Annotated in this window: 81 protein-coding genes, 6 tRNA genes and 2 pseudogenes; 72 read left to right on the top strand and 17 right to left on the bottom strand. The window is 44.8% G+C overall.

Annotated elements, in window-relative coordinates; all coding sequences use genetic code 11:
* Positions 1 to 103: 103 nt before the first annotated feature.
* The 9 genes from ACIFSR_RS32720 to ACIFSR_RS32760 all read left to right on the top strand — a co-directional run bounded on the left by ACIFSR_RS32720 (position 104) and on the right by ACIFSR_RS32760 (position 3613).
* Positions 104 to 179: transfer RNA gene (locus tag ACIFSR_RS32720), tRNA-His, on the top strand.
* A 31-nt stretch (positions 180 to 210) separates the two neighbouring features.
* Positions 211 to 285 (top strand) — tRNA-Gln (locus tag ACIFSR_RS32725).
* Between the two features lie 7 nt (positions 286 to 292).
* Positions 293 to 367, top strand: a tRNA-Gly gene (locus tag ACIFSR_RS32730).
* Between the two features lie 8 nt (positions 368 to 375).
* Positions 376 to 449 (top strand) — tRNA-Cys (locus tag ACIFSR_RS32735).
* 17 nt (positions 450 to 466) lie between these two features.
* Positions 467 to 543: transfer RNA gene (locus ACIFSR_RS32740), tRNA-Arg, on the top strand.
* A gap of 13 nt (positions 544 to 556) precedes the next feature.
* Positions 557 to 638, top strand: a tRNA-Leu gene (locus ACIFSR_RS32745).
* 321 nt (positions 639 to 959) lie between these two features.
* On the top strand, positions 960 to 1544 hold the full coding sequence (locus ACIFSR_RS32750; protein ID WP_339205125.1) for a GNAT family N-acetyltransferase: 585 nt from the start codon (positions 960 to 962) through the stop codon (positions 1542 to 1544).
* Between the two features lie 214 nt (positions 1545 to 1758).
* Complete coding sequence (locus tag ACIFSR_RS32755; protein WP_339205123.1) at positions 1759 to 2175, top strand: DUF2203 domain-containing protein; 417 nt, start codon at positions 1759 to 1761, stop codon at positions 2173 to 2175.
* A gap of 142 nt (positions 2176 to 2317) precedes the next feature.
* Complete coding sequence (locus tag ACIFSR_RS32760) at positions 2318 to 3613, top strand: PQQ-binding-like beta-propeller repeat protein (RefSeq protein ID WP_339205122.1); 1296 nt, start codon at positions 2318 to 2320, stop codon at positions 3611 to 3613.
* Between the two features lie 68 nt (positions 3614 to 3681).
* On the opposite strand, the gene ACIFSR_RS32765 is transcribed toward ACIFSR_RS32760, so the two are convergent.
* Positions 3682 to 4743: an endonuclease/exonuclease/phosphatase family protein gene (locus tag ACIFSR_RS32765; protein ID WP_430063345.1), complete on the bottom strand. Its 1062-nt coding sequence runs from the start codon at positions 4741 to 4743 to the stop codon at positions 3682 to 3684.
* Between the two features lie 206 nt (positions 4744 to 4949).
* On the opposite strand from ACIFSR_RS32765, the gene ACIFSR_RS32770 reads away from it, so the two are divergent.
* The 8 genes from ACIFSR_RS32770 (at position 4950) to ACIFSR_RS32805 (ending at position 12845) form a co-directional block, all read left to right on the top strand.
* Positions 4950 to 5642, top strand: a complete 693-nt coding sequence (locus tag ACIFSR_RS32770; protein WP_339205119.1) for a type 1 glutamine amidotransferase — start codon at positions 4950 to 4952, stop codon at positions 5640 to 5642.
* 99 nt (positions 5643 to 5741) lie between these two features.
* Positions 5742 to 6650, top strand: a complete 909-nt coding sequence (locus ACIFSR_RS32775) for an aldo/keto reductase (protein WP_430063347.1) — start codon at positions 5742 to 5744, stop codon at positions 6648 to 6650.
* Between the two features lie 112 nt (positions 6651 to 6762).
* Positions 6763 to 7533, top strand: a complete 771-nt coding sequence (locus tag ACIFSR_RS32780) for an RNA polymerase sigma factor (RefSeq protein WP_339205116.1) — start codon at positions 6763 to 6765, stop codon at positions 7531 to 7533.
* Positions 7534 to 7575: 42 nt separating this feature from the next.
* Positions 7576 to 8574 carry a hypothetical protein gene (locus ACIFSR_RS32785; RefSeq protein WP_430063349.1) on the top strand — a complete coding sequence of 333 codons (999 nt, stop codon included), beginning with the start codon at positions 7576 to 7578 and terminating at the stop codon, positions 8572 to 8574.
* Between the two features lie 328 nt (positions 8575 to 8902).
* Positions 8903 to 9778, top strand: a complete 876-nt coding sequence (locus ACIFSR_RS32790; RefSeq protein WP_339205114.1) for a GyrI-like domain-containing protein — start codon at positions 8903 to 8905, stop codon at positions 9776 to 9778.
* A gap of 33 nt (positions 9779 to 9811) precedes the next feature.
* A complete protein-coding gene (locus tag ACIFSR_RS32795; RefSeq protein WP_025685725.1) occupies positions 9812 to 10702 on the top strand; it encodes an alpha/beta hydrolase family protein in 891 nt (296 codons plus the stop codon).
* 459 nt (positions 10703 to 11161) lie between these two features.
* Complete coding sequence (locus tag ACIFSR_RS32800; protein WP_076271867.1) at positions 11162 to 11605, top strand: RrF2 family transcriptional regulator; 444 nt, start codon at positions 11162 to 11164, stop codon at positions 11603 to 11605.
* Between the two features lie 223 nt (positions 11606 to 11828).
* A complete protein-coding gene (locus ACIFSR_RS32805) occupies positions 11829 to 12845 on the top strand; it encodes an LLM class flavin-dependent oxidoreductase (protein WP_076271866.1) in 1017 nt (338 codons plus the stop codon).
* A gap of 94 nt (positions 12846 to 12939) precedes the next feature.
* Here ACIFSR_RS32805 and ACIFSR_RS32810 read toward each other — a convergent pair whose 3' ends face one another.
* Positions 12940 to 13560 (bottom strand): M15 family metallopeptidase, encoded by a 621-nt coding sequence (locus ACIFSR_RS32810; RefSeq protein ID WP_339205113.1) that lies wholly within the window; start codon positions 13558 to 13560, stop codon positions 12940 to 12942.
* Between the two features lie 182 nt (positions 13561 to 13742).
* Here ACIFSR_RS32810 and ACIFSR_RS32815 point away from each other — a divergent pair, with 182 nt between their 5' ends.
* Positions 13743 to 15359: an S-layer homology domain-containing protein gene (locus ACIFSR_RS32815; protein ID WP_430063352.1), complete on the top strand. Its 1617-nt coding sequence runs from the start codon at positions 13743 to 13745 to the stop codon at positions 15357 to 15359.
* Between the two features lie 123 nt (positions 15360 to 15482).
* On the opposite strand, the pseudogene ACIFSR_RS32820 reads toward ACIFSR_RS32815, so the two are convergent.
* Positions 15483 to 15724: pseudogene (locus ACIFSR_RS32820) on the bottom strand (transposase); the annotation flags it as partial.
* A 583-nt stretch (positions 15725 to 16307) separates the two neighbouring features.
* Here ACIFSR_RS32820 and ACIFSR_RS32825 point away from each other — a divergent pair.
* Positions 16308 to 17546 carry a TraB/GumN family protein gene (locus tag ACIFSR_RS32825; RefSeq protein ID WP_339205111.1) on the top strand — a complete coding sequence of 413 codons (1239 nt, stop codon included), beginning with the start codon at positions 16308 to 16310 and terminating at the stop codon, positions 17544 to 17546.
* 65 nt (positions 17547 to 17611) lie between these two features.
* Here the strand turns inward: ACIFSR_RS32825 and ACIFSR_RS32830 are convergent, their stop codons facing one another.
* Complete coding sequence (locus ACIFSR_RS32830) at positions 17612 to 18496, bottom strand: DUF6999 family protein (RefSeq protein WP_430063354.1); 885 nt, start codon at positions 18494 to 18496, stop codon at positions 17612 to 17614.
* Complete coding sequence (locus tag ACIFSR_RS32835) at positions 18493 to 20367, bottom strand: 3-oxoacyl-[acyl-carrier-protein] synthase III C-terminal domain-containing protein (RefSeq protein ID WP_430063356.1); 1875 nt, start codon at positions 20365 to 20367, stop codon at positions 18493 to 18495. Before ACIFSR_RS32835 ends, ACIFSR_RS32830 begins: the two co-directional genes overlap by 4 nt.
* Before the next feature lie 434 nt (positions 20368 to 20801).
* Between ACIFSR_RS32835 and abc-f the strand changes: the two genes are divergently transcribed.
* From abc-f to ACIFSR_RS32850, 3 genes are all read left to right on the top strand, one after another.
* Positions 20802 to 22616 carry a ribosomal protection-like ABC-F family protein gene (gene abc-f / locus ACIFSR_RS32840; RefSeq protein ID WP_430063358.1) on the top strand — a complete coding sequence of 605 codons (1815 nt, stop codon included), beginning with the start codon at positions 20802 to 20804 and terminating at the stop codon, positions 22614 to 22616.
* A 31-nt stretch (positions 22617 to 22647) separates the two neighbouring features.
* Positions 22648 to 23097: a DUF4362 domain-containing protein gene (locus ACIFSR_RS32845; protein WP_430063360.1), complete on the top strand. Its 450-nt coding sequence runs from the start codon at positions 22648 to 22650 to the stop codon at positions 23095 to 23097.
* Between the two features lie 628 nt (positions 23098 to 23725).
* The gene (locus ACIFSR_RS32850; protein ID WP_430063362.1) at positions 23726 to 24031 is read left to right on the top strand and encodes a hypothetical protein; all 306 of its coding nucleotides are present in this window, start codon (positions 23726 to 23728) and stop codon (positions 24029 to 24031) included.
* A gap of 104 nt (positions 24032 to 24135) precedes the next feature.
* On the opposite strand, the gene ACIFSR_RS32855 is transcribed toward ACIFSR_RS32850, so the two are convergent.
* The 5 genes from ACIFSR_RS32855 to ACIFSR_RS32875 form a co-directional block, all read right to left on the bottom strand.
* Positions 24136 to 24381 (bottom strand): HPr family phosphocarrier protein, encoded by a 246-nt coding sequence (locus ACIFSR_RS32855; protein ID WP_339205101.1) that lies wholly within the window; start codon positions 24379 to 24381, stop codon positions 24136 to 24138.
* Positions 24382 to 24409: 28 nt separating this feature from the next.
* Positions 24410 to 25831 carry an NAD-dependent malic enzyme gene (locus ACIFSR_RS32860; protein WP_339205100.1) on the bottom strand — a complete coding sequence of 474 codons (1422 nt, stop codon included), beginning with the start codon at positions 25829 to 25831 and terminating at the stop codon, positions 24410 to 24412.
* A 39-nt stretch (positions 25832 to 25870) separates the two neighbouring features.
* Positions 25871 to 27397 (bottom strand): tripartite tricarboxylate transporter permease, encoded by a 1527-nt coding sequence (locus ACIFSR_RS32865; RefSeq protein WP_339205099.1) that lies wholly within the window; start codon positions 27395 to 27397, stop codon positions 25871 to 25873.
* Between the two features lie 17 nt (positions 27398 to 27414).
* Complete coding sequence (locus ACIFSR_RS32870) at positions 27415 to 27870, bottom strand: tripartite tricarboxylate transporter TctB family protein (RefSeq protein ID WP_430063365.1); 456 nt, start codon at positions 27868 to 27870, stop codon at positions 27415 to 27417.
* Between the two features lie 108 nt (positions 27871 to 27978).
* Positions 27979 to 28995, bottom strand: coding sequence for a Bug family tripartite tricarboxylate transporter substrate binding protein (locus ACIFSR_RS32875; RefSeq protein WP_076267383.1), 1017 nt, complete (start codon positions 28993 to 28995; stop codon positions 27979 to 27981).
* Between the two features lie 262 nt (positions 28996 to 29257).
* On the opposite strand from ACIFSR_RS32875, the gene ACIFSR_RS32880 reads away from it, so the two are divergent.
* The 16 genes and pseudogenes from ACIFSR_RS32880 to ACIFSR_RS32955 all read left to right on the top strand — a co-directional run bounded on the left by ACIFSR_RS32880 (position 29258) and on the right by ACIFSR_RS32955 (position 45305).
* Positions 29258 to 30850 carry an ATP-binding protein gene (locus ACIFSR_RS32880; RefSeq protein ID WP_430063368.1) on the top strand — a complete coding sequence of 531 codons (1593 nt, stop codon included), beginning with the start codon at positions 29258 to 29260 and terminating at the stop codon, positions 30848 to 30850.
* Positions 30847 to 31542 (top strand): response regulator, encoded by a 696-nt coding sequence (locus tag ACIFSR_RS32885; protein WP_076267381.1) that lies wholly within the window; start codon positions 30847 to 30849, stop codon positions 31540 to 31542. Before ACIFSR_RS32880 ends, ACIFSR_RS32885 begins: the two co-directional genes overlap by 4 nt.
* Before the next feature lie 541 nt (positions 31543 to 32083).
* Positions 32084 to 32677 carry a TerD family protein gene (locus tag ACIFSR_RS32890; RefSeq protein WP_076267380.1) on the top strand — a complete coding sequence of 198 codons (594 nt, stop codon included), beginning with the start codon at positions 32084 to 32086 and terminating at the stop codon, positions 32675 to 32677.
* 28 nt (positions 32678 to 32705) lie between these two features.
* Entirely contained in the window at positions 32706 to 33287 is a 582-nt protein-coding gene (locus ACIFSR_RS32895) for a TerD family protein (protein WP_339205093.1), read from the top strand.
* Positions 33288 to 33455: 168 nt separating this feature from the next.
* Positions 33456 to 34034: a TerD family protein gene (locus ACIFSR_RS32900; RefSeq protein ID WP_076267378.1), complete on the top strand. Its 579-nt coding sequence runs from the start codon at positions 33456 to 33458 to the stop codon at positions 34032 to 34034.
* Between the two features lie 73 nt (positions 34035 to 34107).
* Positions 34108 to 35388, top strand: a complete 1281-nt coding sequence (locus tag ACIFSR_RS32905; RefSeq protein WP_430063371.1) for a TerD family protein — start codon at positions 34108 to 34110, stop codon at positions 35386 to 35388.
* Between the two features lie 23 nt (positions 35389 to 35411).
* The gene (locus ACIFSR_RS32910; RefSeq protein WP_076267376.1) at positions 35412 to 36203 is read left to right on the top strand and encodes a TerC family protein; all 792 of its coding nucleotides are present in this window, start codon (positions 35412 to 35414) and stop codon (positions 36201 to 36203) included.
* A gap of 100 nt (positions 36204 to 36303) precedes the next feature.
* On the top strand, positions 36304 to 37509 hold the full coding sequence (locus ACIFSR_RS32915; RefSeq protein ID WP_256710842.1) for an HpcH/HpaI aldolase/citrate lyase family protein: 1206 nt from the start codon (positions 36304 to 36306) through the stop codon (positions 37507 to 37509).
* Between the two features lie 76 nt (positions 37510 to 37585).
* Positions 37586 to 38752, top strand: a pseudogene (locus ACIFSR_RS32920) (phosphoribosyltransferase family protein); the annotation flags it as partial.
* Positions 38744 to 39934, top strand: a complete 1191-nt coding sequence (locus ACIFSR_RS32925; RefSeq protein WP_430063435.1) for a cysteine protease StiP family protein — start codon at positions 38744 to 38746, stop codon at positions 39932 to 39934. The pseudogene ACIFSR_RS32920 and the gene ACIFSR_RS32925, both read left to right, overlap by 9 nt.
* A complete protein-coding gene (locus ACIFSR_RS32930; protein ID WP_430063373.1) occupies positions 39931 to 40728 on the top strand; it encodes an HAD family hydrolase in 798 nt (265 codons plus the stop codon). The genes ACIFSR_RS32925 and ACIFSR_RS32930 overlap by 4 nt, the downstream gene beginning before the upstream one ends.
* Before the next feature lie 48 nt (positions 40729 to 40776).
* Positions 40777 to 41805, top strand: coding sequence for an ATP-grasp domain-containing protein (locus tag ACIFSR_RS32935; protein WP_076267373.1), 1029 nt, complete (start codon positions 40777 to 40779; stop codon positions 41803 to 41805).
* A gap of 169 nt (positions 41806 to 41974) precedes the next feature.
* Complete coding sequence (locus ACIFSR_RS32940) at positions 41975 to 42667, top strand: hypothetical protein (RefSeq protein WP_339205089.1); 693 nt, start codon at positions 41975 to 41977, stop codon at positions 42665 to 42667.
* Positions 42668 to 42685: 18 nt separating this feature from the next.
* Complete coding sequence (locus ACIFSR_RS32945; RefSeq protein WP_339205088.1) at positions 42686 to 43780, top strand: toxic anion resistance protein; 1095 nt, start codon at positions 42686 to 42688, stop codon at positions 43778 to 43780.
* 314 nt (positions 43781 to 44094) lie between these two features.
* Complete coding sequence (locus ACIFSR_RS32950) at positions 44095 to 44661, top strand: hypothetical protein (protein WP_339205087.1); 567 nt, start codon at positions 44095 to 44097, stop codon at positions 44659 to 44661.
* Positions 44662 to 44714: 53 nt separating this feature from the next.
* A complete protein-coding gene (locus tag ACIFSR_RS32955) occupies positions 44715 to 45305 on the top strand; it encodes a thymidine kinase (protein ID WP_339205085.1) in 591 nt (196 codons plus the stop codon).
* A gap of 79 nt (positions 45306 to 45384) precedes the next feature.
* On the opposite strand, the gene ACIFSR_RS32960 is transcribed toward ACIFSR_RS32955, so the two are convergent.
* Complete coding sequence (locus ACIFSR_RS32960; protein ID WP_076267368.1) at positions 45385 to 45831, bottom strand: tellurite resistance TerB family protein; 447 nt, start codon at positions 45829 to 45831, stop codon at positions 45385 to 45387.
* Positions 45832 to 46165: 334 nt separating this feature from the next.
* Here ACIFSR_RS32960 and ACIFSR_RS32965 point away from each other — a divergent pair, with 334 nt between their 5' ends.
* From ACIFSR_RS32965 to gucD, 18 genes are all read left to right on the top strand, one after another.
* Entirely contained in the window at positions 46166 to 53704 is a 7539-nt protein-coding gene (locus tag ACIFSR_RS32965) for a glycoside hydrolase family 3 N-terminal domain-containing protein (RefSeq protein ID WP_430063377.1), read from the top strand.
* Between the two features lie 190 nt (positions 53705 to 53894).
* Positions 53895 to 54095, top strand: a complete 201-nt coding sequence (locus ACIFSR_RS32970; RefSeq protein WP_430063379.1) for a hypothetical protein — start codon at positions 53895 to 53897, stop codon at positions 54093 to 54095.
* Positions 54079 to 54954 (top strand): glycosyltransferase family 2 protein, encoded by an 876-nt coding sequence (locus ACIFSR_RS32975; protein ID WP_430063381.1) that lies wholly within the window; start codon positions 54079 to 54081, stop codon positions 54952 to 54954. Before ACIFSR_RS32970 ends, ACIFSR_RS32975 begins: the two co-directional genes overlap by 17 nt.
* Positions 54930 to 55622: a glycosyltransferase family 2 protein gene (locus tag ACIFSR_RS32980; RefSeq protein ID WP_430063383.1), complete on the top strand. Its 693-nt coding sequence runs from the start codon at positions 54930 to 54932 to the stop codon at positions 55620 to 55622. Before ACIFSR_RS32975 ends, ACIFSR_RS32980 begins: the two co-directional genes overlap by 25 nt.
* Positions 55623 to 55628: 6 nt before the next feature.
* Positions 55629 to 56750, top strand: a complete 1122-nt coding sequence (locus tag ACIFSR_RS32985) for a glycosyltransferase (protein ID WP_430063385.1) — start codon at positions 55629 to 55631, stop codon at positions 56748 to 56750.
* A 16-nt stretch (positions 56751 to 56766) separates the two neighbouring features.
* On the top strand, positions 56767 to 57825 hold the full coding sequence (locus tag ACIFSR_RS32990) for a polysaccharide pyruvyl transferase family protein (protein WP_430063387.1): 1059 nt from the start codon (positions 56767 to 56769) through the stop codon (positions 57823 to 57825).
* Positions 57826 to 58090: 265 nt separating this feature from the next.
* On the top strand, positions 58091 to 59971 hold the full coding sequence (gene htpG / locus ACIFSR_RS32995) for a molecular chaperone HtpG (RefSeq protein ID WP_339205071.1): 1881 nt from the start codon (positions 58091 to 58093) through the stop codon (positions 59969 to 59971).
* A gap of 392 nt (positions 59972 to 60363) precedes the next feature.
* Positions 60364 to 62184 carry a cache domain-containing sensor histidine kinase gene (locus ACIFSR_RS33000; protein ID WP_430063389.1) on the top strand — a complete coding sequence of 607 codons (1821 nt, stop codon included), beginning with the start codon at positions 60364 to 60366 and terminating at the stop codon, positions 62182 to 62184.
* Positions 62181 to 63755 (top strand): response regulator transcription factor, encoded by a 1575-nt coding sequence (locus tag ACIFSR_RS33005; protein WP_430063391.1) that lies wholly within the window; start codon positions 62181 to 62183, stop codon positions 63753 to 63755. The genes ACIFSR_RS33000 and ACIFSR_RS33005 overlap by 4 nt, the downstream gene beginning before the upstream one ends.
* A 152-nt stretch (positions 63756 to 63907) precedes the next feature.
* Positions 63908 to 65233 (top strand): ABC transporter substrate-binding protein, encoded by a 1326-nt coding sequence (locus tag ACIFSR_RS33010; protein WP_076267358.1) that lies wholly within the window; start codon positions 63908 to 63910, stop codon positions 65231 to 65233.
* Positions 65234 to 65301: 68 nt separating this feature from the next.
* Positions 65302 to 66168, top strand: a complete 867-nt coding sequence (locus ACIFSR_RS33015) for a carbohydrate ABC transporter permease (protein WP_083681827.1) — start codon at positions 65302 to 65304, stop codon at positions 66166 to 66168.
* Positions 66169 to 66177: 9 nt separating this feature from the next.
* A complete protein-coding gene (locus ACIFSR_RS33020) occupies positions 66178 to 67008 on the top strand; it encodes a carbohydrate ABC transporter permease (RefSeq protein WP_339205068.1) in 831 nt (276 codons plus the stop codon).
* 36 nt (positions 67009 to 67044) lie between these two features.
* On the top strand, positions 67045 to 67824 hold the full coding sequence (locus ACIFSR_RS33025) for an SDR family NAD(P)-dependent oxidoreductase (protein ID WP_430063394.1): 780 nt from the start codon (positions 67045 to 67047) through the stop codon (positions 67822 to 67824).
* A gap of 49 nt (positions 67825 to 67873) precedes the next feature.
* A complete protein-coding gene (locus ACIFSR_RS33030; protein ID WP_430063396.1) occupies positions 67874 to 69220 on the top strand; it encodes a hypothetical protein in 1347 nt (448 codons plus the stop codon).
* A gap of 14 nt (positions 69221 to 69234) precedes the next feature.
* Positions 69235 to 70212: an aldose 1-epimerase gene (locus ACIFSR_RS33035; RefSeq protein ID WP_430063398.1), complete on the top strand. Its 978-nt coding sequence runs from the start codon at positions 69235 to 69237 to the stop codon at positions 70210 to 70212.
* A gap of 2 nt (positions 70213 to 70214) precedes the next feature.
* Positions 70215 to 71936 (top strand): dihydroxy-acid dehydratase, encoded by a 1722-nt coding sequence (locus ACIFSR_RS33040; protein ID WP_430063400.1) that lies wholly within the window; start codon positions 70215 to 70217, stop codon positions 71934 to 71936.
* A gap of 49 nt (positions 71937 to 71985) precedes the next feature.
* Positions 71986 to 72918, top strand: coding sequence for a hypothetical protein (locus ACIFSR_RS33045; RefSeq protein WP_339205063.1), 933 nt, complete (start codon positions 71986 to 71988; stop codon positions 72916 to 72918).
* A 33-nt stretch (positions 72919 to 72951) separates the two neighbouring features.
* Entirely contained in the window at positions 72952 to 74409 is a 1458-nt protein-coding gene (gene gucD, locus ACIFSR_RS33050; RefSeq protein WP_430063402.1) for an alpha-ketoglutaric semialdehyde dehydrogenase GucD, read from the top strand.
* Positions 74410 to 74557: 148 nt separating this feature from the next.
* Here the strand turns inward: gucD and ACIFSR_RS33055 are convergent, their stop codons facing one another.
* Complete coding sequence (locus ACIFSR_RS33055; RefSeq protein ID WP_430063404.1) at positions 74558 to 76186, bottom strand: response regulator transcription factor; 1629 nt, start codon at positions 76184 to 76186, stop codon at positions 74558 to 74560.
* Positions 76176 to 77999 (bottom strand): sensor histidine kinase, encoded by a 1824-nt coding sequence (locus tag ACIFSR_RS33060; protein WP_430063406.1) that lies wholly within the window; start codon positions 77997 to 77999, stop codon positions 76176 to 76178. Before ACIFSR_RS33060 ends, ACIFSR_RS33055 begins: the two co-directional genes overlap by 11 nt.
* Before the next feature lie 191 nt (positions 78000 to 78190).
* On the opposite strand from ACIFSR_RS33060, the gene ACIFSR_RS33065 reads away from it, so the two are divergent.
* The 7 genes from ACIFSR_RS33065 (at position 78191) to ACIFSR_RS33095 (ending at position 87620) form a co-directional block, all read left to right on the top strand.
* Positions 78191 to 79549, top strand: coding sequence for an ABC transporter substrate-binding protein (locus ACIFSR_RS33065; protein WP_339205059.1), 1359 nt, complete (start codon positions 78191 to 78193; stop codon positions 79547 to 79549).
* 82 nt (positions 79550 to 79631) lie between these two features.
* Positions 79632 to 80516, top strand: coding sequence for a carbohydrate ABC transporter permease (locus tag ACIFSR_RS33070; protein ID WP_430063408.1), 885 nt, complete (start codon positions 79632 to 79634; stop codon positions 80514 to 80516).
* Between the two features lie 55 nt (positions 80517 to 80571).
* On the top strand, positions 80572 to 81456 hold the full coding sequence (locus ACIFSR_RS33075) for a carbohydrate ABC transporter permease (RefSeq protein ID WP_339205057.1): 885 nt from the start codon (positions 80572 to 80574) through the stop codon (positions 81454 to 81456).
* Positions 81457 to 81582: 126 nt separating this feature from the next.
* Positions 81583 to 82446: an ABC transporter permease gene (locus ACIFSR_RS33080; protein WP_339209762.1), complete on the top strand. Its 864-nt coding sequence runs from the start codon at positions 81583 to 81585 to the stop codon at positions 82444 to 82446.
* Between the two features lie 43 nt (positions 82447 to 82489).
* Positions 82490 to 83392, top strand: a complete 903-nt coding sequence (locus ACIFSR_RS33085) for a carbohydrate ABC transporter permease (protein WP_076267345.1) — start codon at positions 82490 to 82492, stop codon at positions 83390 to 83392.
* A gap of 72 nt (positions 83393 to 83464) precedes the next feature.
* A complete protein-coding gene (locus ACIFSR_RS33090) occupies positions 83465 to 85117 on the top strand; it encodes an extracellular solute-binding protein (protein WP_339205056.1) in 1653 nt (550 codons plus the stop codon).
* Between the two features lie 2050 nt (positions 85118 to 87167).
* Complete coding sequence (locus tag ACIFSR_RS33095) at positions 87168 to 87620, top strand: disulfide oxidoreductase (RefSeq protein WP_430063411.1); 453 nt, start codon at positions 87168 to 87170, stop codon at positions 87618 to 87620.
* Between the two features lie 405 nt (positions 87621 to 88025).
* Here ACIFSR_RS33095 and ACIFSR_RS33100 read toward each other — a convergent pair whose 3' ends face one another.
* Positions 88026 to 89381 (bottom strand): dipeptidase, encoded by a 1356-nt coding sequence (locus ACIFSR_RS33100; protein WP_430063413.1) that lies wholly within the window; start codon positions 89379 to 89381, stop codon positions 88026 to 88028.
* A 113-nt stretch (positions 89382 to 89494) separates the two neighbouring features.
* Positions 89495 to 90385, bottom strand: coding sequence for a LysR substrate-binding domain-containing protein (locus ACIFSR_RS33105; protein ID WP_430063415.1), 891 nt, complete (start codon positions 90383 to 90385; stop codon positions 89495 to 89497).
* Between the two features lie 141 nt (positions 90386 to 90526).
* Here ACIFSR_RS33105 and ACIFSR_RS33110 point away from each other — a divergent pair, with 141 nt between their 5' ends.
* The 9 genes from ACIFSR_RS33110 (at position 90527) to ACIFSR_RS33150 (ending at position 98923) form a co-directional block, all read left to right on the top strand.
* On the top strand, positions 90527 to 92014 hold the full coding sequence (locus ACIFSR_RS33110; RefSeq protein ID WP_430063417.1) for an SLC13 family permease: 1488 nt from the start codon (positions 90527 to 90529) through the stop codon (positions 92012 to 92014).
* 21 nt (positions 92015 to 92035) lie between these two features.
* The gene (gene apgM / locus ACIFSR_RS33115) at positions 92036 to 93271 is read left to right on the top strand and encodes a 2,3-bisphosphoglycerate-independent phosphoglycerate mutase (RefSeq protein ID WP_430063419.1); all 1236 of its coding nucleotides are present in this window, start codon (positions 92036 to 92038) and stop codon (positions 93269 to 93271) included.
* Positions 93272 to 93370: 99 nt separating this feature from the next.
* Positions 93371 to 93793, top strand: a complete 423-nt coding sequence (locus ACIFSR_RS33120; RefSeq protein ID WP_430063421.1) for a hypothetical protein — start codon at positions 93371 to 93373, stop codon at positions 93791 to 93793.
* 31 nt (positions 93794 to 93824) lie between these two features.
* Positions 93825 to 94700 (top strand): DUF72 domain-containing protein, encoded by an 876-nt coding sequence (locus ACIFSR_RS33125; protein ID WP_430063423.1) that lies wholly within the window; start codon positions 93825 to 93827, stop codon positions 94698 to 94700.
* A 59-nt stretch (positions 94701 to 94759) separates the two neighbouring features.
* Positions 94760 to 95674: a PhzF family phenazine biosynthesis isomerase gene (locus tag ACIFSR_RS33130; RefSeq protein WP_430063425.1), complete on the top strand. Its 915-nt coding sequence runs from the start codon at positions 94760 to 94762 to the stop codon at positions 95672 to 95674.
* Positions 95675 to 95689: 15 nt separating this feature from the next.
* Complete coding sequence (locus tag ACIFSR_RS33135) at positions 95690 to 96325, top strand: HAD-IA family hydrolase (RefSeq protein ID WP_430063427.1); 636 nt, start codon at positions 95690 to 95692, stop codon at positions 96323 to 96325.
* Positions 96326 to 96747: 422 nt separating this feature from the next.
* Complete coding sequence (locus ACIFSR_RS33140) at positions 96748 to 97626, top strand: NAD-dependent epimerase/dehydratase family protein (protein ID WP_430063429.1); 879 nt, start codon at positions 96748 to 96750, stop codon at positions 97624 to 97626.
* A gap of 199 nt (positions 97627 to 97825) precedes the next feature.
* Complete coding sequence (locus tag ACIFSR_RS33145) at positions 97826 to 97966, top strand: hypothetical protein (protein WP_179089775.1); 141 nt, start codon at positions 97826 to 97828, stop codon at positions 97964 to 97966.
* 18 nt (positions 97967 to 97984) lie between these two features.
* Entirely contained in the window at positions 97985 to 98923 is a 939-nt protein-coding gene (locus ACIFSR_RS33150) for a magnesium transporter CorA family protein (RefSeq protein ID WP_430063431.1), read from the top strand.
* A gap of 90 nt (positions 98924 to 99013) precedes the next feature.
* Here ACIFSR_RS33150 and ACIFSR_RS33155 read toward each other — a convergent pair whose 3' ends face one another.
* Positions 99014 to 99673, bottom strand: coding sequence for a hypothetical protein (locus tag ACIFSR_RS33155; RefSeq protein WP_430063433.1), 660 nt, complete (start codon positions 99671 to 99673; stop codon positions 99014 to 99016).
* A gap of 180 nt (positions 99674 to 99853) precedes the next feature.
* Positions 99854 to 101050: an RNA polymerase sigma factor gene (locus ACIFSR_RS33160; RefSeq protein WP_430063437.1), complete on the bottom strand. Its 1197-nt coding sequence runs from the start codon at positions 101048 to 101050 to the stop codon at positions 99854 to 99856.
* Positions 101051 to 101235: the final 185 nt, after the last annotated feature.

Genomic DNA, 101235 nt, shown 5'->3' on the forward strand with positions numbered 1-101235 from the left:
CTTTCGTATCCAGTTTTCAGGGCGCAACTTGCTAATGCGTGCATTAGCAGACGACCCACAAAAGTGGGTTTTCTTTTTTGTCCAGCACCTGATTTTAGTTATGGCGGTCGTGGCGAAGTGGTTAACGCATCGGTTTGTGGATCCGACACTCGGGGGTTCAATTCCCCTCGATCGCCCCATTTTTTAAAAAATAGTATGGCATTTTTTTGTTGGGGATTAGCCAAGCGGTAAGGCAACGGACTTTGACTCCGTCATTCTCAGGTTCGATCCCTGAATCCCCAGCCATTTAGTTGCGGAAGTGGCTCAGCGGTAGAGCATCGCCTTGCCAAGGCGAGGGTCGCGGGTTCGATTCCCGTCTTCCGCTCCATTTAAGTTGGCGCCATAGCCAAGTGGTAAGGCAGAGCTCTGCAAAAGCTCTACCCCTAGTTCGAGTCTAGGTGGCGCCTCCATTACAATTTTATAAAATGTGCCCTTAGCTCAGCTGGATAGAGCGTTTGACTACGAATCAAAAGGCCAGGAGTTCGAATCTCTTAGGGCACGCCATCTTTACTCAAATGCCGATGTGGCGGAATGGCAGACGCGCGCGACTCAAAATCGTGAGGGAAACCGTGGAGGTTCGAGTCCTCTCATCGGCACCATATTGTATAAACGATAGCTCATTAGATATTTTATCTAATGAGCTTTTTTTGTATTGCTTTAAAACCCCTTTCATAGCAAGAGCCGATGATGGCTTCGAAATATACTCCAAATGAGAATTGACGTTGGTCAGAGATCATGATATCCGCTGGAGTGCACATCTCACTTTGATTGCATTCTGCAGTTAATATCTGTAAGTTAATACATAACTGAACTTTTCTGTTCTTTAAAATAAATACATAAGGGGGATATGAGGTAATGGACGGTATGCCATCAAGTATTATTTTCGGCTGAAAGGAAGCCATTTTTGGAGGTGCGTTAGGATGAGACATTATAATAACAACCCGTTGCTATTATCCATTCCAGAGAGTTTTGAAAGCAGTCGTCTTCATATCCGCGCGCCTCAATGGGGGGACGGAGCGAAGCTGAATGAGGCCGTTAGAGAAAGTGAAAATGAGCTCAAACCTTGGATGCCATGGGCTCAAGCGATGCCTACGATTGAAGAATCTGAAGTTGTCATCAGGAAGTCACGGTCCAAGTATATGGATCGTTCAGACCTCATGCTGCTGCTTTTTTTAAAGGATACAGGTCAGTTGATAGGAAGCAGCGGTCTTCATCGCATAAATTGGCAAGCGCGAAAATTTGAAATTGGGTACTGGGCTCGTACAGCTTACAGCGGCCAAGGCTTTATAACGGAAGCGACGAATGCAATTTCAACATTTGCAATAAATGAGCTAGAAGCCAATCGTATTGAAATACGTTGTGATGCTAGGAATTATCGAAGCGCGCGAGTTGCGGAGCGACTGGGCTTCACATTAGAAGGCATACTCCGAAATGAAAAATGTGATGTCAACGGTATTCTGCGGGATACGATGGTGTTTGCGAAAGTAAGAGGCAAAGAATTTTGAAGAAAAAGAACAGCACTATTTAGGCTTATTTTTCAACCATGAATAGGTATCTTCGATCGTTCGAGGGAAGACAGAACCTTGCTCTTTCGTCAAGATAGGAGCAGATTCCAACTCTTCTCTAGAACCCATTCCTTTACGGAGCTTGAAAGAGAGTGTAGGATACTTATTATGGAAAGAAATAAATGATTATCATCAGACAGGGAGTGTTTACGGGATGGGGAACAAAACCTTCACGCTGAGCGAAGCGAACGAGATGCTGCCGCAGTTGCAAGAGGATTTACGGAAGCTTCAACACATTACGGCGCAATTTGAAGATTTATATATAAGTTATCAGAAAGAGAAGGCTGCTTATGAACAAGTTTTTGCTGCTATTGAAGGCAGTGAGGACCCTTTCTTTGAGAGGGAAAGCCAGCTGGAATTTATGAAGATGGAGGTAGACCTGTTAATTGAAAACTTCTCGCGAAAAGGCGTGCAGTTGAAAATGATTACTCCTGGTTTAATTGACTTTCCAGCGGTGCTCGATAATGAGGATATTCTGATTTGCTGGAAGGAAGGCGAAGCTGAGGTTAGCCATTATCATGGTTTACATGATGGGTTTATGGGCAGAAAACCGTTTCCGCAGGATGAATAGTATTCATAATTAATGACCAGCAAGGATTTATCCTTGGCTGGTCTTTTTAGTGTGAAGACAACACGGACTGATTAGAAACATTTTACAATTATTATACGTTATGTAAGCTAAGTGATGAAAATTAGAGATAAGAAGGTGTGAAATGAGAAACTGGAAAACAGCTTTTTCGCGAGGCGTTATGATGGCATGCTGTTCTCTACTATTAATGAGTTCTGTTGTATCTGCATCATTTGATTCACGTACTTCCTATGTGGGAGATAACAAGGAAACGGAGATAGCTGCTCCTATTATTAAACCGCAATGGTCATTGAACTACGAAGGTATAGCAGCAACAGGTGAAGGTAAAGCCTTTTATTTGCTAAAGGGAAAAGTGATAGCTGTTACTATTCAGAATGGGAAAAAGCTGTGGGAGTATGGCAGTCAACTCAAAGCGCCTGTCGTATATAAGGATGGCCAACTGTACGTTAATTCGAGCGGAGGCCGTGTTCACACTATCAAGGCGTCCTCAGGCAAGAAAGTATGGGTGGCTTCCGTGAACGCTAATAACATTCATGATATTATTCCGGATGGCGATCAGCTGTTCACCTTTAATGGAGACATTCAAGCTTACAGCATAAAGGATGGTAAATTTCAGTGGCGTGACAATTACAAAGAGCCGCTGCGCAAAAAGATACTGTTTCATGGCGATTTTATAATAGGAGAAAATGAGTTGTCGGGTGCTTACACTTACTCGCTCCTTCATGCTTTTAATCGCAAGACAGGAAAAAGGGTTTGGGAAGCTGCACATTACAACTTTCCAATTGGTGCAAAGGATGGAACTCTAACTGCGCAGAAGCTCGTTAACTTGTTTGAGCCTGCTCCATTAACTACACTTGATACCCTAGATATCAAGACGGGCAAAGTACTTAACAGCAAACAATATAATCCTCTAAAAATTAATTTGAATAAAGGAGAATCCGGCAATGAAGGTGACGCTTGGATTAACGGGGACAACGTATTCGTCAATTTCAATTCTGAGGTGTATAGTTACCCTCTAAATGCTGATCCGAGCAAAATAGAGCCCAAGGTGTATAAGCCTGTTGTTTACGCGCCAGGATTTGAATATGCGGCTGGGCCACATGATGGAAAATTGATTTATACGAATGGCCGCGGGATATATGGGGTTAAATTAATTAATAAGACAACCGTGGATTATAATGCTGGTGTAACAGGCCTCATCGCACGTTTTGATTTAATTGGTAAAGGGATATATATGGCGCAAACGGATGGAACGGTATCAGCTATCCATTTAGATACAGCAGCGCCAATTGTACAATTAAAAACAAATGAAAGAGAGTTTGGAGAAACGCTGCTTGAGAGCGGAATGATTGTGATTCAGACAAAAGGCAAGCTGCTTGCATTCAAACAACCAACCATCTTGAAATCTAGCGTCAAGTAATTAATTAACAGCTCAATGATCATTAATTACAAAAGAGCCCCGATTACGAAAAATCGGGGCTCTTTGCTTTATCGTAAAATAAGCTCAGCGGTTACCGGATTATGGTCGCTGTGTTCAAATGCTAAATCTGTGCTTTGCAGCCGAATTTTATCTACGTTTGAAGAAACGAGAAAACCATCAATTACGGCTCTGAAATTAACGCCTTCCGTGTATGCAATATCTAATGTACGTACAGTAGCGATGCTGTCGTCAACCATCCACTTGAAGCCGCTTGGGTTGAAATCCTCAGGAAACTGCTGAAGCCATTCTGGCCATGCCTGTGTCGTTTCGAATCGATCAGGGGTAGTGCCGGGCAGTGCATGGTTCCAATCGCCGCCTACAATAATATAATTTCCTTTGTCATTCTCTTTCTCTAAAAAAGCGGCTAAATAATCCAATTGCTGCTTGCGGATTTTGCCGCCCTCATCAAAGGCAGATAAATGAAGATTGATAACAATAAGCTCTTTGCCGTTATTGACCTCAAATCTGCTTTCTATAAAGGCACGATCCAATTCAAGCTGCTGTATCGGCCAGCTCTCTTTGCCTGGAAGATCGTATCGCTGATTGCTTTTGCTTTTGAATGTCGAGAAGGTTAGAAGGCCGCTCTGAACGGAGCCCATTGGATTAAAAATCGGAACGGGAACCCATGCAACTTTATAGTTATAAGCAAATGCATAGCTGTAATCTTCCAAAGGTTTTGCCAAATAGTCTATTTCATTAATATGGTAGCTTCTTGATGAGCGGGCATCGACTTCCTGAAGCAAATAAAAATTGGACTGGTTTGTTTTCATAAAGGACGAAATGGCGTCTAGATTGGAAATCGTTTGATTTTTGCTGCTGGAGCGTGATTTTTTACCTCCATCCATAAAAAAATCTTGTTTTTTGTCCAAGCCAGCATAGCCGATATTGAAGGTCGTAACTGTAAATGGAACGCCTTGCTCGATGAGTTGCTCTTTATTATTTTCTGACATAATCTCGATAACTTCTACGGGTTTATAATCGGATAAAGTAATATACAGTAAAAACCCTCCTGCAATCGCAACTGCGAGTAGGACAAGCGTACCAATTGTTTTTAATATCTTTTTCCCCATATGATCCATCCTTTCATTACGTATTGCGTTACTCACATTTAAGATTATAAGTATGCTACTGGAAATGTACCATGATATGGGTTAGGGAACTAGTTGTTTTTTATTGATGTCTTCCCACTATTCAAGAAAGTGATATTAACGATACTAAATATTGAGACTATAATTAAGCACATTACAGGTCATATGTGACCAAGGATGGGGAATGAATGATGAATATAATAGCTTTTAAACACTTCGCTTTTGATGATGATTATGCATTTCGTTCATGGGCCAGCTTTGGAGGACATCGCTTGGATGTTAAGAACCCTGCTCTTGAGATTGATGTCAAATGGCTTGACGATATGGATTTGCTTGTTATATGCGGCGGGCCAATGAGCGTCTATGAAGAGGAGAAATATCGTTGGCTTACGGCAGAGAAGCAGTTCGTGCTGCAAGCCATTCAGCTTGGCAAAAAAGTGCTGGGCATCTGCTTTGGTGCTCAAATGATAGCTGAGCTGCTGGGAAGCCGAGTATACCGAAATACGCATAAAGAAATAGGCTGGCATTCGATTAACCGTACGAAGGAGCAGCATCCTTGGCTCTGCGGCTTGCCTGAGCAATTTATTTCGTTTCAGTGGCATGGCGATACCTTCGACTTGCCTCAGGACACGCGGCTCCTCGCTTCTTCAGAGGTGTGCAAGGCGCAGGCATTCGCTTATGGCGAGCATGTCATGGGACTGCAATTTCATTTGGAGACGACAGCTGCATGCATGGAATCCATGTTTGCACATTGGTCTTCAGAGCTTATTCAGGCGCCATACATTCAAACAGCTGAACAGATTCGCAGTCAATTCGCGCGCACTGAGCAGTCTCTAACACTGCTACATGGTATATTGGATCAGATTTCCTTAAAGTGTTAATAGTGGAACCATTTTTGTTGCTCCCTTAGTCCAAAAGTAATATCATAAATGAATAATGAAGCGGCTAGATTATCGGTTAAGGAAAAGGAGATTTCAAGCATGAAGCACAATCGTCTCGGGAAATCAGAGCTCTACATAAGTGAGATCGGCCTTGGCTGCATGTCACTAGGGACAGATAAAGTAAAAGCGACAGCCCTAGTACATGAAGCGATCGAGAAGGGCATTAATTTTCTAGATACGGCTGATCTTTATGATGAGGGTCTTAATGAGGAAATAATCGGCGAGGCAATAAAGGGAAAACGGGCAGATATTGTACTTGCGACGAAGGTCGGCAATCGTTGGGAGAAGGGAAAAGCGGGCTGGTCGTGGGACCCGTCCAAAGCTTATATTAAGTCGGCTGTAAAAGACAGCTTGCGAAGGCTCCAAACGGACTATATCGATTTGTATCAGCTGCATGGAGGCACACTGGATGATCCCATATCGGAGACGATTGAAGCATTTGAGGAGCTTAAGCAAGAGGGACTCATTCGCTATTACGGCATTTCTTCCATTCGTCCAAATGTGATTCGAGAATATGTGGAGCGTTCAAATATCGTCAGTGTGATGAGCCAGTATAGTATTTTGGACAGAAGGCCTGAAGAGCAAATATTACCTTTGTTAAAAGAGAAGGGCATTAGTTTAATCGCTCGAGGTCCGGTAGCAAAAGGGATTTTAACAGATAATGGAGCTGTCAAGGCGGAAAAGGGTTATTTGGATTATGACAAAGAGGAGCTGTCGTCTTTGCGAGACGTTTTGCTAGAGATGGGAGAAGGCTCGCGTGATTTGGCGCATACAGCTATCCGGTATGCTTTGGCCAATCCAGCTGTAGCTGCTGTCATTCCTGGTGCAAGCTCGTTTGAACAGCTGCTGCATAATATAGCGGCAAGTGAAGCTCTTCAGCTATCTCCCGCTGAGCTGGAGGCCATTAAGAGGTTAAGTAAAGAAAACCGTTTTAAACAGCACCGTTAGAGAATAGGAGAGGCTGCCTGATAGGCAGCTTTTTTTTGATTATAAAATAAAAAAGTTTTGATCCATTGATAGATATTTGGCGTAAGTGGCATCTGTCTAGTAAGGGGGATGAATGATGGAGGTTTGGGCACCCGATTTGCAAGTTCTGTTAAGTAGTGGAGCAGGGGCAGAAGCACAGGAGCAATCGTTAGTTGAACGAGCAAGGACCGGCGATGAGGAAGCGTTCGGGGAGCTGGTGCGTCGTCATCGAGCTAAGGCGCTTGGACTCGCTGGCAGCTTGACGAAGGATGCGTTTATGGCAGAGGACATCGTGCAGGAAGCGCTGATTCGTGCATTTATGCACCTCGGTACGCTTACAGACGCAAGCAGGTTTATTCCTTGGCTGCACCGGATCGTGCGAAATCAAGCCTATATGAAGCTGAGGAGAGGCGGGCCCTATAGCAAGGAGCGGCCATTCGTTAGCTTCATGAGCCAATCAGGGCTGCCAGCAGAGGCAGGCAAAAGTGGGCAGTCAGTTGATTGGAGTGATATCGACAGCATCCTGTTTCTTTTAACAGATCAAGCCATGAATGAGCCGCGCGAAGGTCAAAATCCGGAGCATGCTGTCATCCGCCAAGAAACGCTCCAGAGCATTCATACGCTGATCCGATGCTTGAACAAGCGGGAGCGGGATATTTTTGAAGCACGATTTTTTGGCGAGCTGCCGCCGACTGAGATTGCTGAGCTGTTCGATACGACGACTGCAAACGTATACAATATGCTGTCGAGATCAAGGGTTAAGCTTCGGAAGGAGCGTATTCGCATATCGATTAGTTTATATGTGGAGCAAAGGGCGTTGCTCGGTTTGCCCAGAAGGAAAATTCTCACTCCTCCCCCTATGTAGGTTCAGAACGTCTATGATAAACCTTGAATGGAGCTGAAAATAATGACGCTGGATAGGGATTGGTCCAAAACATGGACCTCGGCCGCTGCTGCTATACATGGCGCGGTGAGCTACACGGATAAAAAACATTTTACGCTAACAGATGTGATGGGATTTACCGGTCATGCCTTTCGCATGAATATTGATCCCGTCAGTATTAACGCGGCAGGGCCAACGTCATTCCCAGGTGGATATATATTGAGGAGGAATATAGGAAATCTCGGCTTTACGAGCTGTTTGGCTGATCCTATGCTCCCGTTAACACCGGATAAAGTGGAGCGAACTATCGCTCTCGTTCAGCAGTCAATCGACCGTGGCATTCCTGCCATTTCATTTGATTTGTTTATACCTGAATTCGGTTTGATCTATGGTTATGAGGATGATAAGCAGCTCTTTCATGCAAAAGATGTATCGAAGGATGGCACGATAAGTTATGCCGATTTTGCCGATTCCAAGATTGATTTGTTGTTCGTGACGACGATTAGCGAAAGCCTGCCTCACTCGAAATACGAAATATTGCGCATGGCGTTATCGATGATCGTGGATCATGGGCGAGGCAAGGAATGGACGCATGTGTTCGAGGATAAATTTGTACAGGGCTTAGCGGGTTATGAGGCATGGATTGGTGTGATGGAGCGGCGAAATGCGGATGAGCATGGTCATGCCTATAACATTGCTGTCATTTCTGATGCGCGTGAGTTCGCTGCTCGTTTTTTACGCGAATTGGCATTCCGCTGGGATGGGACAAATGTTGTGGAGAGAACGGTTCGCAAGCATGCGGGTGAAGCAGCGCTGCATTACGAGGTAGTTGCTGAGGCGCTGGGCAAGCTGAGAGAGATATTCCCCTTCCCAGAAGGCGGCAAGCCGAAGGACCCTGAAACCGCGGATCGTGCAATCGTACTGCTTCGGCAAGCGCAGGAGTCGGAGTCGAAGGGATTGGAGCAGCTGGAGCAGCTGTTTCATTTTATGAAGGAATATTATTCGGAGATATGGGTGAATTGAGTCATCATTGTGTAACGGTTGGGCAAGTGTATGTGTAGAAAGAAAATAAATTATTAGACTGGAAAATAAAGTTGTAGACTAAGAAAATAAAGTCTTAGACTAACGATGCATCATTAACCGAGGGATGGGCAGATTTGTTTAAAACCAGCGAGACTGAGCAATTGCCAGAGGTCGCTCTTTTGGCGAACCGAAGAGTGTGGCTGATCAGGAAACTATCTACGCTTGGAAAGTAGTGTTAGCTGTTGAGTAAAGTAAAATTCCGCAAAAAATATCAAAACAGAGCGTTCCATCTGTCGTAAAGTGAGTATATCGATATGGAGGCATTACAGTGAATTATAAGGATTTGGTAATCAAGGCCATTACCTATATTGAGGATCATCTGACCGATGAGAGATTAAGCACCAAGGTTATGGAGGCTGCGGGCTATTCGCCGTACCATTTTCACCGGATCTTCCTATCGGTTACGAGAAACTCCGTCTCGGAGTACATACGCAAGCGGAGATTGACACAAGCAGCATGCGATTTATTTTATTCCAACCAAAGGATCATAGATATTGCCATCCTGTACCGGTTCGAGTCTCAGGAATCCTTCGCCCGAGCCTTTGGGAAAATGTTCTCCATCTCGCCTGGACAATTTCGAAAGCAAAGGGACATGAAGGACACGCTGTTCCGGGCAATGGAGAAGCTTCCTTTGGATGAAGTGGGGCTACAGCATTTGAATAAGAGCGTCTCCCTCGTGCCAGCTATTGTCTGCCTGAATAAGATGCATCTGGTCGGCATGTCGATACCGGGTGTCAATTCGGACGAAGTCGGAAAGCTATGGCGGAGCTTTAGGCAGCGTTTGTTTGAAATTGAGCGAAAGCCGGATACGGAAGACATATTTTATGCGGTCATTGAACTTACAGGTAGGCAATGGGAAGTCACGTATATCGCTTGTGTCGAGGTGGCTAGCGAGGAGAGTGTAGTTCCCTTGGGAATGGTCGCTAAGCTGCTCCCAGTTGTAACTTATGCGGTTTTTACTCATAAGGGGACATTATCGAGACTCAACGATACGTTCCAGTACATTTATGAAATCTGGTTACCCAAGTCAGGCAGCATTCGTACGAATTGCCCGGAGTTTGTGCGTTACGACCATCGATATCTAGGACCGATGAACGAGGATTCGGTATTAGACATATATATTCCCGTTGGCTCGCCATATTAGGAGCATGTAGCTCAAGGAGAGGAAGAAATCAAGATGAACAAAATAGAAGACATTGTTGAAGGATATGCAGGTTGCTGTGAGGTACAAATTACCGACAACGCATTGAAGGTGACCGTTCCCATGATCGTGATGTATCCGACAGATGCACCGGAACAGACTGATAGGTTAGGTCCGTACTCATTGGAGGTGGCCAGAGACGCAGCGCCGCTGGAGGGAAAATTTAGACTAGTCCTCATTTCACACGGTACAGGCGGTTCACCGCTTGTGTACCGATCGCTCGCTCGGCATTTGGCGCGCAGCGGCTTTATCGTGGGCCTTCTCGAACATCCATTTAATAACCGCAATGATAATAGTTTGGAAGGTACTGTCCAAAACCTCACCTATCGCCCTCGGCACCTTCGCATGGCAGCCGACTGGTTTTTTGAAGATGAGAGGTTTAAGGGGCTTCTACAGCCGGGAGGCCATTCGGTCATCGGGCATTCCATGGGGGGCTACACCGCGCTTGCAGCAGCTGGAGGTATCCCGACCTCCTTCCCTACTGAGAGCCCAGATGGGAAGCCGCAGCAGATCGATGTCCCTCATGATTCACGCATCCGGTCCCTGATTTTGCTAGCCCCGGCGTCCGTTTGGTTCCGTAATGAGGGAGCATTAAACAACGTTCGGCTCCCGATTCTCATGTTGGATGCCGAGAGAGACCCTTACGCACTTCCTTTTCACGCGCAGATCATCATGAATAGTGTTGCTGAACCGCAAATGATTCGCTATCGGACGGTGGAGAATGCCGGACATTATTCCTTCCTGACTCCTTTCCCAGCTGAGATGATTTCACCAGCCTTTCCCCCCTCGCAAGACCCGCCCGGCTTTGATCGCGTGCAATTTCACGAAACGCTGAAGGCTGAAGTAGTAGAGTTTCTGTTGACTTAACATTAGGAACAATCACTTTCCGTCGAAATCAAATGTTAACTGAGAGTTCGATTAACTAATCGTTACGCTAACTGGGGAATGTTAGTTCAATATCAGACTGAAACAGCAGCGGCAGTCTAAGACTTTATTTTCACGTCTTAGTTCGCCGCTGCTTACTTTATTGGAACAGTCTAAAACTTATTTTGCGAAGGCTGCCAAATTAATAATTGAAAAACCACATTAGATCAACAACTCCAGTCTAGAACTTTATTTTCAACGAACAGTATGATGAGGGACAATAGGGAAAGTTTTTAAAGATATAAGCAGCGATAGCTCCAAATAAAGCTGCTCAAAAAAGTTTGACAGGGAGAAAGCCTATACCAAGGCTTTCTCTCTGTGCTATTCTTAGGGTGGAAGGTTTGACATTATCAACTGTATGAAATAACATTACAGTATCCTTCTTGAGAGGGAGTTGTGAAAATGAATAGTGAATTTACGGTTGCGGTTCACAGCTTAGTGCTGTTAGCTTATTTGCCTGATCATATGGCGAGCAGCGAGACCATTGCTCGCAACGTTTCGACGAATCCGACACGTATTCGCAAAATTATGAGTTCCTTACGGAAGCATGGCTTTGTGAAGACGAAGGAAGGAATCGGCGGGGGATATATTTTGAATTGTGAGCCGAATGAGGTTACGCTGGCACAAATATATCGAGCACTATCAGGCGGTACGCTAAAGCCGCATTGGTGTTCAGGCAATCCAGAGGAGGACTGTCTGGTATCCGCGAATATTCAAGTGGTGATGGATCATTTTTTTTACGAGGCAGAGCTTCATTACGTGGCCTATTTGGAGCAAAATACGCTTCAAACTGCTTTGGACAAGATTCGAAAGTGTCAGCAGCAGCTTAAGGAAAAGCAGGTTTGATGCTTTTCAATGCTTGCCAGTTCATGCAGGCATCATGACTGTTTCACGATAGAGCGGTAAATATGGTTGAATACTGTATATTACCGCTCATGTCATGAAGCTGATGCATTTGCAGCGGCTCTTTTTTACGTGTAAAATGTATCTAATAATAGTACAGTTGATTTGCCAATAATAATATTAATAGAAGCTACAGCTTCTATACGTAAAGAAAAGAGTGAATGTCATGTCAGAACAAACGATAAACAATTCAGCTTTTAATATTCCGTTATCCGTTCTTGATGTATCTCCCATTGTAGAAGGCGGCACTGTTGCCGAATCACTTAGCAATACATTAGATCTTGCACAGCATGCGGAAAAATGGGGCTATAACCGTTACTGGCTTGCGGAGCACCACAATGCACCAAGCATCGCCAGCTCAGCGACATCCATCGTTATTGGCCATGTTGCGGCAGGTACATCCACGATTCGTGTAGGCGCTGGGGGGATTATGCTGCCGAACCATGCGCCGCTCGTTATTGCTGAGCAATTCGGTACGTTGGAATCGTTGTTTCCAGGCCGAATTGATCTAGGACTTGGCCGCGCTCCTGGAACGGATGGTCTTACAGCAGCTGCACTTCGTGGAAACAGAAGAAGCAATGGGCATGATTTCCCAGAGCAGCTAGCTGAGCTGCGCGCGTTTTTAGATCCGGCGAGTGCTGAGGTGGGCATGCCAGTGCGAGCGATTCCGGGTGAAGGTCTTGATATTCCGATTTGGCTATTGGGTTCGAGCGATTTCAGCGCCTTGCTCGCTGCACAGTTAGGATTGCCATTTGCTTTTGCAGGACATTTCTCGCCTAATTTCACCGTTCCAGCAATGAATCTTTATCGAAGCAGCTTTAAGCCATCAGCGATTCTTGATAAGCCAAAAGGAATGGTAGCGGTCAATGTCATTGCGGCAGATACGGATGAAGAGGCGGAGTATCTAGCGACATCCATGCAGCAGCTGTTCCTATCCTTTATTCGCAACACGCGTGGAGCTTTGCCTGCACCTGTTCGCAATATGGATGACGTCTGGACGGCGCAGGAGAAGATTGCTTTGATGCAGCAATTAGGCTCTTCCATTGTTGGCGGACCGGAGACGGTACGCACGAAGCTGAAGCAATATATTGAGGCGACGAAGGCGGATGAGATTATGGTCGCCGCACATATTTATGATCACCAAGCTAGATTGCGCTCATATGAAATTATAGCTGGGCTGTAATAAACCGAATTTGCTAATAAAATTGAAGCAGACTAGAAAAGAGTGAAGACTTAATAACCAAGTCTTCACTCTTTTTTGCTTTAAATGGGCTGATTTACTCGATAGGCGGATAGTGCCCTTTGCGCAGCTTATTAATTGAATAACCAAAGTCCATTTGAAGATGAGGATAGTCAGGGAAGTTTTTCCAATCCCCACCCCAAGAGAAGCCTAGGCGCTTGGCGATTTCAACAACTTCCATCCAGTCGGACCGCCCATTTTTATTGCCGTCATACTCCATGTCCCATATAACCTCGCCCTTCTTCGTTCGCAGGGCAAAATCGATAGCGAGGCCGTAATTGTGATAGGAGTGTCCGCCTTGAACTTGCGTAACGACTTTACCCTCTGTTGTGCGTCCTTTTGCATAAATCGCGTTTTGCTCCTCGCTTGAACGGAAGCCGTCTGTGACGAGAATGGTGATGCCGGCCTTGCTCGTTTCGGCAATCAGCTCGGTCTGCTTAATGAATACGATCGGATGCAGTGCCGTTACGGGTGGAGCTTCAATAGGATCATTGTTCGGCAAGTATGGATCAAAGGAAAGAATAACCTTCCATAATAGAGCAGCGGTTAGCGCTAAAATAATAAACAGCAGTATTCGGTTTCGCTTGCGTTTACTTCTTGCTGCCAGGCTCAGCTGAGCCGGTAATGTAGGATGAGAAACATGATTTCGTTCCAGCATGCTGAATCTCCTTACGTTTTATATCCGCTTATTTTATCATATTGTTTATTTTGACACCCTAGTCTGTGGTAGGGGATTAGGCTTAATTACTATTGATTATGCTTTCTACCAATATTTTAGTAATGAGTTATAGAGTAGATTTTGTTATGCTTCGAGGATTGATCGCATGAGGAGGGTCTTTCGTGAAGCATACTTATACTAGATTTGCTCTAGCAGCATTTACTTTACTATATATCATAACACTTGTTGCTCATCCCATTGCGGCTCAAAGCACGCTGCCTTTTGATGATATATCAAGCAGCTATGCCAAACAGGAAATCATCGATTTATACAATAAAAAGATCATAACGGGCACATCGGAGCGAAGCTTCTCACCAAAGCAATCGATCTCGAGAGCAGAGTTTGTCACTGTGCTGGATCGGCTGCTCGGGCTTGAGCCTGTACCGACGCCAGTATCGCCATATACTGATGTACCTATGAAGGCTTGGTATTACGGATGGATTCAGGCTGCTGTGCAGCTTGGCTTAGCAGATGGCGTCAGCGCCTCTTTGTTTGCACCTGCGAAGGCAGTTACAAGGCAGGAAGCAGCCGTATTATTAACGAGAGCACTGAAGAAGCTGGATCATAAATCGGAAGAAAAGCTAAGCTTTGGCGATGACAGCCGCATTGCTGCTTGGGCAAGTTCTTCTGTAGTGGCGATGAATGCCCTTGGCCTTATGAAAGGTGACGATAAGGGGAATTTCCGTCCGAGCGATCCGATAAGCAGGCAAGAAACCGCAGTAATGATTCATCGGGTGCTGCAAAATGTGAACTGGGCAGCTGAGCTTGCAGCTAAGCCCAAGGAAACGATAAAGCTAGGCTGGCAGTATGGCCAGACGACGCAGCAGTATGAACAAACGGTTTTGAAATCTAATGTAAACACCTTGTCACCGCGTTGGTATTTTACAGGGGAAGCAGGAGAGATATCGGATAACACGGATCCATCTCTTGTGGCTTGGGCGAAACAGCATAATAAAAAAGTATGGGCAATGGTCGGCAACCGCTCTGATCAAGCGGCTACTCATAAGCTGCTATCCAGTTCCACACTACGCACCAAAGCAATTTCTCAGCTTGCAGAGTACGTGACAAAGTATAAGCTGGACGGGCTCAATATTGATTTTGAAAATGTTGCGCCGCAGGATCGAGCGGCTTTGACCGCCTTCATCACGGAGCTGTCCAAAAAAATGAAGCTCTTAAACGTTACGCTGTCGCTTGACGTATCTCCCGACCGGGGAACGGATTGGACAGACGCTTTTGATTTTGCCGCGCTTGGGAAATTAGCCGATTATATCGTATTGATGGGCTATGATGAGCACTGGGGAGACGGCTCGGAAGCGGGCTCCAATGCCTCTATAGGTTTTGATGAAGCGGCTGTGAATAAGCTTCTTAAATTGGTGCCAAGCCAAAAGGTAATACTGGGCGTGCCTTTCTATAACCGTGATTGGGATTTAAAGAAGGACGGCAGCGTTGAGTCCTCTGCATTTATTTCGTTTAGCGAGCAGAATGCGATCATTAGTAAATATGGAATCAGTCCTTTATGGGACGCCAAAATCGGGCAGTACACAGCTGCATATATGAAGAACGGTATACAGCATAAAATATGGGTCGAGGACGGGCGTTCGTTAACCGAAAAATATAAGCTGGCTGTAAAAAGCAAGCTTGCTGGACTAGCTTACTGGTACGTAGGCGGCGAAAGTCCGGATATATGGATAAGTCTAAAAAATGCGGATCGATTTTTGGGTTATTCCTTCTCATCATAGTTATTTACCAAAACTGCTGAATTGATTCGCAAAAACAAACGATTTGAGGGCTGTCCCATAAGCATCAAGCTCGCTGAGGTATAGCTCGCTTTGAACGGGAGTATTGGTAGCAGTACAGGAGGGCTATTCCTGTACTGCTATTTTTCTATTCTGGTCTATGGTTGCTTGCTTCATAGGATTATGGGCAAGCGAAAGCCACCCGACCTCCAGACTTACCTTAGGTAATCTGTGAAGCAGAAACGCCGGAATCCTTGGTTATTCTTTATCTGCCCTAAAACACTTTCGGGTTCAATCATTTGTCTTACCGACAGCGAATATCCTTCCTCGCAGCACAGTTTTTCCCTTGCTTGCTGCTTGTAGCGCATAATAACTCAGACTGACCATATCCAGCATCAGCGATGATCGTCGTATGATTGTAATGTGCGCGAACCGATAGTGGAGAGTAAATAAGTGTAAAAGTGCACCTGTTTTTAATAAACAAGATTGGAATGTTGCAAATAGGTGTACAAATACCTCTAATTGAGCAGAGTTGAAGAAGATTTGGTTAAATAAGTGCATTTCTACACTTAGATGAAGCTGCTGCAGGCGCTGCCGCAAAAGTTTTTGCGTGACAGGGGAACATCCCCGTTTTCAAATGAAAGGACTTCAAATTCCACTGTGTAGTGGAGCTTGAGGTCCTTTTTCTCGATACAAATAAGTTCTAAGCAGTGCTCAAAAAATCGCAAAATGACTTATGAGACAGCCCCTTTTTTTAAAAGTCTGCAGCTAACCTATGAGATGAGGCATTATATGTTATGAATATGATGTAAAGCAACGAAAACTAGAATCGTATTTTCCGAACTAGCTATTGCGTGGTGAAAATGTGTAAAATATGTAAGGCAGAGCGGTAATTATTGTTTATATGTAGATGAAATGAAGCCGCTAAGATGAGAGGGAGAGGGTCTATTCGTGAAAAAGTTTGCATCATTATTTCTATCATTAGCTCTACTATTTTCTTTCGTAACGAACATCCAAGCAGAGGCTAAGCCTATTTCAGTATGGATAGACGGCGAGCAGGTACAGCTTGGTGAGAATCAACCTACGATGGAAAAGGGAACGATTCTTGTTCCTGCGAAGACGGTTCTTCAAAAGCTTGATTTCCAAGTAACGTGGGATCAGAAAAATAAAGTCATTTCAGGCAAGAAGCAAGGACTAACCCTTTTATTCCAAATCGACAACTTAGGGGCAATGGCTAACGAGACGGAAATTGGATTGCTTGCTGCGCCGAAGGTCGTTAAAGGAACTGTTTATATTCCTTTGCGTACGGTTAGTGAAGCATCAGGTTATGAAATTACTTGGAATAAAGAGCAGCGCTCTGTTTCTCTTAAGGAGAATGAGCCAAGTAAAGGTTTCCTTTGGAAAGTAGAAAAGGACGGCAGCACCGTATATTTGCTGGGTTCGATTCATATTGCGAACAAAGCGATGTACCCTTTGCGCTCTGAAATTCAAAAAGCTTATGATGCATCCGACTATTTGGTTGTAGAGGCTGATATTTCGAAGATGAATGATGAGAAGGTGCAAAAGCAAGTGCTTGATTTAAGCGTATTGAAGGATAATACAACGCTTAAAGATCATATCTCAGCTGATTCTTACAAGAAGCTTGGCGAGATTTTGAAGGAGAACGGTTTACCGGAAAATACGCTGGATACCTATAAGCCTTGGAGCGTTTCGTCTACTGTGGATTATCTTAGCTCAGCAAAAGAAGGTTATGATTCAGGCATAGGGATTGATGCCCATTTCTTGCAGCAGTCGCTGGAGAACAAGAAGCCAATTCTAGAGCTCGAATCGATCGAATACCAGCTTAATATGTTCAATAATTTTTCAGACAAACTGCAAGAAGAAATGCTGAAAGGTTCTATTGAGAACTATTTTGCAGAAGTATCAGGGATTGAAGATCTTACGAAAATGTGGGTTACCGGAAATGAGGAGCAGCTGCTCGAACTGACGAAATCAGCCTCTTCGAATGCGGAGCTTAATAAAGCGCTGCTTACTGACCGCAATGCTCCAATGGTTGAGAAAATAACGGGTTACTTGAATGACACGACAAAAAAATCATATTTCGTAGTCGTAGGAGCTGCACATATGCTCGGCGAGAACGGTCTCGTTCCACTGCTGGAGAAGAAAGGTTTTACTGTAGTTCGTCAATAGCAGCATGAAAGAGAGAAGGCAATCACGCAGTGGGCGTGATTGCCTTCTTTTTGTTCATGGTGTGATCAGCCGATATGCTGCTGCTGTTTAAGCTTAAGCTCAACGAGCAGCGCGTGCAGCTGCTCTGTCGCTAGGCCATGCAGTACGAGTCGAAAGCCTGCTTTAAGCGTCGTGAGCGGCACCATGGGATGTTTGTTGTTGATAAGCGCCAGTCGGTCGTTGCTGCCGATAATTTTGGAAGCAAGGATGCCAATCGTTTCATCCAGCTGAAGGGAGTTAGTCGCACGCCAGAAGTCATTATCGGTTAGAAACATTTGATAGACAGGGGTGAAGCATTCAATGGCAGTCGTCAAATCCATAAAATTGGTCCAGCGATTTGGCATTTGCTCAATAGGCAGAGGCTCTGATGTGATGGCGTTAAAGTTAAGCCGATCCTGCTTTGTAATCTCAATTCCTTTGTGACGCAGCTCGCGGTTAAGATTGATGACGAAGTTGTATAAATTGAGATCATGAATGAGAAAAAGATCATCTTTTACCGGCTCCAGATTGGTTGGTTTGAGCGGGTTCATCTCAATCTGAACGTCAGGCACATTATCACGAATGAAGCCAAGCACCTCAGAGCCAAGATAGAAGTGGCGCAAAATCATATAATTAGCATCTGGGCTTACGAAGGTTTTCATTCCGAAATGCAGGACGCGGTGCAGCAGCCGGGATGAGGTGAGTGCCTTAGGTACGATTATTTTGTAAACCTGAAGAACTATAATCATTAATCTCGCAAAAGGACGCAGTACGGGTAGCAGAAACTGCCGTGATCTGCTAGAGCAATCCTTGAGGTAAGCAGCCTTGGCCTCTTCATTGAAGGGAATGCTCTGATCCATAAAGATGGCTAGAAACGGATTGGGATCGTTTTTGTCATGCGGCATTTGATGAAAATAATCAGTTTTGCTCATACATTGCCCAGCTCCTCTAATTGCAGCAAGTATAAGCGCGCCGTCGTTTTTGCAGTTTTCACTATTCGTCCTGCGATCTCCGCAGTGAGCATCGGATGCTGGACGACTGCCTCGAGCCTTTCGAAGTGCTTCTCATCAGAGTCGCTATGATAAAGCAGGAACGACACTTCTTCATCGCTAAGCCCAAGCTGATCGCGAATCATTTCGCCCCAGTAGCGCGCCATACGGCATCCAAGTCCCTCTATAATCCACATAGCGCCAATGAGATCAACGGGATTCTCGCGGCTAGCACGCTGGAATAAATAAGCCGACAATGCTTCACTGCCAATATTTTTTTCGCCTGATTGGATGTGTGCGAGGTCGCCGCCGATGGCGACGTAGTTGCGCTCAAGTATTTGAAAATCACGATGCTCATCGCGCGCATGGGCAATGAACGTCGAACGGAGATCGATATGCTCTATCGCGATATACGAGGCAGCACGAGCAATCCACTGCGAACCGTCAATGACCTGTTGGCGGATGTTTTCCATTAGCAGCATGTAGTCATGAAGGGTGAACTTGTTGTTGTACAGCTTATGAATAACCGGGACATGAGCCAGCTTTTGTTCAAAATCAATCCAAACCTGTACGAGCTGCCTAACGAGCTGTGCTTGAACGTGATCTGCTTCGTTATACTCGAGATGAGGTGCCTCAGGCTGCCTCTCTTCAAACACCGGCCTTGAGGTATGTCCCACATCGCCTGTGTCGCCAACAACCGTCAATAGCATATAGGAGGTTTGGAATCTGCCGCTTTCCGGCACCATGCATAATACCTGTTCACCTGGCTTCAAATGGCCTTCGTTAAGCAGCTCCTCCAGCATGATGTAGATTGAAGCAGCGCCAGTGTTGCCCTTCGTATATAAATTCGTAAACCATTTCTCTTCAGGAATGGTGAGTCCGCCAAGCTGCAGCAGCTTAAATATTTCGTCGCGGAAAAAATGAGACGAATAGTGGCAAACCATCCAGTCGATAGCGCTCGGTTCGATTTTACCCTCATCCACCAGCTCGAAAAATCGATTAACCCCGACCTTAGGCATTTCATTAACGAGCCGAATATCTTGTTTGAGATTAAGAGCCCCGTCGTCAGCAGCTTCATGAATGCTGGCATAGTCAAGCCAGCTTTGCTGCTCGGCATTATCCTTGTTGGTTCCTGCATACATGCAGACATCGTATAGATTAGCGTAGGATTTGTTGTCGATCCATTCGATGCGCAGGGATAAACCGCTGGCGGCAGGTTGATGCTGAAGAACCGCTGCACCTGCTCCATCGGACAGCATAAACCGAAGAAAGTCAGTGTCGAAAGGAATTGGATGATCGGCGACACCCTTTTGAGCTTCGAACCTCGTATTTTTGAATACGCGGCTCGGAAACTCACTGGCACAGGAAATGGCGGTCTGCTGCTCTCCTGACTGCACATGCAGGAATGCGTTTTTCATCGCCTGCATACCGCTGGCGCAAACGCCGTGATGTGTCGCAACCTCCATGACAGGCAGCTTCGTTTCGGCATGCACCATACTTGCGAAGCCGGGAACAAGCAAATCACCTTGGGTCGTACCGACAGCGAGAAATGCAATTTGATCGCTCAGTGCCGCTTGGTTGCGGGAGAGCGCATCTTGTATCGCAAGTCCTGCCATTTCTGCATTTGAATATAGACTTTTTTGTTCTTTGTTTATCGCATAATGCCGAAAGCGTATTTTGTTTTGATCAAGAATGCGCCGCATCGACTTGGAGCTTTTACCGTTTATTTTGCCGAGGTAATCCTCGATTTCATCATTGCCGATAGGGGAGCCGGGAAGAAATTTGCCAATGCTGGTTATATAGACGGGATTCATCAAGCACCTCCAATTAAGAAATATTTATAAGTCTTATGATCGGTTATGCAGCGTTTCAAGCCTAGTACTAACTTTATTTGGTACCGCAATTAAAGTAGGGCTTGAATATATGCATGATCGTCTTATATAATAAACGCATATCAAAACTGATGACTGACGGAGGTAACCCAGCCGATGAAGTAAGTACACGATTCCTGTAAACAACTTGTTTAAGTACAAGCGGCGTTCTCATTAGCGAGAACCGGTCAGGGATACGTGCGTCGATTTGGGGACTTATGGATAGTCAATCAGCAGCGATAGATACGAGATGTTTACCCGCTAACTAGCGGTGTGACGCATCGTTATTTTCGTTTGCCTGATATTCCCCTGCGTATTCGACCGTGTGCCGCTGGCCACGGTTTTTTATTATGTTTTTTTGAAATGGGGAATGTTCAATGATGCTATTAAAAGTTAAACATGTGAGCAAGGAATGGGACGGCAATATCCTGTTCGAAAATATAAATTTTGAAGTCAGAGAAGGCGAAAGGCTGGCTCTGTTTGGACGAAATGGCGTGGGTAAAACGACGCTGCTGCAAGGATTGACAGGCAGAATCTCATTCGATGGCGGTGAGGTGCAGCGGCTGCTTCCTCTTGCAGAGTGGGGCTGGCTCGACCAGCAGGCACAGATGAATTCCTCACTCACGCTGCTTGAATTCGTGCAGGCCGGCACAGAGGAATTGTTCCGATTAAAACGGTCGATGGTGGAGTTAACAAGGCGAATGCAAGAGGATGCAAGTGAGTCGCTGTTAAGCAAGTACAGTGAACTGTACGAACGTTATGCGCAGCTTGATGGCTATAGCTGGGAGATGAAGGTGGAGAGATGCTTAACGCAGTTAAGCTTTCATCCCTCGTTATGGCACTTATCATTTTCGCAGCTAAGCGGAGGTCAAAAGACGAAAGCACAATTAGCCGCGCTGATGGTAAGAGAGCCGAAGCTAGTTGTGCTGGATGAGCCGACGAATCACTTGGATTCTACGGCGCTGGATTGGCTGGAAGCATGGGTGCAGGATTACCCGGGAACGGTTATTTATGTGTCGCATGATCGTACGTTTATCGACCGGACAGCAACGACTGTTCTTGAGTTTGAGCGAGATGGGTGCCGACGCTATTTGGGCGGATACACGCAGTATAAGGCGCAGAAAGAGCTGGAGCTAAGGACGCAGGAGGCGCTGCATAAGAAGCAGGAGCTGGAGCGGGAGAAGCTGCTTGAGAGCATACGCATGTATGCCGAATGGTTCCAGCAAGCTCATAAGGCGGCGGGTCAAAATGATTTTCTTAGATCAAAATCTAAGAAAAACGTGTCGCGTCTGCATGCGAAGGAGTCTGCGCTTGAGCGTTTGAACAAGGATAAGGTGCAGAAGCCGCGTGAGGACTCACAGCTGCGGATGCAGCTGGAGACCGACGGTTTCGCAGCGACTACGCTGCTTCGGATGGAGGACGTTAGTTTTGCCTATGAGGGGCATAGGAACGTTATAAGCAGGTTAAACCTCACCTTAGGTAGAGGTGATCGATTAGCTGTGCTTGGTCCGAATGGTGTAGGCAAGTCGACATTGTTAAAGCTTGCGACAGGGAGCTTGCTGCCTAGCTCGGGCAAGGTTAGCATTCATCCGCAGGTGAAAATCGGATATTTTGAGCAGGAGCTTGATAAGCTCGACAATGAGATGACCATCCTTGACAGCTTATTGCTGCTGCCAGAGATGACGCAATCGCATGCAAGGACGATTTTGGGCTGCTTCCTGTTTACGAAGGAGGACGTATTTAAGCGAATCGGGGACTTAAGCATGGGTGAGCGATGCCGAGTAGCATTCTTGAAGCTTTATTTTGGCAAAGCGAATCTGCTCGTGCTTGATGAACCGACGAACTATTTGGATATTAGAACGCGAGAGCAGGTTGAACAGGCGCTTCAGCATTATCCGGGTGCTGTTCTGCTTGTCACGCATGATCGCTATTTAATTCGCCAAGCCGCTAATCGACTGCTCGTACTCGATGGGAAAAGTGAACCGAGCTTGTTCCACGGATCGTATGAGGAGTATGTGTCTAAGGATCGAAGCCGGCTGCTTTCGGCGGATGAACAGGTAAGCCAAAATGAGCGGGAGATGCTGCAGCTGCGTTTAACGCAGCTTATGAGCTGCGCTGAGCCGGAAGATCCAGCGGAGCAGAAGCAATTGATAAATGAAATTCGCCAGCTGCGCGCGCAAATAAATAGCTGATGGGCAGGCTGGAGGAAGGTGGATTTACAACATGGTTTGGAGAAATATGGTGTTTATAGTCTTAGCGACGCTCATGCTGGCTGGATGTGCTAGTCAGGAGCAGGGTAAGTCTGGGGAAAAAACTTCAGCTTCAGATGAACCCTATGACTATACGATTAATGAGACGGAGGATGTTATTGCAAAGTCCGGTGAAGTTACGAATAGCGAGAAAATAGATGCTTTTGTGAGCGGAGCAATAGATCAGGTGCGAGTTGTACGTTTTATAACGGAAGGAAACCCGATTTTTTATAATCTTGCGAGGGCGGAGGATCAGATCGAGGTGCGCTACGATACATCACAGGATCAGTATGGATCGTCAAGCGTAAAAACCTATTTATGTGACGGGTTGAAAAAAGAAGAAACGGGGCGCGCTTACGCCTATAAGCTAAGTGGATGTGGCGCAGCCAATAAGCCGATAGATTTGTTGGACGTTCCGATTTAGGCAGGAGATATATGGGAAAGAGCTATCGATTTGATAGCTCTTTTTTTGTTGCTATTAAGTATCGCAGAGTTGCATGAATCGAATTTGTTTGTTTGAAATGCAATATATGGTTTACATCTATATGGATATAAATTACAGTAATTACAATATAAATGATTGGTAGGTGGGATGAACACAGATGGGTGAACATAAAAATGTGAAGTTAAAGCTGGCAAGAATTGAGGAACAATCAGTGCATAGCCTCGATTGACGTTGAATATTGAATAGTTTTTTAGCTAACGAACTACAGTGGCCTTATTTGTTGCATAGCGTTCTGTTTATGAATCTAACGAACACAGCGAGTCTTATTTCTTGTAATTTCAATCATTTGGGCTCTATTAATGGCAGATAACGACTCCTGAGTTCTTTAGAGATTAATATAGCCCTGGTATTCAAGAATAACGACACCTGAGTTCGTTAGGATAAAGCATGAAACACAGATGGCTGAGGTAAGCCACTGTACTAGAATGCTTTTGGACTAAAGCATTGAAAGATGTTTAGTAGAGATTGATAATTGAGGTTGAGTAATATCAGCAATTACAACAAACGGAAGTATCTATAACGTTAATGATTCAACCATTACTCGGAGGTGAGTACGATCTTAAAGAAGAAAAAGGCAATATTTATCGTTGTAGCTATTGTAGTTGTTTTTACATGGATTCTTACTTTTCTATCTCCCGAGTGGACAATCCGCAGACATATACTAATGAGCTTGCAGCCTATCAATAGCTTGAAAGCGGATATTTCCACAACGGGCAGAGTCGATGAAAAGTACGGTCATTTATACAATGTGAACGGGTATATGCATTACCCTACGGGAGATGAGCTGGGAGCCGTTTATTTGAAGAAGCTGGGGCCGTTATGGTATGTAGCGAGTGTAGGGACGGGTCCGTGAGGAAAAGGAAAGGGGTTGTCCTATAAGCAATGACATCTGCTTATGGGACAACCCCTATTTTTAAAAGCACTGCAACCAACGTACGAGGCAATTGAAGCGGGGGATTATCGATTCACATCGACTTGAAGATTATGTTTTTTGAAAATGTGAATCATGGCGGTTTTGGCTTCCTCTTCATCTGGACCATGTATTTCAAGGTGGTAGGCATGGGTTTGGTACAAGATGATGCTAAGTCCAAGGATGCTTTTGACATCGATAAATTTGGAATCACTGGTGCGGAGAACGATGCTTGATTTAAAATCGGCCGCCATTTGATTAATATCAACGATAGCTCTGATTCCAGCTGTCATTGGATAACCTCCGTTCCACTTTTCTTGTTTATCTGTACTCCCGCGGTATTCTGCGTGCTACGCCTGTCTTGATCGCTGCTCTAATGACGAGATCGCGAATAGCTTTCACAACGGCCTGATTGAAAACGCTCGGAATAATGTAGTGCTTGCTTCGTTCTTCATCCGAGATTGCGGATGCGATCGCCTCTGATGCCGCCAGCTTCATTTCCTCGTTAATCGTAGTTGCTCTGCAGTCCAGTGCCCCGCGGAAAATACCAGGGAAACATAGCACATTGTTAATTTGGTTCGGATAATCCGAACGTCCGGTGGCGATTACCCCTACAATATCCTCAACTTCCTCAGGCTTGATCTCAGGTGTTGGATTCGCCATGGCAAAGACGATAGGGTTTTCGGCCATCGCCATAACATCTTCGCGTCGCAGCAGTCCTCCAGCAGAAAGCCCAATGAATACATCGGCCCCTTGGATTACATCTCGTAAAGAGCCTTCAACGCGGTTCGGGTTGGTATGCTCGGCATACCAGTTCCACATGCGGTTATCATAGTCAGTTCCAGCAGTTATCGCGCCGTTCCGATCTACACCAATGATGTTTGTAACGCCGGCGGATAAAAGAATTTTTGTGCAAGCGACTCCTGCTGCACCGATTCCGCAAACAACGACCTTAATGTCATGAATGGGCTTATTCACAATTTTTAATGCATTGATTAGTGCCGCATACAATACAACTGCTGTACCATGCTGGTCATCATGAAATACTGGAATATCGAGTTCTTCACGCAATCTTTCTTCAATCTCAAAGCACCTCGGCGATGAAATATCCTCAAGGTTAATGCCGCCGAAGCCAGGTGCAATCGCCTTAATGGTTGCGATAATTTGCTCGGTATCTTGCGTATCAAGGCAGATAGGGAAGGAGTCTACGTCTGCCAGCTGCTTGAATAACATAGATTTTCCTTCCATAACGGGCATAGCTGCATAGGGGCCAATATTGCCAAGCCCTAAGACAGCGCTGCCGTCCGAAATGACAGCAACCGTATTTCTCTTAATCGTTAACGTAAATGCTTTTCTTTGTTCTTCATGAATGGCTAAGCAGACGCGAGCAACATCGGGCGTATAAACACGAGAGAGATCGTCGCGGTTCTGAATAGGCGATTTCAGTTTAGTTTCGATTTTACCGCCAAGATGCAGAAGAAATGTTCTATCCGAAATATTCACTAGCTTGACTCCGTGCAGGTTCTTAATCATTTCGGTAATAATGTTAATATCGACTGTATCCGTGACGGTAATGGTAATATCTCTTATCGTCATATGCTGACTGGTCTGAATGACGTCAATGGCCACGATATCTCCACCGGCTTCGAAAATAGAGGATGCAACCTGTCCGAAATGTACCTCTTTCGTATTCATTTCGAGACGCAGTATTACACTTTTCCCACCTAGTTTATTGTTATCCATGGCTACCCCCATCAAATCTGTATTTTTTATCGTTCGTAATTAACCTTCTTCGTTAATGACAACCTCTTTCCCTCTCTTCTTTAGCAAAATAGGTATAATTAACCAGAGTGCTGCGATAATTAAGAAAACAAGCGACATCGGTTTTTGCAAGAAAATCATAAAATCTCCATTAGATGTCGTTAATGCTCTCCGCATATTGTTTTCAATCATTGGCCCGAGTACTAAACCAAGCACGAGTGGAGCTAGCGGATAATCATTTCGTACAAGAAAGAACCCTGCAATTCCACAGCCGAGCAGCAGCATTAAATCAAAGACTTGTGCCTGAACCGCATAAACACCAAATATAGAAATGGCAATAATGATTGGAATCAAATATTTCGGAGGCGTCTGAATGATTTTTGCAAATACCTTAACTAATGGCATATTGAGTACGAGCAAAATGAGATTTCCGATTAACATACTGGCAATTAATCCCCAAGCTACTTGAGGATGTTCCTCAAATAACAAAGGACCTGGCTGAATGTTATACATAATTAAAGCGCCCATTAATATAGCGGTTGTACCTGAGCCTGGAATACCAAGTGTAAGCAAAGGGATCATAGCCCCGCCTGATGCTGCATTATTAGCTGATTCAGGGGCAGCTACACCGGCAATGTTGCCTTTGCCAAAGGTTTCTGGATTTTTGCTTATTTTTTTCTCCAAAATATAACTGAAGAAAGAAGCTAAAGTCGCACCAGCACCCGGCAAAATACCAATAAAAAAGCCTAAAACCGAACCGCGGGCAATCGGTCCTGCACTATCCTTCAAGTCTTTTTTTGTTGGAAGGATACGTTCAATTTTTGCTGCTTTACCGGCGGTGTAGTCTCTTTCCAAAATGGTTTTGAATACTTCTCCCAATGCAAATAGACCAACTGCCACTGTTAAAAACTCAAGACCGGAATAAAGCAACGGCATGCCGAAAGTAAACCTTGCAACACCCGATACGGTGTCCATTCCGATGGTTGCGAGCAGCAGTCCGAATACGGTCATAATGAGAGCTTTCGTAATGGACTTTCCAGCCAAGCCGCTTACGGCGCATAGTCCAAGAAGCATTAAGGAGAAATAATCGGCAGGACCAAACTTTATCGCAACCTCTGATAGTGGTTCTGCTAATACGATGAGCGCGATGACAGCAAATACTCCTGCAACGAAAGAACCGATTGCAGAGATGGATAAGGCAGCACCAGCTCTACCCTGTCTAGCCATTTGATAGCCGTCTAATGTTGTCACTACAGAGGAGGATTCCCCAGGTGTATTAAGCAGAATAGAGGTCGTTGATCCTCCGTACATCGCACCGTAATAAACGCCGGCCAAAAGTATGATAGAGCTTGTGGCCGCTGCTTCAGGAGCTAATCCGCCCGTCATTGATGCAGTTACAGGTATAAGCAAGGCGACACCGCTCATGGGTCCTATACCAGGCAATACCCCTACAGCCGTACCTATCAACACGCCGATGAAAGCAAAGAGCAAGTTATGCCATTGAAAGGCGGTCGCGAAGCCGTCTGCGAGAAATTGTAGTGTATCCATTCATATGCCTCCTTTAGTTACGATAGCCATGACGGAAAACCAGGCATTGAACCTTCCAGAATGACAACAAAGATGACGTAAACGCCGACTGCAAACAATCCGGAGATCAAGATCGATTTTAGCCATTTTCCTCTTTCCAAAACTTGAAAGCTAATGAGAAGGAAGAGGAATGTCCCGATGATATAGCCGATCGTTTCTAAGAAGAAGGCGTATAAAAAAGCAGAAGCGAAAATAATGAGAAACTTCTTGTAATCAAGCTTTCCCGCTTTGCTGCTAGAGCCTTTAAACTTTAACACTTCGTAAAATAGACGTAAGCTTAAAATGACAAGCAGCGCCCCCAGACCAAAGGGAACGATATTAGGCCCGACCTTGCTGCCGTAGGATGAAGCGCTAATTAATGTGCTCTGCCACATGAATCCAACACCGAGAAGGAAAAATATGATGCAGGCGTATCGATCAAATGTTTTGTTCAAGGCCTTCACCTCCAATGAATGAAGAAAGGAGAGGAGAGAGACTAGCGCTCTCCCATCCAATCACTCATGCTTATGCTTTTATCAAGCGTTTGCTCTTCGTTCAGTCATTTACTTCTGCATGCCGAGCGCTGTCAACAGCTCTTGTACCGCAACTTCTTGCTCAGCAAGGAAGGCAGTAAAATCTTCGGAGTTTTTGTATTCGCTGACCCAATCGTTCGCTTTCAATTCTTTCGCCCACGCTTCGTGTTCAGAGAGAGATTTTAACGTTTTATCCCAGTAAGCGATTTGCTCTTTTGTCATGCCTTTCGGACCTAATACGCCGCGCCAGATTGTGAACTCCGCATCTATACCCAACTCTTTTAAGGTAGGCACATCCTTGAAGTCGCCTTCAATCCGTTCATCAGAAGTAACGGCAAGAATTTTGATCTTGCCTGCTTTTAAATAGCTGCCGAGGGAAGAGATGTCTGTTCCAATCGCATCAGCATTGTTGCCCAGCAGCGCAGCAATGGCTTCGCCTCCGCCATCATAGGACAAGTACTTGACTGTTTTTGGGTCAACGCCTGCTCTAAATGCGGGGAGTACGCTAATTAAATGATCCATAGAACCAGGCGCCGAACCGCCTGCTAGTGTAACTTTTGAAGGGTCTGCCTTAATGTCGTTAATTAGTGAATGAAGATCGTTATATTTGGAATTTGCCGCAACCGCGATTGCGCCATAATCCTTCGTTATTTGTGCGAGCGGGGTAACATCCTTGTAGCCGTATGGGCTGTTCCCTTCTTTTTTTAGGTTGTTAATGAGAATTGGCGGGGAGCTGACAAACAGCTTGTATGGGTCATTCTTGTCTTTGGTTACATATTCGGCTAAAAACACAGTGCCGCCGCCGCCGGGTTTGTTCTCAACAGTCATCGTTTGATCAACGAGCTTCGTTTCACCTAGCACTTTGGCCAAGGACCTTGCTGTCTTATCCCATCCGCCGCCAGCTCCAGATGGGGCTGTCACAATGAAAGGTTTCTCAGGATAATTAGCCGATCCGCCTTTTGATGCTGTTCCGCCGCAGGCCGTCAAACTAACAGCAACAAAAGCAGCAGCTACTATAGTTTTCCAATTTTTTGTTTGGTATCCCATACGAATAATCCCCCTTTAGTTTCATTCAAGTAAACGTATGAATGATTACTGTAAGCGCTTACCTGTTTGATATGCTTCATACTACCATCGCGAATTGGGGTTGAATACAATAACCACATAAGTTGAAAAGTAGTCATACTGTTTATTTTGTTCATAAAATTTACGGCCATTATCGACTCAAGGGACTATGTTCAGGGAAGCATGTAGAATACAATAAAATCAGCGTCCCGCGGATGAGAAGTATTTGCATGGAGGTAATTGAATGCGATTACAAACGAGATTGATTTTGTTAATTGGAACTTTGCTATTTATTATTATCATTGCACTTACCTTCAGCTTTGAGAGAATACTAGTGACGACGCTGCAGAAAAATGTAGGTGCATCAGCTCTGAAAATTGCGAAGACAGTAGCGTTGATGGACGTCATTAGGCATGCCTTTGAAGAGGAGAATCCTTCAGCCATCATTCAACCTATCGTTGAGAAAATTAGAATGGAAACGGACGCTGAGTACATCGTCATTGGGAATAAAGAGGGAATTCGTTATGCGCATCCGCTGCCAGACCGAATCGGGAAAGAAATGGTCGGCGGTGACAATGGGCCTGTGCTGAATGGAGAATCGATCATTTCAGAGGCCGTTGGCTCGATGGGCCCCTCCTTGCGGGGAAAAACTCCCATTTTTAATGATCAGAATGAAGTTATAGGCATTGTTTCAGTGGGTATTTTATTAAAAGACATTGAACAATCGGCTGTGACTTACCGTAATGCGATGATTATTTTTGCAGCCATTGCGCTGATGGTTGGATCTGGCGGAGCCATTGTTATTGCCAATAGCGTAAAACGATCGATACATGGTCTAGAGCCTGAGGAAATCGGCTTGTTGTATCAGGAGAAGAGAGCTATTTTGGAAACGATTCATGAAGGCATAATTGCCGTTGATACAGAGGGAACGATTACCCTTGTCAATCAAACGGCTTTGAAGCTGATCGATCCGCTCGAGCAAATGGAGCTTACCGGGCAGCATGTGCGGGATGTTATTCCAGAATCGCGGCTAATGGAGGTTATTAAATCAGGGCAATCGGAAATCGATCAAGAAATGACCATTAACGAAAGCAGTGTCGTCGTCAATCGCTTGCCGATATTTGATCATCAGCACCGGGTCGTAGGGGCGGTCTCCAGCTTTCGCAACAAATCCGAGCTGCTTCGATTAACGGAGGAGCTGACGCAGGTGAAGCGTTATACCGAAGCGCTGCGTTCACAAACGCATGAATACTCCAATAAGCTGTATACGATTTATGGGCTAATCCAGCTGGAGTCGTATCAAGAAGCGATGGATATTATTACACATGAAACCGATGTTCATCAAAATCTGATCCATTTCCTCCTGCAGGAAATTCCCGATCCTATTATTGGCGGCATACTAATTGGCAAGTTCAATCGTGCGAATGAGCTTAAGGTGAAGCTTGAGATTGATTCCAAGAGCACCTTCAAAACGATCCCCGATGATCTAAACCGCAATCACCTGGTAACGATTATCGGCAATTTAATTGACAATGCGCTGGATGCTGTTCTCGAGAAAAATGATGAGAATCGAACCGTTAAGGTGTTTCTGTCTGACGTAGGCAAAGATTTTACGATCATTATCGAAGATAATGGGAGCGGCATTAAGGAGGATGTCGCAGAGCGGCTGTTTGAGCTCGGTTTCTCCACGAAAAATGAGGATCATCGGGGTTATGGGCTAGTGATTGTTACGCAGGCGATACAACAGTTAAGGGGTCATATCCGTTTTGAATCGCGTCCGCAGGAAGGGACGATTTTTACCGTTGTGATTCCAAAAGAAAAGGGGAAAGATATATGATACGAGTGGTCATTATCGAGGACGACCTTCGAATTGCACAAATCAATCGACGCTTTCTAGAGAAGATAGAGGGCTTCGAAGTCGTTGGAATTGCAACAGATAAGCAGCTGGCGCATGAGCATTTAGATATTTTGGCCCCGGATTTAGTGCTGCTTGATTTATATTTTCCCGATATGAGCGGACTTGACCTGCTTCACTACATACAGAAAAACAACCCGTTAACAGATGTCATTATTATTACGGCCGCCAAGGAATTTGAAACGGTTCGTGAAGCCATTCGCGGCGGGGTATATGATTTTATGATCAAGCCGGTTGTATTTGAACGTTTTCAAGAGAAGCTGAAGTCTTATCAAAAATATCATAATCAAATGGCACTGCTCGGCGGCTCAAATAAACAAGTGGATCAAGAGGGGATTGATCAGCTGCTGTGGGGGGTAAATGATCGTACGGATAAGGATTCTTATTTGCCAAAAGGCATCGATAAGATAACGAATGAGAAAATACTCTCCTTCATTCACGCAGGTCCTGAAGTATTAACGGCGGAGGAGCTTGGGAAAAAGGCTGGTTTCAGCCGTACGACCGCTCGGCGGTACTTGGAGTATTATGTGGCCAAGGGTGAATTAATAGCTGATATTTCTTATGGAACCGTTGGAAGGCCGGAGCGGGTTTACAAAAGAAAAGAGCAAATGTGAGGCTGCCATACTTAGTTTTTCGAGAGGACAATGGATAATAAAAATAGCCCGTTAATGAGGAGCAGCGCACCAAAGATAAGGCCGGTTTTATTCTTTTTTATAAATTCCATTCGAACACCTCGCTACTTTTTTTTACTACATATAATTATCTCGTTTTTGGGCTCATTTTTCCACCTTTTTTTTGGTAAAAATGAAGCGAATATTAAGTTTGTGACGGAAAAAATGCACGCTTTTGTGCCTAAGCCTATGTTTATTCCGCTTTAAGGTTCATTATTTGTAGAAATTTGTATTTGGAGCAGCAATTGTTATAAAATTGATTGGGAGAGGCGATAAGGAACTGCCTGCTGCCAATGCACTTTTTTCTATGTAAAATTGCCGTAAAGAAGAGGTAATATTCAGGTTTTGTAGAATAATGTATGGATCATACATTTTTTTTGGAACTTGCATGTCGAATAGGCGTATTGTTGGTTAGTAGGTTCAGAATCGCTGTATTTGGATATTTTTTTAGTAGTGAACCTTATGGAAAGGGGGTGCAAATACAATGGCTATCTCTCTCGTAAAAGGTCAAAAGGTAGATTTAACGAAAGGCAATGCTGGTCTCAGCAAAGTTATCGTTGGTTTAGGCTGGGACCCGGCTCAAACTAAAGGCGGTTTCTTCGGAATGAAAAAAGCGGCTAACGTTGACTGTGACGCATCGGCATTATTGCTTGATGAAAACGGCAAGCTAAGTGGCGAGAAAAATCTCGTTTGTTTCTACAACAAGCAAAGCGGTTGCAGCTCGGTCGTTCATACGGGTGATAATATTACCGGTGAGGGCGATGGCGATGATGAGCAAATCATCGTGCAGCTTGATCGTGTTCCTGCTAATATCCACAAAATCCTTTGCGTAGTTAACATTTACGAATGTGAATCCAGACGACAAGATTTTGGCATGATCAAATCTGCCTTTATTCGTATCGTCAACCCAGCGAACAATCAAGAACTGATTCGCTTCAACTTGACGGATGATTATTCAGGCAAAACCGCTCTAGTCGTAGGTGAGCTTTACAGACACAATGGTGAATGGAAGTTTAATGCAATTGGGGAAGGCACTCATGCTGCCCATGTTGATATCCTTGCACGTCAATACCAATAAATTTATGTGAGAAAAGAGGGCTTTTAAAATGGCAATCAGCTTATCCAAAGGACAAAAAATTGATCTCACGAAAACAAACCCAGGTCTTACAAAAATTACAGTAGGTCTAGGCTGGGATACTAATAAATATGACGGCGGAAAAGACTTTGACCTTGATGCTTCTGTATTTTGCTTGAATGCACAAGGCAAAGCGGGTTCTGAATCTGATTTTATTTTCTACAACAACCCAAAAAACACTAACAGCTCCGTTGTTCACACAGGTGACAACCGCACAGGCGCAGGCGATGGCGATGATGAGCAAGTAAACGTTGATCTTTCTGCCGTTCCAGCTGAAACAGACAAAATCGCATTTTGCATCACGATTCATGATGGCGCAGAGCGCAGCCAAAACTTTGGACAAGTATCCAACGCATTCGTTCGTATCGTGGACGAGCAAAGCGGCACAGAACTTATCCGTTATGATCTTGGAGAAGATTTCTCTGTAGAAACAGCAGTAATCGTCGGTGAACTATACCGTCATTCCGGCGAGTGGAAATTCAGCGCAATCGGAAGCGGCTTCCAAGACGGCCTAGGCGGTCTTGCTCGCAACTTTGGTCTTTCTGCTAGCTAGTCATACTTATCTACCCGTAAAGGGTCGCCAGTGGCGGCCCTTTTTTAAAATATAACAATTTATAAGTAAGTGAACAGCGGAAAGTCGCAGCAGATATCAAAACGGTCTAGTAGGCCTTTGCACTGACTTTGGCGTTCAAACCTAGTCAATTCAAGGAGGAATAGAACGATGTCTATAAATCTTTCCAAAGGTCAACGCATTGATCTTACAAAAACAAACCCAGGCCTTACGAAGGTTGTTCTCGGTCTAGGCTGGGATACGAACAAATATTCAGGCGGCGGAGAAATTGACCTTGATGCAAGCGCGTTTTTGCTCCATCAGGATGGCAAAGCCAAGGACGAGAAGGACTTTGTATTCTACAATGCGCTGATTGCTTATAACGGTGCTGTTGAGCATACAGGCGATAATCGTACCGGTGAGGGTGAAGGTGACGACGAGCAAATCAAAATTGATTTCCAAAAAGTCCCTCCACACATTCAGCGAATCGGAATTAGCGTTACGATTCATGATGCCGAGTCCAGGCTGCAAAACTTTGGTCAAGTATCCAATGCCTTTGTTCGTCTAGTAGACGAGTCTTCTGGAAGAGAAGTGCTGCGCTATGATCTAGGAGAAGATTTCTCCGTTGAAACAGCGATTGTCTTCTGCGAGCTGTACCGACATGATGCCGATTGGAAGTTCCAAGCGGTAGGTTCAGGTTTCTCGGGCGGACTAGCAGCGCTTTGTCGTAATTACGGGCTTACGGTTTAATTCATCTGGCGTATAGGGTGGCAGTTTGAGGGTTTGTCACCCTATTCTATTATTACCGAAGGGCGGTTTAAGCATGGAGCTGGCATTAATGAAAGGTCAAAAAGCGGATATTACCAAAAATAATCCTTCCATAAAAAACCTTCTAGTTGGCATGGGATGGAACACTGCAGCAGGTGTAGATGTCGATTTTTCGGCTTTTCTATTACGAGCGAATGGAAAAACAGCTGGAGACCAAGATTTGATTTTTTACAGTAATCCTAAGGATGTCAGCGGTTCTATTCAACTGGCAAGTGGCAATAAACGAAGTTTTGCAGGGAAAACGGATACCGAACAAGTATTGATCGCGATTAGCGATGTGCCTCAAACGATTGAACGTATTTCATTTACTTTAACCATTTATGATGGGGAAGCGAAGAGACAAAATTTTTCTAGCGTGAATGATGCCTATATCCGGGTTATTGACGAAGGAACAGGACGCGAAATTTTGCGCTATGATGTTGGAAAAAATTTCTCTATTGAGACTGCGATAGTCGTAGGAGATTTATATAGATATAATGGCGAATGGAAATTCAATGCCATTGGGTCTGGATATTCAGGCGGTCTTGCTGCACTCTGCAATAGCTTTGGTATTGAAGTAAAGGCAGACGCTCCTGCTGAGGCGCCAACTCCAGCACCAGCACCAGTGAAAGCTCCACTTATTCCACCTAAACCTCCCGCACCAATCGTACCAGAACCAAGCAGTCCGCCAATAAGCCTCAGCAAAATCTCGCTTACCAAACGCGGTGATGTCATCAATTTACAAAAAGGTGCCGGATCACTTGGTGAGATTGTCGTTAATTTGAACTGGAATCAGAAAAAAGCCTCCACTGGTTTTTTTGGCCGTTCAAGCAGCGGTGTAGATTTAGATGTCGGATGTTTGTATGAATTGAAAAATGGTATGAAAGGTTCTGTTCAAGCGCTAGGCAACAGCTTCGGAGATTTTTCGCGAGCGCCGTACGTTTCGCTTGACGGAGATGACCGAACCGGCTCTATTACAACGGGTGAAAATCTTAGAATCAACGGTAATAAAGTTTCTGAGATTAAGAGAATCGTCATATACGCATACATCTATGAAGGAGCTACGAACTGGGCGGAGGCTGCTGGTATTGTTACCATCACACAAACAGGTGGGCCTGATATAGAGGTGCGGATGGACGAGCATAATAATCGCAAGGGTATGTGTGCGATTGCGATGATCGAGAATGTAAATGATCAAACCTTCAGCATTCAGCGGCTCGTGCAATATTTCTCAGGCCATAAAGAGCTTGACGAGGCTTATCGCTGGGGTCTCAGATGGGTACAAGGAAGCAAATAAAGAAAAATGCGGAGGTTTAAGAGATGGTCGACTTTTTTCAAAATGTAATAGCCAACTTCGGGAGCTTCTTTCACTGGGACAACTTGTCACAAGTTCTCACCAACCCGACAAACTGGGGAATAATTGCAACACTCGTTCTTTTGGAAGGCTTGTTATCGGCAGATAATGCGCTAGTACTAGCGGTTATGGTTAAGCATTTGCCGAAAGACCAGCAGAAAAAGGCGTTGTTCTACGGTATTATTGGTGCCTATATCTTCCGATTTATCGCAATCGGAGTAGGTGTCTATCTCGTACAAATTACATGGATTAAAGTAGCGGGCGGATTGTATCTGTTATGGATTGCGTTAAGCAATCTATTCCATCTGGAATTCAAGCTTGCTCGTGTCGGCAACATTCCATTAATTCCTTACATCGGCAAGAAGGGCAACGACGATGATGCTGAAGTTCAAAATAAAGGCTACGGATTCTGGCGTACGGTACTTGCTGTTGAAATTATGGATATCGCGTTCAGTATCGACAGCGTACTAGCTGCATTCGGCGTGAGTGAAGAGGTATGGGTTCTGTTCCTCGGCGGTATTCTCGGCGTTCTAATGATGCGCGGCGTCGCTCAAGTATTCCTCAAGTTGATTGATAAATTCCCTGAGCTTGAGAAAGCGGCGTTTATTTTAATCATCGTTATCGCAGCAAAAATGATTGGCGGAGCGTATGGCTTGCATGTGCCGCATGCTTTGTTCTTCGGTTTAATTATAGCTGTATTCGGTGGTACCCTTCTTTACAGCGCAGCACGTAAGAAAAGAGAATCAAAAGCGGTTTAGATTCGATAATACTCTGTTTATGAAAAATATCCCTCAATGGATCGCGAGGGATATTTTTTCACTCTCAGATTGCTTTACACAACTTTTAGGAGGGATCACTTTGAGGTATTTTAACTATCTTACCAATGAAGAAGAGCAAAATTTCTTTTACTCCCTTCCAACTCAGTTCAATAATTATGCTGACAAAGAAGTTATTGCTCACGCGATTGGTGCAGCGCTCTATATGCCTGCCACCAAGGATAACATAGCAGATGATTTGGTAACCGGAAAACACGAAGGACTCGTGTCTATGGTGATAGACCTTGAAGATGCAGTAGGTGATAATCAAATCGAATTTGCCGAAGAGACGTTGAAGGCAACGTTGATTAAGATTGGCCGTTACATTTCGATTGGTTTGCTCCATGCCGACGATATTCCGCTTATGTTTATAAGAGTACGCTCTGTTGAACAGCTTAAACGACTGCTCTCGTTTTTCGGTGAAGAGATTGAATATATTACAGGAATCGTGTTTCCGAAGTTCAACGTGGAGACTGGCGGTGAGTATTTAAAGCTGCTGCATGAATACAACAAGAACAAACGCTCAACAAGCTCCACGTTATACGGCATGCCTATTTTGGAAAGCTCTGACGTCATTTATCGAGAGAAAAGAATGGAAACGCTAATGGGCATTTCTCAGCTGCTGAATGAATACAAGGCCTATGTGCTGAATGTTCGTATTGGAGCAACAGATTTTTCAAGTTTATTTGGGCTTCGAAGAAGTCCGGATCATACAATCTACGACATTGGCGTCATTCGTGATTGTATTGCGGATATCGTAAATGTTTTTGGGCGGATGGATAATCATTATGTGATCTCCGGTCCCGTATGGGAGTACTTTAAGAGTGATCGCGTCTTTAAGCCCCAGCTCAGACAAACGCCTTTTGAGGAAAGCATGGGAAGACACGGACGGATTCTGCGTATGGATTATATTAATAAATATGTGGACGGGCTTATTCGCGAGGTCGCAATGGACAAGGAAAATGGGATAATTGGCAAAACCATTATCCATCCTACCCACATTAAGCCTGTACAGTCGATGCTTGTGGTGACGCATGAGGAGTATATGGATGCCCTGCACATTATGGAAAATGAACAAGGCGATTTGGGTGTGATGAAGAGCCGTTATTCGAACAAAATGAATGAGTTTAAGCCGCATATGACATGGGCCAAACGAATATTGTTCAGATCAGACATTTATGGGGTGCTAAATGAAAACCAAAACTTCACCTGCTTGCTCGCAGAAGAACGAGAATCAGCAATCGTTTAATATTATTGGAGATTTAGAGATTACCATTGAGGTTACGAGTAATTCGTTTCATATACCGCTTGAGCAGCTTTTTCAAATGGCAGCCCGAATTAATAAAAAGCGCAGTTTTTTATTCGTAAGCAAGGTGCTTGGCAAGCATATTCCTGTTCGCCCGCATGTGTCCTTATTATCGGGTGCCGCACTTGGGCTTTTGTATCAGCAGTTTAAAGGCGAGAAGCTTCCTATCCAGATGGAGCAGCTGCTGCATGCCTTTAAATCTCCTGAGGCAGCAGGTGAAATCTATGAACAGATGAAGCAAAACAAAATGATTATAGATGAAAAAACGCTGTTCATCGGTTTTGCGGAAACGGCAACAGCGCTTGGACACAGCATGTTCGATATGTTCGAGGGTAATGCGTCTTTCTTGCACACCACGCGGGAAAAAATCGACTATATGGCGTCCTGCATCGATTTTGAGGAAGAGCATTCCCATGCGACTACACATCGCTGCTATGCTGACAATCCAGCTGTATTCGAGAATGCAGAAACGATTGTGCTGGTCGATGATGAGATGACGACCGGGAAAACGGCCATTAATATAATTCACGACTTGAATGCAAGGTATGGGAAGAAAACATATATTGTTGCTAGTTTACTTGATTGGCGTTCAAACGAGGATATTGAACGTTTTGATGAGCTGGAGCAAGAGCTTGGCATATCGGTAAACTGCTTATCGCTTGTAGCGGGGCGGATATCTGTTAAGGGTACCCCTATTCAAAATGCTGACAAAACAGCAGAGTTGCAAGTAAACGAGTCAGAGCCTGCCATTAATGTTCTCTATGTGGGCAATCGGTTTTCTAGCCTTCCCTCTTTGAATCGAGAAGTTTCCTACCTGAAGCATACTGGCCGCTTCGGATTGACGGCTGAAGAAAGCTTGGTACTTGACGCAGAAGTAGGACAGGCGGCTGCGTTCCTCCGAGAACATAGAACGGGCAGCAAGGTGCTTTGCATGGGAACCGGCGAATTTATGTTCATTCCTATGCGCGTAGCAGCAGAACTAGGCGATGATGTATGGTATCAATCGAGTACAAGAAGCCCCATTCATCCGGATTCCAGTTCACAGTATGCGGTGAATACAGCTTATCCCTTTATTTCCCCTGAGCATGCTGACGTCATGAATTTTATGTACAACATACCGAATGGCTATTATGATGAGATGTTTTTGTTTATGGAGCGCGAGGTTGCAGGAGCGCAAATGGAGGAGCTTAATAAGGTTCTTCTCTCCTTAGGAGTCCAGCGTGTTCATATCGTGTATTTCAGTCGGAAAAGGCTTGCCGATCCGGCTCCTATCGGGAGCTATAAGCAGGAGGATGTTACATTTCTGCTAAAAGACCTTAGCGATATTTCGTTAGAGCAGCGAACGGAGGACCGGGAAGCGGCCATGCAAACAGGCGGCCACTATTCGGAAAGCTTGCCGATTGAATATCAGCCCACTGATGAGTATATACAATTGTTTCAAAATACGCTCAGTGATTCGGCCATTCGAATCGCAAGAGCGGTAGGAACGGTTTCCGAGCGAATCATTCAAAAAAATGGATTTGATGTTGTGCTTGCATCCTTAGCGCGAGGCGGTACGCCAATTGGCGTATTAATTAAGCGATATATCAAGCACATGTATGGTATTGAGGTTCCGCATTATAGCCTTTCAATTATTAGAGGCAAAGGTATTGATGAGAATGCACTGCTGTATATCAATCAGAACCATCCGCATAAACGAGTGCAATTTGTAGATGGCTGGACGGGCAAAGGTGCAATTGCCAAAGTGCTCATAGCAGCTTGCAGCCAGATGAAGCAAAAATACGGCATTGAATTGAATGATGAGCTTGCGGTGCTCGCAGACCCCGGCTATTGTGCAAGTACGTTCGGGACAAGAGAGGATTTCCTCATTCCAAGCGCTTGTCTTAATTCAACGGTGTCAGGTTTAGTCAGCCGGACTGTATTGCGCAGCGATCTTATTGGCGCCGATGATTTCCATGGTGCAAAGTATTATAAGGAGTGGGAGAGCTCTGATCTGTCTCAATTATTTGTGGACACGATTTCTGCTTATTTTGATCAGACAGCGGATGACTCCAAAGCGGAAGCTCTTCAAATGGAAGCAAATGCTGCGGAAAATGAAATGACTTGGCAAGGGATGCAGGATATTGCTCGTATCCAAACTGATTTTGCAATCACTGATATTAATTTCATCAAGCCTGGCGTAGGTGAAACGACTCGTGTTCTTCTGCGCAGAGTCCCTTGGAAAATACTCGTTGATCGTCTTGATAATCCTAACTTGAAGCATATACTGCTGCTGGCTAAGGACCGTGGTGTACCTGTGGAGGAATATCCAAACATGACCTATTCCTGCTGCGGTATTATTAAGGCTTTGAAGGGGGAGACGGAATGATTTTTGCGAGCGATTTGGATCAAACTTTAATTTATTCCGTAAGATCCAAAGGCGAGATAGAGCTTGAAGAAATGATCCCGGTTGAGCGTTATGAGGAAAGATATATTTCCTATATGACAAAGCCGGCGATTCAGAAGCTGCAAGAGCTTGTCAGCATTATGCGATTTGTTCCTGTGACGACGCGAATTCCGGAGCAATACAACCGCATCTTCGCGATAAGAGAACAGTTCCGTCCTGAATATGTGATCGTCAGCAACGGCGGTACCGTTCTCCGTAACGGAGAAATTGATCAGGAGTGGCATAGCTTCGTTCGTGAAGCTGTGAGGGAGCATTGTGCTGAGCATACGGAAATTGCGAGCCTGTTTGCGGAAATTGCTTCTACCCACTGGGTGAAGTCGACGGATCTTTGTGATGAGCTATTTTATTCCATTAAGGTAGAGAGAGATCAGCTGCCGCATGAAACGTTGGAGGAGCTGAAGCCGAAGCTTGCTTCGCTTGGCTGGAGCTACTCACTTCAAGGCCGTAAAATATATTTGGTTCCAGAGAAGGTAAGCAAGGGTGCGGCCATCCAGTATGTGAAAGAGAAGCTCGCTTCAAATTTCGTATATGCGGCCGGCGACAGCCTGCTCGACGAGAGTCTGCTGTTAGCAGCTGATTATGCCATATCGCCTGTACATGGTGAACTTGGACGATCCTATTCGGCACATCCACATATTCAATTTACACAAGCAAGAGGCGCGCTTGCCTCGGAAGAACTGCTAGACTCCATCTTAGAGCATGCACGAAGATTATAAATGCAATCGCAAAAATATATCTAATCAGATGGAAGAAGGTTTTTATACATGACACGAGTTTATATGAATCGTTGGTTTTCAGTAGCTTACCATTACATTAATATGATTCGGAACAATCCAGACGGCGAGTCGTTTGAGTTTTTTGGCACGCACCCGGATATTAATCATATGTCCTTGCTTGCATCCGATCATATCGGAACAGAGCCTGCTGTTTTTGGACGCGAATACGTAGATTTCTGTGTAGATTTCTGCAAAAGAAACCAAATTGATATTTTCATTCCTCGTTTGCATATGGAGGAAATATCAAGATATGTTCATTTGTTTGATGAGATCGGAACGAAGGTCATGGTATGCCGTGATATCGAATTGCTGGACTCCATGATTGAGAAGGATAAATTTTACGAGGCGCTGCAAGGAAAAGATCTCGTGACGATTCCAGACTACCGTGTCGTAAATACAGCTGAACAGTTTAAGCAAGCTTACGAGGAACTCACAGCTGCTGGTCATAAGGTGTGCTTTAAGCCAACGAAGTCAGAAGGCGGCATGGGTTTCCGGATTATTGATAATGAACGGGACCCGCTGCGAGACCTTTATGGCTATGTAACCCTTTCTACAACGTTTGAGCAAGCTTATGAAACGTTGTCATTAACGGAGCATTTTGACACGCTAATGGTGATGGAGCTGCTCGACGGTACGGAGTATAGTATCGATTGTGTGGCATCTGCTGAGGGTGAACTCATTACAGCTATTCCTCGCCGCAAATCAACGGGCAGGACTTATCTATTGGAGGATACGCCGGAGCTGCTGGCGATTGCAGATCGTATTGCGACAAGCCTTCGCATTCCTTATGCCTTTAATATTCAGGTGCGTTACAACAATGGCATACCGAAATTGCTGGAGATCAACCCGCGAATGTCTGGCGGCCTTTATATTACCTGCTTGTCTGGCGTAAATATGCCATATTTGGCCGTTCAAGCGCTGCAAGGAAAAACGATTGATCCGCCTGATCCGAAGTTCGGTATACAAGCGGGTTATGTAGAGCAGCCTTTGATCATGGAAATGAACAGAGTAGAATAACCGAAGAAAGGGGCGAGAGCCCCTTTTTTTTCATATTGTGCTCATTAATTTGGCACAACATCCTTTTTTTATTTTTTAAAATTGACTTCTATGTACCAATAACGAGATAATTGTAGGAAGAAGACGAGCATAAAGATTAGGTTCAGAAAGCTCATATGGAGGTGCAGCAATGAATGCATTGAAAAAAAACGCAGCCATCGCGATTGGCGTTTATGCAGTCACATTAGTTGTTAATGGGATTACCTCCCCATATATAGCTATGGCGGTTCCCGTGTTCGGTTTGTTAATCGCATTATCATGGAAGCAGCGTCCAAGGAAAGAAATTAATCAGCCAACACGCGAGCCAGAGCTGCAGCAAAATACGCAAAACCCGCCCATACAACAACCCAATGCAGCTTCAACTGCTCAAGCATCTTTGGCCTCAAAGCCAGCTCCTGCAGCTGTCATTCCGCCGCAGGTTCTAGATCCTGAGCTTGCTTCTGCATTAGAATACATCGGAATCATTGAAGATATGATTTTACTCGAAGGCGAGAAAAATAATTTAGACGATGAAATTGTTCAGAAGACGCTCGCATTGCTGTCGCGGTTAAACCGACTAATTCCGGATTTAATGGCGTTAGGAGACTCAAGCATTAATCACAATATTTTGCGATTGGTGCGAAAGGATTTAAATTCGACCATTAATCCGTTTCTTCGGCTCAGCGGCGAAGCGAAACGCCAGAATAGGCGGCTTTTGCTTGATGGCATTAAGGATGTAGATTCCAAGCTTACTTTTTATACGAAGACGCTGGAGCAAAAGGATCTTATGGAGCTTCATACAAAGGCTGAGTTAATTCAGCAGCGTTATCGACTTACTGACTAATGAAGGGGGAAATGAACAATGGCGCAACAACTCGTACAATTAAAAAATGAAGATATTCAGAAGCTGGAGCAAGAAGTGCAAAACACGATGCAGAAGGTAGCTACAACCGATGCTATGCATCTGGATACACTAATGGATGAGATTACGAAAAAAGGCCAGAAGACGCTTGAGCGCTCAAGCCAGACGCTTACGATGCTCGAAAGACCGCTGTCGGATCTCATGTCAGGCAAACGGTCTGAGGTAGCAAACAACATGCTTAAGCTTCGCAGCGAGGTTGAGGATTTGAGCAAAAGCAAGCAGCTCTCGCTCGTGCAGAAGCTGCTTCGGAAAGCACCGATGAAGGCTTATATTTATAAATATCAATCTGCAAAATCTAATGTACAGGTTATCGTCAAATCGCTCAGAGACGGCCGCGACAACTTGGAAGAGAACGTCATTCACATGAGAAATTTGAAGCGCAGCAGTCTAGACAATGTATATGACCTGCAGCTGCTTGTCGAATATGGCAATCGTCTCAAAAAGATGTTCGAAGAGGAAATTGCTAAGCCTGAGAACGAGCACCGGAAAACCTATTTGGAGCGCGGGCTTCGCAAGGTTGTAACGAAGCTTCAAACGTATACGGAAATGATTATGCTTTATCAGCAAGCGATTGCCGCAACGGATATTATTAATGATACAAATGATAAGCTGATGGATGCGCTGGACAGCTCGATTGATAAAACCCAGCATCTCATGTCGGTTTCGGTCTTGATTGCCAGTGCGATTGATGACCAGATGAAGGCAATAGAAGCAGTCAATTCAACGAATGAAATGTTAGGCAATCAATTTGCTGAGAACGCGCGTCTTTTGAATGAAACGAGCGAGCGAGCTAATCAAGCATTAACGAAGCCGGCTATGAGCATGGAGCTTGTGGAGCGGGCAATGTCGGATCTCTTCTCCGCGATGGACAAGTACGAGAACTCCAATCGACAAATTATTCAAACGGTATCCCAGCAAACGGAAAAGATGACGCAAATTAATCAAAAGGTTGGACAACGCTTAGGCATTCAAGCGGGTTCTGGAGCTAGCCAAGCGGAGCTTCCTTCTTCAGCAGCCAAAGGATTTTTGGAGTAATTCAAAAAAGCATTATTAGCAGGACGAGCTCTCCAAGGGCTCGTTTTTTTGCGTTTTTTGAGAAGAAATGACGGATGTCCTATAAGTAATGGCTCATAAAGCATAAAGAAACAGCATAGTCTTAAAGAAAAAACGAGGTGATCATGCTATGATTGGCGAAATTGCCATAGCTGCACTCATTGTCGTCTTAATTGTTGTTGCCAGCTTTGAACGGGCGGAGGATATTTTGAAAGATTTTTAAGCATCGCTGTTTGTGTTCACCTCTGATTTGGTATAATAGGATGAATTATACTGGCTGATCGGAGGTGTTCCAATTGGAGTTTACCTATGAAATTATTTCGGAGTCAAATATTAATGTACGGTTCATCTATGGTGGTGAGTGGTTTACTTTTAATCTGTTCAATCGAGACCAGCAATGGGTCCTTCATCCTTTTGATTCCTCTTTGATTCGCAATAAAGATATGAGCAGGCTTGTCATAGCAGATTTGATCCAGCATAAACCTTTTCAAGTGATGTTAGCGAAAGAAGGCATTCTTCTTTCCGAGCTGAATACATCCATTCCGCTTGGACAGCAGCAGGAGACAGAGGTGGAGTACGAAGCGCTTCCTCGTATAGGGCGCGGTTCGGACCTGATCTTTGACGAAGAGCGTTCTTCCAAGCCAGAAGAAATCAATATCGAACAGTTAATTGAAGAAAATGACCTAGAGGATCTTATTCGGCTCGAGGTACAAATGATTGAATCGCGTCAAAATCTTTATAATCAAATATTGCACCGAATGTTCATGGCTGATCTAGGTCCAACCGACCCGGAATTCCAGAAAATTCAACAAATTGTCAAAACATATGGGGAAGCGAAAACAAGGCTCCAAGCGATACAATAACGGAGTCACTTCCTGTATAATAGAAGCACTGAATGGTTCTGGAGGAGATTAGGTTGGCACAGCTTTATTACAAATATGGAACAATGAACAGCGGTAAATCTTTCGAAATCATTAAAGTGGCTCACAATTATGAAGAGCAAGGCAAGCAGGTTCTTATTTATTCACCATCGGTAAGCGCAAGAGGCGGGGTGGATCGTGTAGGTTCTCGTGTAGGGTTCGAGCGGGAGTCCATTCCGGTTCAAGAGGATACGAACCTTTTTGAAAGTGTGAAAAGCTTCGTTGCAGGAGCTGCACCATCCAAAATTTATTGCGTACTCGTAGATGAAGCGCAGTTTTTGAAGAAACATCATATTTTGGAGCTTACACAAGTCGTGGATGAGCTTAATATCCCGGTAATGGCGTTTGGACTCAAAAACGATTTTCAAAATCAATTATTTGAGGGCAGCTATAACCTGCTCGTGCAGGCGGATAAAATTGAAGAGATTAAAACCATTTGCTGGTTCTGTGATCGGAAAGCAACGATGGTTATACGCTATAATGACGGACAGCCGATGAATGCAGGTGCGCAAATCCAGATTGGCGGCAACGAGGATTATAAGCCTGTATGCAGACGCTGCTATAATGAAGCTTTTCGCAATGCGTAAGCAGAGGTAATAATAGTACAAAAGAACCTCCAGATCCACTGTTGCAGTGGCTTTGGAGGTTCTTTTGTTTGGTTTGCTATTAAAGACTGAATTCACTTGGATTAAGTCCAAGGGTATTGCAGATGTCACGCACAGCAGCTTGTTCCTTCATATCGAAATCGCCGTCTGCTGCTCCGATTGCGCTGCACACACCAACGATTACACGAGCAACATCTGGTTTGCTGCGGAATTTGGCAATCGCTTTAAGCGCCTCTTGCTTGCCAATCATCGCGTCAAACTCCATATTGCCTACAAAGTGATTGAAACGGTTAATCACATCACTCATATCAAAAACTTTTAATTCTTCGCTGCGGCCTATGTAGCCGGCCATTTTTTGTTTTTCATTGGAGTCTACGGAACCGTCTGCTGCTGCTACAATCGCACAGCCAGCTACTACCGCATCTAGGAATTCTTTATTTTTAAATTTTTTAACCTGATCGGTTAGTCCTTGCTTACTTGTTTGCAGCCATGATTTGAAAGAGCTCATTTAGCTCAGCCTCCTAGAGTGAATTTAAATCTTATTATTCTATTGTAGATTTAATTGGGGTCATTTAGCAAATTTTGCGGTAAATTGTCTGTTTATGCTGTTAGATTAGATCGTTGAATGAAAAGGAAATAGGATGAACTATAGAAGGAGAGACGATGTATTTTTGAAATCGATTATATTATACAAAAAACAACGCACATCATCTTAAAAATGACTCATATTATGAAATCGTTTTCAATTTTATACTTGTAAGTAATCTCGTCTACAGCTGTCCATTTCAATTAAGAAGGGATATGCCGTGAGACGACAATTATAGTTATGGGGAGGGTTTGGTTTGAAAAGAAAAATGTCGATGATGACGGCGATGCTGCTGGTCATATCGCTAATGACGAGCTTGCTTTCAGTAGGAGCAGCGCCTTTGGCGCAGTCAAATGGGGGATTGCCGACGTACTTGGACCCATCTAAAAGCGTTGATGCAAGGGCGGCGGATCTGCTTGCCCGGATGACACTAGAAGAGCGCGCAGGACAAATGATACAGCCAGAGAAGTCGAATATTACACCTGAGGAAGTAAGGCAATATTTTATCGGCTCGGTGCTTAGCGGCGGCGGTTCGTTCCCGAACGGCAAGCAGCAGGACAGCACGCGTGAAAATTGGCAGACGCTTATAGACGGCTATCAGGATGGCGCGCTTTCTACGCGTCTTGGGATTCCGCTGCTGTATGGCGTGGATGGAGTACACGGACATAACAATGTGAAGGGAGCAACCTTGTTCCCGCATAATATCGGTTTGGGTGCAGCGAATAATGCTGAGCTGGTGAAAAAAATCGGCGCCGTGACAGCAAAGGAAATACGCGCAACCGGAGCAAATTGGGATTTTGCGCCGACGATTGCAGCCCCGCAGGATATTCGATGGGGTCGGACCTATGAAGGATACAGCGGCAATCAAGCGATATCCAAGGTACTGGGTGCAGCATACATTCAAGGGCTGCAAGGAGAAACAGCTGCGGAGCGCAGTCAGACGAAACATGTCGTTGGCGCTGCGAAGCATTTTTTAGGTGAAGGCTATACGGATAACGGCGTTAACCAAGGGAATATAACGAAGTACACAGAGGATCAGCTCATTGCAAGTGATTTAGAGATGTACAAAGCTGCCGTTGATGCAGGTGTACAAACGGTAATGGCATCTTACCACAGCATTCAAGGCCTTAAGATGCATGCGAATAAGCGGCTTCTTACGGATGTGCTGAAGGGTGAGCTTGGATTTAAAGGTTTTGTTATTTCGGATTATAACGCGATTCAGCAAATCACGCGTGATCAAGACGGCAAAGCAGTCAGCGGCTTGAAAGATCAGCTGAAAGCATCCGTTAATGCAGGTGTAGATATGTTCATGCTGACGGGTGACTGGAGAGCCAGCCTTGAGCATTTAATTAGTCTTGTTAAGGATGGCAGCATTACGGAAGAGCGTATTAATGATGCAGTCCTCCGTATTTTGAAGGTGAAAATTTCATCTGGTCTATTTGAGAATCCAAAGACAGATACGGATTTGGCAGGCTATTTCGGTGCATCTGAGCATCGTGCGCTTGCGCGTCAAGCAGCGGCGGAGTCGCTCGTTCTTCTGAAGAACGATGAGGTGAACGGTTCACCGATTATGTCTCAGCTGAAGAATATGGACAAAATCTTCGTAGCAGGTAAAAATGCGAACGATATCGGTAACCAATCTGGCGGCTGGTCGATTACTTGGCAGGGAGCATCCGGGGCGATTACGACCGGAACGACAATCTATGAAGGGCTTAAAGAGGTTGCAGGAGCCGCGAAGACGGTAACGTACAACAAGCATGGCCGCGGCGCTGCTGGTTATGACGTAGCTATTGCTGTTGTAGGCGAAACGCCTTATGCAGAAACGAATGGAGATCGTACGAGCCTAAATCTCGACGAAGAGGATCTCGCAACGATTGCAAATATTCGTGCAGCTGATCCGAACATTCCACTCGTTGTTGTTCTTGTATCAGGACGCCCGCTTACGATAGCGGATCAACTGGGTGACTGGGATGCGCTTGTCGCAGCATGGCTTCCAGGTACGGAAGGTCAAGGCGTGGCTGATGTACTGATTGGGGGCAAACCGTTTAAAGGGAAAAACCCGATCAAATGGCCATTTTATGTAACGAGTAATTACCCAATTATGACCGATGCCAGTCCGAATTTGCTGTTTCCTATCGGATACGGCTTGACGAGCGGGCAGGCTACGCCTGATCTGCCGAGCAAACCTGTAGAACCAGAGAAGCCTTCACTGCCTATCCCAGGCAAGGTCGAGGCGGAAGCGTTCGATGCGAAGAGCAGCGGATTGAATACTGAGGACACGCAGGACACTGGCGGCGGCAAAAATATTGGCTGGACGTCCGGCGGCGCATGGCTGGATTATAGGGTGAAAGTGAGCGAACCCGGTACCTATAAAGCCGATTTCCGCTATGCTGGCAACGGCGGCGCAACGGGGATTAAGATTAAGAGCGAAGCGGGAGCGACGCTTGGTACGTTGAACGTAGGCTCCACAGGAGGCTGGCAAAGCTGGCAAACGGCCAGCGTCGATAATATCGTGCTAAGCCAAGCAGGCATTCAAAAGCTGAGGCTTGAGTTTATTGCCGGAGACATTAATTTTAACTGGGTAGAGTTTACGCGTACAGGCGATGTTCCAGCTGGCGGCGACGGTGGCGGCACTGGTCCAGGTAATGGAGGCGGCGAACAGCCAGCCCTTATTAGCGGAGCTGTTGAGGCATGGATCTCCAGTGAACGTGATGCGGGTGACCGCAAATGGTATTATGCAGATCGTTATCAAGCTGGGGATAAGAAGCTGGAGCAGCAGACGAATTTAGATATTACCCTTCCAGATAACAGCAAAGCGACAACGATTACGATAAATCCGGATAAAAAGTATCAAACGATGCTAGGAATCGGTTCGTCCATGGAAGAAGCGACGATTCATAATCTTGTGAAAATGTCTCCGGAGAAGCAGACAGAGCTGCTTCGCCAATTGATCGACAAGGATAATGGCATCGGCATGAGCTTGATTCGCCTAACGATCGGAACCTCCGATTTTACAGCACAAAAGTTTTATTCGTACGATGATTTGCCTGCAGGTGAAACGGACGTTGAGCTTAAGAAATTTTCCATTCAGAAGGATATTGATTTTGGCATTATTCCAACCGTCAAAAAGATACAAGCGATTAATCCCGATGTACAGTTTTTTGCATCGCCTTGGAGCCCTCCAGGCTGGATGAAAACAACGGGCAGCATGGTAAGAGGTCAAGTGAAGGAAGAATATCTTCCTGTGCTTGCAGATTATTATGTGAAATTTTTAGAGGCATACGCTGAGCATGGCATCTACTTTGAAGGCATGACGCTGCAAAATGAGCCGCTGCTCGAAATTGATTATCCAAGTACAGCGATGTCATGGCAGCAAGCGTCACGTCTAGCCAAGCTGCTGCGGGCAAAGCTCGATCAGAATAGCAATGCAAAAATCAAAAGTGTAAAGCTATGGATGTTCGACCACAATCCTGGCGATACGATGGCTTATCCAGCACAAATTCTGGGCAATTCCGTAGAAGGGGCTTACGATGCCATAGAAGGGACGGCGTTCCACGATTATGGCGGCGAGCTGTCCATGATGACGGAGCTTCAAAAGCTGTTCCCGCAGAAAAGCGTGTATTTAACGGAGCGTGCGGTATGGGGTACAACGGGCGCTGACCGAATCGCACAATATTTCCGCAACTATGCCAAAAGCTATAACAGCTGGGTTACGATGCTGGACAGCGATATTTCATCCCATCAATGGGTAGGCATTCCTGATCCGACTCCAGTCGTACAGGATTCCTCGAATCCAGATCACTACTGGCTGCTGCCGGAATATTATTTGATGGGGCAGTTTACGAAATTCGTGAAGCCTGGTTATGTGCGAATCGATAGCAATTACGGCTCGGCTGCGACAGTAACCAACGTTGCGTTTGCAAGCCCAGACGGCAAAGAAATTGTAACGGTTGTCATCAACCAAACGAGTGACCCGCAGCCATTTAAAATTATAGTTGATGGACTTCAAATTGAAGCGGTCATTCCAGCCAAATCAGCAGCAACCTATCGCTGGAATCGTACGCAAATAACAAACGTTCCAGCAACGATTGACGCTACGCGCTTTGCTTCAGCAGAAGGCGAGTTCCAGATTAATCCGAACGGATACTTAGGTTCTTTTGCACCAAATGGAACAGCTTCGTTCGATTATGTTGTAAATGTGGCAGAAGCAGGCGAGTATGAACTCGATCTGGCGATTGCTGGCTTTCAAACGGATGGTCTGGTTAGCTTTGAACTGGATGGCCAGCCGCTTGTGTCACTGCCGATCAATCAGACGACGTACCAGTGGGAGTACTTCGCTAATCGCCGCGAGCGCGTTATGCTTCCAGAGGGTGCGCATAAATTAACGATGAAAGTGAGTAAAAACGACTTCAATGTTAGAAGTATTGCGTTCACGAAGGCGGATAAGGCAGCAATTTCACTTCCCGCATCTATAGAGGCGAGTAAATTCACATCTGCCTTTAATGTACTCGTAAACGGCTCAGCGGTCAGCTATGCCGATCCGAATGATTGGATGGAATATGAGGTGCAGGTTCCGGCGGATGGAAACTACGGTATTACGTATCAATATTCCACGACCTATGACGGAGCGAAAGCAGAGCTTTCACTAGGAGGAAATGTACTGAAAACGACTGAGCTACCAAACAGCGAGAGCTGGGATGCTTGGGCAATGGCTTCAGATACAGTTGCTCTGACTGAAGGTGTTCATACGCTAAGAGTTCGAATCGTTGATCAAGGCTTCAACTTGAATGCCATTGCGGTTGGGCCTGCTATTATCGCAGATGCCTCAGCCGTAACAGAAGGTGCAGAGGCTGGAAGTAATATTTTTGTCCGGTTGCTTAACGACACGTATAAAGAGGAGCTGACTTCCTCCAACTGGTCCATCGACGGGTATGCGGGAACGGTTGTAGACAGCGTTTATCGTGTTGATGACCATATGGCTAAGCTTACCTTAGGAGGAGGGGCGACTAGAGACTATGACTCTGATCGTACCGTCACGGTAACAGCCAGCACATATGAAGCTGCTTCTGGAAGCATCGGTAAGACGATGAGCTCTAAAGTTATCATTAAGGCTACTGATGATGCGGAGTCGTTATCCTTGTCAGAGAGTCAGATTGCTTATGACGTAAATGGCAAGGAGCTAATCGTTACCCTTGCTGGCGGTACATTCGTGCAGAGTCAGCTTGGAGCGATAACCGTGTCGGGAGCGGCTACCTCGCAAGGAGGCGTATCACTGCGCTCGGCGGAGCTTCTCAGCCCTAATCGAGTGAAGCTTACGCTGAACTGGAGCGGAACCGTTTACTATAATGAATTGGAATTGCAGGTTAACGTTCCACTGCAAGCCTACGATGATTCAACAGGAGGTACGGCGTTAAACGCCAAGGCAGTGCTGCTTGGAACCGAAAATGTGAAGGAGCCAGTAAATCTTTTGTCCCTTGATTCATTGGATCAGTTCAATCGATTAAAAGGATTCGCAGTGTCTGGAACAGGAAGCGCGAGCAGGCTAACCCAAATTGATGCGGGCGATTATGCCGATTATTTGGTACACGTGCCAGCTACTGGTTCCTATGTTGCAACCTTTAAGGCTACATCTGGCGGCCAAGCTGTGAATGGCATCGTGCTGGAGGCGCAAGATGGCGCTGTTCGGAAAACGATTAACGTACCAAACCTTTACAACCAGGTCGTTGAAATGCGAATTGTCATTGATCTCGTTGAAGGTGACCAAAAGCTTCGTATTCTGGCTGGAGCATCCGGCTACGAGCTTAGAGGGATTAAATTTGAGCCTTATGTTGTACAGGTAATGGATCAGAGCGGTGTTATGAAAATTGAAGCGGAAAGCTACACCCATGCGGACGCGGCTGCTGTTCAAAGCAATATGGACGGACAAACGCTGTTATTCAAAAACGTAGGTTTTATCGCGGCAGCAGGCTCGCTTTATTTTGACGTAAATATCGCAAAATCGAGCTTCTACAAAGTGACCTACCGTTATGCAACGCCGCAAGCAGGCGTGAGTGGAACGTTGTCCGTGAATGGGCAAAAGTTGTCTACTACGCCGCTAGGAGCAAGTGGTGGATGGGATAAATATGCGGAGGCTTCTGGCATTGTAGAGCTTGCAGAAGGCATACAAACGATTCAATTTACTAGCAATAATGATGGGGCAAACCTGGATTGGATCACGCTTGAGCAGACTGAAGCGGTTACGCAAATTACAGGTTCCACAGCGCTTCCGACTGCTTCGCTGAAAGCTGGAGCCTACAAAGGAACCAAAACGGTTGCTTTAACGACTGCTACAGAAGGGGCTGCCATTTACTATACAACAGATGGATCGCTGCCTAGCAGTACAAACGGGCAATTGTACAAAGGAGAGCTTAAGCTCTCGGAGCTGACAGTGCTCCGCACGATCGTGATTAAAGCAGGAATGAAGGACAGCTTTGTTGCACCATTTACGTATATTATTACGCCAGGGGAAGAGCCAACACCAACACCAACGCCAACACCAACGCCGACGACACCAACGGAGCCAACACCAACACCGACGTCACCGACGGGGCCAGCTGTAACGCCAGCTCCTACGACGCCTCCGAGTGGAAAGGGCACAATACCTGCACCAACTCCGGTCATGGACACGGCTAGCGGACTTGGTAAAACTGCGATAAGCCAAACGCTTATCGACGAAGCTTTGAAATCAGTAGAAGGAAATAATGGTACCGTTCAAACCATTATAATTAAAGTACCGAGTGTAAATGGAGCTAATGGCTACGAGGTGCAATTGCCTAAAGGGACTATTAGCGAGGCTAAGCTGTCGGTACAGTATGAGATTCAGACAGGTACGGGTACGATTGTTGTACCAAGCCATATGTTGAAAAAATTGCCTTCGGATGCGAAAAACGTATCCATTGTGATTGCGAACATCGATAAAACAAAGCTTAGTGAAGAAGCAAGAGAAGCAATCGGCAGCCGTCCTGCGGTTGAGCTGAATCTCTACGTTGACGGTGTTAAAGTGGAATGGAGCAATCCAGAAGCTGCTGTAAACGTATCGCTTAGTTATACTCCAACAGCAGATGAGCTGGCGAGCAGCGAGCAAATTACAGTGTGGTATTTCGACGCAGCAGGTAAAGTGATTGCAGTGCCAAGCGGCAAGTATGATAAATCGCAAGGTGCTGTGCTTTTCACAGTAAATCATTTCAGTACGTATGGCGTAGTATTCGTAAACAAAACGTTTGACGATCTTGGCAAATATCCTTGGGCGCAACAAGCGATTAAGGTTATGTCGGCAAAAGGCGTCATCAACGGCATATCGGATAAAGCATACGCTCCAGCTCAAAATGTGAAGCGGGCAGATTTTATTACCCTGCTCGTGAAAACTTTAGGTCTTAATGCTGCGTATGATAGTCAGTTTACCGATGTGGCAAAAGGTTCTTATTATTATGATGCGGTTGCCATTGCGAAGAAGCTTGGCGTAGTAACTGGCCGTGCGGACGGTACGTTTGATCCGAATGCCTCCATTACAAGGCAAGAAATGATCGCGATGACAGCAAGAGCGTTAAATATTTCTGGCAAAAAGCTGCAAGCAGGAAGCTCGGAGCAATTGCAATCGTTCACCGATTTGAAGCAGCTAGCAGCTTATGCAACGGACAGTGCAGCTCTTCTCGTAGCGAACGGCATTGTGAAGGGCGACGGCGCTAAGCTTAACCCGCTTGGTTATACAACCCGTGCGGAAGCAGCAGTTATTATGTATGCCATTTACAACAAGTAATAAGATTGGGATGAGCGATGCGGCTCATTGAATGACAAGGAAGAAGCCTTCGAACTCACTGATAAAGTGGGAAAGAGGGCTTCTCTTTTTTTTGCCTATTCTATGAAAATTTTTTCAAAATAGTCGTATGCCGTTCTCACTATTAATCTAGCGAATAGGATGAGGGTATCAAACGGTAGGAGTTGATTAGGTGTCATTTTATTTGAAGCTGCGCACGTACCTAGGGAGAGATGTAGAAGTTATTCTCTCTAATGGGGATGTGGTTGCAGGTGTGCTGCTGACGGTAGGCTTCTCATACGTTGTGGTTCGAACCTTGCGTGTACCTGGATACGGTGGGACGGAAGATGTGTTGATACGTTTGCGGGTCATCGAATATGTCCGGATTTTATAGGAATGGCTGTACGGATGCAGGAAGAAGGCGTGACTATGTCGAGCGATTGATCGCGGATAAGGATGTACTGCCTCCTTTACGAAAAGGAAGAGATTTCTCCCAAGCAGGCAATCGGCGCGGGGTTCACCAGCGCTTGTCAGTGATTATACCCGTTCAAAACGAGGAGCGGACAATAGGGCGTGTCATTCAAGAGGCTATATTGCTGTCGCCAGCTGAAATTATCGTAGTTGTTAATGGCTGTAATGATCGTACTGAGAGTATTGCTAGAGAGCTTGGCGTTTCGGTTATCGTTTTTCAGGAGTCGCTCGGAACGGATGTTGGTAGAGCTATTGGCGCATATGCAGCCACTGGCGATGCGCTGCTGTTTGTGGATGGTGATTTTCATATCCCTTGGAAGGAGCTTGCTCCTTTTCCTAATGCGCTGCTAAGCGAATGTGATCTGGCTGTTAATAAGCTGGATTACCACCTCAGCATGCGCATGCCTTGGAGTGCCGTGACAACGCTGAAAATAGCACTGAATATGGCAGTTGGCCGCGAGGATCTGGCGAATGCTTCACTCGTACATGTTCCATTCGCGCTGAATAGGCGGGCGCTTAATGTTATTCAATGGTCCAATTTATTATGTCCGCCGAAGGCTTATGCGCTGGGACTGCTCGGTGGGTTAACCGTCACGCCTGTTCACTGCGTAGAAGTTGATCGCTTAAATCGTTATCGTCCAAGCAAACACAACAATGCCGGAGGAAACCATTCCATTGCAACGATGCAAATAATAGGGGATCATTTTGAGGCTTTGCATGCCATTCATAGGAGAGAGGGCAAGAAAGGAGAGATAGGGTGCAGCGGGAATTTGGAAAAGTAAGTATCGTTATTGCAAATTATAATCGTGCAGCATATCTCATTGAATGTTTGGACAGCTTGATGAGTCAAACATATTTGAATAAAGAAATCATCATTGTAGATGACGCATCGACCGATAGGTCGCTGGATGTTATCGAGGCTTGGTGCGAAGCGAACGGAGTAGCAGGTACAGAATCTATAGTACTCGTTAGACTTCCTAGAAATATTGGGTTTTCTGGAGCCGTTACGACGGGTTTCTTCCACGCTCGCGGACAATATATCGCGGTACAAGATGCGGACGATTTCTCTCATCCGCAGCGTTTAGAGAAACAAGTAGCGTATCTCCAAAGCCATGCAGAGGTTGCACTGGTAGGAACGAGCTACGCTAGCTTTGATGAGGCCGAGAAGAGGCAGTACGTTCAGGAAAAATGGCTGCGTTTCGGTGATGATATTCATGATGTTTACCGCAGCGGCGGTCACTGTGTTTGCCATGGGACGATCATGTTTCGCGGCGATGCTTTTGATCAAATTGGAGGATTGAGCCGACGAATTGTCGGGGCGGAGGATTATGAGTTCATCGTTAAATTTTTGAATAACAAAGCTCGTATTGAAAATATTCCTGAAATTCTTTATTACTATCGTCTGCATGCGAGCCAACGTTCATTGGCTTTTTATGCGAAAAAGGAGTGAGGTGAAATGGCAGGCTCACCGTTATCCGTCTTAATGGCTCTGGACAGTATGGATGCCGGTGGTACGGAAACACATGTATTAAGTCTAGCAAAAGCACTAATAAAAATAGGTCAAAGAGTGAGTATAATTGCCGCGGACGGCCCTATGCGGTTTCGGTTTGAGGATGCCGGGTGCCATGTATATTTGTTTGAATTCCAGCCAGCTGGAGTGTCAGTTCAAACGGAGCGAATCGTTAGGCTGCAGGAAATTATGCGAAGCGAGAAAGTAGATTGCGTTCATGTGCATCAGACTCCATCAGGTTTGTTTACGGCAAAGGCAGCTAATCTATTAGGAATTCCGTCTATATTTACCGTTCATGGCACCTATTATCCGCAAACTGCTCTAAAATCGCTGCTTGTTTACTCGGAATCGGTCATATGTGTAAGTGCTCCTCTTCAAAGCTACATCACGCGGCTTGGCTTTCCGTCTATCGTTGTCCCGAATGGCATCGATCTAGCGGAGTTTTATCCATCCAGCGGCGCAAAGCTTCGCTCAGACTTAGGTATTTCTGAAGATGCAATTGTACTTATGTATGCTAGCCGCTTGGCTTGGGGAAAGGCAACAGCATGTGATGTCCTGCTGCGGGCGATGAAGGATCTTTATCGTTATGGGTGGGATAAGCTTGAGCTTGTTGTTGTCGGGGATGGCCCTAAATATAATGCAATTTCAGAACTTGCGGAATTTATTCAGGCGGAAAGCGGAAGACGCTTCATTCATATGGTTGGGAAACAATCTCAAATGCGAGAGTATTACAATGCTTCAGATATCGTTGTCGGTACGGGACGCGTTGCGCTGGAGGCAATGGCTTGCGAGAAGCCAGTGCTTGCCATTGGCAACCATGGCTATTTTGGCTGGGTGGAGCCGAGTAATTATGAGCAGGCTTGGCTTAACTATTTTGGAGACCACGGTTCGTCTGCTGCTTATTCCCGTTATTTGTTTGCAAGCGAGATTGCAGATGGATGCCGCAGGCTGGAGGGGCTGCGCGCTAATGGAATAGAGGGAAGACGGTGGGTGGAACGTGAGTTTCATATCGATCAATCCATTGATCAAATGATGAGCGTGTATCGTTCAGCAATTGGAGAGATTTAATGAAGGGCGGTACGCAATGAAAAGAATTTTGTATGTAGGCTGGTTAGGGTTTAACAATGTTGGTGATGAGTTAATGTGGCTGTTGTTTCGCGACCTGTGCAGAGCGTATCTGCCTGAGAAAAAATATGATGTCATTCCGTCAATACCGGGCGTAGATATTCGGAACTCGGGTCCGTATGATGTTGTCGTGCTCGGCGGCGGCTCGCTGCTCATTCCAGGTTATATCGATGTTGCTTACCAAGCGGCACGGAACCATAAAAAAGTAATGATTTGGGGCAGCGGTCATGACAGACAGGAGTTTCCTGTATTTGATGCCTCGGGGAAGGTCGCAGCCCATTTGGCCTACACCGGTGAGAACCTAGCAACGAATGAGAAATTAGCTGAGCTAGTGAAGATGTCAAAATATTGCGGCGTCCGAGGTCCGTTGTCCTATCAGTTTCTCGAGGATTCTGGCGTCCGAATGGATCAGGCGATCATAAGCGGTGACCCGGCATTTCTGCTGCCTGCACCGTCGCCTCGCAAGAATAAGCAGGCTAGCAGAACGATTGGTGTGAACTGGGGAACAGCTTATAATCGAATATTCGGCGGCAACGAGGAAAAGGTAGAGCAGCAATTGGTAGAGGCGCTGCGTATATTAATATCGCAGGGCTATCGCGTCAATATTTTCTCCGTTTGGGGTCCTGATAGAGAAGCTTGCAGGCGTCTATATGCGAAGCTGGGAAACCAGACGAATGTGGATCTTGATTTGGAGCTGTACCATCATGAGGATTTGATGGAGAAGCTTAAGTCCTATACGCTGACGATCAATTTCAAATTGCATGCTAGTTACCTATCAGCAGCGGCAGGGGTGCCGTTCGTAAGCCTTGGATATCGATTCAAATGCATAGACTTTGGCTGCTCGGTGGATCTTCAGGATTATGTGCTCTCCACCGGCGATACGGCACTTGGCGAAAACATTCTGTACAGAGTAGCCAAAATTGAAAAAGAAACGGATATGATTCGCGAAAAGTTTTATTCGCATCAGAGCCGTTATCGCGAGCTGCTGAAACAGCCATTTCAAGAAGAACTGTTTTGAGGAAATAGCTGCAACAGCGTAATAGGAGCTGCCCGAAGGTTTATTAACCTTCGGGGCAGCTCTTTTTTTAATAGACAAAGGATGGATATTATAGGAAGAAGGTTGACATCGAAAAATAGTTTATGATATATAAAAAGAAGGATTGGCACTCAATGAGTTTGAGTGCTAAAATATAAGGTAGCGGTTTGATAAACATTGAACAAGCCTTCCTGTTGCGTTACCTTTAGGCTTACTAATTATTGATGAATGGAAAGGGGATCTATCCATGTCCAAAAAACAGTTCAAAGCAGAATCGAAACGATTGCTGGAAATGATGATTAATTCCATTTATACGCAGCGCGAGATCTTTTTGAGAGAGCTTATCTCGAATGCCAGCGATGCGATCGACAAGCTATATTACAGAGCGCTAACTGATGACCAAATGGTATTTAACAAAGAGGATTATTATGTTAAAGTCGTTGCCGACAAGGCAAACCGAACATTAACGATCACCGATACAGGGATTGGCATGACGAAGGAAGAGCTGGAGAATAACCTTGGCGTTATTGCGAAGAGCGGCTCTTTTGCCTTTAAGAAGGAAAATGAGCTTAAGGATGGACATAACATTATCGGCCAATTCGGCGTAGGCTTCTACTCTGCATTTATGGTGGCGGATGTGGTTACCGTTGTGACCAAAGCTCTTGGCAGCGATGAGGCGTTCAAATGGGAATCAACTGGCGCCGACGGCTACACGATTGAGTCATGCGAGAAGGATTCCGTTGGTACGGAAATTGTACTTAATATTAAGGAAAACACCGAAGATGATCAATACGATGAGTACTTGGAAGAGTACCGTTTGAAGTCGATCATCAAAAAATATTCTGATTTCATTCGCTACCCAATTAAGATGGATGTGAAGGGCCAACGGCCTAAAGCAGATGCAGAAAACGAGTTTGAGGAATATCAAGAAGAACAAACCGTTAACAGCATGGTGCCGATCTGGCGTAAAAATAAAAATGAGCTGACATCGGAAGATTATGATCAGTTTTATTTTGAAAAACGTTACGGCTTCGACAAACCGATCAAGCATCTTCATATTAGTGCGGATGGCGCTGTTGTGTACAATGCGATTTTGTATATTCCAGAGAGCACACCTTTCGATTATTATACAAAGGAATATGAGAAGGGGCTGGAGCTTTATTCAAATGGCGTTCTAATTATGGATAAATGCTCAGACCTGCTGCCTGATTATTTCAGCTTCGTTAAAGGTATGGTTGATTCGGAGGATCTATCGCTCAACATTTCACGTGAAATGCTGCAGCATGACCGTCAGCTGAAGCTGATTGCGAAGAACATCAACAGCAAGATCAAAAGCGCGCTCCTTGGCATATTGAAGGATGACAGAGAGAAGTATGAGTCGTTCTACAAAGCATTCGGCAGACAGCTGAAATTCGGCGTATACAACGATTACGGCGTTAACAAAGAAGTGCTTCAAGACCTGCTTATGTTCCACTCCTCGAAAGAGAAGAAGCTAGTTACACTGGACGAGTATGTGTCAAGAATGAGCGAGGATCAAAAGTACATTTATTATGCTTCCGGTGAATCGATTGAGCGGATTGATAGACTTCCGCAAACCGAGCTGGTAACGGATAAAGGCTTTGAAATCCTGTACTTCACGGACGATATTGATGAATTTGCCATCAAGATGGTTGCGAAGTATAAGGATAAAGAATTCAAGTCGGTATCAAGTGGCGATCTTGGTATTGAAGAGGACGAGAAGGACAAGGAAACGGCCGAAGAGCAGGATGCCAATAAAGAGCTTTTCGAGCAGATGAAAGAAATTCTTAACGATAAAGTAAAAAGCGTAAAAGCTTCAAAACGCCTTAAAACACACCCTGTGTGCTTATCCACTGAAGGCGAAGTAACGATTGAAATGGAAAAAATATTGAATGCGATGCCGAACAACCAAGAAGTAAAAGCAGACAAGGTGCTCGAAATTAACGTGAACCATGAAATATTCCAATCGTTGAAGGATGCTGCTGGGCAGGATAAAGTGAAGCTGGCTCTTTATACAAGCCTGCTTTACAACCAAGCGCTTCTCATCGAAGGTTTGCCAATTCAAGATCCAGTTGCGTTTACGAACGATATTTGCAAAGTAATGGTTTAATAGAGCAAGCGACAAGCAAGTGTAAAAAGCCCGTACGGGGTCATTCCCGTACGGGCTTTTTTTTCTACGACAGAACAATTATGGATGCGGATCGAAAGCTCAAAATGTCGAGAGACGAAGCTGATTCTAGAATTGGTGCTGCGCGATGTTGGTTAGAGGGAGCATAGCCCCTGGCTTTGATATAGTTGAGATAGCTACCGATAAAATTACTCGAGGCGAGTATTGTGCTTGCGCAAAATATAATAAATCATGGTATTGATTATTATTCCGGATATAATAGCACTACAAGATAAGAAATAATTGAATAAGAATGCAGAAACAAATAAATAAACAAATAAATACACAATATTCATTGCATGAATAAATGTGAAGCCGCAGAGGAGGGTTTATAGATGATACGGATAAAACGCCGGCTAAACTTGATTACGCTTATATTGCTGCTCATGTGTATTATTATTGTTCCGGTTCTTATCCAAGGTTATATGTTGGGCAAAGGAGCAGTTAAGCAAGTGGAAACGTTGTACGACAAATCGGTTTCGAGCAATATGGAGTCGCTCTCCATCAGCTTGGACTTTTATGTGAACCATATCGAGGATTATATTCGCACCTTATCGCAGGATCAGGAATTACAGAGGCTGTTAAGTCGAGATAATAATGCTTCCATAAATGAACAGGCGGTCAGAGACCGGCTGAAGTCGTTCACTGCTGCTTATCGGTTAAGGGTGCCTTTATACGTACAAATTATTAACGATCAAGGGGAAGTATTCAGCAATAGCGTTTTGCATGACACAGAAGTTGAACGGTTAAAGCAAGTGGTGCAGCAGTTTAATTGGCCTTCCGAGAGGATACCTTATGATAATAACGTCATGTATCGCAATGTAGGCCCCAACTTTCACGATCTCTCGGAGGGGCAGAACGCTTTTTATTTTACTAAAAATATTGTACAAGGCAATTCGGCGCTAGGCCTCTTAAACGTAGAAATTAACGAGAGCTTATTTCAGCGGCTGCTGCGCAAAATTCAACTGAACAGCTCAACCCTTGCATTCATAAGTCAGGAAGACGGCGAATTGCTCATTTCTAGCGAAGATGATGACGACCGCCTGAAGGAGCTCTCCAGACAGGCGATATCGAAGGCGAAGGTGGACGGTGGGGGATATGAAAGCTTTCTGATTCAGTGGAACGGCCAAAGCTACTTTTGCTCCATCCAAAACATTCCCTTCTTAAGATGGTATTTAATTGCGTTAACGCCGGAAGAGCTTTTGGCAAGTCCCACTAAGCAATTGTGGAGCCATACGCTCACGGTAACCGTGTCGTCCATTCTTTTGATTTCACTTATCCTGTATATATTCACAAGAAAAGCGATGATACCTGTACTGAATTTATCGAGGATGGTTCGGAAAATACGCTTTAATGATGCTGGGCAGGGGCAGGATGTCATTGGAAACTTCCAATACAAAGGCTTGGAGGAAATCGAAATTTTATTCTCGGGCATTCAGCAAATGCTAAGCCGGATTAATGAACAGATTGAGCGAATTAAAACGGATGAACGGGAAAAGTCGAGTCTGGAGCTCAATCTCTTGCTGTCCCAGATCAAGCCTCATTTCCTGCATAATTCGATTAATTCGATCCGTTGGATGGCGGAAATGAAGGGCGAGAAGATGATTGCCCAGACCCTTGTTAATTTAAGCAGCATGCTGAACTATACACTAAGCAAATCAAGAACCATATGGAGCACGGTCGGTGAGGAAATGGATTATGTCAGAAGCTATATTGCGTTTCAGGAAAAACGGATGTTCATCAAAATTGAAACGATATGGGATGTGCCGCATGAGGTGCAGGGTGCAAGAATATTGAAGCTGACGCTGCAGCCGATTGTCGAGAATGCAATCATGCATGGATTTACTAATCTTGATGGAATTACGCCACAGCTGACGATTACTTGCGCGATGGAAGGGGAGCAGGTACGGGTGGAGGTTATAGATAACGGAGTCGGAATTGAAGAAGGCTACATTGCCGGTATGCTGATAATGGATTCCAATGAGTACGAGGATGAGGAACGAACCTCGGGGATTGGGCTTAAAAATGTGCATCGTCGCTTGCAGCTGGAGTATGGCGAGAGGTATGGCATCGAAATTCGAAGTGTAGTGGGTAAAGGGACGAACGTAACGCTTACCTTTCCCTATATCGATCATAATGGAGGAGATTCGGAATGAAAGTGATGATTATTGAAGACGATATGCTAGTTAGAATGGGGATCAAATCATTAATTCCTTGGTCTGAAATGGGGCTGGAGGTCGTCTGCGAAGCCAGAGACGGAGTTGAAGCTGTTGAGCTGTACGAGAGATTTCTGCCGGACATCGCACTTGTGGATATTTTGCTTCCCAGAATGAATGGGCTTGATTTTATTGAGAAGGTAAAGCCCTTAAATCCGGACGGGGAATTTGTTATTTTGACCTGCAATCAAGATTTCGAAACGGTTCGCAAATCGCTGCGCCTGGGCGTTCATGATTTCATCGTAAAATCAACGATGGAAATTGAAGAGCTTCAGCTTATTTTGAAGCAGCTGACAGCGAAGATGAAAGCCAAGCTGCTGGAGCATCATTTTCAGGAAGAAGGGACGCCGGAAGCGGGTTCAAGATTCGTTCGTAAAGCCAGCTTATTAAGAGACTGGCTGCACGGCTTGTATAACAGTGAAGAGACAGAAGCGTTTGCCGAGAAGCTGGGAGAGTATAAATATTTTCTGCAAAAGGGAGAATATGAGGCATGGGTTGTGGCATTAGATCCTTCTCAGGATGAATCCAAATTAACTTCCCAAGAAATCGTTAAAATAGGCCATTCGATTGACCATATGGCTGTTGAACTTTACCGCAGCAGGTTAATTGGGTTCGTGGAAAACATAAATGATAACCGATGGCATGTATTGGTGAGCAGCACGAATAGCTCGGATATCGACCCGAAGCTGTTGATCGACTCGGTTTCGCAGTATATGGGCCATACTCTATCCATTGCTGTGAGTAAAAGGTTTACAGACTGGCGGGAGTGGACCGTGTATGATCGTTTTGCTAGCGACCTGCTAAGCCTCAAATATTTTTGTGAAAATGACCACCTGTTTCAGGGCGAGCTGCCTGAAGCAACGCTTTCCGATGCCGTCTTTATTTGGAAAAAGGCGATAATGAACAAACTGTCCAGCTTTCAATACGAGCAGGTAGGAGATCTGCTGGCAAACCTCAAGCAGGTCGTCGGCCCGCCATATCCCAAACCAAACCTGCTGCACAATGTACTGGAGGATATTTTATTCCAGCTGAAGCAAATCTGCGAAATGTCGGGACGGCGTCCATCGGAGACTTATTTCCAAAGATCTGAGCTGCTGGACTGCGTTTCATTAACGCAAGCGGTGCATTTGTTATACAACGCTATCCATGTGCTGCAGGAACCGGCATTCAAAGAGAAGAACGGCCATGAAAGAAAGAAGTTTGTTGAAGCCACCGAAATGTTTATTCAAGAGCACAGGTTTGATGAAATTAGTTTAAATGCCATCGCGATGAATCTTAAAGTAAGCCCTGTATATCTCAGCAGAATATATAAGGAAGAGAAAGGGATTTCTTTCAGCACCGCTGTTTTGACAGCCAAGGTGGAGCAGGCCGAAACGATGATCCGCAGCGGAATGACCTTAACTGAGGTTTCGGACAAGCTGGGCTACTTAAACCTAAGCTCGTTTACCCGCATGTTTAAGAAAATTAAGGGGATTGCACCCTCACACTATGCAGATGCTGAAAAGAATTAAAAGATGTTAACTGCGGCTTGAAAAATGATAAATGGTATCCTCTTCGGATATAAAGTGATAAATCAAATGGTTGGCTTAGGAGATTCATCTGCTTATGGAAAGCTTCTATACTAGGAAGCAAGACATCAATTAACGAAAGAAGGAAGGTTTCCATGAGAATGAGAAGATGGTCTGTTTTAAGTATAGCTTTAATGATGCTGGTTACAATGTCGCTTTCTGCATGTTCCAAGAATGAAAATGAAAGCGCTTCTACAGGTGGGGAAGGACAGGAGAAGGTCAATATTGTTTTCTGGAATTCAGGGTTTGCGACCATTGATGAAAATAACAAAGCGAAGAAAAAAGAAGACTTCTACATTTCTCAGGCCGTTGCAAGGTATGAGAAGGCCCATCCCAATGTGAAGATTGATGTGCAGGATGTTCCTTCCGGAGATGAGCTGTTTGCTAAATTCCAAACGGCCAGCATTGCCAAGAACGGTCCTGATTTAACGGTACTCTGGTCAGGTTCGTATATGCTTCGGTTTAAGCAATTTTTAGAGCCGATGGATAGTTACTTTTCAGGCGAAGAAAGATCCAGAATCGTTGGATGGAGTGCAACAACGGAAGACTTTACGGCCGATGGAAAAGCCTATGGCGTTCCATTTGGGACAGACGGAACTTTTCTTCTAGCGTATAACAAGAAAATTTTTGCGGATGCCGGAATCGATCCGATTGCCCAGCGCCCGAAAAATTTTCAAGAGTTTGTAGCTATGCTGGAAAAAGTGAAGACGAAGGATATTACACCGCTTGGTTTATTTAAAGACAGCTTCCTTCATGTACCGGACTATTGGATTGCTCAAACGGTGGATATTCCGGGCCTCGACAGCTTGGTCAAAGGGACAACCAATTTCTCCGATCCTAAGCTGGTGAATGTGATGAAGGGCTGGCGCGAGCTGTTCGAGAAAAACTTGGTCATTGCCGATGATTCAGTTCGACAACTGTTTATTCAAGAGCAGCTCGGCATGACGGTTGGCGCAAATGCGGACATCTTGAACTTCAGCAAGGAGATGGGCGACAAGGTCGGCTTTATGAAAATTCCAGACTTCAGCGAGGATGTCAAAATCCACGATGGCGGTCCTGGCGGGGTGGGTGCTGCGTTTGTGGTGACAAACTACTCGGAGCACAAGAAAGAAACGGCTGATTTCGTCAAATTCCTGATGAGCAAGGAAGAGCAAATCAACAAAATTAAGTCGGGCGAAGCACGTATTACAGTCGTCAACGATGTGGATGTGAACGAATACGTATCCGATCCGCTAGTGAAAACGATGCAGGATATGGCCAACGAACCTAGCACTATTTTCTGGCCGGACAATGTTTACCCAGCGGAGCTGACAAGCGAGATGATGTCGCTGCAATCCTTGGTTTCCAGCGGGAAGATGACGGCAGAGGAATTTATGAAAAAAATCGACCAGAAACGCGATTCGCTTCTAAAAAATAAATAGGCGGTTAAGGAGCGGCCTTCATAGGAAAGGAGGTCGCTTTCTACCAAAAGGCAAGGAGGAATAGAAGGATGGGTCTCAAGCAAGAACGATGGGTAGGTTTGTTCTCCTTGCTGCCGGCTTTTCTGTTACTAGCTGTATTCGTAGGTTATCCCATGTTCAACACGTTTTTTCATAGCTTTACGGAATGGGACGGGGTCACTTCTACGTTTGTTGGCTGGGATAATTTTAAGACGATCCTTAGTAATGGCGATTTGCCGCTTATGCTGCGCAACAATCTGATCTTTTTATTATCGGTACCGGGCATCTTGTTCATATCGCTTACGGTGTCGGTTCTGCTGCATGAGGAGGTTCCGGGGTGGCGCTTGTTTCGTTCGGTGTATTACTTGCCGGCGATCCTCTCCTCGGTCGTTATCGGTTTTTTGGCAAAATCCATGTTTACGAACAAAGGGATCGTGAATACGCTTCTGGAAAATGCCGGACTTGGCGCGTTTACGACGGATTGGCTGAATACGGTGCCGACCGAATTTATGATCTTGATTCTATGTTTTTACTGGCAGACGCTGGGCCAAGGAACGCTCATTTTTTTATCGGGGCTATCTTCGATCTCCAATGAGTTGTTTGATGCGGCCAAAATAGACGGAGCCAATTGGCGTCAGCGATTAATGTACATCGTCATACCGTCGTTATATCCAGCGATATTTTACTTTACGATCGTCAATGTTATTTACGTTTTTGTCGGGCTGTTTGGCCTTGTTTATTCGATCACTGGTGGCGGGCCCGGTTACGAGACAACACCAATCGATTATATGATTTATATTCAAGCTTTCCGAAGCGGAAATATGGGCTATGCGAGCGCGCTGTCGGTTTTCTTGTTCTTCATTGTTATGTTCATTACCTGGATTCAGTTGAAAATATCCAAGCGCTTGGAGCAATAGGAGGACATTATGAAAACAGCCTCTAGAAGAATGGTTAGATTTCTGATCTTTATCGTGCTCGCTGTCATTGCCTTCATGGCGATGTATCCGTTGTTCTACATGGCTATCAGCAGTATGAAGCCGACGATAGAATATATCAAACATCCGATGGGTCTTCCAAAAACCTGGTATTTTGATAACTTCATCGCACTCATTTATCGCTTCTCTCTCGTTCGGTTGTTTGGCAATACGCTCGTCTACGTGGGACTTAGCTTAGTTGCTTCCCTAGCCTTGTCAATTCCGGCAGCCTATGCTTTTGCCAAACTAAAATTCAAATACCGCAACGGGTTTTATATTATTATGATCGCTACGATGACCATACCGGGTATTACTTTTATCATTCCAAACTATTTGTTGATGTCAAAGATCGGCTGGACTGACCATATCATATCCGTGGTGACCATCTGGTCTGTCTCGGCTATTCCGAGCACGGTCTTCTTACTCACTTCACTAATGAGAGCCATGCCCGACGAAGTGCTCGAAGCGATAAAAATAGACGGTGCCAAATATCATCAGGCGATGTTCAAAGTGATTTTGCCCATGAGCTTGCCGGGCGTGGTCACGGTATCGATCTTTAATGCGACGAACTGGTGGAACGATTTGTTAACCCCGCTGATCTATTTGCAATCGGATGGCTTAAAGACTGTAACCGTTGCGGTGGCGACTGTGCTCAATCGGTTCAGCTCAGACTACCCGCTGTTATTGTCAGGGCTGTTGCTTGCTTCACTGCCGCCCATTGCGATTTATATTATTTTTCAAAGCTATATTCGTAAAGGGCTGGTTATCGGAGCTGTTAAATAAACGATATCGAATGAGGACAGGAAAGGATGTCATCACATGAGTACGAAGCAAGGACGCCTCTTTTCAAAGGTAGCGATTATTACAGGAGCGGCAGCAGGAATAGGTAAGGGAGCAGCACTGCTCTTTGCCGAAGAAGACGCGAGTCTTATCCTGGTCGACATCAACGAGGAGAAGTTAAATGAGGTTGCTGCGGAAATTCGCCAAATGGGCGGAAGCTGCGAGATCGTATGCGGCAGCGTCGGCCTGATGAAGACAGCTGAAGAAGCTGTGGGACGAGCAGTCAGCGCTTACGGAGGGCTTGATATCGTTTTTAACAATGCGGGCATTATGCCTGTGGGCGATATTTTGGATTATGAGGAAGAAACTTGGGATGAAGTGCTGCAGGTTAACTTAAAGTCGATGTTCTTAATGTGCAAAAAGGCGATCCCTGAGATGCTCAAGAGAAATGGTGGCTCTATCATTAATACATCTTCGGTCATGGCCTCTTTAACGGAGCCTGGCTATACCGCTTATTCTGCTTCCAAGGCAGGCATTATTGGTTTGACCAAAGAGATTGCCGTCTCCTATGCCGAGAAGGGCATCCGCTGCAATTCGATTTCGCCAGGCTGGGTGGAGACCGATATGAACGTCCGTCTCGCCGAAAGCATGGGCGGAATGGATAAATTGTACCCGATCATTAAACAGCAGCAGCCGCTCGGAAGAATGGCAACGACGCGCGAGGTTGCGTACGCCGTGTTATTCCTAGCCTCCGACGAATCTGTTGTCGTTAGCGGCTCTAATTTAAGCATTGACGGAGCAGCATCGGCTGCGATTTGATAACAAGCCCTCATTCAAAATCATTCACTCTCATATGGAGGTTATACCTATGGCTAAAATTAGTATTATCGGAGCAGGATCTGCGATGTTCTCCCTCAGCCTAATCAAGGACATCTGCTTGACGCCTTCTCTTGAAGGCAGTGTCGTCAGCTTTATGGATATCGATGAGCAGAGATTGGAAAGCGCATATTCCCTTTGCGAACGCTACGCCAAAGAAGCTAATATCCATCTGGTGCTGGAGAAGACGACGGACCGGAGAGAATCGCTAAGTGGAGCCGACTTCGTCGTGCTTGCTGCGCTAGTCGGAGGCCATCAGCGCTTGAAGGACGGATGGGATATTGCCCAGAAGCACGGTTATCGGTTTGGCGGGAGCCTGCATGTGATGCATGACGAAGGTTTCTGGATTAATTTCGATCAGCTGCGCCTGATGGAATCGGTTATGCTGGATATTTTGGAAATTTGTCCGGACGCTTGGTATATGCTCGTGTCCAACCCAGTCATGGCGGGCGTAACCTACTTGCAGCGCAAGTATCCACAGGCCAAGCTGGCAGGCTTCTGCCATGGTTCTAACGGGGTAAAAGCTGTGGCTGAGGTGATCGGACTCGACCCGAATCATATTACGTATGAGATTCCAGGCGTGAATCACTTTATTTGGCTGACCGAGTTCCGGTACAAAGGGGAAAATGCATTTCCTATTTTGGATCGTTGGATCGAAGAAAAATCGGCTGCTTATATTGAGAACTGCGCTACCTGCGACTGGTTAGGTCCCAAAGCGCTTGATCTCTATAAGAAATTCGGCGTATTTCCAATTGGCGATACGGGAAATCCGGGTGGCGGCTCTTGGCCGGCTTGGCACCATGCGGATCAAGAGACGGAGCAACTCTATAAGGAAGACCCTCAGGCTTGGTGGCGGGATCTTTACTTCGCGGGAGGTGCAGCTGGCGTAGAGAGGATCCGGAAGGTTTCCGAAAATACGACAGAAGCAGTTATGGATCATTTCCCGCCGGTGCATTCGTCGGAACCGATGATTCCGTTCATTGAAGCGATAGCCTGTGATGTGCCTAGAGTGATGATCCTTAATATATTGAATGACAGCAACTACGTGCCGGGCATCCCGCTCGATTTTCAGGTGGAAATTCCTTGTTACGTCAGTGGAATCGGCGTTCAAGGCATTAAGACCAAAGGCTTGCCTAAGCCTCTGATTAACTTTGCGCTTCGTGACCGTGTCGCTCCGGTGGAAATTGAGCTGCAGGCCTATGATAGCGGGAACTTTGAAGATCTTGTCCAGTTAATTATGATGGATCCGTGGACCCGTTCCGAGAAACAGGCTCGTGCGCTGCTGGATGATATTCTTAAATTGCCTAGCCTTGCTGCGATGAGACAGCACTTTAATTAAGGAGGCAGGCAGAATTGGCTATCGAACAGTTTGAGCTTTATGGTGAAACGGCAATAAGGGTACAGAATGAGGAGCTGGCGTTCACGCTGGTACCGGCTTGGGGAAGTAACCTATTATCTTTGCGATTAAAAAATAAAGATCTTGAATTGCTGCGATTTCCAGAAAATCAAGAATTGTACAAGGCAGATCCCATCTTGTATGGCCTGCCGATCCTCTTTCCTCCCAATCGCATTGCGGATGGCAGGTTTGCATTTAATGGCAGGGACTATCAGTTTGATATTAATGATGCTGCTGAACACAATCATACCCATGGCTTATTATTTGATGCACCGTGGAAGATTTTACGGGCAGAGGCAGAGGGAGAGAGGATCGTACTGGAGACGATCATTTATTCCGATGAGCATGAAGCGATTTTAAATCGGTTTCCACATTCATTTAGTGTTCAAATGAGTTACATCTTGGAGCGGACAACGCTCACGATTAAAGCGACAATCAGCAGCCAGGATGCCGCGCCATTTCCTTGGGGACTGGGCTATCATACGACCTTTAATTATCCGTTCGACCGCTCTGGGGATATGGCGAAGTGTCGATTTTCTCTGAATGCGGATAAGCAGTGGGTGCTGGACGAACGTTTCTTGCCAACCGGGGAACTAGTGGATATTCCTTATTTGGATGAGCTGCGCGAGGGGAAAAGCTTAGTCGAACACGCGCTGGACGATGCATTTCAGACAGCAGGAACGGGAGCCAATGAAGCGGTGCTAACCGATCTGAATTCCGGCATTCGCGTTGTGTACAGCGCGGACGAGCAATTTAAGCATTGGGTGGTCTACAACCATGATGCACGGCAGGGTTATTTGTGCCCAGAGCCTTATACCTGGATAACGAATGCACCAAACTTGCAGCTTCCGCAGAAGCTGACGGGCTTCCGTGTTCTTCAGCCTGGCGAGCAAGTGACAACAACAACACGAATTCGGATTGAAGAGGTGATCTGAGCATGTCTTTGCGCAGTGACCGATGGTTTAAACACCCGTCAAAGGAAACGCGATTCCAGCATCTGTCGGCCATGAGGGCTAATGGGCATGTTCCCGAATCATTTGTAGGCAAGCCGATAATTGGCATCTTCAACTCCTGGAGTGATTTGAATAGCTGTAATGCACCCCATAAAGAATTAGTCGAATTTGTCAAACGTGGAGTGCTGCTTGCCGGAGGATACCCGCTTGAGATGCATACGATCACGACGCCTGCTGATTTTATGAAGCCTTCGGATCTGCCTTATCGCAATTTGATGGCGATGGACGTTGAGGAATCCATTCGGGCATTGCCGATTGACGGCGCAGTGCTGCTTTGCGAATGCGATAAGACAACACCCGCCCAGCTTATGGGTGCAGCCAGCAGCAATATTCCTTCGCTGCAGCTTGCTGCCGGACACCGGGCATCGGGTTCCTTTCGCGGGAAGAAAGTGAATTATGGGACGGATCTTTGGAAGCTGATGGATGATTACAATGCGGGCCTTCTGACAGACGAGGAATGGAACGAGCTGGAGAAATGCATTTCATGCACGCAGGGAGGATGTCCCGTCATGGGTACCTCCTCTACGATGAAATGCCTATCGGAGATTCTCGGCATGATGCTGCCGGGCACTTCCACGATTCCGGCCACGCATGCCAGCCGTAAATGGGCAGCCGAAGAAACGGGCAAACGAATTGTTGCGATGGTTAGGGAAGAGTTGACTCCGGCTCGTCTAATGACCGAAGCCGCATTTGATAATGCCATCAAGCTGCTGGCAGCGCTTGGCGGCTCTACCAATGCCGTTATCCACTTAACTGCGATTGCAGGGCGACTCGGGATCCATATCCCCTTAAAGAGATATGAAGAAAGATCAAGTGAAATTCCGCTTTTGGTCAATCTTCAACCAAGTGGAGAGCACAGTATGGATGACTTTTTTGAAGCAGGCGGACTTGGCGCTGTGATCAGCAGGCTGCTGCCCCAGCTCGATGCGACCTGTCTGAGTGCACTGGAAACTACGCTTGAAGAATGTTATCGCGATTATCCCTCTTACCGGAATGATGTTATTTATTCTCTGGCCGAACCTTATAAAGTGGAAGCGGGCATTGCTGTACTAACAGGTAATTTGGCTCCTTCGGGAGCTATTCTGAAACGAGCAGCTAGTTCCTTAATCAATCATCAACATAGAGGCCAAGCCATAGTATTCGATAGCTATGAAGAGATGTATGAAACCATTGATAGCGAGCAGCTGGAGGTGGATGAGACCTCCGTGTTAGTTCTGCGAAACTGTGGACCGGTGGGAGCAGGGATGCCCGAATGGGGAGCGCTGCCAATTCCGAAGAAGCTGTTAAAGCAGGGAATTCGGGATATGGTACGAATCAGCGACGCCCGAATGAGTGGAACAAGCTTTGGTACGAATATTTTGCATGTTTCGCCGGAAGCCCAGCTTGGAGGGCCTATCGCTGCCATTCGAAGCGGAGATTGGATAGTGGTAGACCTCGATCACGGTACGCTTAGTGTAGAGCTTACGGACGCGGAAATACGCGAGCGTTTGCAGGATTGGTCGCCTGTTCGTCCCCATAAGCGAGGGTTTATGAAGCTGCATGCGGATCATGTTTTGCAAGCCGACGAAGGCTGCGACCTTGCTTTTCTGCGTCCAAATTCCAAAGAGGAAGCAAAATTTATAGAACCAACCGTCGGAAGAGGTTAGTGGGAGTTAGTCATTCACATACATGGAGTGATTCGAGGGGGAAACAACGATGAACAAAGCTCAAGCGTTTGCGGCTAGTCTGGGCCTGCCGGACAAAGAGCAGTATCAGCTCGCGACAAGTGCTAAAAGATTTGAAGATGGAGCCCATTACCGTGTGGAAATCCCTTCGGTAGAGGGTCCTGCCATTATGGAGAGCGTCATTGCAGAAGCCAAGCAATTTGGACTAAAGGTCAACCGAGTCTCTCAGGGCAGCGGAATTATGCTGTTAAGCGATTCCGAAATTGGCGATATGGTACAAATGGGCATGGCGGAAGGGATGGAGGTATGCCTCTTCGTCGGGCCTCGCATGAGCTTTGATATCGGAGCCATGTCTCTTAGCAGCAGCGGAAAGCTGCTTGGCGGGCGGCATGCCGGAATGGATCAGTTGCTATACGGTTTGGAAGAAATATTCCGAGCGGCGGAATTAGGCATTCGAAGCGTGCTTGTGGCGGATGAAGGCTTATTATGGCTGATCAATCAAGCGAAAATCAAGGGACAGCTGCCAGCCAATTTGGTTGTTAAAATTTCAGCGCTGATGAGTCCGACCAATCCGGTAAATGCTCGGATTTTTACGGAGCTTGGCGGCACTACCTTGAATTTGCCTGGCGATATTACACTTCCACAGCTGTCATCGATTCGAACCGTGGTTGATGCTCCGATTGATCTCTATATTGAGTCGCCGGATGACTTGGGCGGTTTTATCCGCAACTATGAAATTCCGGAAATTGTAAGAATCGCTTCGCCGGTTTATCTGAAATTCGGTCTTCGAAATGCAGCTAGCGTGTATCCGGCGGGGATTCACAACAAAGAGCTGGCTATCGCCCAGTGCAGGGAGAAAGTGCGCAGAGCTCATTTGGGCATTCAAGTTCTCAATCGATATCATTCGTCTGCCATTCAATCCGACAAGTTTGCCGAAGGGCTGGGAATTCCTTCAGTGCACTAATGCGATAACCCAAGGGATGGAGTGAATAGAGAAATGACTATAGAGCAGACTTATTTGAATTTTATTGATGGAAAATGGAGCGTATCCGCAACCGGAAGGTTGACGGAAAGCATTAATCCTGCCAATTCGTCTGAGATCGTCGGATATGTGCAAGATTCAAATGAAGCGGATCTTGATCTTGCGGTGAATGCCGCAAATCGTGCCAAAGAAGCATGGCGGAAGCTCTCGGGTGCGGCCCGGGGCGATTATCTGTTCAAGGCAGCCAACCTCTTGGAGGCAAGACTGGAAGATATAGCTGGAACCATGATGCGCGAGATGGGCAAGACCCTTGCGGAATGTAAAGGTGAAACGGCTCGTGGAGTTGCCATTCTTCGTTATTATGCCGGGGAAGGCATGCGGAAGACAGGTGACGTTATTCCTTCAACTGATCATGAGGCGATCATGTTCACAACTCGAGTGCCTCTAGGTGTCGTAGGTGTCATAACGCCGTGGAATTTTCCGGTTGCGATCCCGATGTGGAAAATGGCGCCGGCGCTTATTTATGGCAATACGATTGTCATAAAGCCAGCCATTGAAACGTCGATTACGGCAGCTAAGCTCTTAGCTTGTTTTGAAGAAGCGGGTTTTCCACCTGGCGTTGTCAATATGGTCACAGGTGACGGTGCTCTAATTGGAGGCGGTATTGCCAATCATTCCAATATTCAAGGTATTACCTTTACGGGGTCCAATAAAGTAGGGAAGCAGATTGGCCAAGCGGCTCTTTCGCGTGGAGCCAAGTATCAATTGGAGATGGGCGGAAAAAATCCGCTTATCGTCGCTGAAGATGCTAACCTCAATCTTGCCGTAGAAGCAGCGATTAGCGGCGGTTTGAAATCCACGGGACAAAAATGTACGGCTACGAGCAGGGTCCTCGTGCAAGCCTCGATTTATGAAGCATTCCGGGCGAAGCTGCTGGATCAAGTCAAACAATTGAAGCTGGGAAATGGGAAGGATTCCACCACATGGATGGGGCCTTGTGCCAATGAAAAGCAGCGTGATACCGTTCTTTCCTACATTAATAAGGGAATCGCGGAAGGGGCGAGCCTTCTCTATGGCGGAAGCATACCGGAGGATGAGGAATTGACGAATGGCTATTACGTGCAACCGACCGTCTTCGAAAAGGTAACCGTGGATATGACGATTGCCAAGGAGGAAATTTTTGGTCCGGTACTGGCGCTCATACCTTTTGTGGACTTGAAGGAGGCTTTATCGCTGGCCAATGACGTGGAATATGGACTGAGTGCCTCTATTTACACTCAAAATATTAGCCATATTCTGACCTTTATCTCTGATATGGATGCGGGCTTGGTACGCATAAATGCAGAAACGGCAGGTGTAGAGCTGCAGGCACCATTTGGCGGAATGAAGCAATCCAGCTCGCATTCGAGAGAGCAGGGGCAAGCGGCAATCGAATTTTTCACCTCAATTAAAACCGTTTTTTTGAAAGCTTAATGTAAATAGGAAAACAAGAAAGTCCCAGTGAAGCAAGAGCTCACTGGGACTTTTTAACTTAACTTTGACAGCTTGAAATCGATAGTAGCGGAGAAGGTTGCTATAAGTTGCCGTCGTAGTTTTTTTGTTATGCGACAAAGGGCTTGGGTCAACCCGCATTGTAGTTTTTTTGATATTGCCGAGGCGTAAGTCCGGTCCACTTCTTAAAAGTTGAGCTAAAGTGACGTTCCTCTTGATAGCCGACCAGCTTGGAAACCGCATAAATTTTATAGCTTTGGCGCAGCAGCTCCTTCGATTGTTCTACGCGATATTGATGCAAATAATCAAGAAAGTTAACGCCAAGCTCTTGCTTGAACAGCGAGCTTAAATAGGAATTGCTGACGAAGGTTTCCTTGGCAGCAAGCTCTAGTGTGAGATTTGTATTGTACTTTTGCTTAATCAGCTCAATGGTAGCATGCACGGTACGATGCAGTGACTTCTGGTTCGATACAGCCTCGACGATGCTTTGCACGATTTTTTGCAGAACGACGGAGCAGTCATCAAGCGTCTCCATGTTAGGGATTTGCTCGATCCAGTTCACGAAGCTGTCCTGCCATTCGATAGAGGCAACTTTGCGCTCTTGGGCGAATTTTTGCAGCTCTAAAATAAGACTTGTGGAGCGCAGATGAACCTCAGCTTTGGAATAGCTCGAATTGTTCCGAATATGCGACATGCTCGCTTCAATGGCATCAACTGCCTGCTCATAATGCTCGTTCTGCAAGGCGAGAAGCAGGTCTTTCTCGAGTCGATGCAAATAGGCATCGTCTAGAATGGAGCTTTTGGCAGCGGTCTGCTTACCAGTCTCGGCGTGAAAAAATATGCCGCCTCTTCCTTGATAGAATCTGGCTTCCATCGCTTCAATCGCTTGCTGGTAACCGATATGCGCATAATCAACCGAAGCAGCTGCAGAGCTGATTGATATGCTGATCGAGAGCTTCAGATAAGCTTCAAGATTAAGCTGGAGCTCCTTCATAGCACCTTCAATCGCCTCGTTGGTCGTGTTTTCTGGATAATTTCCGATCCATAACATCTCGTCGCCATGCCGAAACACCTCAAGCTTGCCATCGTACAACGGCCGAAGGGTTTCACCTGCAATATTCAGCAGCGCATATCTGATAAGCTCTAAGTCACGTTTGGATGCGGTGACGTTCTGCGCCTTGTTGGAGTCAATGCGGATCAGACCAACTTGAATGGGTCCGCACGAGAGCGTCATGTCCACTTCACTCATTACGCTGGATCGTTCCTCCAGAGGCATAAGCGGATGCTGAACCCATTGCGATAAAATCTGATTTTTCAGCAGATGAAGGTTGCGATTCCAGCTGCGGTTAAGGGCATTTAAAGCTTTATCTTCATTTTCGGATTGTTCAATTTTTTGCTTTAAGTCCATAATTACACGAATAATATCATGCGGCATACAAGGCTTTAAGAGGTAGTCCGAAACGCCAAGCTTGATCGCTTCCTTGGCATATTCAAACTCATTGTAGCCGGTAAGCAGCACAGAATGAAATTCATGGCCGGCTGCTTTGGCTTCACGAATAAGGTCAAGACCGTTTAGAAAAGGCATACGGATATCGGTCAGCAGCAAATCAGGGGGATTGTTATGAATCATTTCCAAAGCCTGTTTGCCATTCTCCGCTTCTCCGGCAATCTCAATGCCATACAGCTTCCAGTCGACAAGTGTAAGAATGCCTTCTCGGAACGATTGCTCATCCTCTGCAACGATCATTTTAAGCACCATTTCCATTGCCTCCTTGTTTAATTCGCAGTTGCACCCTTGTGCCTAAACCTTCCTTGCTTACGATCTCGAATTCAGCCTGTTCATAAAATAAAGCGAGCCTTTCCTTGATATTAGCCAGTGCCATCCCAGAGTGAGCGTCATCCGTTTGCAAGTTGCGCATTGGCTCCTCTACGCTTGGTTGATTAAGAAGGTATACCTGTTTCTCCGGCATGCCAGGTCCGTTATCGGTGACTTCTAGAATAATAAGCGAGTCCTCTGTATAACCCTTGATGTGAATATGTCCATTTCCGCCTGAGGGCTCGATGGCATGGATAATCGCATTCTCGACAAGCGGCTGCAGGAGCAGCTTAGGCATACGAAAGTGCTCAATCGAGGGCTCCAAATCAATCTCAAAATTAAACCTCGTCGTAAATCTTTTCTTTTGCAAAAATAAATAGTTTCGTACCAGCTCGATCTCATGCTTCAGCTCTACAAAATCGTTGCCGCTATTCAGGCTTAGTCGGAAAACTTGGGAGAGTGAGAGGACCATCTCGGATATTTCTTTATCCCCCTTCTGCACGGCGCTCCAATTAATCATATTTAAAGTGTTGTATAGAAAATGTGGATTAATCTGCGATTGCAGCGCCTTCAGCTCGGCTTCCTTCTGCTTCAGGCGCGAAGCATATACGTCATCAATTAAGGTTTTAATTCGTCCTACCATCGTATTGTACAAATGGCCGAGCCTTCCAATCTCATCGTTGCCGTTGAAGTGTACCCTCTGCGTAAAATCCCCCGTTTGGAGAGCCCTCATAGAGAACATCAGTTTTTTCATCGGATTCGTAATAATGCGGGCAATGACCCAAGAGACAACAATCGTGATGAGCGTAACGATCGCCATGATCGAGAAGGTGACGGAACCAATATGCTTCAATTCGAGTACCAGCTTGCTGCGATCTTGGATTACGACAGTTCGCCAGCCGGTAATATCCGATAAGGAATCTGAAACGATATAATGTTCATTTTCCTTTAGCAGCGCTAATCCTTTTGCAGGTTCGATGGCAGCTGTATTCATCTGATCGAACACAGGCAGCATTGTTATCGGCTTGCCAATCATGCGCAAATCAGTTGAGGCGAGTATGGTGCCTTGATCATTCATTATAAACTGTGTAGCTTCCTCATCGTCATGATATAAGGATTTGCTTAGCTTATCTGCGTCCATCCCTATAATTAAAAGGCCGCTTCGAACATAGTTGTAAAAGTTTTTGTACGGCTTCACTAAAACGATCTTATGATGGGTGTCACCAAGCAGAATACCATCCGAAGGGTAAAACATATCCCATATTTGTCCTGATTCTGTATTAGCGAGCCTCTCATAGTAACGGGTTTTCATAAAACGCTCAAGGCTGATAGCGCTTGCAATACCGGTCTGTGTAATCGCAAACGGTTGAGCGGGCACATCATCCTTCGTAGAGGGATAAAGCACTAGCGATTGGATCGTTTCACCGGTAACCATAAGCGGCAGCAAATTTTTGAACACCTGATCACGGCGCTGCTGCGTGTCGCCATTCATAACCATGCTTTGAACGGTCGGATTTAGAAACAAGTAATTAGAGAAGCTTAACGTGTTTTTGGCAAAATAGTCGAGTTGATCCTTTGTCTTGATCGCCATGTTCATTTGAGATTGATGAAGCTTATCTACCACTTCTCCCGAGGCAATGTAATAAGAATACAGCCCGGTAATCCCAACGGTTGCAATCAGAAGGGGAATGACTAAGGTAAGCAGTTTCCGTTGCAGCGTAATATGTCGAAAGGGAGTAAAAAAGGATCGCATCATGTTCACCTGTAGCATTCAGATTTGTGACTTCAGTATACCAAGAAATAAATCCAGTTAGGCTGATTTTGGGAATGATCCAAAAAATGAGGCATCTATTCTTAAATTTGGCTCATATTTTGTCGCAGATATAACACGTTATAATGGGGACAGATCAGGGAACGCCTGCTCAAATAAAAAAAGGTGGGGTAGCGATGAGAAAAATATGGATTTCGCTAGTAGCAATAATGATGGTTTTTACAGTAGCGGCATGCTCCGGCAATAATGGGAAAAACGGAAGCAGCGAAGCGACGAATAGTCCAACTAATGCAGCAAAAGAAACGGAAGCGCCGAAAGAGAAGGAGCCGGAGCAGGTAACGCTTAAGTTTTTCACAGCGCTGGCTGACCGCTCTAATGGAGCAGGTAAAATCGAGCAAGCAATCATTGATAGTTATATGGCAGAAAATCCAAATGTGAAAATAGAAGTAGAAGCGCTTCAAGATGAGCCTTATAAAGCGAAAATTAAAGTATATGCATCAACAGATGCAGTACCTGACATTATCCAGGCGTGGGGCCAAACCTCTTTTATTAAACCTTTGATTGATAACAACATGCTGCTTGAGTTAAATGAAGCAGATTTTGAGAGCAGCAACTTTGTACCAGGTGCAAAAGATGGATTCTCCCAAGATGGCAAACTATACGGATTGCCGCGCGGTACAGATTTCTTGGTTATCTACTATAACAAGAAAATTTTTGACGACAATAACTTAACGGTTCCAACAACAACGGCAGAATTGCTTGAAGTATCCAAGCAGTTGAGAGCAAAAGGCATTAACCCGCTTGCAACGAACGCAATGGAAGGCTGGTCACTGCCAATCTGGTTTGAGTATGCAGCACAGCGCCACACAGGCAATTTTGACAAAATGGATGCGGTATTGAAGGGTGAAGCTAAATTCTCAGGCGACGCTGACTTCCTTGCAGCAGCACAAGACATCGCTGCACTGGCAGAGAACAAAGCACTTGCAGACGGCTTCATGACAGCAGATTACGGCACTTCCCGCAACTTGTTCGGGCAAGGCCAAGCGGCAATGTTCGTTATGGGTAACTGGGAAGCAGGTCTTGCAACAGACGAGAACTTCCCTGAAGATTTCCGCAATAACGTAGGAGCGATCTCTTACCCAGCTTCTGATAAAGGTAAAGCAACAGATGTAGCTGCATGGTATGGCGGCGGTTACTCCGTATCGAAAACATCGAAGCACCCTGAAGCAGCAGTCGCTTTCTTGCAATATTTCTTCAAGCCTGAGAACTGGGCGAAGCAAGTATGGCAAACAGGATCAGGCACTCCGGCTCAGAAGTTTGATCAATTCCTGACAGGCAACGAAACAGCGCTTCAAAAACAATTGGTTGGCATTTTCAGCGCAATGACTTCTTCCAGCGGTACACCGGTACATGATAACGGTACGGATGAATTCAAGACAAAAGTAATGGAAGCTCACCAAAAGCTGTTTGGAAAACAAATTACACCTGAGCAGTTCTTAACAGAAATGGACGCAGCTGTTGGTGTTCTGAAGTAAACAAATGAGTTAGTTAGCTGATGGGGCAGCCGAATTCATTCGGTCTGCCCCGCCTTCTACCAAAGAGAGAGCGGGGAGAACCATGCACAAACTGATGAGCAATCGCATCACCATTTTTTGGCTAGTCGCACCGGGTTTTATGCTGTTTCTCTTCATGGTTTGCTTTCCTATCATTATGAGTGCATATTACGGTACGACGAATTGGACAGGAATCGGTGCTTACGAGTTCGTTGGACTCGAGAATTACCAAAAGATTTTGTTTCATGACAGCGTTTTTTGGCGTTCATTGCTTAATGCCCTACTGCTGCTTGCAGCTACGCTTCTGATTCAACACCCGATTGCGCTTTTGTTCTCCATATTTGTGATGTATGCAGGAAAGCTAGAGAAATGGTTTCGGGCTATCTTTTTTATACCAGCAGTTATTTCAATCGTTGTTACTTCGAAAATGTGGGTAAGCGTATTTCATCCGAACTTTGGGATGTTAAATAAATTGCTTGAAGGCGTTGGTCTAAGCACCTGGAAACAGGATTGGTTGGGCGATTCAAATATTGCCATTTGGTGCATTATCGTTGTGGTCATGTGGCAAGGCTTTGGTTATGCGCTTCTGCTTTATTACGCCGGGCTTCAAGGCATACCAAAGGATCTATATGAGGCGGCAGAGCTTGATGGAGCTGGAAGAGTAAAGCTGTATACGCGAGTTATCATTCCACTTCTCTCGCCAATGGTTCGAGTTGCAGTCGTCATCGCGGTTACGGCTTGCTTGAAGCAGATGGAAACCGTATTCCTCATGACGAACGGAGGACCTGCCAATACAACGCAATTTATTGGTAATTACCTTTATAAAACGGCGTTTTCCTCGTCGCTGTACGGCTATGGAAACGCAATATCCGTTGTGTTCGTTATCATTTGTCTCATTATTACGGTAGCGATGAACAAAGCGTTCAAAAAAGATGTTGGTGAGTTTTAATACTCACCCTTGTATATGGACATTTGGTATATGAATTATTTTAGGAGGCATGCCCGTGGAAGCTCTTGCAGCTAAGACCAATCGCCAAGCGAAAAACGGCAAGAAGAAGGACGCCGCATCGCCCGCATTAAAGGCCATTCTTCATCTCGTTTTATGGGTCGTAGCGCTTCTGCAAATTTTTCCGCTCATTTGGCTCATCAATTATTCCTTTCTGAAGAGCGGAGATTTTTTTGGCAGCGGCATATTAAAGTGGCCCAAAACATTTGAATGGAATAACTATGTGAATGCATTCAATTACGGGAGCGTTCCAAAGTTTCTATTAAACAGTGTTTTTATTACGACCGTAACCATCTTGGTTGCTGCATTTCTAGCGCTTATGCTCGGGTACGCGTTCACGCGGATGGAATGGAAGCTGCGCGGTCCTGCGATGGCGTTCATTATGCTCGGTATGATCGTACCGATTCATGCGACTTTGCTGCCGAACTTTATTTTGTTCGATAAGCTGAATCTCATTGATAATCCTTTGTCCTTGATTCTACCTTACATTGCTTTTTCGCTGCCAATAAGCTTGCTCATTATTTCGGGTTTTCTTGAAACCATTCCGAAGAGCATAGAGGAGTCGGCGGTTATGGACGGCTGTTCGGTCTATGGCGTTATTTTCCGAATTATTATGCCGATGACGAAACCTGCCATTGCGACGGTTTGTATTATGAACTTCATCAGCTGGTGGAATGAATTCATTATGGCCAATACATTTCTAACATCCGAAACCTTCAAGACGCTGCCATTTTCCATTATGAAGTTTACCGGTCAGTACTCATCCAATTATGGCGCACAGTTCGCGGTAATGACCATCATCGCTTTGCCGACAGTTATTATCTATTTATTGTTTACAGAGCAAATGTCACGCGGAATTACGGCTGGTGCAGTTAAGGGTTAAATGAGGAGAGTATAAGGAGGCTGAGGTAGCGTGCAAACACCTGTTACGGCAAATGCAGCAGTAAAGAGCTCGCGAAGAGAGAAACCGCTGTGGCGGCGGTTTCTGGCGCAATGGCAAGTACAGCTCATGATATTTCCAGCACTGATCTTTATACTCGTTTTTAATTATTTTCCGATGTACGGTGTCTTGATGGCATTTCAGGACTACAGCTTATTTAAAGGTTTTTTTGGCAGCACATGGGCGGGTTTTAAACATTTCGAAATGTTTTTTAACTCGCCGGATTTTTATAGAGTCATTCGGAATACGATTGTGATCAGCTTGCTTAAGCTGGTCATTAACTTTCCGGCTCCCATTCTGCTTGCTCTGATGCTAAACGAAGTAAGAAACATGGCCTTTAAAAGAATCATTCAAACGATCAGTTATTTGCCTCACTTCTTGTCATGGGTTATCGTGTCTGGTTTTACGATCTCCATATTGTCCGTGGATAACGGCAGCTTAAATATTTCACTGCAAGCGCTTGGACTCATTGATAAGCCGATTAATTTCTTGTCGTTGCCCGAATATTTCTGGGGAATTATCGTGACGACGAATTTGTGGAAGGAAATCGGATTTGCAACGATTGTTTATCTAGCAGCTATCGCAGGCGTGAATCCCAGCTTGTATGAAGCGGCTTCTATTGATGGTGCCAACAAATTCAAACAAATATTTTTGATAACGCTTCCATCAATTACTCCTGTTATTATTATTTTTCTAATTCTGAACATCGGAAGTTTATTGAATGCAGGGTTTGATGATTTGCTCTTGCTCGGCAGGAGTGCAATGCTCCGAGACGTGGCGGACGTCATCGATACGTATGCTTACCGGGTAGGTATTATTAATAACCGCTTCTCATATGCGGCGGCAGTTGGTCTGTTTAAAGCGATTATAAGTGTGGGCTTGCTGACGATGGCAAACTACATGGCTAGGAGAGCAGGTTCAAGCCTATGGTAATTCAGCGAACCTCTATCAATATTCAGAAAAGTGGTGAAGCCTAGTGAAGCTGAGCAGCAGCGATAAAGTATTGCAGGTTTGGATTTATATTTTACTAGTGCTACTTGGACTCGCTACGCTGTACCCGTTCTGGAACTCCGCGGTGATCTCCTTTAACGAAGGGCTCGACACGGCAAAAGGCGGAATAACGTTATGGCCAAGGGTGTTCACGATTGATAATTATAGAATCGTATTTCAAAATAACCGGATTATTGATGCGTTCCTAATCTCGGTGTCCCGTACCGTTGTCGGGACGTTGATCTCTATTTTCTTAACGGCCATCTTCGCTTATGGCTTGTCCGTTAAAGGCGTTATCGGTAAAAAATATTATATGATCTTTGCGATTATTACGATGTATTTCAGCGGGGGACTTATTCCCTTTTACCTGCTGAACCGCGAGCTTGGCTTAATGGATACGTTCTGGGTTATGGTCATTCCGACAGCGGTAAGCGTGTGGAATATGATTATATTCCGTACCTTCTTTATGGGGCTGCCTGATGGACTAGAGGAATCTGCGAAGATCGATGGAGCCAGTACGTTTGGGATCTTTTTCAAAATCGTATTGCCTTTATCTGGGCCTGTTTTGGCAACGCTTTCACTATTTACGGCTGTTTATCACTGGAATGACTGGTTTACAGCTACGATTTTTATTAATGACGCTAAGCTATATCCGATTCAAACTTTACTGCAGCAAATTATGAACTCCAACACGATGAGCGAGCAGCTCTCGATCGCTTCACAAGGAAGCGGTGCTGCCTCAGATGCGTTAAGCAGAATGCAGAGTGTGACGAGCAAATCCTTAACGATGGCTACGATGATGGTAGCGACGATTCCTATCGTTTTGGTGTATCCGTTCGTACAGCGTTTTTTCGTAAAAGGCGTAATGATCGGCTCCTTAAAGGAGTAATGTGGGTATTCGACCTTAGCGCTTTGGTGTTGGGTATGAGTATATATATTAAAAATTGGGAGGTTTACGAACATGAAAGGAAAAAAGCTGTTAACTGTGCTTATGACCGCTGGTCTTGCCGGTACTGTGCTTCTAGCTGGCTGCTCCAGTAACGACGGCGGAAAATCAAGCAATTCGGGCAATACAGGTAAGGAAGGCACGAATAAAACAGAGACTAGCAATGGATTTGTTTTGGGAGAAACACCGGTAAACTTTTCTTATTATGTTCATTATGATTGGTGGACTACGGAGCCGTGGGGTGCTAATCCGAATAGTAAATGGGTACAAGATAATCTAAAAGTAACCGTAGAGCCTATTCAATCCGGCGGCGCTGCAGCGCAAAAGCTGAGCACGATGATTGCGTCGAAGGAGCTTCCGGGTGCAATTATGATGGACCGAGGACCTGAAGTAGAACGATTGAGAGCTGCTGGAGCACTTGTTCCGCTGGATGATTATATCGACAAATATCCGAACCTGAAGAAATGGGCGGGCGAAGAGACGCTAAACATGCTCCGCTCGAGCGACGGCAAAATCTATCAATTCCCGAACTGGTATACAGCAGCGCCTACGGGCAACGGCGGCTGGTTTGTGAACAAGAAGATTTACGCAGACCTAGGCTCACCGAAGCTTGAAACAATCGATGATTTGTATGCTTACTTAAAGCAGGTCAAAGATAAATATCCGGACGTGATTCCATTAGAGGTAGGCGGCAACGGCTCGGGCGTTGAGGTAATGTTCCCTAGCTTCCAGGAGGGTGCAAACGGTGCGTTCCATTCCATGAAAGCATATCCTAACGGGGATAAGTTTGATACGATCTACAACAACGAAGCTTGGAAAGAAACAATGCTGTTCGCAAGCAAGCTGTTTAGAGAAGGCCTTATGACACAGGATGCGATGACTCAAAAGGATGATCAGGTAAAAGAGAAGCTTGCAACGGGCAGAGTAGCTGTATTTGTTGGCGGCAATGCGACTAATGTGGGACGCGAGGGCCATAACGCATTAAAAGCAAAAGATCCAAATGCAGGTTATGAATTTATTTGGCCAATTGCTAAATCAGGATTGGATAAAAACAAAATTTATCCAAACGGTTATAACGCACTAGGCTGGAACGTTAACGTCATTACAACAAGCGCTAAAAATCCAGAAGGTATTTTTGCGTATTTGGATTGGATGACGGGCGAGGAAGGCACTCGTATCATGTTCTTCGGGCCAAAAGGCTTGTACTGGGATGAATTTGATGCGGATGGCGCACCGATTCCGAACGACAAATGGTTCAGCACGCCGCAAGAAGAGAAGGACAAAGATAAGCTGGAAGCCTATGTATGGGCAGGAAATGCAACCTTTGTAGATACGAGCAAGCAAAAGATCGAGCAAACGCTGCCGGAAGAACAACGCAACTGGGGTTCGTTGGCACAGCTTAACATTGCATGGAAAACATCGATGAATATGACGCAATTCAACAACATCGATCCGGCTCCAGAGACGGATGAAGGAATTATTAATCAGCAAGTGACGGAAACAGCTAACGAGTATTTCGGAAAAATTCTGTTCGCGAAAAGCGATGCAGAGGTGCTTAGCTTAATCGAGGAAGCGAAAAAGACAACAACCTCGCTTGGCTTCGATAAAGTAAACGAGTATCGTACTGCAAGATGGCAAGAAAACCTTGCTTTGATTAACGGCAAGTAATTGTTGTAAATGAGCGAGCTCAGGAAGGCCGCTCCTAGGTAGGATTCTACCTAGGAGCGGCCTTCTTTTTGTTGTTGTAAGCACGAATGGGTTTCTACAACAGTATTTCGTACGTTCGCCAACGCCGAAATGAAGCTGTAAGCACGCATACGTTCTTAAACTGGACAAACTGAGGTTACTTTGTGACTGTAAGCACACATAGGTTCTTACAGCAGTGGTTCGCACGTTCGCCGATGCCGAAAAGAAGCTGTAAGCACGTATACGTTCTTACAGCGGACAAACTGAGGTTACTTTGTGACTGTAAGCGCAAATAGGTTCCTATAGCTGTGGTTCGCATGTTCGCCGACGCCGAAAAGAAGCTGTAAGCACGTATATGTTCTTACACCGGACAAACTGAGGTTACTTTGTGGCTGTAAGCGCAAATAGGTTCCTACAGCAGTGGTTCGCACGTTCTCCAACGCCAAAATGAAGCAATAAGCACGCATACGTTCTTACAGCGGACAAACTGAGGTTACTTTGTGGCTGTAAGCACACATAGGTTCTTACAGCAGAGGTTTGCACGTTCGCCAACGCCGAAATGAAGCTGTAAGCACGCATACGTTCTTAAACTGGACAAACTGAGGTTACTTTGTGACTGTAAGCACACATAGGTTCTTACAGCAGTGGTTCGCACGTTCTCCAACGCCAAAATGAAGCAATAAGCACGTATACGTTCTTACAGCGGACAAACTGAGGTTACTTTGTGGCTGTGAGCGCAAATAGGTTCCTGTAGCTGTGGTTCGCACGTTCGTCGACGCCGAAAAGAAGCTGTAAGCACGCATACGTTCTTACAGCGGACAAACTGAGGTTACTTTGTGGCTGTAAGCGCAAATAGGTTCCTACAGCAGTGGTCCGCACGTTCTCCAACGCCGAAAAGAAGCTGTAAGCACGCATACGTTCTTGCAGCGGACAAACTAAGGTTACTTTGTGGCTGTAAGCGCAAATAAGTTATTACAGCAGTATTTCGCACATTCACCAACGCCGGAATGAAGCTGTAAGAACGTATGCGTTCTTACACCGGACAAACTAAGGTTACTTTGTGGCTGTAAGCGCAAATAGGTTCTTACAGCAGTGGTTCGCATGTTCGCCGACGCCGAAAAGAAGCTGTAAGCACGCATACGTTCTTACAGCGGACAAACTGAGGTTACTTTGTGGCTGTAAGCACACATAGGTTCTTACAGCAGTGGTTTGCACGTTCGCCGACGCCGAAAAGAAGCTGTAAGCACGTATATGATCTTACACCGGACAAACTGAGGTTACTTTGTGGCTGTAAGCGCAAATAGGTTCTTACAGCAGTGGTTTGCACGGTCGCCTCCGCCGAAATGAAGCTGTAAACACGTATATGTTCTTACAGCGGACAAACTGAGGTTACTTTGTGGCTGTAAGCGCAAATAGGTTCCTACAGCAGTGGTTCGCACGTTCTCCAACGCCGAAAAGAAGCTGTAAGCACGCATACGTTCTTAAACCGGACAAACTGAGGTTACTTTGTGGCTGTAAGCGCAAATAGGTTCTTACAGCAGTGGTTTGCACGTTCGCCGACGCCGAAAAGAAGCTGTAAGCACGTATACGTTCTTACACCGGACAAACTGAGGTTACTTTGTGACTGAAAGCACACATAGGTTCTTACAGCAGTGGTTTACACGTTCGCCGACGCCGAAATGAAGCTGTAAGAACGTATACGTTCTTACAGCGGACAAACTGAGGTTACTTTGTGGCTTTAAGCGCAAATAGGTTCCTATAGCTGTGGTTCGCATGTACGCCGACGCCGAAAAGAAACTGTAAGCACGCATACGTTCTTACAGCGGACAAACTGAGGTTACTTTGTGACTGTAAGCACACATAGGTTCTTACAGCAGTGGTTTGCACGTTCGCAGACGCCGAAAAGAAGCAGTAAGCACGCATTGATGCTTACAATTCACAAATATAATTCATATGCAATAGCCCTTTCGAGTCATGTTTTTACCCTCCCTATCGAGGGAGAATAGGAGATAGAAAAAAAGTAATATAACCTATGGAAGCCGAGGCGAATGATGTGGAAGAGGATTTGGCTAAGAAAAAATCATTTTGGTTGTTTGTGGCTTGGGCTGCAGCAGTTTTGGCGACGGCGGGAAGCTTGTATTTGAGTGAGGTTATGCATTTTGCACCATGCAGCTTATGCTGGTTCCAGCGAATATTCATGTATCCATTGGCACTTATACTAGGCATAGCCTACTCTAAGGGAGATGAAGGCATCGTATCGTACGCACTGCCTTTAGTTGTAATTGGTGGAGGCTTCTCGCTTTATCATACGGTGCTGCAAAAGCTGCCGCATGATTCTCCGCTTGCCGCATGCGGCCCCGTTTCTTGTCAGGGAGACTATTTGAACTGGTTTGGATTTATTACCATTCCAATGCTGGCTCTCGTGGCGTTTTTGATCATTTTGACGGCGCTGCTTCGCTTGAAGAAGCTTAATAAACAGTCATAGTTTTAAGAAAAAGGCAGCTGAGCAGCTCAAAAAAATTGAGTGCACAGCTGCCTTTATTGCCATTGTTTATAAAGCTAAACGCGTATCGTCGCAAGATCATTTCTCTAACGAACTGTATTATGCTTATTATGATAAAAACTACTTTTCTTTCATTTTAACGAACCGTATTAGCACTTTAGGTTGATTTATAGGGTGTCATGAGTCAATTTTCTCGAAATAAAGATTCTGGAGTTCGTTACAATTTTAATCCATAACAAATGGTTTAATTAAGACCTACTGGTTTCGTTATCTATATGGATGATAAGGGGAGAACATCGTTTTGCCTAAGCTCCATCTGAAAAAAAGCAGAAGCTGTTCCAAGCGTAGATCAATCTACGCTTAGAACAGCTCCGTTTACGCCTCGGCTTAAAGTTGTTTCAAAAATTCAACAATCGTCAGAAGTCCCTTGTCAAAGTTCTCAAGGTTGAAATGCTCATTAGGAGCATGCAGATTTTCGTCTGGAAGCCCGAAGCCCATCATGACGACAGGAGCGCCTAATACGCGGGAGAATGTCTCGACAATTGGAATCGATCCGCCATCCTTCGTGAAGAGCGCGCGAGTGCCATATACTTTTTCGTAAGCATCGGCTGCCTTTTGGAGCATTGGATTGGATGGGTCCATGTCGAAGGCACGAGCTTTTTCGCCGCGTTTTATAATTAGCTTGGCACCGGACTGAACATGCGATTCCAGATGAGTTACAATACGCTCTAATATTTGAGCCGGGTCCTGATCGCCAACTAGACGACAAGTGATTTTGGCGTGAGCTTCTTTTGGAATAACCGTTTTCGAACCTTCGCCTTGAAACCCGCCATAAACGCCATTTAGTTCAAGAGTTGGCCTTGCACCTGTTCGCTCAACAAAGGAATATCCTTCTTCCCCGTACAAGGCGTCAAGATCGAGATTTTTTCTTAATTCTTCTTCATTATGATTTTGCTTTAGGAACTCTTCACGCATAGAAGCGGAAAGCTCTGGCACACCTTCATAGAAACCTTCGATTGAAACTCTGCCTTGATCATCATGCAACGAGCTCAGCAAGGAAATCATGGCGTGAAGGGCGTTCGGAACGCCGCCGCCGAATGTACCAGAATGCAGATCGGTATTGGCAGTAAGTATCGTTACTTCAAGGGAGCACAGTCCGCGCAGCCCAGTAGAGATAGCAGGTTTTCCTTTTTCAAGAAGCGATGTATCTGAGATGACAATGACGTCAGCTTTCAGCTTATCCGCATTCGTCTCCATAAAGGTCGGCAGATTAGGGCTTGAAATTTCTTCCTCGCCTTCAATACAAAACTTAACGTTGACTGGAAGCGCATTTTCTTGGTTTAGAAGCGCCTCAACCGCCTTTACATGCAGGAAAAGCTGGCCTTTATCATCGGTTGCACCACGAGCATATAATTTGCCATCGCGGATGGTTGGCTCAAAAGGAGGAGTCTCCCAAAGGTTAAGCGGATCTACAGGCTGCACATCATAATGGCCGTAGATAAGTACTGTCGGTTTGCCTGGTGCATGGATATGCTCGGCGTACACGATGGGATGCCCAGCGGTAGGATGGATCTCCACATTCTCAAGACCAGCCTTCTCTAATTTGGCTGCAACCCATTTGGCTGCTTCGTTCATGTCATTTTTATGAGTGGATAAAGCTGAAATACTCGGGATCGTCAAAAACTGCTTCAGCTCATCCAAATGTTGTTCTCTTAGGTTCTGAAAATAGGATTCATAGCTCATTGGATAGTTGCTCCTTACATTTGGTATAGACTAAGTATACGTCTACAAGCGAATAAGTAAAACAGCTGCAAAATTTAATTCGTGTATTGCGGGCAGCAAGCTGTTATCCGCGCTTATAAATAATTAGTATCCAGCAAAGAAATAAATTGTTTGGCCGCAGGGGAAAGATGCTTATTCCTATGATAGACATAACTAATTCCTCTATTGAATTTTACTCCTTTAATGTTCACCTTCACCAATAAGCCGCTTTTGATCTCCTGTTGAATAGCAAAGCTAGAAACAATAGATACCCCAAGCTCATGAATAACCCCTTGTTTAATTCCTTCTAAATTGCTAATTTCCATTTGTGTAGGAAACTCAAGGCCGTACTCAGCAAATTTTTTCTCTAAGTAAATACGTGTTGCTGATTTATCAGGTTTAATAATTAATCTTTCGTTGACCAAATCTTCGAGTGTGCACTCTTGTTTATGGGCAAGCGGGTGCAAGGGGTTCACAATTAAGACAAGCTCATCCTCGTAAAAGGTTTTACGCTGAAAATGGGATTCATCGATTTCAATACGATCAGAAATAATTAAAAACTCTACTTTGTTGGATTCCAACATATGAACAAGGTGATTTGAAGCTGTAATGTTCATGTTTATTTTAATCTGCGGAAATTTTTTGGTATAACCTTTAAGGATCATAGGAAGCAAATAAACGCCTACAAAATTGCTCGCACCAAACGATAAAGTTCCGTATGATAAGTCTTCCAGCTGCTTAATATGGTCTTTGGCTGTATGAAGCAGGTTTATAATTTGCTCTGCGTATGGCTTGAAATTTTCTCCCTGTTTCGTCAAATAAAGCTTCTTGCCAATTCGATCAAATAGAGGAACGCCAAGCTCTTCTTCTATACTTTGAATTTGCATACTTACCGATGGTTGTGAGCAGTAGAGAATTTCCGCTGCTTCTGTAAAGTTTAAGCATTCTGTTAGCGTAATAAAGGTCTGAAGTTTATTGATATTCATTTCCACGACACCTTTCGACTTATCATTTAAAATCAATCTATAACAAAACGTTATGGTTATTCAAAGTTAATCAAATTGTATTATATTTTCCGGTTTTATAAAATGAAAACGGTAACATTATTAGTTTGAGGAGGATGCAAGATGAGTGAAGTCTCGCGAGATGTAGAAAATGAGACTAAAAAGCCGCCTATGAAGAAAAAAGGGAAGCTTGAAGAAGGAATGCAAAGATTTGGTATTCCACTTGCACTTATTGTGGGGCTGCTTTTGTTCTTTATGCCTACACCGGAAGGCATGAGCTTAGAAGCCCAAAGAGCAATTGCAATATTTACAGGTGCATTGATTTTATGGATTACGACTCCGCTGCCTATTTACTTAACATCTATCATCGCTATTTTGCTTCTTCCGTTAGTAGGAGCAGTTGAAGATCAAGAAGTGGCATTCGGTACGTTAGGATTTGATGTGATCTGGCTGATGGTTTCCGCATTCATCCTCACTTCCGCCATGATAAAATCAAATTTGGGTAGACGCTTATCCTTATGGATGGTCACGCAGTTTGGTAAAACGCCAAAAAAGACATTGTTTTTATTAATCGTCATTAATTTTATTTTAGCTTTTTTTGTTCCTTCAACTACAGCAAGAGCTACGCTCATGGTGCCTATATGCTTGATTTTATTAGAGGTGTATAAAGCGCTGCCGGGTGAGAGCAATCTTGGAAAAGTAATGATGCTTCAAGGCGTGCAAGCAGATGCGCTTGCTACCTCGGGTGTTATGACCGCTACTTCTGGCAATATCATAGCTGTTGGTTTCATTAATGAACAAGCGGGCGGCGATATTGGTTATATGGATTGGCTTCTCGCCTCTATGCCAACTGCAATTATTACGATGATGATTACGTTCTTCATTGGTTTAAAGCTCTTCTCCATCAAAAGTGAAGCCCACTTCGATCATGCGAGGGGAACGTTAAAAAATGAATTGCTAAAATTAGGTTCCTTTTCTTTAGATGAGAAAAAGGCAGTAACGATATTCCTCCTTACGGTGGCATTATGGGCTACAGGAGATTACCATAACGCTTGGTTTGGCTTTGAACTCAGTACAGAACAGACCGCTGTACTCGCAGCACTTCTCTGTTTGCTTCCAAGGGTAGGTTTGTTGACCTGGAAAGAAACGAACATCAAATGGGAGCTCATGATTTTTGCAGCAGGTGCTTATGCAGTAGGTAATGCATTGGATAAATCCGGCGGCGCAGAATGGATTATTGGAAAAGTAGTCGCTGCGCTCGGATTGGAGAGCATGAATCATGTTTGGGTATATGTCGTTGTCGTATTCCTTAGCATGTACAGCCATCTTATATTTACGAGTAAAACAGTGAGGGTCACTATATTAATACCAGCATTCATCGCTTTAGCAAAAACGCTCGGTATGGACCCTGTGCCTCTCGCATTAGCAGCAGCTATGACCATGACTTATACCATTACACTTCCGCCGCATTCGAAGGTAAATACGATTTATTTTGGAACAGGATACTTCTCCGTGTTGGATCAAGTGAAATATGCGGTAGTTACTTGTTTTGTCGGAGCATGCGTAATTAGCTTGGCAATCTTTACTTGGTTTAAAGTAATCGGAATATAGAGAGAGCAGGAGGGAGCCATATTGAACAGAAAAGTTATATTAGCTATTGCAGATGGAATAGGAGATCTTCCACATCCTTTGCTTGAAAACAAAACGCCATTGGAATATGCAGATACACCTAATCTAGATAGATTAGCTTCTACGGGGGTTACAGGCATCATGGATTTGATTAGCCCTGGCATTCCAGTAGGCACTGATATGGGGCATCTAATTTTGTTTGGTTATCAGCCTCATCATTATCCGGGACGTGGGCCAATTGAGGCTTTAGGAATTAACATGAATGTTCTTCCGGGCGATATCGTGCTGAGGTGCAACTTTGCTGCAGTGGATGAGAATGGGATTGTCGTTGATCGCAGGGCAGGACGGATACGCAATGGAACAGAAGAGCTTGCTGATGCGATTAACGGGTTAGAAATAATGGGAGTGAGCATATATTTCAAACCGGCTACAGAGCATCGTGCTGTACTTATATTAAGAGGAACTGGGCTCAGTGATCAAATCAGCGATTCAGATCCGAAAGCGCCAAACGATGGCTGCCCATATCATACTATAGTCTCGCTTGATTCCTCGGCGGAGTCCAAACGAACAGCGATGGTTCTAAATTTGTTTCTTCATAAAGCGCATGTCATCTTATCCAATCATCCTATTAATGTAGAGCGTATGAAACAAGGGGAATTAGCAGCTAATTTTATTCTCACGCGAGGAGCTGGACAGATGATTCAGCTTGATCCCATAACCGATGCTCTTCAAATGAAGGGCAGTTGTATTGCTGGAGAGAGTACCGTCCTTGGCGTTGCCAAATTGGCTGGCTTTAAATCGGTAACAGATAGTAGAATGACAGGAAATATGGATACAGACATTGTACTAAAAGCTAAGCTGGCACTTGAAGAAATTTCTGAAAATGATTTTGTATTAGTGCATCTAAAAGCACCCGACGTTAAGGGGCATGATAATAAACCGTTTGAAAAAGCAAAAGCGATTGAATTGTTTGATCAAATGGTAGGAATTATAGCGCAGGGAATATCTGAAGATGTATATTTGGCTGTGGCGGCTGATCATTCTACCCCTTGTGAAATCGGTGAGCATACCGGCGATCCCGTGCCTATTTTAATCAATGGACCTAGTATTCGAATAGATCGAACCAAACAATATAATGAATTAGATTGTGCGTATGGAGGATTAGGGCGTCTAACTGGACATGGGTTTATTCAAACATTGCACGGATTAATTGGACGAGTGAAAAAGCAGGGTAATTAGGGTAGGATGAGAAGATCAATTTTATTCACAAAAGCAAGGCGAAGCGACAGTTGTAATTAAATATTTGCTGGTATAAAGGTTAAGCCGCGTTTCCGAAACGTGGCTTTCTTTTTCTTTATTTATATCCATGCGCAGCAGCCTCAAAATGCTGCTGCTTTTTATTCAGTGGTTAATGCGGCAGACGCGGGCTATCTTGATCTCATCCGTAAAAGCAGCAACTATTTTAACTCGATTATGGTCGTAGATGAATCAGTACGAAGCAGCTTATCGTATTTATCAATGAGCCTTTATATGACGAAAAAGGAATCTATCGCGGTTTTATTGGCGGGATATTCCTATTTTCCGGAAAATAAATGGGGAATTGTAGTATATACCGAAATGAGTGCGATCAACGCACGATTGAATATCCAAATCCGACAGATTTTGCTTTATTCGCTTTTACCATTTATTCTATTAATGCTTGCAACGATGATAGCGGAAGTGAAAAGTGAGTATTTGTATTCATTTAATAGAAATCATTAGATTTGAATGAACGTATAAAAGAGGTGAAGATATGATTTCAATAGGCCTTGCAGGATGGGGCGATCATGACCAGCTGTATGTTCCAGTTAGCAAAGCGGGCAGCAAGCTGCGGCAATATGCAAAACATTTTCCGGTAGTAGAGGTAGACAGCACCTTTTATGCCATACAATCTAAAGAGCGATTCAGCAAATGGCTGGCAGATACGCCGGAATCCCTTCACTTCGTCGTTAAAGCTTATCAAGGGATGACCGGACATCAGCGCGGGCCTACAGTGCCGGCTTCGGAGACAAATGAAATGTTCGGTGCATTCCGGCAAATGCTGGAGCCCGTAATGGAGACAGGCCGATTGACGGCAGCCTTGTTCCAGTATCCACCGTGGTTTGATTGTACAGCAGCCAATGTGCGAATTCTGCGGGAGACGAAAGCAAGAATGAATGGCATTCCTTGCGCGCTGGAATTTCGTCATCAAAGCTGGTTTACACAGGATTACTGTGAGAAAACGCTGGATTTCATGAGGCAGGAGCAGTGGATGCACAGTGTTTGTGATGAGCCGCAGGCAGGAATCGGCTCCATACCGATCGTTCTCACAGCAACCGATGCACAATCAACTATTGTGAGGTTTCATGGACGCAATGTGTCTGGTTGGAATCAAGCCAGTGCGCCGAATTGGCGCGAAGTTCGTTATTTATATCGCTATAGCGAGGAAGAGCTGCAAGATTGGGCGAATAAGCTGCGGCTGCTGGAGCAGCAGAGCGAGCATATTTACGTCATTTTTAATAACAATTCCGGAGGGGACGCAGCAGACAACGCGAAGCGGATGATGGAGATACTGGGACTGACTCGCCCGAACGGCGAAAGTCCGAATGAGCCGCCGCCCCCGATTATCGAGCAGTTGGATTTATTTTAGATTGACGAATCAACACTTTAATAAAAATTGAATACGCTGAGTAGGCGGGGGGACTGTTTATGAGAACGATCAATGTGTATCACTATGACGTATTCAGCAATATTCCAAACATGGGAAACCCTGCGGGAGTCGTATTTAATGGTGATGATCTTTCCGAAGAGCAGATGCTGACCATCGCAGAAAAAGTAGGCTTCAATGAGACGGCATTTCCGCTGAAATCGGATAAGGCTGATCTTCGAATTCGTTATTTTACGCCAGGCCATGAAATAAATCTTTGTGGACATGCAACGATGGCAACCATTTACGCGCTGCAAACGAAAGGGCTGCTGGATCATCCTTCAGCATTCACGATTGAAACAAAAGCAGGAGTATTGCCGATAAAAATCGATTTTGAAGCAAATGGTGAACCTCTTATTACGATGCGGCAAGCCTCTCCTCAATTTCAGCCATTCCATGGTTCTTTATTGGAGCTGGCTCATTCTATGGGCATCGATGAAAGTGAGATCGAGACGGAGCTCCCCACTGTGTATGGAAGTACCGGTGCGTGGACCTTATTAATTCCTATAAAAAACCTGAGCACTTTCAGTAAAATGAAGCCAAACAATTCGTTGTTTCCACATATTTTAAAAGAAATGCCAAGAGCGTCCATCCATCCGTTTTGTTTAGAAACATACGATGTAAATGCACAGATGCATGCCCGTCATTTCTCATCGCCATTTTCAGGAACGATTGAAGATCCCGTAACAGGTACGGCTTCTGGTGTAATGGGAGCATACTATGCGAAGTACATAGATAAAAATTCTGAAAAATCAATTCATCTTGTCGTTGAACAAGGGCAAGAGAGTGGCCGCAATGGCAGAGTTGGTGTATCTGTAACGAGGAATGTTGATCAGCTTGATATCGAGATTACTGGCAACGCTATTTATGTTCATGAATTTGAGATACAACTACCTAAAGCAGCAGTGATAGATTGAGGGTGCATTTAATAGATGTATAAACATATAATATTTGATTTTGACGGCACACTAGTAGATTCAACGTCGGAAATTATGATCGTTTATAACGAATTAGCAGTAAAATATAATTTTAAAAAAGTAAATCATGAAGAATACAAATTATTAAACCATCTATCATTAAAAGAACGGTTTAAAGCTTTAAACGTTCCGATGTATAAGATCCTTTTGATTAGAAAAATAGGAAAGGAATTTAAGGAGCGCTATAAACAGCATCTTAACTCGATATTATTTATTGATCAGATGAGAGAAGTGGTAAATGCTCTTCAAAATAAAGGTTATAAAATCGCAATTATTACATCGAACTCTGCAGCGAATGTCTCTAATTTTTTACATACTCAAAATTTCAAGGGTATCCATGAAGTTCGATCCTCAAATGGACTATTCGGAAAACACCAAACGCTAAAAAAATATTTGAAAGATAAACAATTAAATCGTGAAGATGTTATTTATATCGGTGATGAAACACGGGATATTATTGCATGCAAGAAATGCGAAATTGATGTCATTGCAGTGTCTTGGGGATTGGATACAAAAGAATCATTGCTGGCAGAGAGTCCGAATTATATAGTCGATCAACCGCATGAAATTAGGGAGATCTTAATAAAATAGAAGAAAAAATTATTGAAAATTAATAAAAAGATACGTAATTTTAAGTATGAGAATTATCCAATCGATACCGATATAAAAATTTAAACTCGAGGCGAGCATTACGAATTATTGCGTGGTTATCAACGAACCAGCGGATGGCTTACATGGTAAGTCAATAAATAACGGACATTAAACCAGGGGAGATGAGAGTCTCCTCTGATTTGCATGCTTACTGCCATGCCTGTTCATAGGTTACTTTTAGGTTACTAAGTAAAAAGAAATTGCGTACTTCATATTTATATATTGTTGTACTATTATTAGCCTTATAAGGCTTAAGCAGATGAATAAAGAAATGATTCCGACATTCGTGGAAGCGTTATCATGATATTAACCAACCATGCTATACCATTTTAAATTACGATAAAACTGACGAGGTGAACGAAATGAAAGTTGTTGTGACAGGAGCTTCGGGCAATGGAGGTCAGGCCGTATGCAAAGCATTGGCCCAAGCTGATTATACCGTTCGGATGGCAGACGTTATGCCCCCTCAGTCTGATGATTTGAAGCAGCTTGAGTTTGTTAGATGTGACATTAGGACGCCAGGCGATGTACAGCGTGCGGTAGAGGGCATGGATGCCGTTGTTCACCTAGCAGCATGGCATTGTGCACACAATCCGCCAGTTAGTAATGAAACTATTTTTTCTGTTAATGTCGATGGTACGTTTTATCTATTAGAAGCATGCAAGCAAGCTGGCATAAAAGCGATTGTCTATGCCTCCTCGATGGCATTCGGATGGGGCTCGGTTTATGGAGTAAGTAAAGTCATCGGGGAAGACCTCTGCAAGGCTTATTATGAAATGACAGGCGCATCGATTGCAATGCTTCGATATCATGAATTTATTCCTCGGCCATATTTAGAGTTTGGGGAACGATTGCTTCGCAATGGGGTAGATAGACGGGATGTGGCGGCAGCTACAGTGGCATCGGTCAAAGCAGCTTTGGAAAAGAAGATTGGGCTATTTCGCACAATTGTACATACCAATCATCATATGCCGCAAGAGGTTGTTCAAAACTTCAGCGAGCTTGGCGCAGAATGGTGTGAGACACAAGTGCCGGGTGCAAGCCGCCTGTTGAAGAAGTATGAGTTGACGCTGCCAAAACAAGTTGAGCAGCATGATCTGTCGGAGGCAGAGAAGATGCTTGGATGGAAACCGGCATACGGTTTTCTTGAGTTTTTGAGAGACTTAAAGAGCAGAGATGAAAAAGGGATTGACGTTGCTAATCTGTGGGTTCCTTCGGAAATTCCAGCGTTAAATGAATAGGTTGAATAGTGAAAAGCAGCGCTGTCTGAGGATAGCGCTTGAATAAGAAAATGCCATATTTAGGCGTACAAGAGGTGGTCCCTGCAAGCGCGGGGCCATCTTTTTTTATGATTTTTTTGATTTCATGACATTTTCATTTATTTGGCGTATTATAATGAGCGTGCTTAACCATAGCGAAAAGAAGGAGTTGAGTTCTGTAATGGATAGTCGAAGTAGCGCCGAACCCGAGCCAAGCTTGTTGCAGGGGGAAGTCATGAACAAACCAATCTTCAGAAGATTGATTACTGAACTGAAGGTCAACTCTTTTGTATGGCAGGGGCATTTCTGGCTTCCTCATTAATCTGAGGAGGTTGTAACCATGTTGAATATTTATATTACTGACGAGCACGGAATACTGAAAGAAACGGATGAGATTACTTCAGGATGCTGGGTCAATCTTGTAGCACCAACGGAGCAAGAAATGAATCTAGCAGCTGCTAAAGCACAAATTCCTTTGGATTTTATAAAGGACCCATTAGATGAAGAAGAACGATCAAGGATTGAAAATGATAATAGCAATGTGCTTATCGTTGTAAATCTGCCATTGGTTTCGACGGATGACAAGGGTATTCCCATGTATGATACGATTCCACTAGGGATGATTATAGCGGACGATTGTTTTATTACAGTGTGTCTAAAAGACAACCCGATTTTCCACGTTTTTGCACAAAATAAAATAAAGCAATTTTACACGTACAAAAAAACAAGATTTTCATTTCAAATTTTATATTTGATAGCGACTTCATATTTGAAGTACCTTAAGCAAATTATTAAAATGACAGACGAAATAGAGAAAAAATTGCATCAGTCGATGAAAAATAAAGAACTTTTTTCCTTATTGAATATGGAGAAAAGCTTGGTCTATTTTACAACCTCATTAAAGTCAAACAACATCGTCATGCAGAAAATGCTGAAAAGCAAATACATGAAAATGTATGAGGATGACCAAGAATTGCTAGAGGATGTCATCGTAGAAAACCAACAGGCTATTGAAATGTCTGAAACGCACACGACGATATTAAGCGGTATGATGGATGCTTTCGCATCGGTCATCTCCAACAATCTGAATATTGTTATGAAGTTTTTGACATCGATTACGATTATTTTATCGCTGCCTACGATGGTCGCAAGTTTCTATGGGATGAACGTTAAAATTCCGTTTCAGGATTACCCTCATGCCTTTTTTATCGCGATGACCATTTCTGTTATTTTATCGAGTATCACAGCCGTTATCTTCTGGAAGAAGAGGTTTTTCTAAACTATAGCTGCTTTAAATGAAGTAGAGGCTGTTCTAAACGTAGATTTATCTACTTTTAGAACAGCCTCTTTTGGGATTAGATGAGCTTATTTAATGAACTGGAAGCAGCGAATCAATGAATTCACTAATCTGCTGGTGATATTCATCCCAGAGATAGTCTTTATTCTCAATGATTAGTTTTGGGATGTCCCACGCATTAACAATCGCACGGACAAAGGACTGACTCCGTGACCACACCTCTGCAGCTTGTTTGAAATCCTCATCTGTATGCAGGGAGACAGGACCCCATTCATTTCCTCTTACGCTGCAAATAAACCGCCATTGTTTCTCAACATCCACTTGATAATAGTAAATAAGGCTAGGTGCCAGTGGTGCCAGTATCTGCTGTAGGGAAGAAGAGAAAGCGAGAAGCTTCTGTTTATCCATGCCCATGAGATGAGCGACACTAATGGTGTCTTGAAGAAACACACTTTCAATAATAATGACATCATGGGCACTGTTTAGCTCAGCTTGAACAAAGTCAAGATAACGAGTGGTGAGAAGCTGTATGAACTGATCTGCTTCTGCTTCATTTGTGAAAGAACTGAACTCCGGTCCTTGTAAGAGCAGGGGATGTAGTGCTTCCTCTTCTAAAAAACACCTTGCTGCTACTTGTTTTGAATTTAGTTTATCTAAAATGGATTTAGCTGTTGTCGTTTTTCCAGAGCCAGGAATACCGTCAATAATAATTAATCTTTTTTGTTTACTCATGTACAGATCCTCCCTAAATTTAAAATGAATAAGGACGGATCATTCTTGGTTTCAGACAGCAAAAATTGAAATTAGCGTTCATTTTCACTTGTTTACCTCCAAACGTTTGGATTCTAACATTAGATTCGCTTCGTTATATTCATTTCCCTTTTTCTGGTGAGGCTCATTTCACTAGGAATGTTAATTCAACCTTGCTTTGAGTGTATGAGACCAAAGCTTGTGAATTTCTGCTGCAGAACAGTTGAATGCATCTTCAAAATCGAGTGGATTTCTGATGATTTTATTAAGGGCGTCAATGCCATAGTGTTGTAAAACAAATTCAGAGAGCGTATAAGAAAATTGAAACCCCTTTTTCTCATCAAATTCCCATGTGTTATCTTCTAAATCCTCAAAAGTAGGAATTTGGCTGTGTTTCACAAGCTCTGCTATTGAAGAATCGATGTATTCCTTTGTCATGAGACCAGCTTCGTATCCGCCTAGTCCTTGGTATAACCATTTTGGAGCGGCAGGGTTAATATCTGTCACCAACCAAATCGTATAGAGATGGAGTGTTGATTTAAGAATGGATTGATACGTATGTTCTGGACCTGGATGGAGCGGAGAAGCAATTTTTATCGTATTATTCTCAATTACACCCATAAACCAATTGGGCGCATCTGGCTCACCAACCGCATGGTGGAAGGATTGAAGATCTGGATAAATTTCTATTGATATTTTTTTTGAAGGTTGATGTCTTAATTGCGTACAAATACGATCAACGCTGGTTTTCAGATGATTGATGATATCTTGATACACCTTGCTATCCTGCTCGGATGCACCCTTAAGCTCATTTTTACTAATAACAGTAATATAGTCGATTACAGACATAAAGCTTCGAACCTCCTCGTCATTGTGCAATTCTTTTCTTAACTTTTCTAAAGCTCTGTACAGGCGATTTTTGACTGCGCTTAATTTCATCTGAGTAATCTCGGACACCTCTTTCAAAGTGCAGCCGACATCATAATGGAGCGAAATGATTTCACGATCAATCTCGCTTAATTGTTCTAAAGCTAAGGTGATATCGATTCGTATCTCTACATTTTTGGTGAATTCAAAAGATATAAAACGATTTTCTAAGTGGTTTAAGTCTACATAGGTTTCGCAATTACGATCTTTTCTACGGAATTCATTTTTTAAATTGTTGTTCGCAATATGGCATATCCAAGTGAATAGACTAGAATCACCACGAAAACTATTGATGTGCTCCATAGCCTTCATAAATGTTAGCTGTGTTAAATCCTCTGCAGTCTGAATGTCGACCTTCAGCGAGAGAAGTCTTCTAATTCTATCGTAATATAGCGTGAAAATGTCCTCGAATTTGTCGTGGGCCCCTGACATCAAGTGAACCTCCCCCTGTCTTCACGTTTATTAGACACCAGGGAGATAGAAAAAGCCACAGCAAAATGTATTATTTATGGATTGAATTTTTTGTTAGTGCTTAAAGGAAAACCTCCCGTTAATTCGATAAATAAATGGCTTTTTGCCCCATTAGCAGGAAATTCCTATATAGCCCCCTAATCCAT

Source organism: Paenibacillus sp. NRS-1760, assembly GCF_050467785.1.
In the GTDB taxonomy this organism is placed as follows: Bacteria; Bacillota; Bacilli; order Paenibacillales; family Paenibacillaceae; genus Pristimantibacillus.

Excerpts from the sequence above, each read along its gene's own strand:
- ACIFSR_RS32960 (WP_076267368.1), bottom strand. The coding sequence starts at position 45,831 with ATGAGCTCTTTCAAATCATGGCTGCAAACAAGTAAGCAAGGACTAACC.
- ACIFSR_RS32835 (WP_430063356.1), bottom strand. The coding sequence starts at position 20,367 with ATGAATCCCGTCTATATAACCAGCATTGGCAAATTTCTTCCCGGCTCC.
- ACIFSR_RS33045 (WP_339205063.1), top strand. The coding sequence starts at position 71,986 with ATGAACAAAGCTCAAGCGTTTGCGGCTAGTCTGGGCCTGCCGGACAAA.
- ACIFSR_RS32770 (WP_339205119.1), top strand. The coding sequence starts at position 4,950 with ATGATGAATATAATAGCTTTTAAACACTTCGCTTTTGATGATGATTAT.
- ACIFSR_RS32930 (WP_430063373.1), top strand. The coding sequence starts at position 39,931 with ATGATTTTTGCGAGCGATTTGGATCAAACTTTAATTTATTCCGTAAGA.
- ACIFSR_RS32910 (WP_076267376.1), top strand. The coding sequence starts at position 35,412 with ATGGTCGACTTTTTTCAAAATGTAATAGCCAACTTCGGGAGCTTCTTT.
- ACIFSR_RS32880 (WP_430063368.1), top strand. The coding sequence starts at position 29,258 with ATGCGATTACAAACGAGATTGATTTTGTTAATTGGAACTTTGCTATTT.
- ACIFSR_RS33065 (WP_339205059.1), top strand. The coding sequence starts at position 78,191 with ATGAGAAAAATATGGATTTCGCTAGTAGCAATAATGATGGTTTTTACA.
- ACIFSR_RS33160 (WP_430063437.1), bottom strand. The coding sequence starts at position 101,050 with ATGTCAGGGGCCCACGACAAATTCGAGGACATTTTCACGCTATATTAC.
- ACIFSR_RS33130 (WP_430063425.1), top strand. The coding sequence starts at position 94,760 with ATGAGAACGATCAATGTGTATCACTATGACGTATTCAGCAATATTCCA.
- ACIFSR_RS32750 (WP_339205125.1), top strand. The coding sequence starts at position 960 with ATGAGACATTATAATAACAACCCGTTGCTATTATCCATTCCAGAGAGT.
- ACIFSR_RS33135 (WP_430063427.1), top strand. The coding sequence starts at position 95,690 with ATGTATAAACATATAATATTTGATTTTGACGGCACACTAGTAGATTCA.
- ACIFSR_RS33060 (WP_430063406.1), bottom strand. The coding sequence starts at position 77,999 with ATGATGCGATCCTTTTTTACTCCCTTTCGACATATTACGCTGCAACGG.
- ACIFSR_RS33140 (WP_430063429.1), top strand. The coding sequence starts at position 96,748 with ATGAAAGTTGTTGTGACAGGAGCTTCGGGCAATGGAGGTCAGGCCGTA.
- ACIFSR_RS32885 (WP_076267381.1), top strand. The coding sequence starts at position 30,847 with ATGATACGAGTGGTCATTATCGAGGACGACCTTCGAATTGCACAAATC.
- ACIFSR_RS32975 (WP_430063381.1), top strand. The coding sequence starts at position 54,079 with ATGTCCGGATTTTATAGGAATGGCTGTACGGATGCAGGAAGAAGGCGT.
- ACIFSR_RS32940 (WP_339205089.1), top strand. The coding sequence starts at position 41,975 with ATGAATGCATTGAAAAAAAACGCAGCCATCGCGATTGGCGTTTATGCA.
- ACIFSR_RS33150 (WP_430063431.1), top strand. The coding sequence starts at position 97,985 with ATGTTGAATATTTATATTACTGACGAGCACGGAATACTGAAAGAAACG.
- ACIFSR_RS33010 (WP_076267358.1), top strand. The coding sequence starts at position 63,908 with ATGAGAATGAGAAGATGGTCTGTTTTAAGTATAGCTTTAATGATGCTG.
- ACIFSR_RS32945 (WP_339205088.1), top strand. The coding sequence starts at position 42,686 with ATGGCGCAACAACTCGTACAATTAAAAAATGAAGATATTCAGAAGCTG.
- ACIFSR_RS32785 (WP_430063349.1), top strand. The coding sequence starts at position 7,576 with ATGACGCTGGATAGGGATTGGTCCAAAACATGGACCTCGGCCGCTGCT.
- ACIFSR_RS33005 (WP_430063391.1), top strand. The coding sequence starts at position 62,181 with ATGAAAGTGATGATTATTGAAGACGATATGCTAGTTAGAATGGGGATC.
- ACIFSR_RS33090 (WP_339205056.1), top strand. The coding sequence starts at position 83,465 with ATGAAAGGAAAAAAGCTGTTAACTGTGCTTATGACCGCTGGTCTTGCC.
- ACIFSR_RS33040 (WP_430063400.1), top strand. The coding sequence starts at position 70,215 with ATGTCTTTGCGCAGTGACCGATGGTTTAAACACCCGTCAAAGGAAACG.
- ACIFSR_RS32890 (WP_076267380.1), top strand. The coding sequence starts at position 32,084 with ATGGCTATCTCTCTCGTAAAAGGTCAAAAGGTAGATTTAACGAAAGGC.
- ACIFSR_RS32905 (WP_430063371.1), top strand. The coding sequence starts at position 34,108 with ATGGAGCTGGCATTAATGAAAGGTCAAAAAGCGGATATTACCAAAAAT.
- ACIFSR_RS32855 (WP_339205101.1), bottom strand. The coding sequence starts at position 24,381 with ATGACAGCTGGAATCAGAGCTATCGTTGATATTAATCAAATGGCGGCC.
- ACIFSR_RS32895 (WP_339205093.1), top strand. The coding sequence starts at position 32,706 with ATGGCAATCAGCTTATCCAAAGGACAAAAAATTGATCTCACGAAAACA.
- ACIFSR_RS32845 (WP_430063360.1), top strand. The coding sequence starts at position 22,648 with ATGGTTTGGAGAAATATGGTGTTTATAGTCTTAGCGACGCTCATGCTG.
- htpG (WP_339205071.1), top strand. The coding sequence starts at position 58,091 with ATGTCCAAAAAACAGTTCAAAGCAGAATCGAAACGATTGCTGGAAATG.
- gucD (WP_430063402.1), top strand. The coding sequence starts at position 72,952 with ATGACTATAGAGCAGACTTATTTGAATTTTATTGATGGAAAATGGAGC.
- ACIFSR_RS33000 (WP_430063389.1), top strand. The coding sequence starts at position 60,364 with ATGATACGGATAAAACGCCGGCTAAACTTGATTACGCTTATATTGCTG.
- ACIFSR_RS32900 (WP_076267378.1), top strand. The coding sequence starts at position 33,456 with ATGTCTATAAATCTTTCCAAAGGTCAACGCATTGATCTTACAAAAACA.
- ACIFSR_RS33110 (WP_430063417.1), top strand. The coding sequence starts at position 90,527 with ATGAGTGAAGTCTCGCGAGATGTAGAAAATGAGACTAAAAAGCCGCCT.
- ACIFSR_RS32795 (WP_025685725.1), top strand. The coding sequence starts at position 9,812 with ATGAACAAAATAGAAGACATTGTTGAAGGATATGCAGGTTGCTGTGAG.
- ACIFSR_RS33070 (WP_430063408.1), top strand. The coding sequence starts at position 79,632 with ATGCACAAACTGATGAGCAATCGCATCACCATTTTTTGGCTAGTCGCA.
- ACIFSR_RS32805 (WP_076271866.1), top strand. The coding sequence starts at position 11,829 with ATGTCAGAACAAACGATAAACAATTCAGCTTTTAATATTCCGTTATCC.
- ACIFSR_RS32985 (WP_430063385.1), top strand. The coding sequence starts at position 55,629 with ATGGCAGGCTCACCGTTATCCGTCTTAATGGCTCTGGACAGTATGGAT.
- ACIFSR_RS32865 (WP_339205099.1), bottom strand. The coding sequence starts at position 27,397 with ATGGATACACTACAATTTCTCGCAGACGGCTTCGCGACCGCCTTTCAA.
- ACIFSR_RS32810 (WP_339205113.1), bottom strand. The coding sequence starts at position 13,560 with ATGCTGGAACGAAATCATGTTTCTCATCCTACATTACCGGCTCAGCTG.
- ACIFSR_RS32755 (WP_339205123.1), top strand. The coding sequence starts at position 1,759 with ATGGGGAACAAAACCTTCACGCTGAGCGAAGCGAACGAGATGCTGCCG.
- ACIFSR_RS32935 (WP_076267373.1), top strand. The coding sequence starts at position 40,777 with ATGACACGAGTTTATATGAATCGTTGGTTTTCAGTAGCTTACCATTAC.
- ACIFSR_RS33025 (WP_430063394.1), top strand. The coding sequence starts at position 67,045 with ATGAGTACGAAGCAAGGACGCCTCTTTTCAAAGGTAGCGATTATTACA.
- ACIFSR_RS33155 (WP_430063433.1), bottom strand. The coding sequence starts at position 99,673 with ATGAGTAAACAAAAAAGATTAATTATTATTGACGGTATTCCTGGCTCT.
- ACIFSR_RS32775 (WP_430063347.1), top strand. The coding sequence starts at position 5,742 with ATGAAGCACAATCGTCTCGGGAAATCAGAGCTCTACATAAGTGAGATC.
- ACIFSR_RS32990 (WP_430063387.1), top strand. The coding sequence starts at position 56,767 with ATGAAAAGAATTTTGTATGTAGGCTGGTTAGGGTTTAACAATGTTGGT.
- abc-f (WP_430063358.1), top strand. The coding sequence starts at position 20,802 with ATGATGCTATTAAAAGTTAAACATGTGAGCAAGGAATGGGACGGCAAT.
- ACIFSR_RS32780 (WP_339205116.1), top strand. The coding sequence starts at position 6,763 with ATGATGGAGGTTTGGGCACCCGATTTGCAAGTTCTGTTAAGTAGTGGA.
- ACIFSR_RS32925 (WP_430063435.1), top strand. The coding sequence starts at position 38,744 with ATGGAGGAGCTTAATAAGGTTCTTCTCTCCTTAGGAGTCCAGCGTGTT.
- ACIFSR_RS32860 (WP_339205100.1), bottom strand. The coding sequence starts at position 25,831 with ATGGATAACAATAAACTAGGTGGGAAAAGTGTAATACTGCGTCTCGAA.
- ACIFSR_RS32800 (WP_076271867.1), top strand. The coding sequence starts at position 11,162 with ATGAATAGTGAATTTACGGTTGCGGTTCACAGCTTAGTGCTGTTAGCT.
- ACIFSR_RS33080 (WP_339209762.1), top strand. The coding sequence starts at position 81,583 with ATGATATTTCCAGCACTGATCTTTATACTCGTTTTTAATTATTTTCCG.
- ACIFSR_RS33020 (WP_339205068.1), top strand. The coding sequence starts at position 66,178 with ATGAAAACAGCCTCTAGAAGAATGGTTAGATTTCTGATCTTTATCGTG.
- ACIFSR_RS32760 (WP_339205122.1), top strand. The coding sequence starts at position 2,318 with ATGAGAAACTGGAAAACAGCTTTTTCGCGAGGCGTTATGATGGCATGC.
- ACIFSR_RS33145 (WP_179089775.1), top strand. The coding sequence starts at position 97,826 with ATGGATAGTCGAAGTAGCGCCGAACCCGAGCCAAGCTTGTTGCAGGGG.
- ACIFSR_RS32765 (WP_430063345.1), bottom strand. The coding sequence starts at position 4,743 with ATGGGGAAAAAGATATTAAAAACAATTGGTACGCTTGTCCTACTCGCA.
- ACIFSR_RS32830 (WP_430063354.1), bottom strand. The coding sequence starts at position 18,496 with ATGAGCAAAACTGATTATTTTCATCAAATGCCGCATGACAAAAACGAT.
- ACIFSR_RS33030 (WP_430063396.1), top strand. The coding sequence starts at position 67,874 with ATGGCTAAAATTAGTATTATCGGAGCAGGATCTGCGATGTTCTCCCTC.
- ACIFSR_RS33100 (WP_430063413.1), bottom strand. The coding sequence starts at position 89,381 with ATGAGCTATGAATCCTATTTTCAGAACCTAAGAGAACAACATTTGGAT.
- ACIFSR_RS33055 (WP_430063404.1), bottom strand. The coding sequence starts at position 76,186 with ATGGTGCTTAAAATGATCGTTGCAGAGGATGAGCAATCGTTCCGAGAA.
- ACIFSR_RS33015 (WP_083681827.1), top strand. The coding sequence starts at position 65,302 with ATGGGTCTCAAGCAAGAACGATGGGTAGGTTTGTTCTCCTTGCTGCCG.
- ACIFSR_RS33095 (WP_430063411.1), top strand. The coding sequence starts at position 87,168 with ATGGAAGCCGAGGCGAATGATGTGGAAGAGGATTTGGCTAAGAAAAAA.
- ACIFSR_RS32875 (WP_076267383.1), bottom strand. The coding sequence starts at position 28,995 with ATGGGATACCAAACAAAAAATTGGAAAACTATAGTAGCTGCTGCTTTT.
- ACIFSR_RS33125 (WP_430063423.1), top strand. The coding sequence starts at position 93,825 with ATGATTTCAATAGGCCTTGCAGGATGGGGCGATCATGACCAGCTGTAT.
- ACIFSR_RS33105 (WP_430063415.1), bottom strand. The coding sequence starts at position 90,385 with ATGAATATCAATAAACTTCAGACCTTTATTACGCTAACAGAATGCTTA.